Here is a 115343-nt window from a genome sequence, read left to right on the forward strand (position 1 = left end):
GATCAGGTTCTCCGCCGGCAGGTTGTGCTCGCCGGAGATGCGCAGCACCACCTCCCGGCTGCGGGCCAGCCGGGCGGCCGCCACCGGGTCGCGCTCCGCCCACCGGTGCGGCGGGGGCGGGCCCTCCACGACCGGGGCCACCGGCAGCGCGTCGTCGGGCAGCTGGCGGGCGTCGTCCAGGGCGGCCAGCCAGGTACGGGCCAGCCGGCGTACCGAGCGACCACCGAAGCCGGGCAGGGTGAGCAGGGTCTTCTCGTCCTTCGGGTCCAGCTCGGCGGCGGCCACGATCGCCGAGTCCGGCAGCACCCGCCCAGGTGCCGCGTCCCGCCGCGCGGCGATCTGGTCCCGGGCGTACCAGAGCGAGCGCACCCGGGCCTGCGCCCGGGCACCGCGTACCCGGTGGATGCCGGAGGTGCGCCGCCACGGCTCGGCCCGTACGCGGGGCGGACGGGCGCCGGTGCGGACCAGCGCGGCGAACTCCTCCGCCGCCCACTCCGACTTGCCCTGCCGGCGCAGCTCCTCGTCGAGGGCGTCGCGCAGGTCGACCAGCATCTCCACGTCCAGCGCCGCGTACGTCAGCCAGGACTCCGGCAGCGGCCGGCTGGACCAGTCCGCCGCCGAGTGGTGCTTCTCCAGCGTGTAGCCGAGTAGCTGTTCGGTCAGCGCGGCGAGGCCGACCCGCTCGAATCCGGCCAGCCGGGCGGCCAGTTCGGTGTCGAAGAGCCGGCGTGGGCGCAGCCCCACCTCGGCGAGGCAGGCGAGGTCCTGGCTGGCGGCGTGCAGCACCCACTCGGCCTCGGCGATCACCGCGTCCAGGGCGGAGAGATCGGGCAGCGGCAGTGGGTCGATGAGCGCGGTGCCGGCGCCGGCCCGCCGCAACTGCACGAGGTACGCCCGCTGGCTGTAGCGGTATCCGGAGGCGCGTTCGGCGTCCAGGGCCACCGGGCCGATGCCCGCCGAGAAACGCGCCACGACCTCGTCGAGTTCGCTCGGCGTGGCCACCGGCGCGGGGGTGCCCTCGCGGGGCGAGGTCAGTGGTACGGGGCCACCGTCGGCGGGTTCGGTCCCCGCGTCCGCGGGCTGCGGCGCGGCCGACGACGGATACGGCAGGACCTCTCCCACACGGCTTTCGGCGGCCCGACGGCGCAGGGGTGGTTCGTCGGTCACCTGACAACCCTAGTTCGCCGGGCGATCCGGTGTGCGCAGCCGGTCCGCCGTGTGTCGGCGGGATGGCCGGCGGGTGTCGTGATCGGGCCGGGTGGCACCGGCGTGGCATGGTCGGACAACGGGGGAGACAAACCCCGTTCCCGCCGGTACGGTCCATCGAGCCGCGGCGGGTGTCGAAAGCCGCGTAGCGGCATCTGACGGGCGTTCACGGGGAGGACGATCGATCATGACGGCTGGGTACCGAGCCGGCGACGGGGTGCCGGGGCAGGGTGCCGACGAGACGACCGACGCCACCCGGCCGGCCGGATCCGCGAGCGGCTTCCCCACCTGGCCGGCCGGATCCGTCAGCTTCCCCGCCCCGCCCGCCGTACCCGACGCCGTCGGCCACCGCGCCGTTCCGCCTCGGCCCGCTGGCGTTCCGGTCCTGCCCCCGGCCGTTCCGCCTCAGCCCGCGGCCGTCCCGGCCCAGCCTGCTGGCGGTCCGCCTCAGCCCGTGGCCGTCCCGGGCCAGCTCGGCGGTGTGTCGGGCCAGTTCGGCGGTGAGCCGGGGCAGTTCGGCGGGGTGCCGGGCCAGCCGGCCGTGCCTGCCAGCCGGGCCGGTTGGCCCCCGGCGGGGAACAGCGGGCAGTGGGGCGGCCCGACCGGCGCTGCCCCGCGCGTCCAGGGCGGGTGGCCGCCGGCCCCGCCCGCCGCCGCACCCGCACAGCCGGGCGCCGGTTCGGCGTATCCGGGGCAGCCGGACGTCGGGCCGGCGTATGCGGCGCAGCCCGGCCCGGTGGGGGCGTACCCCGACGGGCCGGCGGCCGGGTCCGGCCGGCGGCGCCGGCTGCCGGTGCTGGCGTTCGCGCTGGTCGCGGTGCTGGCGGTGGTCGCGGGCGGGCAGGCGTACCAGATCTACCGGCTGGACGACCGGCTCGCCGCCACCGACCGGCGGCTGGCCGACGCCCAGGGCGCGGACGGTCGCCGGCTGGACGGCCTGGAGGAGCGCGCGGAGGCCCTGGAGAAGCAGGCCGGCGCCGCGTTCAACCCGGAGGCTGTGGCCAGCGCGGTGCTGCCGAGCGTGTTCCGGGTGCGGGCCGGCGATTTCACCGGTACGGCCTTCGCGATCGGCAAGCCGCCGGCCGGCGGCGGCACCACGCTGCTCACCAACTTCCACGTGGTGGAGTCGGTCTACGACGGGGGCGGCCGGAAGGTCTTCCTGGAGCGGACCGGCCAGCGCTTCGAGGCCACCGTCGTCAAGGTCGACAAGGACAAGGATCTCGCCCAGTTGCGTACCACCGCCCGGTTCACCGGGCTGGTCGCGGCCGCCGCGTCGGTCCGGTCCGGGCAGCAGATCGTGGTGGTCGGCGCCCCGCTCGGCCTACAGGACAGCGTGACCACCGGGGTGGTGAGCGCGTTCCGCAAGGACGAGGACGGCTCCGGCCCGGTGATCCAGTTCGACGCTCCGATCAATCCCGGCAACTCCGGCGGCCCGGTGATCAACGGGTCCAAGGAGGTCGTCGGCATCGCCACCGCAAAGGCCCGGGACGCCGAGGGCATCGGCCTCGCGGTGCCGATCAAGACCGCCTGCGACAGGTTCAAGCTCTGCTGACCGGCTCCGCCCGGTCGTCCTGACCACCTCCCGTGCCCGTTCGGCGTGGCCCTGGCCACGTCGTCTCGCGGCTTCCTTGTCGTCATTTCGAGCTTTCCGGCCCGTCGGGGCCACCCGCGGGGATCAGCAACCTGGAGGAAACGACATGTCCCAGCCACCGACCGGAGCGGAGGCATACCCGCCCCAGCCGCGCGGCACCGTCCACGGCGGCCCGTACGGCGCTGGCCAGCCGGCCACCCAGCAGTTCCCGGCCACCCAGCAGTTTCCGGCCGCCCAGCCGGCGCCCCAGCAGTACGGCGCACCCGTGCCGCCCCAGCCCGTCCCGCCGGCTCCCACCCCTCCGCTCCCCGGCCAGTACATGCCCGGGTCCGCGCCCGTCCCTCCGCCCGGCTCCGCCCCGGTCTCCGCGCCCGGCTACCCGCAGCCGATGTCCGCCCCACCGATGTCCGCCCCGCCGGTCTCCGGCCCCGGGTTCGGGTCGCAGCCGATGTCGGCCCCGCCCGGGATGGCACCGCCGTACGGGGCGCCCGTGGCGGGCGCTCGCCGGGGGCGCGCCACCCTGGTCCTCGCGATCGTCGCCGGGCTGCTGTTCGTCCTCGGCGGCGTGATGACCGGCCTCTACGTCACCACGAACACGAAGCTGCACGTCACCGAGCAGAAGGTCAGCCAGCGGGACGGCACGATCGCGGCGAACCGGCAGGAGATCGACAAGCTCGGGGCCGACCTCCAGACGGTGCGGGACAAGCTCGCCGACACCGAGCAGGACCTGACCGGCACCAAGAACGACCGGGACGAGCAGGCCCGGCAGAAGAAGGTCATCGCCAACTGCCTGGACAAGCTCACCACCGCTCTCGCAGCGGCGTCCCGGGGCGACAAGGCAGCCTTCGACAAGGCCAGCAAGGGCCTGGACAAGATCTGCGACGAGGCCGACAACTACCTCTGACGGGCGGTGGTACGGGCCGCTCCGGATTCCCCGGGGCGGCCCGCCCCGGCGTTTCGGCCGGTCAGGCGGCGCCGGCCGAGCGGCGGGAGGGCAGGGCCGTCACGCCGGGTGGCGGCAGCCCGGCCGTCGAGGCGAGCAGGGCGCACCAGCCGAGCAGGTGCGGGGCCAGGTCGACGCCGAGCGGCGTCCACGAGGCGCGGATCTCGATGTCCCCGGCGGCGGGCGGCCCGGCCAGCTCGCCGAACCGGGTGGAGAGCGTCTGGGTGACCGTGCCGCCGATCGCCCGGTACCGGGCGTCCTGCGCGTCCAGCGCGTCGGTCAGCCAGGTCCAGCCCACCCCGGGCAGCAACGGGTCGCTGGCCAGGTCCACCTCCAGCTCGGCGGTCACGTAGGTGACCAGCCGCAGGGTGCCCTGCCACGCCTCGTGCCCGGCCGGGTCGTGCAGCAGGATCAGCCGCCCGGTGGCCACCTCGTCGTCGTCCCGGAGCACGGCCGCGGAGAGCGCGAACGCGTACGGGGCGAGGCGCTGGGGGGCGCCGACCTCCTCCAGCACGATCTCGGTGCGGGGCGTCACCGACCGCAGCCCGGCGACCGCGCGGGCGAAGGTTTCCGGGAGCGCGATCGGGGGGGCCATGACGGCAGCCTATGCCGCCCCCCGCCCGCGCCGGGCGACGGCACGCCGAGCGGCGGTCACGATCATGTGACAGCGGCGGCCGGTGTCAGCAGGCCCTTCTTCTACGTCACAAAAGGTGATGGGGGCGGCGGGCCGGATCGGCCGGCGTGGCACGATTGCCGCGATGAGCACCGACACCACGGGCACCGCCGCCCGAGACGGACAAACCCGCCCCGGTGGGCCGGCCCACTCGTCCTTCGTCCGCGCCTGCCGGCGGGAGCCCGTGCCGCACACCCCCGTGTGGTTCATGCGCCAGGCCGGTCGCTCGCTGCCGGAGTACCGGGAGATCCGGGCCAACGTGCCGATGCTGGAGTCGTGCCGCCGCCCCGAACTGGTCACCGAGATCACCCTCCAGCCGGTGCGCCGGCACGGGGTGGACGCGGCGATCCTGTTCAGCGACATCGTGGTGCCGGTGGCCGCCGCCGGCGTCGACCTGGACATCGTGCCCGGCACCGGGCCGGTGGTGGCCGAGCCGGTCCGCGCCGCCGCCGACGTCGACCGGATCCGACCGATCACCCGCGACGACGTGTCCTATGTGGACGAGGCGGTCCGGCTGCTCGTCGCCGAGCTGGGCGACACCCCGCTGATCGGCTTCGCCGGCGCCCCGTTCACCCTGGCCAGCTACCTGGTCGAGGGCGGGCCGTCGCGGACCCACGCGAAGACCAAGGCGCTGATGTACGGCGACCCGGAGCTGTGGCACGCGCTCTGCGACCGGCTGGCCGACGTGACGCTCTCCTTCCTGCGGGTGCAGGTCGACGCCGGGGTCTCCGCGGTGCAGCTCTTCGACTCCTGGGCCGGCGCGCTCTCCGAGGCCGACTACCGGCGCTACGTGCTGCCGCACTCGACCCGGGTGCTCGGTGGCCTGGCCGACGCGGTGCCCCGGATCCACTTCGGGGTGGGCACCGCCGAGCTGCTCGGCGCGATGGGCGAGGCCGGCGCCGACGTGGTCGGCGTGGACTGGCGTACGCCGCTGGACGTGGCGACCCGCCGGATCGGCCCGGACAAGGCCGTGCAGGGCAACCTCGACCCGTGCGTGCTGTTCGCCCCCTGGCCGGTGGTGGAGGCGGAGGTACGCCGCATCGTCGACCAGGGGCGGGCCGCCCCCGGTCACGTGTTCAACCTCGGCCACGGCGTGCTGCCGGAGACCGATCCCGACGTGCTGACCCGGGTGGTCGCGCTGGTGCACGAGCTCAGCGCGCGGCCCGTCGAATAAGAGGAGGGGCCGTGGCGCGACCGAGCCGGGTGGCGATCGTCGGTGGTGGGATCGCCGGATTGGCCGCCGCCGTCCGGTTGCGCGACCGCGCCCCCGCCGGTACCGAGATCACCGTGTACGAGCAGTCCGGCCGGCTCGGCGGGAAGCTGCGCACCGGTGAGCTGGCCGGTGGCCCCGTCGAGTTCGGCGCCGAGTCGTTCCTGATGCGCGACCCGGCCGGCGGGGAGTCCGCCGCGGTGGCCCTGGTCCGTAGGCTCGGCCTGGCCGGGTCGATCGTGCACCCGAGCGTCGGGCAGGCCGCGCTCGTCGTCGACGGCGGGTTGCGCCCGGTGCCGGGCGGCACCCTGGTCGGCGTACCCGGGGACCTGGACAAGGTGGCGGCGGTGGCCCGGCCGGCGGCGGACGCCGACCGGGACGCCGGCCGCCCGCTGCTCGGTTCGGACGCCGACGTGCCGGTCGGCGCGCTGGTCCGCGCCCGCCTCGGCGACGAGGTGGTGGACCGGCTGGTCGACCCGATGCTCGGTGGCGTCTACGCGGGCCGGGCCGACAACCTCTCCCTGGTCACCACCATGCCGGCCCTGGCTCGGGCGGCCCGGGTCGAGCACACCCTGGTCGGTGCGGTCCGGGCGGCGCAGGCCGCCGCGCCCCGCGTCCCCGGCGCGCCGGTCTTCGGCACCCTCGCCGGCGGGCTGAGCACCCTGGTCGAGGCGGCGGCATCCGCCAGCGGCGCGACGATCCGCCGGGACGCGGCGGTCCGGGAGCTGCACCGCACCGCCACCGGCTGGCGGCTGACCGTCGGCCCCACCCGTGATCCTGACTACGTCGACGTGGACGCGGTGGTGCTCGCCGTGCCGGCCCGTCCGGCCGCCCGGCTGCTCGACGGCCCGGCGCCCGAGGTGGCCGCCACCGTCGGCGGGCTGGACTACGCCAGCGTCGCGCTGATTACCATGGCCCTGCCGGAGCCGGAGCTGCCGGAGCTGTCCGGGTTCCTGGTGCCGGCCACCGAGGGGCTGCTGATTAAGGCGTCGACGTTCTTCACCACCAAGTGGGGGCACCTGCGCCGGGCGGACGGCGTCGCCCTGGTCCGCGCCTCCGTCGGCCGGTACGGCGACGAGACATCGCTGCAACTCACCGACGAGGACCTGGTCGCCACCGTGCACCGGGAGCTGTCGAAGGTGCTGGGTGTCCCGCTGCCCAGCCCGGTCGGCCGGCACGTGCAGCGGTGGGGCGGTTCCCTGCCGCAGTACACGCCCGGGCACCTCGGCCGGGTGGCGGCGGTCCGGGCGGCGTTGCGGGCCGCCCACCCGACCCTGGCCCTGGCCGGGGCCGGCTACGACGGCGTCGGCATCCCGGTCTGCGTCCGCTCCGGCGAGACCGCGGCCGAGGAGATCATCACAGCACTGGGAGGATCGGCAGCATGACCGAGCAGACCAACGCGGCGCGGCTGCGGGAGCTCAACGAGACCATCCGCTACACCATGTGGTCGGTGTACCGGGCGACCAGTCCGCTCCCGTCGCTGCGCGAGAACGTCGTCGACGAGGTCGAGTCCCTCTTCGCCGAGTTGGCCGGCAAGGACGTGACCATCCGGGGCACGTACGACGTGTCCGGCCTGCGCGCCGACGCCGACCTGATGATCTGGTGGCACTCCTCGTCGAGCGACGCGCTCCAGGACGCGTACCTGCGGTTCCGCCGGACCACGCTGGGCCGGGCGCTCACCCCGGTCTGGTCGCAGCTGGCGCTGCACCGGCCGGCCGAGTTCAACAAGAGCCACATCCCGGCGTTCCTGGCCGACGAGGAGGCCCGGGCCTACGTCTGCGTCTACCCGTTCGTCCGCTCGTACGAGTGGTACCTGCTGCCGGACGCCGAGCGGCGCGAGATGCTCGCCGAGCACGGGCAGATGGCCCGCGGCTACCCGGACGTGCGGGCCAACACGGTGGCCTCCTTCGCCCTCGGCGACTACGAGTGGATGCTCGCCTTCGAGGCCGACGAGCTGCACCGGATCGTCGACCTGATGCGCGACCTGCGGGGCTCCCGGGCCCGTCGGCACGTCCGTGAGGAGGTTCCCTTCTACACCGGCCGCCGCCGGCCCATCGCCGACATCGTCACCTGCCTGGTGTGAGAGCGGGGCCCCGGCGTGCTGCCGGGGCCCCTGCCCACTTTCTCGTCAGACGGTCGCGGTGCAGGTCGGAGTGGGGGTGGCACTGTTGCCGGAGGCGAGGAAGCCGAAGGTGGTCTGCGCCCCGGCGGCCAGTGACCCGTTGTAGTCGACGTTCTTGGCGGTCACCGTGGACCCGCTGCTGGTCACCGTGGCGTTCCACGACTGGCTGATCTGCTGGCCGCCCGTGTACGTCCAGGTGACCGTCCAGCCCTTGATCGCCGAGGCGCCGGCGGTCACGGTCACCTCGGCCTGGAAACCGCCGGTCCAGGAGTTGGTGATCCGGTAGACGGCGGAGCAGGCCCCGGCCGGCGGCCGGGTGGTCGGGGGAGCGGTGGTCGGCGGGGCGGTGGTCGGCGGGGCGGTCGTCGGGGGAGCGGTCGTCGGCGGGGCCGTGGTCGGCGGCGCGGTGGTGGGCGGGGTGGTCGAGCCGCCACCGAAGTCGACGTCGCTGCAGATGTAGTAGGACTGGTCCATGTGGCTGGCCTGCCAGATGGTGTAGACGATGTGCCGGCCGGTGCGGCCGGGGGCGTTACCCGGCACCTGGATGGAGACGCCGCCCGTCTCCGGGGTCCACTTGGCTGCCGGCGTGTTGCCGATCTGGCCGACCAGTTCCAGGTCGCTCCAGGCCAGCGGCTTGGTCAGCGCGTTGAAGCCCTGCTTCGTCACGTACACCCGGATGTAGTCGGCGCCGTGGCTGGCCTGGTCGAAGAACTTGATCCGGAAGTTGTTGCCGATCGACGTGGTCTTCCAGGCGCCGACGGTGTCGAGGGCGTTGTACCGGCCGGACTGGGTGCGGCCACCGCTGCACAGTTGGCCGTCCGGGATGGCCGCCTGGTGGTTGCCGGCGACGCCCTCGCGGAACAGGCCGTTCCAGTTCCACATGGCGTTCGGGTCGGCCTGCCAGGCCTGCCAGCACATCGGGTCCTGGGTGGCCATCGCCGGGTTCTGGAAGTCGCTGCCCCAGCGCTGCCAGCAGCCGTAGTTGCGTGACGCCGGGTCCACCACGGACCCGTGCGCGGAGGCCGGGCTGGCCAGGACGGTGGTGAGCAGCGCCGCGACGAGCGTGCCGACGGCGAGGAACGCCGTCGCGACCAGGGTGCGGCGGCGGGGCGGTGTGGACATGTGAGCCTCCGGGGTGAGGTCGGTTGACGACGCCCGGACGGCGCGGAGTTGCCCCCTCCTGCGCCCCGTTGGGTTACTCCCGCGACGGCTCTGCCTGGCACGCTCCCACAAGAAAGCGGCGTGCGTCAATGTCTTCTCAGGCGGCCGGCCGGCCCTCCCGCCGCATCGGGGTGTGCGGGATGCCGTCTTCCAGGTAGTCGGGCCCGCTGACCGTGAAGCCGTGGCCGGCGTAGAAGGCGGCCAGGTGGCTCTGCGCCTCCAGCACGCACGGGCCCGCGCCGACCAGGGCCAGCGCCTCGGTCATCAGCCGGCCGGCCAGGCCCGCGCCGCGGGCCGCCGGCGCCACCACCACCCGACCGATCCGCGCCACGCCGCCGGGGTCGGTCAGGATCCGCAGGTACGCCACCACCGCGCCGTCCCGGGTCAGCCAGAGGTGCCGGGTCCCGGGTTCGACGTCCCGGCCGTCCAGTTCCGGGTACGGGCAGGACTGCTCCACCACGAACGTGTCGATGCGCAGCCGGAGCAGGTCGTGGAAGGTGCGGGCGTCCAGCTCGGCGAAGCTCGCGACGTGGGACTCGATGGGCATCCCGCGATGTTAGGTCGCGTCCACGTCGCGGCTCTGGCTGCCCCGGACCGGAGTGGCCTCGACGCCGGCTTCCGCGTCGGCTCGGGCGGCGGTGGCCCGGCGGCGGACCAGCGTGCCGGCGACGGCTGCCCCGAGCAGCGCGGCGACGACGCCGGCGACGGCCCACGGGCCCAGCCCGGCCAACCACCCGCTCACCGCGCCCTGCGCCCGGCCGGCGGCGGCGACCACCGGGTCGTCGGCGTCGCCGCCGGCGAAGAGCCGGACCTCGTACCAGCCGTACCAGGCGACGTAGCCGCCGGTGAGCACCAGCAGCAGGCCGGCGAGCCGGCCGAGCAGCGGCGCGGCCCGCCGGGTGCGCCGGACCAGGGACTCCCGGGCCAGCGCCACGGCGAGGGCCGCCGCGCCAACCGCCATCCCCATGCCGAGGGCGTATGCCACGAAGAGGCCGATCCCGGCGGCCGCGCTGCCGGCCCGGAAGCCGGCCACCACCACGGCGAGGAACGGCCCGACCGTGCAGCCGAGCGAGGCCACCGCGTACGCCACACCGAAGAGCGCCATCGAGCCGAACCGGGCCTGGACGGCCGGGCCGGCCGCCGGTCGCGAGGTGACGGCCGGTAGTTGCCGACCGGCGAGGAGCCACCCGCCGGCCAGTACCAGCGCCGCGCCGATGAGCACCGACACCCACGGCAGCCGGTGCGCGACCGCGTCCGCGACCGGCCCGGCGAGCAGGCCGAACGCGCCGAAGACCGCGACGAAACCGGCGGTCATCGCGCCGGTCAGGGCCAGCGCCCGGCCCACCGGGGCGAGCGGTCCCCGGGCGGCCGCCGGGCCGTCGCCCAGCACCAGTACCGACAGGTACGCGGGCAGCAGCGCGAACCCGCACGGGTTCACTGCGGCGAGCAGACCGGCCGCGACGGCCAGACCGTAGGGGGCGTCGGGCATGTCAGGCCAGCTCGGCGACGCGCCGGCGCAGCTCCGCCTGGGACAGCGCCCCGGAGTGCACCACCTTCCCGGTGGAGTCGAGCAGCACGTACCACTCCTGGCTGGTGACGCCGAACCGGCGCCACACCGCGCCCTCGTCGTCGGCCAGGTTGGGGAAGGCGGCGATGCCGGTGTCCCGGGCGAACCGGCGCATGGCGTCGGCGCCGCTGCCAAGCCCGGCCACGCCGATCAGGTTGACCCGGCCGGCATTGTCCCGCCGCACGGCGGCCACGTCGTCGGCGACGCTCCGGCAGCGACTGCACCAGGCCGCCCAGAACCAAAGCACGGCCGGCTTGCCGGCGAGGCTGCCGCCGGTGAACGACCCGCCGTCGATGGTGCGCGCGGTGAAGTCCAGCGTGGCGGGCACCGGCGCGGCGGGGCCGCTCGACGTGGCGACGGACGTCGAGGTTGAGCCCGCCGGCACCGAGGCGGTCGGGGCCACCGGGGCTGAGGCGGCCGGGGCCGCGTCGTCGGTCGGCTGGTCGGCGCCTGCGCAACCGCCGAGGGCGAGAACGGCGGTCAGCGTGAGCGGCAGCAGTGGCGATCTGGAGGCAGGCATGGCCGGGATGCTATCCACGGCCGAGCGTTCCGACCCTTACCGCCCGGTTACGGCCGCCGTCAGCTCGTGGCGGCGGCGCAACGGCCTACCGGCTACCGACGGTGATGCCGTCCCCGGCCCGGGCGCGGTCGGCCCGGGGTCAGGCAGGTCGGGCGCCCACCGCGTCGCGGACCTCGGCGCCCTGGGCGCCCTCCACCGCCCGGGCGCAGTGCGCGCAGCAGAAGAAGCGGCCGTTGACCTCGACGCCGTGGCCGACGATCTTGATCTGGCAGTGCTCGCAGATCGGCGCCATCTTGTGGATCGCGCACTCGAAGCAGTCGAAGGTGTGCGTGGCCCCGTTGACCGTACGCACCTCGAACGCCATCCAGTAGTCGTTGCCGCAGACCTCGCAGGTAGCCATGCCAAACCCCCCGAAAACGGACCTGTGGCCCAAGGCTAGCGGGGATCCAGCCGGATGGAGACCGAGTTCACGCAGTGCCGGGTGTCCTTCGGGGTGAATCCCTCACCCTCGAAGACGTGCCCGAGGTGGCTGTCGCACCGGGCGCAGCGGATCTCCGTACGCCGCATGCCGAGGGTGTTGTCGGGGATCTCCTTCACCGCCCCGGGGATGGCGTCGTCGAAGCTCGGCCAGCCACAGTGCGAGTCGAACTTGTCCTCGCTGCGGAACAGCTCCGCACCGCAGGCCCGGCAGTGGTAGACACCGGGGGTCTTGGTGTCGACGTACTCGCCGGTCCACGGCCGCTCGGTGCCGGCCTGGCGGAGCACCCGGAATTCCTCAGGGCTGAGCCGGACCCGCCACTCTTCCTCGGTACGGGGCAGCTCGTTCTCGTCAAGACTCACCGGTCAACGGTACGCCGGGCGTCGGTGGCATCGCATATCGTCGCGCAATGGCTGGCAGCAAGGCCGCAGCCGAGGAGATCGAGGTCGCCGGGCACACCGTACGGCTCAGCAGCCCGGACCGGGTGATCTTCCCGCAGCGCGGCTTCACCAAGGCGGACGTCTTCCACTACTACCTCGCGGTCGGTGAGGGGATCATGCGCGCCCTGCGCGACCGGCCGACCACGTTGCAGCGCTTCCCCGAGGGCATCGAGGGGGAGATGTTCTTCCAGAAGCGGGTGCCGGCCCGGGGCGTACCCCCGTGGGTGGCGACCGCGGAGATCGCCTTCCCCAGTGGCCGGAAGGCGGCGGAGTTGTGCCCGGCCGACCTGGCGCACGTGGCCTGGGCCGCCCAGATGGGCACGGTGGTCTTCCACCCGTGGCCGGTCCGCGCCGCCGACGTCGACCAGCCGGATGAGCTGCGGATCGACCTGGATCCGCAGCCCGGCACGGACTTCACCGACGCGGTCACCGCCGCCGGCGAGCTGCGGGCGCTGCTCGACGAGCTGGGGGCGACCGGCTGGCCGAAGACCTCCGGCGGCCGGGGCGTGCACGTCTACCTGCGCATCCAGCCGCGCTGGACGTTCGTCGAGGTGCGCCGGGCCACCATCGCGCTGGCCCGCGAGCTGGAGCGCCGCCGCCCCGAGTTGGTGACCACGGCCTGGTGGAAGGAGGAGCGCGGCAGCCGGGTCTTCGTGGACTTCAACCAGATGGCCCGGGACCGGACCATCGCCTGCGCTTACTCGCTGCGGGCCAACGCGCGGGCCACCGTCTCCACCCCGGTCGACTGGGACGAGCTGACCCAGGTCGACCCGGACGACTTCGATCTGCGCAGCGTGCCGGCCCGGGTGGCCGAGCGGGGAGACCCGCACGCGGGCATCGACGACACCCCGTGGGACATCACCCCGCTGCTGGAGTGGGCCGAGCGGGACGCCGCCGCCGGGCAGGGCGACATGCCGTACCCGCCGGAATACCCGAAGATGCCGGGCGAACCGAAGCGGGTGCAGCCCTCCAAGGACCGCGACCGCCCCCGGGCCTGACCGCTGCCTCGCCCCACACCAGGATCGTGCTCGATCCGGGAAGTAGTGGCATCGGAGCGCACCCGGCCGGAGGCGGCTAGGTCAGCCGGCGGCACTCCGGTCGTCGGTGGGTGCGCAGAGGCCGTCGTGGTCGTCGCGGCGTCGGCAGCGGCCGGCGCCGTCGAGCCGGGCGTCACACCAGATCCGGGTACGCACGAACTGCCGGTCCTCCTCGCTGAGCGTGGTCTCACCGAAGTCGATGGCGGTGACGTGGCCGAGCGAGTCGCGGAGCGTCACGGCGAGCGCGCCGGCCTCGTCCTGGCTGGTCAGCGTGGTGGGCAGGTGGATGATCCAGCGGGGTGGGGTCATCACGGACACCGGCCGTCGGGGGTGTCCAGGTCGCGGTGGCGGCAGTGCTTGTGCCGCGACTGCCACTGTCGCAGGGCCTGGCGGATGCGTTCGGCCTCGGTTCTCGCCGTGGCCAGCTCGCGGTACAGGCGTTCCATTTCGTCCGGACCAAAGCCCTCCGTCCGGGTCGGTCAGGGCTTCGCGCACGCCGGCCACGCGTAGATGTCGAGGTAGATGGCGGCCGGGGCGGTGACCGACCACTGCGGGGACGGTGGCCGGTCCGCCGAACTCGGCCGGACGTCGGCAAGCTGTGCCGCCTGCGACCGGACCTGTAGCCGGCTGGGTACGCCCCGCACGGTTCGGCAGTAGGTGAGATTCACCTCGCCGGACAGGTTCGGCGAGAGAGCAGGGTCCGCCACCGGCGACCAGCCGCCGTCGATTGCCACGTGATCATAGGTCCGGCGCAGGGTGGACTCGTCGTAGTCGTGGTCCGGCCGCCAGGCCAGCGAGACCGAGGTGTTCGACACATCCTCCTTGTTCAGCCGGTGGCAGCCCGTGGTGCGGGTGATGCCGTCGACCTGCCGCGCCCCCTCCGGCCGCACGGCGAGGACCGGGTCGCCCGCGTACGCGTCGAGCACCGCGCCCTCGTCGTCCGGGACGGCACAGCCCGGCACCAGCGGGCCGGGTGTTTGACCGGTCCCGCCGCAGCCGGTCAGCGCGAGCGCCAGCAGCGCGAGCGCTGGCCAGCTTCCCCGTGGTTTCATCGATCCAGGTTAGGGCGGGTCCTGCCAGCCCGGTGGTCCCTGGTGCCGGTGCCCCGGGTGGACGACAGGTAACGATCATGTAACGCGTGCGAACCTTTCCCGCCTCCCGACCGCTCTCCCTTGTCATCGGCCCGACCGGGGGCCAGGGGAGGGCGTCGGATGAAGTTGGTGTGGAGGCGGGCCGTCGAGGCGCGCGGGCTGCTACTCGCCGCCGCGGTCGCGGCGCTGGTCGCGGTCGCGCTGGTCACCGGGCTCTCCGACTACAACCGTCGAGCCGTCGACGCCGGTCAACGGGCGGTACTAGCCGCCGCCCCGGCCGAGGAACGCAGCCTGCTGGTCAGCGGCTCCGGCGGCCGGGACACCGCGGCGTACGCCGAGCGGGACCGCGCGGTCCGCGCCCAGTTCGCCGACGGGCTGGGCGGCGTGCCGGTCTCCGTCGCCGCCGCCCGGTACGGCACCGGACGCGAGCTGACCGGGGACCTCGGTGCCGCCCGGATCGGCAACGACCCGATGTTCGCCAACCTCGCCACGCTGGCCGACCTGCCCGCGCACGCCGAACTCACCGCCGGCTCGTGGCCGACGCGCGGGGCGACGCCGTTGCAGGTCACCCTCCCGGAGAAGATCGCCGGCCAGCTCGGGCTGCGGACCGGGGACCGGGTGCCGCTCTACGACCGCAGTGCCGAGCGGGCCGGCGCGGTGGTGGTCGCCGGCACCTGGCGGCCCCGCGACCCGAGCGAGCCGTACTGGCGGCTGGCGCCGGGCGTCGGCGACAGCCAGGGGACCGACGCGGTCACCTCGAACGGGCCGTTCACGCTGGACCCGGCCGACTTCGAGCGCACCTTCCCCGGCTCCACGTCCGCCGCCTGGCTGGTCGCGCCCAACCTCGCCACCGTCGAGCCGAGCCGGCTGGCCGGAGTCAAGGCGGCGGTGGCCACCGTCGCCGAGAAGATCCCCGACGCCACCGGGCTCGGCTCCTCCGCCCAGACCGTCAGCAACCTGGGCCGGCTCGCCGACCGGCTCGGCAGGGCCGACCTGGTGGGCAGGTCCGCCCTGCTCACCCCGCTGCTGCTGATCGTGGTTCTCGGCGGGTACGCGCTGGTGCTGGTCGCCGCGTTGCTGAACGAGGACCGGCGGGCGCAGACCGCGCTGCTGCGCGCCCGGGGCGCCGCCCGTGGACAGATCGCCGGCCTCGCCGTACGGGAGGCGACCCTGGTGGTGGCTCCGGCCCTCCTGCTGGCACCGCCGCTGACCGCGGAGGCGGTGCGGTGGATCGGTGCCGACCTACGGCTGGCCGACGCCGCTCTCGGCCAGGTCTGGGCGGTGGCGGTCGCGGCCGCGGTCGGCTGCCTGCTCGCCATGGTGATGCCGGCGCTGCGTCGGGCCGGCACCTACGTCGCCGACATGGCGGCCCGGTCCCGCCCGACCCGGGGCGCGGCCGTCCAGCGGGCCAGCGTCGACCTGGCGCTCGTCGCGCTCGCCGTACTCGCCTGGACCCAGCTGCGGCAGTACGCCTCGCCCCTCGCGGGGGCCGGCGGCCAGCTCGGTATCGACCCGCTGCTCGCCGCCGCGCCCACCATCGGCGTGCTGGCCGGGGCGGTGGTCGCGCTGCGGCTGCTGCCGCCGGCGACCCGGTTCGCCGAGCGTTTCGTCGACCGGCGGCCGTGGACCGCCACCATTCTCGGCATGTGGCAGGCCGGCCGCCGGCCGCACGCCGGTCCGGTGCTGCTACTCGCCCTCGCCGTCGGCAGCAGCACCCTGGCCTGGTCGCTGATGGCCTCCTGGGATCGTTCGCAGAGGGACCAGGCCCGGCACACCGTCGGGACCGACCTGCGGCTGACCGAGCGCAACGGCGTCGCGCCGGCCGACCGGGCCGCCGCGCTGGCCGTGGTGCCCGGAGTGGAGCGGGTGCTGCCGGCCTGGCGCGACGACGTCCGGCTGGGCCGCAACGACCTGCCGGTGACCGTGGTGAGCCTGGACGCGTCCGCCGCGAAGGGGCTGATCCGGCTCGACGACGCCGCCGGTGGCGCGTCCGCGCCGGAACTGCTGGACCGGCTGGCGCACCGCCTCGTGCCTCCCGGGGTCACCCTCCCGGCCGGCGCCCGAAAGTTCGCCGGCACCGTCCGTACCCCGGTTGTCTCGCCGTTCGGGGCGCCGCAGGTCGCCGTTGTGGCGCTGCTCGCCACCGACGACGGTACGACCTGGCGGCTGCCGCTGGCGGTGGGGCAGGGCGACCGGCCGGTGCCGTTCTCCGTCCAACTGCCGGAAACCGGCGGTACTCCGCTGCGCCTGACCGGGTTCGAGGCCGACGCGGGCGCGGCGACCGGCACCAGCTACCGGCTGCGTCTCGACGGGCTTCGGCTCACCGACGCCGGCGGGGGCGCGCTGCCGCTCTCCCTCGGCACCGGCTGGCGGCTGACCGATCCCCTGCGGGGCCCGGGTGAGTCGGCCGGGGTCGGCGGCACCACCGTGGACGTCACGCACGAGGTGAAGTTGCCGGAAGGGCTCCTGCAGTTCGCGCGCCAGCCGTCGTCCCGGTTCGCCGTGGTGCGGACCGGGGACGACGCTGCGGTGCCCGCGCTCATGACGCCCGGCGCCGCGGCAGCGTTGAACCTCCACAACGGGGACACGGTCACCCTCTCGCTCTCCGGGGTGTCCCTGCCGGTTCGGCTGGTCGGGCAGGTCGCGGCCGTGCCTGCCACCGAGCGGGACGGGATCCTGCTGGACCTGCCGGCCGCCGCCGACTGGCTGCTGGGCCAGCAGGGCACGGTCCGGCCGCCGTCCGAGTGGTGGCTGGGCACCGGCGGCGACCACGCCGCCGCGGCGGCTGCCCTCGCCGCGCTGCCCGGGACCACCCTGCTCGACCGGCGCCAGGTCGCCGCGGAGGCGGCCCGGGACCCGTACTGGTTGGGGGCGCGCACCGGGCTGCTCGCCGCCGCCCTCGGCGCGGTGCTGCTCGCCCTGGTCGGCCTGGCCGTCGACGTCTGGGCGACGACCCGGCACCGGATGACGGAGTTCGCCGTGCTGCACACGCTCGGCGCGACACCGCGCCTGCTGGCAAGGGCGCTCCTGGCCGAGCAGACCTTCCTCGCCGGCATCGGGGTCGGGGTGGGCCTGCTGGTCGGGGCGGGGGTCGCGGCCACCATGGTGCCGCTGGTGATCCTCACCCCGGCCGCCGGCCGACCGGTGCCCGACGCGGCCTTCATCCTGCCCTGGACGCCGGTCGGGGCGACCGCGCTCGGGCTGCTCGCGGTCGCCCTGACGTTCAGCGCCGTCATCACCGCCGGCATCCGCCAGCGGGTGGCCGCGGCCCAGCTCCGGATCGGGGGAGAACGATGAGTCTGCTGGCGGTCGCCAGGCGGGTGCGGGCGTACGGGGGGCACTTCCTGCTGCTTGCCGTGCTGACCCTGGTCACCGCGCTGCTGATCACGGCGGTGCCCCGGGTCGCGGACCGGCTGACCGGGCAGGGGCTGCGCGAGCACGTCGCGAGCCAGAAGCCGGCCCTCCGCGACCTGACCTACACCTCGGATCCGGAGCGGGTGTCGAACAGCAGCTCCCGAATCGCCGCCACCCGGGCCGGCGACCTGGACACCCTGCAGAACCAGATGCCCGCTGCCGTCCGCGCGACGATCGGGGAGCGGTGGCACCAGGCGCAGACGACGTACGGGCGGCTGCGCGGCCCGAAGCTGACCGCCGACAAGGGGCTGATCGACGTCAGTCTGCGCGTGGTCACCGGCATCCAGGAGGCGGCCACCCTGGTCGAGGGACGCTGGCCCGACACGGACCCGGACGACGCGATCGAGGTCGCGCTGGCCGACACCGTGGCCGGCCAGCTCGGGCTGCGCGCCGGCGACCGGTTCATCTACAACATGATGCGCCCGGACGGCACTGTGGCGGAGAAGCGGCCGGTCGTCGTGGTGGGTGTGTTCCGACCCAACGACCGGACCGACGGGATCTGGGACGCGCTGCCGTCGATGCTGCGGCTCGGCGAGCCCGAGGGCGACGGCCAGCCGTTCCTGGGCGTCGGCGTGACCAGCGAGCGCGGCTTCGACGCCGCGGCGGCCGCCGGCTGGCCGATCAGTTTCAGCTGGCGCTACCGCATCTCGCCGGACCGGATGACCGCCGACCAGCTCAGCGCGCTGATCGACGGGCTGGCCGCCCTGGAACGGAACCGCCCGGCCGGGCTCACCCTCACCCAGGGCGTCGACATCCCGCTGCGGCGCTTCGCCGAGTCGCTCGCCGCCGCCCGTACGCTGCTCGCCGTCATCGCCGCCGGACTGCTCGCCACCCTGGCCGGCCTGGTCCTGCTCGCCGCCCGGGTGGCGGCACGCCGGCGCCGCGCCGAGTACGTGCTGATCCGCGCCCGGGGCGGCTCGACCGCCAGCGTGCTGCGCCGTGGGCTGGCCGAGTCGGCGCTGGTGCTGCCGCTCGCCGCCGGCGCCGGCTGGCTGCTCGGCGGACTCCTCCCCGGTCAGGGCGCCGACCTGCGCTGGGTGCTGCTCGCCGCGGTGGCGGCCACGCTGCTCCCGCCGGCCACCGCGCTCACCGCCATGCGCGGCGGTGGGCGGGCCGATCTGGTCGGCGCCCGCTCCGCCGCCGCGCGGCTCACCGTCGAGGTGACCGTGCTCGCGGTCGCCGCGCTCGGGGCGTTCCTGCTGCGCCGGCGAGGGCTGACCCTCGACGGGACGGTGGACCCGCTGCTGGTGTCCGTGCCGGTGCTGCTGGCGGTCGCCGCGGCGCTGGTCGCGCTGCGCGCGTACCCGTGGCCGCTGCGGCTGTTCAGCCGGGCCGCCGCCCGGGCCCGGGGCAGCGTCGCGTTCCTCGGCACCGCCCGCGCCGGCCGGGCCGCCACCACCGGCCCGCTCGTCGTGGTGGTGCTCGCCGTCGCCACCGCCGCGTTCTGCGGGGTGGTGGCCGCCGGCATCGAGAACGGCCGGGACCAGGCCGCCGTGCGTGCCGTCCCCGGGGACCTCCTGGTCAACGGGGAGCGGTTCGCCCCGGACACCACCGAGGCGCTGGCCGCGCTGCCGGGGGTGCACGCGGTCGTCCCGCTGCTCGTCGAGCCGAGCCAACGCCCGTACGCCGACCAGGCCGGCCGGCTCGGCCGCGTACGGGAGATCCGGGTGCTGCTGGTCGACGGTGAACGTTTCGCGGAGGTGGCCGATCGGGCGGGCGTACCGGTGACCGTGCCCGACTCGCTGCGGGCCGTCGGCGACCCGGCGACACCGATGCCGGGGCTGGTCTCCCCGGCCCTCGCCGAGGAGTTCGCCGACGCCGGGCTGGCCGACGAGGAGGGGCGCCGACCCGCCTGGCTGGACGTGCAGGGCAACCGGCTGCCGGTGCGCATCGCCGGCACCGTCGAGGAGTTCCCGCTGGTCGACCAGAACGTGACGCGTTTCCTGGTGCTGCCCTGGCCGGCGGTGCCGGCGGACGCACCGCACCCGCTCGCCCCCACCGGCTTCCTGCTCGCCGGTGCCGGGGTCGACCGGAATGCCGTGGCCCGCGTCGCCGAGGACGGACAGCAGCGCTACCAGCGGAGCGGGTCCTTCGTCGCCGGTGACCGACCCCGCCCGCCGGAGGTGCTGACCCGCTCGGCGGTCCGCGCCGAGCTGGGCGGCACCGGGGTGAACGGGCTGCTGGTCTTCGGGTTCACCGTCGGTGCGGTCGGTGGCGGCGTGCTCGGCCTGCTCGCGCTCGCGTTCGCGGTGCTCGCCGAGGCGCGCAGCCGGGGGCAGGTGCTGTCCCGGTTGCGCACCATGGGGCTGTCCCGCCACCAGTGGCGGGGCCTGCTGCTGGTGGAGCTGACCCCGCTGGTGCTGGTGTCGGTGCTCACCGGCGCGCTGGTCGGCGCGCTGCTGCCGGTGCTGCTCACCCCGGTGCTCGGCCTGCGCGCGTTCACCGGCGGGGTGGCGGTGCGGGCGGCTTTCGAACCCGGCCTGGTGGCCGGCGTGCTGGGCCTGGCTGTGCTGGCCCTCGGCTTCGCGGTCACCGTCGAGGCTTTGAACAACCGCCGGATGCGCCTCGGCGAGGTGCTCCGGCTCGGAGAGGAGAGCTGAGATGACTGGGACCGCCTACGGCCATCCGGGCTCGGCGCGTCTGACGCCGGGCCGCGACCCCGGACAGCCCGCGTCCGCCGTACCGGACCTGGCCGCCCTCCAGCAGCGCGCCGCGCAGCGCGCCGCCGAACGGGCCGGCGGGCGGGACCGGCTGCGCGGGCACATCGTCTGCGACGGCCTGGTCCGCATCTTCAAGACCGAGGGGGTGGAGGTGGTCGCTCTCCAGGGCCTCGACCTGGTCATCGACCGGGGCGAGCTGGTGGCGATCGTCGGTGCCTCCGGCTCCGGCAAGTCGACCCTGCTGAACATCCTCTCCGGGCTGGACACCCCCACCGCCGGCATCGCCCGGGTCGCCGAGTACGACCTGCTCGCCCTGTCGAACCGGCGCCGGCTCAGCTACCGCCGCCAGGTGGTCGGCTTCGTCTGGCAGCAGACCGGCCGGAATCTGCTGCCGTACCTGACCGCGCTGGAGAACGTGGAGCTGCCGATGAAGCTGGCCGGCCGGCGGGGCGGGCGGGCGCGCCGGGAACGAGCCCGCGAGCTGCTCGACATGGTCGGTGTCGGCTACTGCGCGGACCGGAAGCCCGGCCAGCTCAGCGGCGGTGAGCAGCAGCGCTGCGCGGTCGCCGTCGCGGTCGCCAACGACCCGGAGGTGCTCTTCGCCGACGAGCCGACCGGCGAGCTGGACGAGGCGACCGGTGCGGAGGTGTTCGCCGCGCTGCGGACCATCAACGCCGAGCTGGGCGTCACCATCGTCGTGGTCACCCACGACCACGCCGTGGCCGGTCAGGTCCGGCGGACCGTCGCCATCCGCGACGGCCGGACCTCCTCGGAGGTACGCCGTACCGCGCGGGTCGCCGCCGACGGCAGCACCGAGCTGGTCAGCGAGGAGTACGCGGTGCTCGACCGGACCGGCCGGATGCAACTGCCGACGTCCTTCGTGGACGCCCTGGCCCTGCGGGACCGGGTCCGGCTCAACCTGGAGCCCGACCACGTCGAGGTACGGCCCGGCGACCGCGCGCACACCGAGAAGGAGCAGGCATGAGCGAGCAGTTGTCCGCGGCGCCGGGCGCCACCACCATCACCACCACCGACGAGGTGGTCCGGGTGGAGGGGGTGAGCCGGACCTTCGGCAAGGGCGAGCACGCCGTGCACGCCGTACGGGAGGTGTCGTTCTCCGCCGGCCGTGGCGAGCTGCTCGCGGTTCGGGGCCGGTCCGGCGCGGGCAAGACCACCCTGCTCAACCTCGTCGGCGGCCTGGACCGGCCGGACGCCGGCCGGATCCGGGTCGCCGGGCACGAGGTGACCGCGGCGGGCGAGCGGGAGCTGCTCGCGTTGCGCCGGGGCACCGTCGGCTTCGTCTTCCAGACGTTCGGGCTGGTGCCGATCCTGTCCGCGGCCGAGAACGTCGGGGTGCCGCTGCGGCTGGCGAAGGTGCCCGCCGCGGAGCGGGAGCAGCGGGTGGCCGTGCTGCTGGAGCTGGTCGGGCTGGGCGGGCACGCCGCGCAGCGCCCGTACGAGCTCTCCGGCGGGCAGCAGCAGCGGGTGGCGGTGGCCCGAGCCCTGGCGAACGAGCCGGACCTGCTCATCGCCGACGAGCCGACCGGCCAGCTCGACTCGGAGACCGGGCGGTCGATCATGGACCTGCTGCGGGCCGTGGTGCACGCCCGGGGCATGACCGCCCTGGTCGCCACCCACGACCCGGCCCTGATCGAACTGGCCGACCGCACGCTCACCCTCCGCGACGGTCGCCTGGTCGACGACTGACCGCCCGCCCCGCCCCGCTGTCGCCGGCCGTGCTGGGTCAGTCGCGGCAGCGGCGGCGGTGGTAGGCGTACGTGACGGCGAGCAGGAGCGGGCCCCAGAGGAGCAGCGGGGCGTAGCAGGCCACCAGCAGCGCCAGGCCGGGCGGCGAGAAGCCCAGCCCGTCACCCTGGACGAGGAGGCTGTGGACCATCATGCCCCAGGCGGCGTACCCCCAGACGAGGGTGACCCCGACGGCGCCGGCGGTGGCGACGGTGACCGCGAACGACGGCGCCACCCGGCGCCCGCCCAGCAGCGGCAGCCAGCGGGGGAACACCTCGCCCCAGGGGCGGACCAGGCCGAGCGAGAGCAGCGCCAGCGCCTCCGAGACCAGGCTCAGCGAGAGGACGTAGACGCTCTCCGCCCCGTGCGTGCGGGCCGGTGCGCCGTGCTCGTACGCGCCGATCGAAAGCCCGGCGACCAGGGCGATCCGCCACAGCCCGGACGGTAGGACGGCCAGCGGGATCAGGTGGGCGACCCGGACCGCCCAGGTCGGCGCGGGCCGTCCGTCGCGCGGGTGGGCGACGGCGTGGACGGTGGCGGTGGCGGTGGACATGCGAACTCCTCCCGTTCGTCGGGCTGCCCGTCCAGCCTGCCGTGGCCGGAGCTGGCGATCATCCCACCCGGCGGGGAGACGCCTCCCCGGCGCGGGGGAGAAGGTCAGAGCGGCAGCTTCATCCCCTCGTGGCTGGCCACGAAGCCGAGGTTGCGGTAGAAGCGGTGCGCGTCGGTGCGGGTCTTGTCGGTGGTGAGCTGCACCAGCGCGCAGCCGCGTTCCCGGGCCCGGTCGATCGCCCAGGTCATCATCTCCCGGCCCAGCCCCCGCCCGCGCAGGTCGGAGCGGACCCGAACCGCCTCGATCAGCGACCGTTCGGCCCCGTGCCGCCCCAGCCCCGGGATGTACGTGATCTGCATGCAGCCGACCAGCTCACCGGCGGCGTCGGCGACGACCAGGTGGTTGCGCGGGTCGGCGTCGATGGCGGCGAACGCCCTCTCGTACGCGTCGTCCACCTCGGCGAAGTCGCGGGCCTTGCCCAGCACGTCGTCGGCGAGCAGGGCGATGACGGCGGGCAGGTCCGCCCGGACCGCCTCCCGGAAGGTCACGTCGGTCACCCCGGCAGCGTGCCACAGCGACGTCCGGCGATACGCCGCCCCGTCACCCCGCGCCGGTCACCGGGCCGGGCAGCGCAGCCCCTCCCGGGGCACGGTCAGCGAGATCAGGTACGCGTCGACGGCGTCGGTGACGCAGGCGGTCTGCGGGTATGCCGTGTGCCCCTCGCCCTCCCAGGTGAGCACCCGCCCGACCCCGAGCATCGAGGCGAGCGCGGCGGTCTGCTCGTACGGCGTGGCCGGGTCGCCGGTGGTGCCGACCACCACGATCGGCGGCGCGCTGGCCGCCTTCCCGGTCGGGTACGGGTCCCGCGCGCCGGGCCACTCCACGCAGCCGAGCATGCCGACGGCCAGGGCCGGACCGAAGAGCGGGTACTTCTGCCGCCACTGCGACTGGAGCTGTCGGATCTGCTCCCGGCTCGGCTTCTCGGTCTCGTCCGCGCAGTTCACCGCCAGGTTGGCGTCGAACAGGTTCGAGTAGTGCCCGTTGTCGCCGCGGCCCGCGTACGCGTCGGCGAGGTCGAACACACCGCGCGGGTCGCCGCCCTGCAACGAGTCGATCGCCCGGGCCAGCTCCTGCCAGCCCGCCTCCGTGTAGAGCGAGGAGATGACCGCGTAGAACACCCAGCCGGCGGTGGCCTCCCGGCCGTCCTGGGCGCGTACCGGGGAGACCCGGGCCTTGTCGATGGCGGCGGTGACCGCAGCCCGGGCGTCCGGGGCGATCGGGCAGCGGCCGGCGTTGGCCGCGCACCACTTGGCGAAGTTGTCGAACGCCCGCTCGAAGCCCTTCGCCTGGCTCTCCGATCCGGCGATCAGCTTCTGCTGCGGGTCGACCGCGCCGTCGAGCACCAGCGCCCGCACCCGCTTCGGGTAGAGCTGGGCGTACACCGCGCCGAGCAGGGTGCCGTAGGAGTAGCCGAGGTAGGTGAGCTTGTCGTCGCCGACCGCCGCGCGTACCGCGTCCATGTCCCGGGCCGCCTGCTCGGTGCCGTAGAGCGGGAGCTGGTCACCGTACTTGTCGCCGCAGCCCGTGCCGATCCGCCGGTTCAACGTGACGAACCCGTCGAAGGACGCCTGGCTCTGCGGATCGGGGTCGTAGCCGAAGCTGGCGTCCAGGTCGGCGTCCGGGATGCACTTGACCGGGCTGGACCGGTCCACGCCACGGGGGTCGAACCCGACGATGTCGAAGCGGTCGGTCACCGTGGTCGGCAGCCCACCGAACGCCGGGCCGAACGACAGGTAGACGGCGGTGTCGACGCCGGAGGCCCCGGGCCCGCCCGGGTTGACCACCAGCGACCCGATCCGGTCGTGCTGCTTGTCGGAACGGATCCGGATCAGCGCGATCTCGAAGGTCTCCCCGGTGCCGGGCCCGGCGGTCGCGCCGGTGGCCGCGCCGTTGCCCCAGTTCCGGGGTACGAGGATCCGGGCGCACTCGTAGCGCATGCCCGCCGCGCCCCGGCCGACCAACTCGTTGGGGACCTCCGGGCAGGCGCGCCAGGTCGGGGCGGTGCCCGGGGGCGCCGCCGGGCCCTGGCTCTCGGCTCGCGGGGCGAACGCCGGCAGCGTGCAGCCGGCGGTGAGCACCACCGCGGCGGCGAACCCGGCGAGGGCGGGCCGGACCCGGCGGATCCGGTCGGAGAAGCGGGTCACGTGGCAGCCTTCCGTGATCATGTCCGACCGCCAGGCTACGCCCGGCCGGACACGTCGCCGGCGATCGCCGCCGGATCCCCGCGCAGCACCTGGTCGACGTCGTAGCGGATCGGGCGCTCCAACTGGTCGTAGCGGCAGGAGCGGGGATCGCGGTCGGGGCGCCAGCGGACGAACTGGGCGGTGTGTCGCAGCCGGTCGCCCTCCATCGCGTCGTAGCCGACCTCGACCACCAGCTCGGGGCGCAGCGGCTCCCACTCCAGGTTCTTGGTGCCGGTCCAGCGGCTCACCCCGCCGGGGATGCGCTGGCCCCGCTCGTGGTCGCCGTGCACCCACGGGTGGTCGCCACCGGCGTCGCGGTAGGGCTCCAGCTCCGTCAGCAGCTCCTTGCGCCGGGCGGCGGTGAACGACGAGCTGACCCCGATGTGGTGCAGCACGCCGGCGTCGTCGTAGAGGCCGAGCAGCAGCGAGCCGACCACCGGGCCGGACTTGTGCCAGCGGAAGCCGGCCACCACCGCGTCGGCGGTGCGGGCGTGCTTGACCTTGAACATGAGCCGCTTGCCCGGCTCGTACGGGAGGTCGGCCGGCTTGACGATGAGGCCGTCGAGCCCGGCCCCCTCGAACACGTCGAACCAGCGCCGCGCGGTCTCCGGGTCGGTGGTCACCTGGGTGACGTGCACCGGCGGTTGGACCTTGGCGAGGGCCTGCTCCAGCCGGGCCCGGCGCTCGGGGTAGGGCCGGTCGGTGAGCAACTCGTCGTCGAGGGCGAGCAGATCGAAGGCGACGAAGTCGGCCGGGGTGCTCTCGGCGAGCAGCCGCACCCGGGAGGCGGCCGGGTGGATGCGCTGGGCGAGCAGCTCGAAGTCGAGCCGGGGCTGACCGTCGGGGCCGTCCCGGCGGATCACGATCAGCTCGCCGTCGACCACGCACCGGGGCGGAAGCTGGCGGCGGGCCTGCTCGATCACCTCCGGGAAGTAGCGGGTCATCGTCTTGCCGCCCCGGCTGGCCAGCTCGACCTCGTCGCCGTCGCGGAAGATGATGCAGCGGAAGCCGTCCCACTTCGGCTCGTACGTCACGCCGGGGGCGGTGGGGAGTTGGGGCACGCTCTTGGCCAGCATCGGCTCGACCGGCGGATTGATCGGCAGGTCCACGGCGACCAGTCAATCAGACGCCACCGACAGTGGTGAGGCAGATCACCGCCGGTGTCGGGTGGCGTGTCCCGCACCGGCCCGTTCGTCACCGGGGGCCGGATGGCGAAACCGCAGGTCAGAGCTACCGTTCCGCGCGTGCCGGAGTGGAGTTGCGGGTGCTGCGGGCGCTGGCGGGTCAGCGTGGAGCTGATCCGGGGGCGGTACCGGTACCGGCTGGCGCACCGCTACCGCCCGGAGCACGGCGGCGGCGCCAACGTCATCGGCGAGGTCGCCTCGGTGGCCGAGCTGGCGGAACTGCTCCGCCGGTACGCCCCGATCGGCCTGGCCGACCTCCGTGAGGCCGCGTAGCGGACCCGCAACCGCCGACGGTGCAGGTGGCCTCAGTAGCTCGCGAACGAGCGCAGGGTCGCTCGGGGTCCGTACCTCGGCGCCTGGATGCCGGCCGCCTCCAGCAGCAGGCAGACCCGCCCCCGGTGGCCCCGGAAGGGTTCCAGCAGCGCCAGCATCCGGGCGTCGTCCCCGCGCGGCTCGCCGGCGAGCGCCCAGGCCACGGTGTTGGGCAGGTGGTAGTCGCCGACGCTGACCGCGTCCGGGTCGCCGTACGCGATCCGGACCACCTCGGCGGCGGTCCACCGGCCGACGCCGGGGATCGCGGTGAGCCGGCGGGTGGCCTCGGCGGCGTCGGCGCAGCGTTCCAGCCGGTCCGCGGCGGCGGCCACCCGGCGCAGCGTGTCGGCCCGCCGCTGCTCCACCCCGAACGGGTGGAAGACCCAGTACGGGCTGGCCGCCAGCGCCGCCGGTTCCGGTGGCAGCAGCAGCGACACCGGTCCGGGCGCCGGCTCGCGGAAGTGCCGGACCGTCGCGGAGTACGCCCGGTACGCCTCCTTGCCGGTCACCTTCTGCTCCAGCACGGCCCGCAGCAGCCGGGGGAAGACCTGGCCGGTGGCCGGGATCCGCAGCCCGTGGTGCTCGTGGGCCAGCCGGGCCACCACCGGGTGGGCGGCGGCCAGGTCGGCGAAGCCGGTCAGGTCGTCGCGGAGCCCGGCGACCGCGTCGGCGCGTTCGGCCACCCAGTCGGCCCCCGGCCCGTACGCCTCGGCGACCAGTTCACCGGCGGCGGGGCGCAGCGCGAGGGTGGCCGGCCCGGCGGGGGTGCGGGTGGCCCACCAGAAGCCGCCGGCGGTGATCCGGGCGCACGGGTCGTACTGGCTGAAGGTGAGCGGCCGGACCGACGCGGCCAGCCGGTAGCCGGCCGGGGGGCGCAGCGTCCGGCGGGCGGCGGGAGAGGTCACCCCGTCACTCTGCCACGGTGGCCGGCCGCGCCCGTCTCCGGCCGCGCCCGGCCACCCGTGTTCCCCCTGGTCAGTACGAGTAGCCCGAGTCGCCGCCCGAGTCACCGGCGGCCGGCGGGGCGACCGCCTTCGGGGTGCCCTTGGGCAGGCAGGTCAGGTTCTTCTTGCCGTTCCGGTCGACCACGAACCAGGTGCCGCCGACGCCCTGGCCCTTCCACTGGCCGGGCTTCTTGTCGCCGATGTAGCGGTAGACCGGCCAGCCGCCGATGGTGATCTGCCGGGTGCCGTCCTGCCGGGTGACCGTGCCGACCTTGTCGTCGGAGACGCCCTGCAACCGCGGGAGGCCGTCGGTCAGGGCGGGCGGCCAGACCTGGGCGCACTTGTCCACGCAGTTCGACTGCGGCGGGTCGGCCGAGTCCTTGTCGAAGCGGTAGAGGACCCAGCCGTCCTGGTCGGTGACGACGTTGCCCATCCGGGGCAGCTTCCGGCCGACCAACTCGTCGGTGAGCCGTACGTCCGACCGGGGTGCCGTGCCGGCGTCCGCGGACGCGGAGCCTTCCGGCTCGGCCGTCACGGTGGGTTCAGCCGCGGCGACGGCCACCGGCTGGGCCGCGTTCGTGTCCGTCCCGTCGTAGCCCGCGGGGGCGCAGGCGGTCAGTGCGACCATCGCGCTCGCGACGACGACAGTCGTCCGCTTCAGATGTGCCACGTGCCCTCCTCAGTCTTGGCAGTTCGCCGAGTAGTACGGGCGGCGCGCTGTCAAGGTTGAACAGCCGAAGGTGGCACATTTCATAGTGAACGCGTTGAACCGTTCCGGCCCGCGACACGTGCCGCGAGCGTCCCGACGATCAGAGGTCGGCCACCGTCACCAACGGGCTGGCGACGCCGGCGACGTCGACGGACTGCACCTGGATCTTCGCGATGTCGTGCCGGACGGCCGAGGTGGACGCGCTCAGCTCCAGCGGCAACTGGTTGGTGTTCGTCCCGTACCCGCCGCCCGGCACCGACCACGTCCCGACCACCTCGCTGGTGTTGTTCTTCCGGATCACCACCAGCCGGCAGGTACGCGGCCCGGGCAACCGGGTGAGGAACACGTCGATCTGCGTGCCGTACTCCTTCTCGGCCAGCCACATGGTGGTCTTCACCCCCGTGCCGGGGTCCACCTGGTTGTGCTGCTCGCCCTCGTGCTCGTTGCCACCGTTGCCCGGGTCGTTCGGGTCGGCCGAGCGGGTGCTCGACGGCGGCTCGGTGACCGGCGCGATCAGCGTCGGCCCGGCCTGCGGGATCCGCCGCCCGTCGTCGCCGAACACGCTGACGAAACCGATCCCGGTGATGCCGCCGACGACCACCACGGCCGCCGCGGTGGCGAGGAGCTGCCGCAGCCGGGTACGCCGCCGGTCCCGCCGCACCGCCATCAGCGTCCGGTCCAACAGCGCCGGGTCGGTGTGGGTCTGCTCCAGCGCGGCCATCGCCTCGCCGTCGATGCCGGAGAGCAGCCCCACCACCGGGACCATCGTCTCCAGCTCCGCCGCGCACGCCCAGCAGGTGGCGAGGTGCTCCTCGAACCGTTCCGCGTCCTGCGGGTCCAGCACGCCGAGCGCGTACGCGGCGACGTCCATGTGGTCGGCCCGGCTCATCCCGTCACCCCCCTGTCCTGCAGAGCCGTGCGCAGCGCGCGCAGCGCGTAGTAGACGCGCGACTTGGCGGTGCCGAGCGGAAGCCCCAGCTCCTCGGCCGCCTCGGGCACGGTACGCCCCCGGAAGTACGTCGCCACCAGGATCTCCCGGTGCGACTGGCTCAGCGTACGCAGCGCGTCCGCCACGGTCATCGTGCGCAGCACCCGGTCGGTGCTGTCCGCCTCGGCGAACGCGGTCAGGTCCCGGTCGTACGTCTCCGCCGGGCGGGCCTGCTCGCTGCGGTGCTCGTCGATGGCGATCCGGCGGGCCACCGTCACCAGCCACGGGCGCAGCGAGCCCTGGCCGTGGATGCCCAGCCGGTGCGCGTTGCGCCAGGCCCGCAGCAGCGTCTCCTGCACGATGTCCTCGGCGCGCTGCCGGTCACCGCCGGTCAGACGCATCACGAACATCAGCAGCGGCCCGGCGTGCTCGGCGTACAAGAGCCGGATGAGCTGGTCGGAGTGGCTGGCCTCGGTGGACGTCGCCTGATGGCGCCCGGGCGCCGGTCGCGGCGTCACCGGGTCATTCTGGCGACCCCCGGAGCGGGCGTCGACCCCGCGCCCCGACCTCGACGCGCGCGACTGGGGCTGCGCCCGGGCGAACGTCCACTCCGGAGCCGCCCCCTCGCCGTGCCAGCCGGCCGCCACCGCATGCATGCAGACCTCCGGTGTCCGTGTGACATCAGCCGGCCCCCACGGGCGTGGCCGCCCAGTGATACGGAGCGATCCGCCGAGCAGATCAACGACGCACGGAAAAAATCCCGGGCGGCGGCGGGGTGGAGTCGGTGGCGTCGGCGTCGCGCACCACCGGGGCGCCCCCGACGAACCGGTCCAGCTCCTCGCCGGCCAGCACCCGGCCCGGGAACCAGTCACCGGCGGCCCGCCGGGTCAGCTCCGGCACCGGCGGCTCGACCCGGGACGCGACCAGCACCAGGTTGCCGTAGCGCCGGCCCCGCAGCACCGCCGCGTCGCCGACCAGGCAGGCCCGGGGCAGCACCGTCCGGACCGTGGCGACCTGGGCGCGGGCGTGCCGCAGCGGCGGGCCGTCGGCGATGTTCGCCAGGTAGTAGCCGCCGGGGCGGAGCACCCGGGCCACCTCGCCGGCGTACTCCACCGAGGTCAGGTGGGCGGGGGTGCGGGCGCCGGCGAAGACGTCCGCCACCACCACGTCGTAGCTGGCGTCGCGGCTCGACGTCAGGGTGGCCCGGGCGTCGGCCACCCGTACCCGCAGCCGTGGGTCGGCGGGCCAGGGCAGCGCCTTGCGGACCAGCTCCACCAGCGCGCCGTCCACCTCGGACACCCGCTGCGTCGACCCGGGCCGGGTGGCCGAGACGTACCGGGGCAGGGTCAGCGCGCCCCCGCCCAGGTGCAGCACCCGCAGCGGGGCGCCGGCCGGTGCGATCAGGTCGATCGCGGCGGCCAGCCGGCGGACGTACTCGAACTCCAGGTGGGTCGGCTCGCCCAGGTCCACGTGGGACTGCGGCGCGCCGTCCAGCAGCAGCGTCCACGAGCCCGGTCGGTCCGGGTCGGGCACCAGCTCGGCCTGCCCGGTGTCGACCGGCTCGACCACCCGCTCGGCGTCGCGGCGGCGGCCCATCAGCGCCCCCGGGCGGCCGAGGTCAGCACCCGGTGCAGCAGGCGGGCGTCGCCGAGCAGCGCGCGCAGCCGGCGCTCCAGGCCGGCGATCGGGATGAGGTTCTGCGGGGCCCGCGGATCCTTGTACGGGGTGGAGGCGAACCTGGGCAGCGTGACCAGCGAAAGGTCGGCCAGCCCGATCGCCTCGACCTCGGTCAGCTCGGTGGAGCACTCCACCCGGACGATCCCCGCCCAGGGCGCGCCGCCGGCCGCCGGCAGTCGGAGGTACCAGGAGTAGCCGCCCCAGGCGGTGCCCAGCCGGAACACCGGGCAACGCTGGCCCGGGGCCAGCCCGGTCACCACCGCGCTCAGCCGGGCGTCGAGGTACTGGCTGTGCTGGGTCTTGATGTAGCCGAGGGTGCGGGGCAGGTTTCGGCGGCTGCGCAGCGGGCCGTCCACCACCAGCAGGTCGCCGTCGGTACGCGCGGCGTCGGAGACCGCCACCTCCAGCGCGGTCAGCGGCGCCTGCACCGCGGCCGGCAGCTTGCTCAGCTCACCGGTGCCGCTCACCCGGTGCACCGGATAGCGGACCTGCCCCGCCACCACGTCCTGCGCCGACGGGCTGGCGGTGAACAGGCCCCGGCCCACCCGGGTGCCGGCCAGTTCGGCCGCCCCGCGCTCCAGGTCGCAGCGGACCACCCCGGCGGCGTACGAGGCGGCGATGCCCGGAAACGAGCCGCCGTCCTCCTCGGCCGTCCAGACGCTGGCGTCGATCCGGCGTACCCCGTCGACCAGCAGCACCACGTCCGGGGCGGCCACGTCCCGCCGGACGTCGAGCGCCCGCCAGTCCGCCGACGGCAGCTCGACGTCGGCGTCGACCTGGGCGGTGCTCGGCGCCGCCGGCCCGCCCCCGCCGGCCGCCTCGAACGACGCCCCGTACGCCGGATCCCACGCGTCGACGTAGAACCGCGTCACGTCGCCCCCGCCCCGCCGCGCCGCGCTGCCCGGCTCACCGGTGCTGGCCCTTCGTTCGCGACTGTGGGGCTCCGCTGCGCTGCACTCCTCGCGCTCACCGGCCCGTCCGTTCCACCCGGGCCGTGCGGGCGTCCTTGCGGACCTCGAAGCGGACCGGGATCCGCTCGGCCAGCGCCGGCACGTGGGTGACCACGCCGACCATCCGGTCGCCCCGGGCGGCCAGGTTCTCCAGGGTGGCCGCCACGGTGTCCAGGGTGGCCGCGTCGAGGGTGCCGAAGCCCTCGTCGAGAACGATCGACTCCAGGCTCGCCGCGGTGGTGGACATCCCCGCGAGCTGCTCCGACAGGGCCAGCGCCAGTGCCAGCGACGCCTGGAACGTCTCCCCGCCGGACAGCGTCCGCACCCCGCGCCGCAGCCCGGCGTCGTGATGGTCGACCACGAAGAACTCGCCCTTGTCGTGCACCAGGTCGTACTGGCCGTTGGAGAGTTCCCGCAGGATCCGCGACGCGCCGTCGACCAGCAGGTCCAACGCCTCGGCCAGCAGCCAGCGTTCGAAGTTGTTGGCCCGCAGGTGCCCGGCGAGAGCCCGGGCGACCTGGGCCTCCCGCTCGTGGCCGGCCCGCTGCTCGCGCAGCTCGGCGGCCTGCCCCCGGCGCTCCTCCAGCCGGCGCAGCTCCGCGACCGCGCGCTCCACCGCCACCGCGGCGTCCCGCAACGGGTCGCCGGGCGCGGCCAGCCCGGCGGCGGTGAAGAGCGCGACGATCCGCGCCTCGACCTCGGTGACGGCGGCCTCGGCCGGGCCGACCGTGGCGGCCAGCCCGTCCCGGTCGGCGCGGCGCCGGTCGGCCTGCTCGCCGGCCCAGCCCGCCAGGGCCGTCCAGGCGGCGGCCACGTCGTCGCGGTCGGCGGCCGGCGGGCCGAACCGGGCCAGCTCGTCCCGGGTGGCGTCGAACTGGCGCCAGGCGCGGCGCAGCCGCTCCTCCGCGCCGTCGAGCGTGCTCCGCGCCCGGCGGGCGGCGTCCCGGCCGGCCCGCACCGCGCCGGCGGCCTCTTCCAGGGCGCGGCGCAGCCGGGCGTGTTCGTCCAGCGCCGCCCGCAGCGCGGCCGGCGCGGCGGCGTCGGCGAGCTGGCCGTCCAGCTCGGTCAACCGGGCCCGCAACTGGTCGTGTTCGGCGCGGGCGCGCAGCAGCACCCGGTCCAGCTCGCGGGCGGCGGTGTCGCGCTCCCGCACCAGCCGCTTGGCCGCCTCGCTGGCCGTCCGGGCCGCCTTGCCGGCGGCGACCGCCCGGGCCACCGCGGACCCGGCGGGCATCGCCGGAACCCGGTCAACCTCCTGCTCGCAGACCGGGCACGGGCCGCCCGCGACCAGGTGCGCCCGCAGCGCCACCGCCTGGTCGGTGGCCTTCGCCTCCTCGTGCGCCCGGAACGCCACCTCCAGCTCCGCCTCGGCCCGCTCGGCGGTCGCCAGGGCCTCGACCAGGGCCTCGGCCGCCGCGTCGTGCTCGGTCTGCGCCGAGGTCACCGCCGCCCGGACGGTCGCCACCTCGCCGGTCAGCCGCTCCCGGTCGGCGTGCGCCTTGAGCAGCAGCCGCAGCGCGCTCTCGTCGCCGGCCGCGGCCAGCTCCCCGCGCAGCTTCTCCTCCCGCTCCTCGGCCAGCCCGACGGCCGCGGCGGCCTCGTCGGCCGCGACCCGGGCCGTGGCCACCACCCGGGCCAGTTCCGCGATCCCGTCCGGCGGCCGTACCCCGGCCAGCACGGTCAGCTCGGCGTCGAGCGCGGTCAGCGCCGCCGTCACCTCGCGCGCCGTCGCCCGGGCCCGGTCCAGCTCCGGTACGGCCACCGAGACCGCCTCGGCCAGCTCGCGCATCCGGTCCACCCGCCGCCCGGCGTCGGCCAGGGCCGCGTCGTCGACGTCGGTGAGACCGCCGAGCATCTTGTCGACGGCCGCCAGTTTCGCCTCGGCCTGGCCGGCACGCTCGGTGGCCTTCTTCTGCACCGCCTCGTAGACGCCGAGGCCGAGCAGGTTGACCAGGATCTGCTGGCGGGTGGCCGGCTTGGCATGCAGGAAGTCGGCGAACTGCCCCTGCGGCAGCACCACGCAGCTGGTGAACTGCTCGTACGGCAGCCCGACCGCGTCCAGCACCGCCTGCTCCATCTCGGCCGGGGTGCCGGCCACCACCTCGCCGAGATCCTCCGGGGTGAGCCCGGTGTCGAGCTTGGTGACGTCGAACCCGGCCGGCATGAGCTGGAGCCCGGCGTTGGCGGTCTTCACCGTGCCCCGGCCGTCCCGGCGGACCACCCGGGTGGCCACGTACCGGTCGCCGGCGGACTCGAAGACCAGCCGGACCCGGGCCTCGTTCGCGGACGGCGCGAGAGCGTTGGCCAGGCCCCGGGTGCCGCCCCAGCGGGGCACCGTGCCGTAGAGGACGAAGCAGATCGCGTCGAGCACCGTCGACTTGCCGGAGCCGGTCGGCCCGACCAGGGCGAAGAAGTCCGCGTCGGTGAAGTCGACGGTGGTCTGCTCGCGGAAGACGGTGAAGCCGGCCATGTCCAGCCGCATCGGTCGCATCAGTGATCCACCCCCTCGATCAGCTCGTCGAAGAGTTCCTGGACGCCGTCGTCGGCGTGGCCCCGGCTGGTCAGGTAGTCGGCGAACAGCTCCCGGGGCGAACGGCCGGCCCGCTGGGCGGTGCGGGTGCCGCTGCCGGGCGCGGGCACCAGCTCCGGGTCGATCCGGATCTCCAGCGCCCGGGGCAGCAGCTCCTGCACCTCCTCGCGCAGCCCGGCGCGGGGCTGCTCGCGGACGTACACCCGCAGCCAGCCGTCGGGCGGGTCGATCTCGGCGAGCTGGGCCAGGGTGCCCCGGACCGTACGCAGCGGCGTGGCCCCGGGCACCGGCACCTCCCGGATGCGGGCCGCCGTCGTCGCGGTCACCTCGACCAGGGTGACCGAGCCGATGTTCTCCTGCTCACCGAAGTCGACGGCGATCGGGCTGCCGCTGTAGCGGATCGGGCAGGGGCCGATGACCCGCTGCGAGCGGTGCAGGTGGCCCAGCGCCACGTAGTGCGCGTTGCCGGGGAAGACCGCGGCCGGGACCGCGTACCCGAGGACGGTGTGCGCGTCCCGCTCGCCGCCGCCGGTGCTCGCGCCGACCACGGTCAGGTGCGCGGTGACCAGGTGCACCCGGTCCGGCTCGGTGAAGCCCTCGGCCAGCCGGGCGAGGACCCGCCCGAGGTGGTCGGCGTACGTCTGGTTGGCCTCGGCGGCGGTCAGCTCGTACATCTCCACGGCCCGGACGGCGTACCGCTGGGAGAGGAAGGGCAGCGCGGCGAGCTGCCAGCGTTCGCCGTCGGCGGTGACCCCGTCGATGACGTGCTCGGCCGGGTTGTCGCGGACGCTGCCGCGCAGCGTGATGCCGGCGGCCTCGGCCCACGGGCGCAGCGCGTCCAGCGCCGGGCCGTTGTCGTGGTTGCCGCCGATCGCGACCACGTCCGCCCCGGTACGCCGCAGCGCGGTCAGCGCCCGGGTGACGAGGCGGGTCGCCTCCGGGGTGGGCGCGGCGGTGTCGTAGAGATCACCGGCCACGATGACCAGGTCGGGCCGCTCGGCGTTGGCGATCTCGATTACCTGGGCGAGTACCTGCGTGTGTTCCTCGGCGCGCGACTGCCCCTTGAGGACCTTGCCGACGTGCCAGTCGGAGGTGTGCAGGATCTTCATGGGTTGTCACCGCCCCCTAGAACGGGATGTCGTCGTCGGCGCCGCCGGAGCCGACCACCGCGAACGGGTCGGCCGCCTGGGTGATCGAGCGCAGCGTCTCCGAGGGCGCCCGGCCGGCCTCGGAGACCCGGGTCGCCCAGGCCGGGAAGGGAAACTCCAGGCAGAGCGGCACGGGGATGTCCGGCTGGTTGACGAACATGGTGCCCGGCTTGGCCAGCAGCGCCCGCTGCCGTTGGGCCGGCGGGAGGAAGCCGTATTCCGGGCGGGACGCCTCGGCCGGGTCGAGCCGGCCGACCACCCGGATCGCCGAGTTGGTGACGATCCGCCGTTCCACCTCGCTGGCGGTCTGCTGCGCGCCGACCAGGATCACCCCGAGCGAGCGGCCCCGCTCGGCGATGTCGAGCAGCACCTCCTTGATCGGGGAGGAGCCCTCGCGCGGGGCGTACTTGTTGAGCTCGTCGAGGACGACGAAGAGCAGCGGCTTGGCGGTGCCGGCCTTCTCCTTGCGCTCGAACTCGCTCTTGAGCGTCACGCCGACCACGAAGCGCTGCGCCCGGTCCGGCAGGTTGTGCAGGTCGACCACGGTGACCTGGGCGCTCTCCGAGGTGTTGATCGAGTGCGGGCGGCGGACGGCCAGATCGCCCCGGATCAGCCGGCCCAGGTCCTTCTTGCTGCCGATCAACCGGCGGGCGAACGCGTTGACGGTGCCCAGGCCGACCGCGCTGCCCGCCCAGTCGCCCCGGGTCTCGTCGTCGTTGAGCTGCTCGACGATGTGGTCGACCAGGTCGGCGTACGACCCGAGCCGGACGCCGTCGACGCTCACCCCGCCGTCGGCGGGCTGGGCGTACCGGGCCAGGTGGGCGGCGACCGAGTGGACCACCATCGTGTACTGCTGGCGCTCGTCGTCGGCGTCGGCGAAGACGTACGGCAGCAGCCGGTCGGCGCAGAATTCGCTCAGCGTCCAGTAGAAGCTGTCCACGCCGGTGAGCCGGCTGCTCACGTCCGGTGTGCCGGAGGAGTCGCCGACCCGGGGCGGCGCGTAGACCCGTACGTCGGGGAAGGCGCCGGCGGCCAGCCCGAGCTGCGCGTACCCGGCGCGGGTGGTGTCGTCGAGCCGGGCGTTGGGATGGTCGAGGAAGAGCAGGTCCTCGCCCTTGACGTTGAAGATCAGCGCCTTGGCGTTGACCGCGTCGCCGCCGAGCACCCCGGAGCGGAAGACCGAGTAGAGCAGGAACGTGGCGAAGCTGGTCTTGGTGGCCACCCCGGAGATGCCGGAGATGGAGACGTGCGCGCCCCGGGTGCCGTCGAGGAAGTCGGCGTTGAGGTAGACCGGTACGCCGTCGCGGCCCATGCCCATCGGGATGCGCCGCTCCATCCGGTCGAAGTGCAGCGCGCGGGCCCGGGCGTCGCCCTCGGCCCGGTGCACGACCGCGCCCGGGGTGGGCGGGACGTACAGCTCCGGGTCGACCCGGGTGGTGGTGACCTCGGCGGCCTCCTGCACCTGGGCGGGCAGGGTGCCGTCGGCGATGGCGAAGACGTCGGAGTCGAACTGCGCCCCCTCGTGCCGGGCGCGGACCTGGGTGACCACGCCGGCGATCGTCACCGGCTCGCGGTCGGGCAGCTCGCGCCGGGTGACCACCACGTCGTCGAGCTGGAGGTAGCTGCCGGGGGAGACGGCCGTCCAGAAGCTGAGTGGGGTGGCGTCGGCGGTGCCGAGCACCCGGCCGACCCCGTCGCCCGGGCCGTCGAGCGGGTCGTCGGTCATCGGCGGTCTCCGGTCGGCTGGTCGTCTCGGTCGCGGCGCACGAGGAGCATCCTGCCCGAGGGATGCGACAGGTTGCCACGCGACGCGGCGGACACCACGCGGTCAGCCGGCCGGCCGTACGCAACGGGGTCGACCGGCCACCCTGGGTACGCGGCCCGCCCGGCGTTTCCCGCCCGCCCCGGCGCAATATCGCCCCGCCGCCCAGCCATTGACGGTCTGGTATCCGAAGTGATTGCGCACTAAGCTGCCGGGTTCTGTTGTGTCGTCTCATGTGGAAGGTGGCGGGCAATGCGTCGGAGTCGTCAGTTACTGCGCGGTTTGGTTGCCGTTTCCGTATTGGTGGCCGTGCCGTCGACCAGCACGTCGGCCGCTCCAGCTGAATCGTCTGTTTCCGGTACGAGCACCACGGCGACCATCCGATACACCGAGCACGGAATTCCGCACATCATCGCCGACGGGTTCAGCGGTCTCGGATACGGCTACGGATATGCGGTGGCGAAGGACAACATCTGCGTCCTCGCCAACTCGTACACCACCGTGCGCGCCCAGCGCTCGCGCTTCTTCGGGCCCGGTGGCTCCGGCGACGTCACCGTCTCCTCGGCGACCACCAACCTCGCCAGTGACCTGTACTTCCAGCAGGTCAACAGCTCGGGAGTGGTGTGGAGCCTGGTGGCCCAGCCGGCGCCGAGGGGGCCGCAGCGGGAGGTCCGCGACATGGTCGCGGGCTACGTCGAGGGCTACAACCGCTATCTGCGTGACGTCGGCGGCGCGGCCGGGATCGGTGACCCGACCTGCCGCGGCGGTCAATGGGTCACCCCCATCACCGAAACAGACGTGTGGCACATGCTCCACGCCATGGCGACATATGCCGGCACGGGCAGCATGGTGGACGGCATCGTCAACGCCAAGCCGGCCACCGCGACCAGTGGCCTGGCCGCGAACGCCGACACCGCGGCCCGTTTCCGGGCCGGTCTCGGGGAGCGTTTCGGGGAGAACTCGCCGGGCAGCAACGGGATCGCGATCGGCGCGGAAGGCGCGGCGCGCGACAACAGCATTCTGCTCGGCAATCCGCACTTCATCTGGCACGGCGTCAACCGGTTCTGGCAGGCGCACCTGACCGTGCCCGGCAAGTTGAACGCCGCCGGCGCCGGCCTGCTCGGCACGCCGTTCCTCTCCATCGGCTTCAACGACAAGATCGCGTGGACGCACACCTGGGCCGCGCCGGTGACGTTCGGCCTGTACGAACTCAAGCTCGCCCCCGGCGACCCGACCTCCTACCTGGTGGACGGGAAGAAGGAGCGGATGATCCGGACGACCGTGTCGGTCCCGGCCAGGCAGCCGGACGGCAGGTTGGCCGTGGTCACCCGGACGCTCTACGCGACCCGCTTCGGACCGGTGACGAGCAACGCGGCGTCGATGGACCTGCCGTGGACCACCACCTCGGCCTACGCCGTACGGGACGCCAACGCCACCAACATGCGGCTGATGAACACCTCGTTCGGCCTCGCCACCGCGCAGGACACGGCGGGCGTCGTCGACGCGCTCTCCCGTACCCAGGGTCTGCCGATCTTCAACACCCTGGCGGTCGACCGGTCCGGCAACGCGCTGTACGCCGACATCCAGGTGGTCCCGCACGTCACCGACGCGCTCGCGCAGCGCTGCGCCACGCCGCTCGGGCAGTACCTGTTCCACACCGCCGGGCTGGCGCTGCTCAACGGTGCCGACTCGACCTGCGCCTGGGGAGCCGACGCCGACTCGGTCGAGCCGGGGCTGCTCGGGCCGTCCCGGATGCAGCGGCTGGTACGCCGGGACTACGTGACCAACTCCAACCAGAGCCCGTGGTTGTCCAACCCGCACGCGCCGATCACCGGATACCAGCGGATCCTCGGCGACGCCTACACCGAGCGCACGCCGCGTACCCGGGAGTCGATCCTCAGCGTCGAGGAGGGGCTGGCGGAGGGCGGCTTCACCGCCGCGTCGATGCGGCAGATGCTTTTCGCCAACCGGAGCCGGGTCGCCGAACTGGCGGCGGCGGACACCGCCCGGATGTGCGCCGCGTTCCCCGGCGGGCTGGCGCCCTCGGCCGGCGGACCGGTCGACGTCACCGGGGCCTGTGGCGCGCTGAGCACCTGGGACCGCACCTACTCGCTGGACAGCCGCGGCTCGCTGCTCTTCGAGCGGTTCGTCATGAAGCTGGTGCCGAGCGCCCCGGTGCCCGCCTCCCTGCCGTGGCGGGTGCCGTTCGATCCGCAAGCGCCGCTGACCACGCCGAACACGCTCGACACCGGCCGGGCCGACGTGCAGCGGGCGTTCGGTGACGCCGTCGCGGAGTTGCGCGCGGCGGGCATCCCGCTGGACGCCCGGCTCGCCGATCACCAGACGGTGACCCGGGGCGACCAGCGGATCCCGTTGCCCGGCGGATCGTGGCAGATGGGGATCCTGAACGTGGTCCACCCGGTCTGGCATCCGCTGGCGGGCAACGTCGAGGTGGCCACCGGCAGCACGTACATCCAGGTGGTGGCGTTCGACGGGAGCGGCTGCCCGAACGTCACCACGCTGCTGGCGTCGTCGCAGTCGGCCGACCCGACCTCGCCGTACTACGCCGACCAGACGGCGATGTTCTCGGCCGGCCGGTGGGTGCCGAGCCGGTTCTGCGAGGAGTCCAACCTCGCCGCGCCGGCGCTGCGGGTCGTGCACCTGACGCGGTAGTGACGGGGTGGAGCCGGGCGGGACACCCCCGGCTCCACCTCGTCCGGCGACGCCGAGGCCGCCACGGGCGTCGCCGCCCGCCAGGAAGTCGTGGAAAAAATCTTGGTCGCGGGTCGTGACAGATTGGGGTCCCGTGACGCGAGAATGTGCAACAGCGCATCGAGGATCTTCCCCGCATCGATGTCTCGTGCGCCGTCGTGTCCGGCCACCCGCGCCGGCTGCGGCCAGCCCGTCGTACACCGGCGGGCGCCCGCCGGTCGGCAACCCCCCCGATCGGCAGTCCTAGTGAAAGTAGGGACTTCATGCGTCGTACCACTCTCCTCGGCGGGCTGGCCACGGCCGCCCTGCTGGCCGCCGCCGGCACCCTGCCGGCCACCGCCTCCGCCGCCCCCGTCTCCGGCGACGCGTTCACCCGCGCGGTCGCCCAGCTCAAGGCCCGCTCGGGCAGCGGCCTCGTCGCCGACGGCCAGACGTTCACGCTGAAGAACGTGCAGACCGACGCGGACGGCACCGAGCACGTCCGGCTCCACCGCTACCAGGACGGCCTGCCCGTCCTCGGTGGCGACACCGTCGTGCACCTGGGCAAGGGCGACACCTGGCGGGGCGCCAGCCAGACGCTCGGCGCGGCCCCGACGCGGGGGGCCAAGGCCCGGGTCGGCGCCGCGGCCGCCGCCCGTACCGCGCTCGCCGCCTCCACCGCCACCAACCGCCGGGTCGACGGCAGCCAGCTCGTCTACGACGCCACCGCGACCGGTACCGCGCTCGCCTACGAGGTCGTCGTCGGCGGTGTGTACGCCGACGCCACCCCGAGCGAGCTGCACGTGCTGGTCGACGCCACCACCGGCAAGGTCCGCGACAAGTGGGAGGGCGTGCACGCCGGCACCGGCAACACCTACCACTCCGGCACGGTCACCGTCGGCAGCACCCTGTCCGGCAGCACGTACCAGCTCACCGACGGCACCCGGGGCGGGCACAAGACGTACGACCTGAACGGCGGCACCAGCGGCACCGGCACCCTGGTCACCAGCACCAACAACGTCTTCGGCAACGGCACCCTGTCCAACCGGCAGACCGCCGCCGCCGACGCCGCCTACGGGGCGCAGGTGACCTGGGACTACTACAAGAACACGTTCGGCCGTAACGGCATCCGCAACAACGGGGTCGCCGCGTACAGCCGGGTGCACTACAGCACCAACTACGCCAACGCCTTCTGGAGCGACTCCTGCTTCTGCATGACCTACGGCGACGGCAGCTCCGGCTGGTACCCGCTCACCTCGCTGGACGTGGCCGGGCACGAGATGACGCACGGCGTGACCAGCTACACCGCCGGCCTCGTCTACAGCGGTGAGTCCGGTGGCCTCAACGAGGCCACCAGCGACATCTTCGGCACGCTGGTCGAGTTCTACGCGAACAACGCGAAGGACCCGGGCGACTACCTGATCGGCGAGAAGCTGCGTACCAGCGGCGTCCCGCTGCGCTACATGGACAAGCCCTCCAAGGACGGCAAGTCGGCCGACTGCTGGAGCAGCTCCGTCGGCAGCCTCGACGTGCACTACTCCTCCGGCGTGGCGAACCACTTCTTCTACCTGCTCGCCGTGGGCAGCGGTTCGTCGTCGTACGGCAACAGCCCGACCTGCAACGGCAGCACCGTGACCGGCATCGGCAACGCCAAGGCCGGGGCCATCTGGTACCGCGCGCTCACCACGTACATGACCTCGCGGACCAACTACGCCGGCGCCCGCACCGCCACCTTGAACGCCGCCAAGGACCTGTACGGCAGCACCAGCACCGAGTACAGCCGGGTGGCCGCCGCCTGGTCGGCCGTCTCCGTCAACTGATCAGCCGATGCCGCGCCCCGGGGGTTCGCCTCCGGGGCGCGGTCGCGCCAGGTCGGCGAGGTGGCGACAACCCGCCGCCGGGATGCCGCCACCTCGCCGACCCACGTCAGGCCGCGGGGGCAGCACCGCCCGGCGGCGCGTCGCCCGGGTCGCGGGCGTAGCGGAGCAGCAGTACGCCGTCCTCGGCGGTGAGCACGTGGCGCAGCGGAAGCCGGCGTGGCGGGCTGCCGTCCCCGGCGGTGATCCGGCCGGGGCCGGCCCCGGCGAGCAGCGGCGCCACGGTCAGGCACAGCTCGTCCACCAGGTCGGCGGCGGTGAGCGCGCCGAACAGTTGCGGACCGCCCTCGCAGAGCAACTGCCCGATACCCCGGCGGCGCAGCTCGGCCAGGCCGACGGCGAGATCCACCCGATCCTCGCCGCAGCGGACCAGGTCGGCCACCTCGGTCAGGCCGGGTGGTGGCTGCGCGGCGGCCCGGGTGAGCACCACCGGTCGGACGGGCGCGTCGGCGAAGGCCGCCTGGGCCGGGTCCAGGTCGAGCGAGGCGGAGACCACCACCAGGGTCGGATACCCGGCCAGGCCGTGCTTGCGGCGCCAGGCCCGGCGCGCCTCGTCCAACCGGACCGCCCGGTAGCCCTCATGGCGCAGCGTGCCGGCGGCCACCACGAGCCCGTCGCAGAGCATCCGCAGCAGGCCGAAGACCCGCTTGTCCGGCTCGCCGGAGAGTCCGGCGGAGTAGCCGTCCAGGGCGACCGCGCCGTCGGCGCTGGCCACGAAGTTCATCCGCAGGTGGGGCCGGTCGGCGCGGCCGTAGAGCGCGGCCAGCTCCGGGTCGGTCAGCGGCCCGGTCGCGGGCGTCGGCCAGATCCGCGCGATCGGCGTACCGGCGCTCATTCGCCGGCCGGACCGGTGACCGGCGGGGTCGGTTCGGGGGTACGGTGCTGGCAGTCGCACCACTTCCGGCCTGGACAGTCGTCGTGCCGTCGTTCCCGGCACGCTCGGCAGATCATGCTGGCAGCCTAGTGCCGAGGAGGATGGGGCAGCATGCCGCGTCAGATCTTCCAGCTGAAGGTTTCCCTGGCCGGGGTACGCCCGCCGGTGTGGCGGCGGGTGCTGGTCCCGGGCGGCTACACCCTGGACCGGCTGCACCGGGTGTTGCAGCACGCGATGGGCTGGCGGGACTGCCACCTGCACTCGTTCGAGATCGACGGCCTGCAGTACGGCGAGCCCGACCCGGACGGCGAGCTGGCGCTCCGCGACGAGCTGGACGTCCGGATGGACGCGGTGGTGGGCAAGGGCAGCCGGTTCCGTTACACCTACGACTTCGGCGACTGGTGGGAGCACGACCTGGTGGTGGAGGACGCCTGCACCGCCGACCCGGACGAGCGCTACCCGTCCTGCCTGTACGGGGAGCGGGCCTGCCCGCCGGAGGGGGTCGGTGGACCGTCCGGGTACGCCGTTCTGCTCGCCGCGCTCGCCGACCCGGCCCACCGGGAGCACCGGGCGATGCGGGAGTGGGCCGGCCCCGGCTTCGACCCGGACGCCTACGACGCCACCCGGGCCACCACCCTGCTGCGCCGCTTCTGCTGATCGCGCCGCCGACGCCCTGAGATCGGCGCGGTAACGATCTGGGAACGCTCCCATAGGTCTATTGACACCCCTGTCACCTGGCGGCAATCTCATGGGAGCGCTCCCGCGAGTGGTCTGGATCTCATCTCCGCCCGCTCCCGGGTCGCCGCCGGTGACCCCCTTCAGGTCGATGGTGGCGAGACGCGCGACAGGCACCCCCCACCACACGACACAGCCTCACCACCGAAAGAGGGGTTCGGATGAGCGTCCCAATCCGCCGTCGTCGACTCGCGGCCATCGCGCTCGCGTCCGTGACGGTGCTCGCCACCGCCACCGCCTGCGGCGACGACTCGTCGGGCAGCAGCAGTGACGGCCCAATCACCCTGGTCGTCGACGTCTTCGGCGACCAGGGCTTCGGCTACGAAGAGCTCTACAAGCAGTACGAGGCGGACCACTCGAACATCAAGATCCAGGAGCGGGGCAAGGGCCTCGGCCTCGGGGACTACAACACCCGGCTGACCCAGCAGATCACCGCCGGGTCCGGTGCCGGCGACGTGGTGGCCCTGGAAGAGGGCACCATCGTGCAGTACTACGCGCAGACCGACAAGTTCCAGAACCTCGCGGACTACGGCGCGAACGACCTGAAGGGCAACTTCCTGCCGTGGAAGTGGGAGGCGGGCACCACGCCGGACGGCAAGGTGCTCGGCCTCGGCACCGACGTCGGCTCGATGGCGCTCTGCTACCGCAGTGACCTGTTCAAGGCCGCCGGCCTGCCCACCGACCGCGAGCAGGTCGCCGCCCTCTGGCCGAGCTGGGACGAGTTCATCGCCACCGGCCAGAGGTTCGCCGCCGCCGACAAGAAGCACAAGTTCGTCGACTCGGCGACCAACTTCTACAACGTGGTGCTGATGCAGAAGGCGGGCGACGGCACCGGCTACACCTACTACGACAAGAGCAACAAGCTGGTCATCGGCGATAACCCGGACATCAAGGCGGCGTACGACCTCACCACCAAGATGATCGCGGCGGGGCTGTCGAACAACCTCCAGTCGTTCTCCAACGAGTGGAACGCCGGTTTCAAGAACGGCACCTTCGCCACCATCGCCTGCCCGGCCTGGATGACCGGTGTGATCAAGGGCAACGCCGGTGACTCGGCGGCCGGCAAGTGGGACATCGCCAAGGCCCCCGGCAACGGCGGCAACTGGGGCGGCTCCTGGCTGGCCGTGCCGAAGTCGAGCAAGCACCCCAAGGAGGCCGCTGAGCTGGCCAAGTTCCTGACCAGCGCCAAGGGTCAGGTCGAGGCGTTCAAGAAGGTCGGCAACCTGCCCTCCTCGCCGCAGGCCCTGTCCGACCCGGCCGTCGCCGCCGCGAGCAACGACTATTTCAGCAACGCCCCGACCGGCACCATCTTCGCCGCCGGCGCCACCTCGCTGAAGCCGGTCTACCTCGGCCCGAAGAACAACGCCGTCCGCACCGAGGTGGAGAACACCCTGCGCGCCATCGAGCAGGGCAAGTCCGCCGAGGAGCAGTGGCAGGCCGCGCTGAAGAACGGTGAGGCCGCCGGCAAGTGATCCGGCCGCCCCGGCCGCGGGTGGCGTCGACAGCCCTGGCTGTCGGCGCCACCCGCGGTGCCCGGAGAGCCCGGCGCCGCCCGTGTGGGCGGGTGGCGCCGGCCGAGGAGAAGGACTCCCCATGAGCCTCGACCTGCACGCCCCGGCGCCTCCCGGACGGGGACCGGCCAGCGCCGGCCGCCCCGTACACCGTCGCCGCGCCTCACTCACCCGGCTGGACCTGAAGTACTCGCCCTACCTCTACGTCCTGCCGTTCTTCGTGATCTTCGCGGTGTTCAGCCTGTACCCGATCGTGTACACGGTCTGGATCGCGCTGACCGACCGGTCGCCGCTGAACCCGACGATCTCCTTCGTCGGCCTCGACAACTTCGTCGAGCTGATCACCGATGACCCGAAGTTCTGGAACGCCGTCGTCAACACCTTCGGCATGTTCGTGCTCTCCACCGTGCCGCAGCTGTTGCTGGCGCTGATGCTGGCCAACGCGTTGAACCGGAAGCTGCGCGGACAGACCTTCTTCCGGATGGCCATCGCGATGCCGATCATCACCTCGACCGCGGTGGTCGCGCTCGTCTTCTCGATGATCTACGCGAGGGAATTCGGCCTGATCAACTGGTTGCTCGACACCGTCGGCCTGGACAAGATCGACTGGCGGGCCAACCGGTACGCCTCCTGGTTCGCCATCTCGACCATGGTCGACTGGCGGTGGGTCGGCTACAACGCCCTGATCTATCTGGCCGCCATGCAGTCCATCAGCAAGGACATGTACGAGGCGGCGGCACTGGACGGTGCCTCCCGCCGCCGCCAGTTCTGGTCGATCACCGTCCCGCAGCTCCGCCCGACGATCATCTTCACGCTGATCATCTCGACCATCGGCGGGTTGCAGCTCTTCACCGAGCCGCTGCTGTTCACCAGCGGCGCCGGCGGCATCTCCGGCGGCTCGGAGGGCCAGTACCAGACCATCACGATGTATCTGCTCGACGTGATGAACCAACGCTTCCGGTGGGGCTACGCCGGCGCGGTCGCGCTCGTGCTCTTCCTGCTCATCGCGCTGATGTCGACGGTGAACTACCTGCTGGCCCGTCGCATCAGCTCAGACAAGTGAGGTGACGAGATGACGACCACCACGCACCGCCCCCCCGCCCGGCCATCGGCCCCGGTGCGCGCCAGCCACCAGGCGGCGCGGCTCTGGCGGGCCAGCCCGCTGACCATGGTCGGGCTGATCCTCGGGGTGATCCTGTCGCTCTTCCCGTTCTACTGGATGATCGTGATCGCCTCGCGTACCAACGACGCGGCCAACTCCTGGCCGCCGCCGTTCCTGCCCGGCGGCAATCTCGGCGAGAACATCCAGCGGGTGCTCGACAACGGCGACGCCAACATCGTCAAGGGCCTGCTGAACTCGTTCCTGGTCTCCGGCACGATCACCGTGGCCACGGTCTTCTTCGGCTCCCTGGCGGGATTCGCCTTCGCCAAGCTCCGCTTCCGGGGCAAGAACGCGCTGCTGCTGATCATCCTGGCCTCGATGATGGTGCCCATCCAGCTCGGCGTGCTGCCGCTGTACATCCTGATGGCGAAGCTCGAATGGCTGAACACCATGCCCTCGGTGACCGTGCCGTTCCTGATCGGCGGCTTCGGCATCTTCATGATGCGCCAGTACGCCGAGCAGGCCGTCCCGAACGAGTTGATCGAGGCGGCCCGGGTCGACGGCTGCTCGACCTGGGGGGTGTACTGGCACGTGGTGGCGCCGGCCCTGCGGCCCGCCGCCGCGGTGCTCGGCCTGCTCACCTTCATGGACCAGTGGAACCAGTTCTTCTGGCCCTTCGTGGTGCTGGCCGACCCGGCCAACCCGACCGTCCAGATCTCCCTGCGTAGCCTGAACACCGCCTACTTCGCGGACAACTCGCAGATCTTCGCCGGTACGTTGATCGCGACCCTGCCCCTGTTCATCGTGTTCGTCCTGTTCGGCCGCCAGATCATCGGCGGAATCATGGAAGGCGCCGTCAAGTCGTGAGCAACCCAGCCAGCCCGCCCGCCGTCGGTCTCCTCGACCAGGGGCCGGAGCTCACCTTCCCGCCCGGCTTCCGCTGGGGCGCGGCGACCGCCGCGTACCAGATCGAGGGCGCGGCGACCGAGGGCGGCCGTACCCCGTCGATCTGGGACACCTTCAGCCACACCGAGGGCCGGACGGTGGCCGGGCACACCGGCGACGTGGCCTGCGACCACTACCACCGGATGTCCGAGGACGTGCGGCTGATGGCCGACCTGGGGCTGAAGGCCTACCGGTTCTCGGTCTCCTGGCCCCGGATCCAGCCGGGCGGGACCGGGCCGGCCAACGCCGAGGGGCTGGACTTCTACCGGCGACTGGTCGACGAGCTGCTGGCCCACGACATCGAGCCGTGGGTGACCCTCTACCACTGGGACCTGCCCCAGCCGCTGGAGGACGCCGGCGGCTGGCCGGCCCGGGACACCGCCGGCCGGTTCGCCGACTACGCGCAGCTCGTCGCCGACGCCCTCGGCGACCGGGTACGACACTTCACCACCCTGAACGAGCCGTGGTGCTCGGCCTTCCTCGGCTACGGCTCCGGGGTGCACGCGCCGGGCCGCTCCGACGGGGGCGACGCGGTGCGGGCCGGGCACCACCTCATGCTCGGCCACGGGCTGGCCGTGCAGGCGATGCGGGCGGCCCGGCCGCAGGCGCGGCTCGGCATCACGGTCAACCTCTACCCGGTCACCCCGTCGACCGACTCGCCGGCGGACGCGGACGCCGCCCGCCGTATCGACGGACTGGCCAACCGGTTTTTCCTCGACCCGGTGCTGCGCGGGGCGTATCCGGCGGACCTGCAGGCCGACCTGCGTCAGGTCACCGACTTCGGGCACGTCCGCGACGGCGACCTGGCGGTCATCTCGACCCCGCTCGACACGGTGGGCATCAACTACTACAGCCGGTACGTGGTCGCCGCGCCGGTCGAGCGGGAGGAGCCGGAACGCTACTGGCGGGCGCCGTCGTGCTGGCCGGGCAGCGAGGACGTCCGGTTCGTCGCCCGGGGCGTGCCGGTGACCGACATGGACTGGGAGATCGACGCTCCCGGCCTGTTGGAGACCCTGGAACGCGTCCACCGGGACTACACGGAACTGCCGCTCTACGTCACCGAGAACGGCTCCGCGTTCGTCGACGCGGTGATCGACGGCCGGGTCGACGACCCGGACCGGCTGGCGTACTTCGACGCGCACCTGCGCGCCGCGCACGCCGCGATCAGCGCCGGGGTGCCGCTGCAGGGATACTTCGCCTGGTCGCTGATGGACAATTTTGAATGGGCCTGGGGTTATACCAAGCGTTTCGGCATGGTTTACGTCGACTATGACAGCCAGGCCCGAATCCCCAAGTCGAGCGCCAGCTGGTACGCCGAGGTGATCCGACGCAACGGCCTGGCCGCACAATAGGCTGGGCCAGCAGTTACGGACGGCCCGGCACCGACGCCGTAGCAGGTGCCGGGCCGGTCCGACGTCGGAGGAGCAGAGATGACAACGCAGCGCACGCGGTCGCTCGGGCGCCCGACCCTCGACGCGGTCGCCGCCCGCGCCGGCGTGGGGCGCGGCACGGTATCCCGCGTGGTCAACGGCTCGCCCCAGGTCAGCCCGGAGGCCCGGGCCGCCGTCCAGGCGGCGATCGCCGAGTTGGGGTACGTGCCCAACCGCGCCGCCCGGGCACTGGTGACCCAGCGGACGGACTCCGTGGCCCTGGTGGTCTCCGAGTCGGGGGAACGGGTCTTCACCGAGCCGTTCTTCGCGGCCATCGTCCGGGGCGTCAGCTCCGGGCTGCTGGAGACACCGATGCAGCTCTGGCTGGCCATGGTGCAGTCGCCGATCGAGCGGGAGCGGGTCGAACACCACCTGACCAACCAGCACGTCGACGGCGTGCTGCTGCTCTCCCTGCACGACGCCGACCCGCTGCCCACCCTGCTGGAGGAGCGTGGCCTGCCGACCGTGCTCGGCGGCCGGCCGGCCCGGATGCTGCTCCCGGACGCCCAGCCCGCCTGGTTCGTCGACGTCGACAACGTCGGCGGCGCCCGGCAGGCGGTGGAGTATCTGTTCGCGCGGGGCCGGCGGCGGATCGCCACCATCGCCGGTACGCAGGACATGGGCGCCGGCCTGGCCCGGTTGACCGGCTACAAGGAGGCGGTCCGGGCGGCCGGCGACGACGTCAAACCGGAACTGATCGCGTACGGGGACTTCAGCGAGGGTGCCGGTGCCGCCTGCATGCGGCGGCTGCTGGAGATCTGCCCCGACCTCGACGCCGTCTTCGTCGCCTCCGACCTGATGGCCTTCGGCGCCCTGCGTACGCTGCGGGAGGCCGGCCGCCGGGTGCCCGAGGACGTGGCCGTGATCGGCTTCGACGACGCCCCCATCGCCCGGCAGTCCGAGCCGCCGCTGACCACCGTCTTCCAGCCGGTCGAGGAGATGGGCCGCCAGATGGCCCGCCTCCTGGTCTCCCGCATCCGCGGCGACGAGGTCCCCAGCCCACAGGTCGTCCTCGAAACCGAGCTCATCCACCGCGCCTCCGCCTGACCCCCGCCCCGGCTGCCCGCCCGCCGCCGGGGCGGGGCGGGTCAGGACCAGCGGCGGAGTTCGGCTCTGGCCAGGGACGCGCGGTGGACCTCGTCGGGGCCGTCGGCCAGGCGGAGGGTGCGGGCCTGGGCCCACAGGGCGGCCAGCGGGGTGTCCTGGCTGACGCCGGCCCCGCCGTACCCCTGGATGGCCTTGTCGATCACCCACTCCGCCATCGCCGGCGTGGCGATCTTGATCGCCTGGATCTCGGTGTGCGCGCCCCTGTTGCCGACGGTGTCCATCAGCCAGGCGGTCTTGAGCACCAGCAGCCGGGACTGCTCGATGCGCACCCGCGACTCGGCGATCCACTCCCGCACCACGCCCTGCTCGGCGAGCGGCCGGCCGAACGCGACCCGGTCCAGGGCCCGCCGGCAGAGCAGCTCCAGGGCGCGCTCGGCCATCCCGATCAGCCGCATGCAGTGGTGGATCCGGCCCGGGCCGAGCCGGGCCTGGGCGATCGCGAAGCCACCGCCCTCGACCCCGACCAGGTTCTCCGCCGGCACCCGGACGCCGGTGAAGTCGATCTCGGCGTGCCCGCCGTGCGGGGCGTCGGAGTAGCCGAAGACGGTCATGCCCCGGCGTACCGTGACGCCCGGCGTGTCCCGGGGAACCAGGATCATGCTCTGCTGCCGGTGCCGCTCGGCACCCGGATCGGTCTTGCCCATCACGATGAAGATCTCGCAGCGCGGGTCCATCGCCCCGGACGACCACCACTTGCGGCCGTCGACCACGTACGAGTCGCCGTCGCGGATGATCCGGGTCGCGATGTTGGTGGCGTCGGAGGAGGCCACCTCCGGCTCGGTCATGCAGAACGCGGAGCGGATCTCGCCCGCCAGCAGGGGCATGAGCCAGCGTTCCCGCTGCGCCGCGGAGCCGAACTCGGCGAGCAGCTCCATGTTGCCGGTGTCCGGGGCGGCACAGTTCAGCGCCTCCGGCGCCAGGTGCGGGCTGCGCCCGGTCAGCTCGGCGAGCGGGGCGTACTGGAGGTTGGTCAGCCCGGCGCCGTAGCGGGGGTCGGGGAGGAACAGGTTCCACAGGCCACGCGAACGGGCCTCGGCCTTCAGCTCGTCCAGCACCGGCGGCCGGGCCCACGGGTCGCCGGCGCCGGCCACCTGCGCGGCGTGCACCGGCTCGGCCGGGTAGACGCACTCGGCGAGGAAGGCGGCCAGCCGCTCGCGCAGCTCGACCGTCCGGGCGTCGTACGCGAAGTCCATCAGTTCTCCCTGACCGCGTGCAGACCGTGCTCGACCAGCGGTGCCACCAGCTCGCCGATCCGGTCGAAGCCCCCGCCGAGCGTCTGCCCGAGGGTGTGCCGGTAGTGGATGCCCTCGCAGATCACCGCGAGCTTGAAGCAGCCGAGCGCCACGTGCCAGTGCAGCGGGCCGACGTCGACGTCGCTGCGGCCCGCGTACCGGTCGATCAGCTCGGCGCCGGTGGGGAAGCCGGCCCTCGGGCCGAGGCCGTCGGCGACCGGGTTGCCCTCGGCCGCGTCGCTGTCACCCAGCACGTCCCAGTACGTCAGCAGCAGCCCGAGGTCGGCGAGGGGGTCGCCGAGGGTGGCCATCTCCCAGTCGAGCACCGCCCGGACGGCGACCGGGTCGACCGAGGCGAGGAGATTGTCCAGCCGGTAGTCGCCGTGCACGATGCGGCCGGCGTTCGCGCCCTCCGGCACGCTGCCGGCGAGCGCGTCGCGCAGCTCGTCGATGCCGGGCAGCGGGCGGCTGCGGGACCGGTCGAGCTGGCCGGCCCAGCGGCGGACCTGCCGGGCCAGGTAGCCGTCGGGGCGGCCGAAGTCGGCCAGCCCGACCGCGGCCGGCTCGACCAGGTGCAGCGCGGCGAGGCTGTCCATCATCGCCAGCGCCAGGTCGCGCCGCTGCCCGTCGGTGAGCGGGTCGGTCTGCGACCGGCTCCGGTAGACCACGCCGTCGACCCGCTCCATCAGGTAGAACGGTGCGCCGATCACCTCGTCGTCGGGGCAGAGCAGCAGCGCGCCGGGCACCGGCACCTCGGTGGGCGCCAGCGCGGAGATCACCCGGTGCTCGCGGGCCATGTCGTGCGCGGTGGCCAGCACGTGCCCGAGCGGCGGCCGGCGCAGCACCACCTCGCGGTCGCCGCCGCGCAGCAGGTACGTCAGGTTGGACTTGCCCCCGGCGATCAGCCGCGCGGAGAGCGGCCCGGTGGCCAACTCGGGCAGGTGCGCGGCCAGGTACGCGGCGAGCCGGTCGAGGTCGAGCCCGCGGGGAGCCGGACCGGTCGGATTCCGTGCTGGATCGACGGCCGGATCGGTCATCCGGTTAGTTGATGGCAGCTCAACCTTCTTGTCAAGGTTGGATTTTCCCGATGGGACATGCCCCTGCAACAGGGGCGAAATGGTCAACCGGCAGGCTGGTGCCCAGCCTGCCGGACGCCCGGCCGGCCCGCCGAGCGAAGGGATCGGAGATGTTGCTGAGAGTTCGGGTGACCCTGCCGGACCGGCCCGGCACGCTCGGCCAGGTGGCCCGGACACTCGGCGTGGCCGGCGCCGACATCGTCCAGGTGGTGGTGCTGGAGCGGCTCGGCGGCCGGGCGGTGGACGACTTCACCGTGGTGTGGCCGGGCGCCGCGCGGGTGGAACGGCTGCTGGCCGGCCTGGCCGCCATCCCCGGCGTACGGGTGGACGGGGTGTGGCGGGCGATCGGCACGCCCACCACGGCGGGGCAGGACGCCGAACTGCTCGCCCAGATCGCCGCGAACCCGGCCGACGGGGTGGCCACCCTGGTCGACGCGGTGCCCGGGCTGCTCGCCGCGGACTGGGCGGTGGCCGCGGTCGTACCCCTGGACTGGGCCTCCCGGCACGGCGCGGGCGTGGCCACCGTCGGGCACGCGAGCTGGCGGGCCCCGGTCCCGCCCCGGCTGCCGGAGGTGACCCCGCTGCGGGCCCGGGCGATGCTCGGCCCGGACGGGCACCACTACGCGGTCGCGCCGTTCGGTCGCGCCGGCCTGGTGCTGGTGGTGGCGCGGGACCACACCGTGCCCCTCACCGCCGCCGCGTTCCACTCCATCGAGGTGGACCGGCTCGCGCAGCTCGTCCGGGCGAGCGCGGTGATCCTCGGCGACCGGCTGGACCTGGTCGGCGCCCCGCCCGTGACCACCATCACCTGACCTGTCCCACCGTTTCACCCGTGCGCAACGGCCGCGCAACAGGCGGCCGGCAGGGTGTTCACCGGGGAAGGGAGCGAATCATGGCGCTGTGGCGGATCCGGGCCACCGTGGACGACCGACCGGGCTACCTGTCGGTGCTCACCGCGAGTCTCGCGTTGCGCGGGGTCAACATCCTCACCGTGCAGGTGCACACCACCGAGGTGGGAGCGGTCGACGACTTCCTCGTCGACGCGCCCGACCAGCTCACCGAGGCGGACCTGCGGGCGGCCGTCGAGCGGGGCCGGGGCCGGGAGTGCTGGGTCGCACGCAGCGAGGCGCGAGGTCTGGCCGACCAGCCCACCCGGGTCCTCGGCCTGGCCACCCGGCTGGTCCGCGACCCGGACGCGACGGGCGAGGCGCTGCGTGCCCTGCTCGGCGCCGACGATGTCACCTGGCGGCCGACGCCGGCCGGCCCGCTCGGCGGGGTGGGCGCCACGACGATGCTGCTGGCCGACGCGTCCGGCGGCTCGTACGAGCTGCACCGGCGGGAGCCGACCTTCACCCCGGCCGAGTACGCCCGGGCCCAGGCCCTGCTCGAGTTGGCCGCGACCGTGGCCCGCCGGGACGCCGACCGGGTCACCCTGGTGCTGCCCGACGCGGCCGAGGCGCTGGTCCGTCCGGCGACCGTCGACGATCTGCCCGGCGTGACCCAGCTGCACGAGACCTGTTCGGAGCGCAGCCGGCAGCGGCGGTACCTGGGTGGGGCGGCCCTGCCGTCACCGGCCCGGCTGCGCCGGCTGCTGGAGCCGGAACGGGGGCTCACCCTCGTCGCCACGGCCGGCCCCGGGACGGCGGAACCCGTCGTGGCGATGGGGAACCTGCTCGGCGAGGGGGACGAGGCGGAGGCGGCGCTGCTGGTCCGCGACGACTGGCAGCGTCGAGGCCTCGGCTCGGCCCTGCTGCGGCGGCTGCTCGGGCACGCCGACCGGGCCGGTTACGCCGTCGTGCTGTTGCACGTGCAGGCCGGGAACACGCCGATGTTGCGCACCGTGAGCCGGCTGGGCCGGCCCACGTCGGTGGTCCGCGACGGCAGCCTGCTGACCGTGGCGGTGCCGCTGGACATCCGCCGGGCCGGGCTGCCCCGGCAGACCGACGCGGCCGGCCGGGCGGGCCGGTCGTACTGACCCGACGGCCGCGCGCCGGCGCGGCCCCGTACCGCAACGGCGCGGCGCGGGGACGGCGACCGGCGGGTGGCCGGCACCGGTGTCGGGCAATCCCCGGCGCCACCTGGGCCGACCCCCGGTGCGGGGGACGGTGCCCCGGCAGGGCCCCCGGTGCGGGGGCCCTGTCCGGGGCCGGGGCCGTCGGGCGGGTGTGGGCTCAGGTCGCCGGGTAGCTGCTGTAGTCGGGGAAGTTGCCGTAGAGCCGGCCGTCGCCGCCCACGGTGACCGCCTGCACCAGCAGGTCGCCGCCGACGAAGGCGCCCTTCCAGGACGCGCCCCGGCCGCCGAACGGCTCATCCCGGTCGCCCCGGGAGCGGGGCTTGTTGATGCCCACCTTGAACGCCTGGAGGTCGACCGCGAGCTTGCCGGCCTGCTCCTCGTCGTCACAGGCGAGGGAGGCGACCAGCGCGCCGTTGGAGGCGTTCATCTGGGCCAGCAGTTCGTCGGTGGTGTCCACCACGACGATGGTGTCGACCGGGCCGAACGGCTCGGCGTGCATCAGCCGGGACCGGCCGGGCGGGGCGAGCAGCACCGCCGGCGCCACGTACGCCGAGGTGTCCTGTCCGTCGAGGAAGGACGCCCCGTCCAGCTTGCCCCGGTGCAGCGGCACGGCGCCGCCGCGTACCGCCTCGTCGACCTTGCGGCGCAGCTCGTCGGCCTTGGCCGCGCTGATCAGCGGGCCGAAGTCCAGCTCGGGCAGCGGGTCGCCGGCCCGCCACGTCTCGTCCACCGCGAGTGGGTGGCCGAAGCGGATCGATCGCACCACCGGCAGGTACATGTCGAGGAACTCGTCGACCAGGTCCCGCTGGACCACGAACCGTGGGTACGCGGTGCAGCGCTGCTTGCCGTACTCGAAGCCCTTCTTCAGGTGGGCGGCGAGCAGGTCCCACTGGGAGAAGTTCCAGATGCCCCAGGCGTTGAGGCCCTCCTGCTCGATGAAGTGCCGCTTGTCGGAGTCGAGCAGCGCGGCGGCCACCTTGCCGCCGTTGGAGCGACCGCCGACGAACGCCACCGCGCCGATCTCCGGGGCGCGGACCAGCACCTCGGACAGCTCCTCGCCGCCGCCGGAGAGCAGGGTGGCGGGCAGCCCGGCGCGGCGCAGCAGCGCGTGTGCCACGGTGAGGCACACCGCGCCGCCCTGGGACGGGGTCTTGGCGATCACCGCGTTGCCGGCGAGCAACTGCACCAGCTCGGCGTGCACCAATACGCTCATCGGGTAGTTCCAGGAGGCGATGTTGCTGACCGGGCCGGGCAGCGGCTCGCGGCCGTCGGCCAGCATCCGGTCGATCTCCCGCACGTACCAGCGCACGCCGTCCAGGGCGCGGTCGACGTCGGCGCAGGCCAGCCGCCACGGCTTGCCGATCTCCCAGACCAGCAGCATGGCGAGCAGGTCGCGGTGGGCGGTGAGCGCGTCGAGGGCCGCGGCGACCCGGGCCTTGCGCTCGGCGAGCGGGGTCCGCGCCCAGTCGGCGTGCGCGGCGGCGGCGTGGGCGACGGCCCCACGCGCCGCGTCGGCGTCGAGTCGGGCCAGGTGCACGAGCACGGTGTTGTCGACCGGGGTACGGGCCGGGGTCGGCGTGCCGACCGCCCGCCACTCGCCCTCGATCAGGTTGTGCAGGACGGCGCCGCCGTCCGGCGCGGCGCCGAAGGCCTCCGGCGTGGCGGCCACCGCGCGGGCGAGGGTGTCTGACCAGGAGGTGCCGTCGGCGATTTCGAGAGCCATCGCGATCTCCTCAGGGTTGTCCGGGGAGCGGCGGCGTCGATGGCACCGCTGGTGTCGCGTACTGTCCCGCGTGGCCGAGCGCGCGGGCAACCGTACGCTCGTATGCCAGGATGCCCGGTCCACCGGCTGGCACCCGTAACATGCCCGCGCGCGGCCTCTGAACTGGACGTACGCCTGACATGCATCGAGAATCGTCGATAATGTGATTCGGCTCCGGGCGTCGTCGGCGGGGGTTGTCGGCCGCGGCGGTCCCGCTCGACCCGGGTCGGCGCCGAGGTGGCCGGAGACGCGGCACCGGCCGCCGGACCGGGATCCGACGGCCGGTGCTCGGCCGACGCCAGGGTCAGCTGGTGAAGGTGATCTTGTCGCGCCGGCGGCGCAGGGCCATCAGGGCGACACCGCCACCGATCAGGGCGAGGCCGGTGAGCGCGATGCTGGTCGCGGCCACGCCGGTCAGCGGCAGCCCGCCGTCCGTGCCGCTGCCGCCACCGTTGCCGCCACCCGGCGAGGAGGGCGCGCCCGACGGGTTCTCCGACGAGCCCTCGGACGGGTTCTCGGAGGGGTTCTCCGACGGGTTCTCGGACGGGTTCTCCGAGCTGCCCGGGGTCGGGGTCGGCGACTCCTGGCCCGGGGTGGACGGGCTCGGCGACGGCGACGGCGACTCGGATGAGGCGCACGGCTGCAGCCAGAAGACCTTGTGCTTGCCGCCGGCCGACTTGCCGTTGATCAGCTGCACGTCGAGCTTGATGTGGTAGCCCTGCTTCGGCTGCAGCTTCAGCCCGGTCAGGTCCAGGTCGTTCGCGGAGAGCCTGATGACCGCGTCGTGGTCGTTCTCCGCGCCGGAGGCCGGGTCATCGCTGATCAGCACGTCCTGCTGAGACCAGACGACCTTGTCCTTCGGGGTGGCGGACGGTGCCTGCGCCCAGAGGGTGAGATTCGCCCGCTGGTTCTCGTCGAAGTTGAAGAACTCCAGCTCGAACTCGCAGGTGACGTGCGGTTGGTTGTCCACCTTGTCGGTGAACGGCATTCCGTCGATCTTCACGGTGCCGTTGTCGCCCGGTGGGTTGTGCGGATTGCCGGCGGCCCAGGCTGGAGCCGCGAGCCCAAGGCAGGCCGTGACGGCGGCCGCGGTGAGGGCCGCGCGCGCCACGTGCCGACGCTTTGGCATGAGGAATCCTCCAAGATCGGTAGAGGGGACGTCACATGATCGCAGACGCCCCCGACCGCCGACATCGGACGGTCGGCCTGAGCTGCGGAGATGTTTCGCAGGGCGGGGAAAATAGGCGTCCCGCGGCGGCGTGTCGAGGTAACACAAAACGGGCCGCCGACGCTGCGCCTGCCGTGGCCGGCGGCGCCGCTCGTCTTCCCAAAGCGGTGACCCGAGATTACATTGTCGACTATCCATGGGAGCGCTCCCGCGCCCATGTTCTCCACCCCCACCACCACCCGCAGGAGCTCGCCATGCCCCCTCGGATTCCGCCACCCCGTGGCCGGTCCCGGCTGCGCCGACTGCTCGCCGCCGGTGCCGCCCTGGCCGTCGGCCTCGGCGCCGGTCTCGCCGCCGCCGTCACCGGCCCGTCCCCGGCAACGGCCGCGCCCACCTTCAACTACGCGGAGGCGTTGCAGAAGTCACTGTTCTTCTACGAGGCGCAGCAGTCCGGCAGGAAGCCCACCTGGAGCCGGGTCTCCTGGCGGGGCGACTCGGCGCTCACCGACGGCGCCGACGTCGGGCTCGACCTCACCGGCGGCTGGTACGACGCCGGCGACCACGTGAAGTTCGGCTTCCCGATGGCGTTCAGCGCCACCATGATGGCCTGGGGCGCGGTCGAGTACCGGGACGGCTACACCGCCTCCGGTCAGCTCCCGTACCTGCTCAACAACCTGCGCTGGGTCAACGACTACTTCGTCAAGGCCCACCCCTCGCCGAACGTGCTCTACGGGCAGGTCGGCAAGGGCGACGACGACCACAAGTGGTGGGGTCCGGCGGAGGTGCTGCCGATGGCTCGGCCCGCGTACAAGATCGACGCGAGCTGCGGCGGCGCGGACCTGGCGGGGGAGACGGCGGCGGCGATGGCCGCCTCGTCGATGGTGTTCCGCCCCACCGACGCCGCGTACGCCGACAAGCTGCTCACCCACGCGAAGCAGCTCTACACCTTCGCCGACACGGTGCGGAAGAGCTACCACGAGTGCATCACCGACGCGACCAACTTCTACAAGTCCTGGAGCGGCTGGCAGGACGAGCTGGTCTGGGGCGCGATCTGGCTCTACCGGGCCACCGGCGACGCCACCTACCTGGCCAAGGCGGAGAGCGAGTACGACAAGCTCGGCACCGAGCCGCAGAGCACCACCCGCTCCTACAAGTGGACCATCGCCTGGGACAACAAGCAGTTCGGCGCGTACGTGCTGTTGGCCAACCTGACCGGCAAGCAGAAGTACGTCGACGACGCCAACCGCTGGCTCGACTGGTGGACCGTCGGTGTCAACGGGTCCAAGGTGAACTACTCGCCGGGCGGGATGGCGGTCCTCGACTCCTGGGGCGCGCTGCGCTACGCCGCCAACACCGCCTTCGCGGCGCTGGTCTACAGCGACAAGACCACCGACGCCACCCGCAAGACCCGCTACCACGACTTCGCCGTCCGGCAGATCAACTACGCGCTCGGCGACAACCCGCGCAACTCCAGCTACGTGATCGGCTTCGGGAACAACTCCCCGAAGAACCCGCACCACCGCACCGCGCACGGCTCCTGGTGGGACAGCATGACCGTGCCCACCGAGACCCGGCACGTGCTCTACGGCGCGCTGGTCGGCGGCCCCTCGTCGGCCAACGACGCGTACACCGACAGCCGGTCCGACTACGTGATGAACGAGGTCGCCACCGACTACAACGCCGGCTTCACCTCCGCCCTGGTGCGGCTGACCAAGGAGTACGGCGGCAACCCGCTCACCGCCTTCCCGGTCGCCGAGCAGCCGGACCTGGACGAGCTGACCGTGGAGACCACGGTGATGCAGGCCGAGCCCCGGGCCACCGGGCTCAAGGTGATGATCTACAACAAGTCGGCCTTCCCGGCCCGGGCGCTGACCACCGCCAAGTTCCGCTACTACTTCCGCCCCGACGGCACCGGGCCGGTGCAGGTCACCCCCGGCTACACGCAGGGCTGCCCGTCGCCGACCACCGCCAAGCAGTACAGCGGCGACATCTGGTACGTCGAGGTCGACTGCACCGGGTACACCATCGCCCCGGCCGGGCAGTCGCAGCACCGGATGGAGGTCCAGTTCAAGGTCGGCGTGCCCGAGGGCGGCACCTGGGACCCGACCAACGACCCGTCGTACCAGACGACGGCCGGCCCGAACCGGAAGGTGCCGCTCTACTCCGGCGGCGTACGGGTCTGGGGTGACGAGCCCGGGCCCGGTACCCCGGACACCACCCCGCCCACCGTGCCCGGCACCCCGGTCGCGTCCGGGCTCACCGCCAGCTCCGTCACGCTGACCTGGACCGCCTCCACCGACAGCGGCGGCAGCGGCCTGGCCGGCTACGACGTCAGCCAGGAGACCGTCGGCAGCGACGCGTTGGTGATGTACCAGGCCAGCACCAACACGCTGACCGTCAGCTCGCTCCAGCCGGCCCGGACGTACCGGTTCCGGGTGATCGCCCGCGACGGCGCCGGCAACCGGTCGGCGGCCTCGGGAGTGCTGGAGGTGACCACCCCGGGCGGCGGCTCGGACACCACCCCGCCGACGGCGCCCGGCACCCCGACCGCCTCGGCGATCGGGCCGAACGGGTTCACCCTCACCTGGGGGCCGGCCACCGACAACGTCGGCGTCACCGGCTACCGGGTCTACCGGCGGAACGGGTCCACCGACACCCTGGTCACCACGGTCGCCGGCACCACGTACGCCGTCACCGGGCTGACCCCCGCCACCACGTACGTGTACTACGTGGTCGCGGTGGACGCCGCCGGTAACGCCTCGGCCCCGTCGGCGACCGTCACGGTGACCACGGCACCGGCCCAGCCCACCGCGCCGTGCCGGATCGACTACGTGACGAACGACTGGAACAACGGGTTCACCGCGAACATCACGCTCACCAACACCGGCACGACCACGATCAACGGCTGGACGCTCGCCTTCACCTTCCCGAACACCGGGCAGAAGGTGGGCCAGGGCTGGTCGGCCACCTTCACCCAGACCGGCACCGCGGTCACCGCGACGAACCTGTCGTACAACGGGACGCTGGCACCGGGGGCGTCGACCGGCTTCGGCTTCAACGGCACCCACACCGGCAGCAACCCGAGGCCCACGTCCTTCACCGTCAACGGCACCGCCTGCACCGTCTCCTGACGCCGACCCGACGGTCGTGGCCGGTCACCGTTCCGCGGTGGCCGGCCACGATGTCGTCGGCGCCCGACCCACCCGGGCGGTCCGCGGCACCGGACATCGACGGTCTTGTGTCCGTGTCCATGTGATCTCTATACTGCTTCCAAATTTCAACGATCATCGATGCCGCGGGGGGCAACCGATGGCTGCACGTCTGGACGCTGGACGCGTAATCGAACGTCCACGCCACCACGGGCCGGATTCCGGGCCGCGCGTTCATCGTCGGGTGGCGCGGCCGGCACTCGTCCGGCGACCCGCCCGGCACCGTCGCCCGGCGGCCCCGCCGCGGCGCTCCCGCGCGATCCGGTACCGGCCGTAGGCCCACCGCGCCGATCTCCTCATCCACCGACCGGTCCCGGTCCTGGCCCGATCTCCCCGGGTCCGGCCGACCCTCCTGGCTGCCCGTCGACGGCGTGTGTCCCGACCCGGTCCACGTCGATCGACGCCTGTCGAGATTCATCGAATGCGGTAATCACGCATGCTTCGAGGAGCACACATGGATGGCGTCCGCCTGCCGCTACCCTCCCTGCCGCGTCCCGGCCGGACACGACTGCTGACCGCCGCCGCCACCGCGGCCCTCATGGCCATGGCGCTGATCAGCGCACCCCCGGCCGCGTCGGCCGCGACCGAGTACCGGCCGCCCGCGCCACGGAAGGTGCCGACGGTGCCGGTGTCCCCGGTGGCGCCGGGCACCTCGGGCGCCCGGGCCGCGATGCCCGACGCGACCCGCAACCCGGCGCCGGCCTGGCCGGCCGCGGGAGCCGCCGAGGTGGACCTCGCCGCCCGTCCGGCCGCGCCGGTCGGCGCTGGTGCGCTCCCGGTACGCGTCCGCGCGGCGGGCGCGGGCGCGGTCTCCTCGGCCGGGCGGGCTCTCGCGCCCGCCGCCACCCCGTCCCGCATGCGGGTGGAGGTGCTGGACCGGGCCGCCACCGAGCGGGCCGGAGTCCGGGGCGTCCTGCTCCGGGTTGGCCGTACCGACGGTGTCCCGGAGGCGGGCAGTGCCCAGCTGACCGTCGACTACGCCAGGTTCGCCACCGCCTACGGCGCGGACTGGGCCGCCCGGCTGCGCCTGGTCTCGATGCCGGTATGCGCGCTCACCGAACCCGGCGGGAAGGAGTGCGCGGGTACGCCGCTGCGATCGACCAACGATCTGAAGGCGCGTACCGTCTCGGCGGCCGTGCCGGTCGCCGCGACCAACAGCCTGGTGGCGGTGATGGCCGGCGACTCCAGCGCCGCGGGCGACTACAAGGCCACCTCGCTCCAGCCGTCCTCGACCTGGACGGCCGGCGGGAACTCCGGCGCCTTCACCTGGAACTACCCGATGCGGGTCCCGCCGTCGCTCAACGGGCCGGCACCGAGCCTCGCCCTGTCGTACTCGTCGCACTCCGTCGACGGCCGCCAGGCGGCGAGCAACAACCAGCCCTCCTGGGCTGGTGAGGGCTTCGAGGCCAACCCGGGGGGCTTCATCGAGCGGCGCTACCTCGGTTGCGGCCAGGACATGGACGGCTCGGCCAACAACACCAAGAAGACCAGCGACCTGTGCTGGGCGACCGACAACGCCACGCTCTCCCTCGGCGGCCACTCCGGCGAACTGCTCTACAACGCGACCGAGGGCCGCTGGCACCTGCGCTCGGACGACGGCTCGCGGATCGAGCGCAAGACCGGCGCCAGCAACGGCGACAACAACGGCGAGTACTGGGTGGTGACCACCACCGACGGCACCCAGTACTGGTTCGGGGTGAACCGGCTGCCCGGCTGGGCGTCCGGGAACGCGGTCACGAACTCGACGCTGACCGCGCCGGTGTTCGGCAACCACGCGGGCGAACCCTGCCACGCCACCGCGTTCATCGATTCCTCCTGCGCCCAGGCGTGGCGGTGGAACCTCGACTACGTGGTGGACGTGCACGGCAACTCCGCCTCGTACTGGTACACCAAGGAGACCAACAAGTACGGCCGTAACCTCGACGCCAACGACGCCACGTCGTACGACCGCGCCGGCTACCTCGACCACATCTCGTACGGCACCCGCCGCGACAGTGGCGTGGAGTCGGTGCTGAGCACCCCGGCGCCGGCGCAGGTGGTCTTCGGGGTGGCGGACCGCTGCCTGTCGAGCTGTGCCACCCACGACGCGGCGCACTGGCCGGACACCCCGTGGGACCAGCAGTGCACCGGGTCCAACTGCGGCACGGTCTTCTCGCCCACCTTCTGGACCACCAAGCGGCTGGCGACCGTGACCACCCAGATCCGCTCCGGCAGCTCGTACTCCGACGTGGAGCGCTGGACGCTGACCCACACGTTCCCCGACCCGGGTGACGGCACCCGGGCCGGCCTATGGCTGTCGAAGATCTCCCACGCCGGCCTGGTCGGCACGGCCACCACCGTGCCGGACATCGAGTTCACCGGGGTACAGCTGCCCAACCGGGTCGACACGATCGACTTCGCGGCGGCGATGAACTGGTGGCGGATCGCCAAGATCCAGACCGAGACCGGCGGCACGATCAGCGTCACCTACTCCGGCCCGGACTGCGTGGCCGGCCAGACGCCGACACCGCAGACGAACACGAAGCGCTGCTACCCGTCGGTCTGGACCCCGGAGGGCTACAGCAACCCGGTCACCGACTGGTTCCACAAGTACGTCGTGACCACCGTCTACGAGCAGGACAACACCGGCGGGGCGCCACCGCAGGGCAGCCCCCGGGTGGTGCACACCTACAGCTACCTCGACGGCGCGGCGTGGCACTACAGCGACGACGACGGCCTGATCGAGAAGAAGTACAAGACCTGGTCGAGCTACCGGGGCTACGGCCGGGTCGCCGTGACGACCGGTGACCCGGGGGAGCAGACCTACACCGAGACCCGCTACTTCCGGGGCATGGACGGCGACCGGGCCGCGCCGTCGGGCGGCACCAAGTCGGTCACCATCGACGGGTTCGCCGACGCGGACTGGTTCGCCGGCCTGACCCGCGAGGTCAAGACGTTCAACGGGCCGGATGGGGCGGTGGTGTCGCGTGAGACGAGCGACCCGTGGGGTTCCGCGGCGACCGCGACCCGCACCATCAACGGCGACACGGTGACCGCCCGGTTCACCCGGGTCGCCACGACCCGCAACTACACCACGCTGGACGGCGGACGCGGCGAGCGGGCCACCCGGACCACAACCACCTACGACTCGCTCGGCATGGCCATTCAGGTCGACGACTTCGGCCAGGACGGGGTCGCCGGCGACGAGCAGTGCCAGAAGATCGACTACGGCCCGCGCAACGACACCCTCTGGCTGATGGACAAGGTGCACCGCACCCGGTCGTACGCGGTGCAGTGCTCGGCGACCACCGGCACCCTCACGGACGCCGACGTGATCACCGAGGAGCGGACCAGCTTCGACGGTCAGGCCTTCGGGACCGCGCCCACCCGGGGCCTGGCCACGAAGACCGAGAAGATGACGGCCTGGAACGCGGGCGCGCCCGCCTTCGCCACCGTCTCCCAGGGCGCCTACGACAAGTACGGGCGGGTCACCACGGCGTGGGACGCGATGAACGCCAAGACCACCACGGCGTACACCCCCGCCACCGGTGGGCCGGTGACCGCGACCACGGTCACGAACGCGCTGCAGCACGTGGCCTCGACGACCGTGAACCCGGCGTGGGGCAGCAACTCCGCGATCGTCGACGCCAACAACAAGCGGACGGAGCTGGCCTACGACGGCCTCGGCCGGCTGACCGCGGTGTGGCTGCCCGGCCGGGACAAGGCGACCCAGTCGGCCAACGTCACCTTCAGCTACCTGATCCGTAACAACGCGGCCACCGTGGTGTCCACCTCCCAGCTGAACCCGGCTGGCGCGTACAACTCGATCTACGCCCTCTACGACGGCCTGTTGCGGCTCCGGCAGACCCAGTCGCCCTCGCCGTCGGGCGGCCGGCTGCTGACCGACACCTTCTACGATACGGCCGGCCGGGAGGTGAAGGCGTTCGGCAGCTACCACAGCACCGGGACGCCGGGCACCACGCTGGTCACCGCCACCGAGCGGGCGTTCGTACCGACCCAGACCCGGACCGTGTACGACGGCGCCGGTCGGCCGACCGCGTCCGTCTTCCAGCCCTACGACGCGGAGCGCTGGCGGACGTCCGTCTACTACGCCGGTGACCGCACCGACACGACGCCCCCCGCCGGGGGCACCGCCACCTCCACGCTCACCGACGCCCGGGGCCGAACCGTCTCGGTGCGCCAGTACCACGGCACGACCCCGACCCCGGGCACGGTCGGTTCCTGGGACACCACGTCGTACGCGTACAACCGAAAGGGGCAGCTGACCGGCGTCACGGACGCGCTGGGCAACCAGTGGCTCTACGAGTACGACCTGCAGGGCCGCCGGACCAAGACGACCGACCCGGACACGGGCGTCAGCACCTTCGGGTACGACGCGGCCGACCGGGTCACCCTGTCCACTGACGGCCGCGGCAAGAAGCTGGCGTACCTCTACGACCCGCTGGGCCGCAAGCGGGCGGTGTACGACAACGCGGTCGGCGGCACCATGCGGGCGCAATGGGTCTACGACACCATCGCCAAGGGCCGGCTGTCGCAGTCGACCCGGTTCGTGGGCAGTGCCGCCTACCAGACCAAGATCGTTGGATACACCGACCAGTACCAGCCGACCGGCGTCCAGGTGGTGATCCCGACCTCGGAGACCAACCTGGCCGGCACCTACGACTTCTTCAGCACGTACAACATCGACGGGAGCGTCAACTCGGCCAGCCTGCCGTCCACCGGTGGTGACCTGCCGGCCGAGACCCTCTCCTACACCTACGACGCCCTCGGTCAGCCGACCACGATGACCTCGCTGTACGGCGCGGCGAACCTGTCCTACGTGGCCGGCACCACGTACAACGCTCTGGGTGAGCTCGACCAGCTCACGCTCGACACGGACGACACCGCCGGCGGCCGGGTGTGGCAGGCGTTCACCCACGAGCTGGAGACCGGGCGGCTGACCGGTGTCCGGGTGGACCGGGACACCGTTGCCCCCAACACGCTGTCGGACGTCCGCTACACCTACGACAACGCTGGCAACATCACCAAGGCGGTGGACGTCGCGCCGGACCCGGTCGACGACACCCAGTGCTTCACGTACGACCACCTGCGCCGGCTCACCGATGCGTGGACGCCGAGCAACGGCGACTGCGCAGCCGCGCCGTCGGCCACCGCGCTGGGCGGTCCGGCACCGTACTGGCACTCGTGGACGTTCGACCCGGTGGGCAACCGCAAGACGCAAGTTGTGCACACCAGCACGGGCAACACCACCACGACGTACGGCTACCCGGCCGCCAAGGCGGCGCAGCCGCACACCCTGTCGACCACCACCACCGGCTCTCTGGTCCAGAACTACAAGTATGACGAGTCGGGCAACACGATCTGCCGGCCGGCGGGGACGGCCACCAACACCTGCCCGACCGGCACCGGGTCGCAGGTGCTCACCTGGGATCCCGAGGGGCACCTGGAGACCAGCACCGACGCCACCGGCACCACCACCTACATCTACGACGCGGACGGCAACCGGCTGATCCGCCGCGACCCGGCCGGCAAGACCCTCTACCTGCCGGGTGAGGAGCTGCGCTACACCAACGGCACCGGGACCGCCACCTGCACGCGCTACTACGCGTACGGCGGATCGCTGGCCGCCTCCCGGACCGGCGGGGGCCTGACCTGGCTCGCCGCTGACCACCAGGGCACGGCGAATGTGTCGGTCAGCGCCAACGCCGCACAGACCGCCACAGTGCGCCGGCAGAACCCGTACGGCAACCCGCGGGGCGGCAGCCCGACCTGGGCCAACGACAAGGGCTTCGTCGGCGGCACCAAGGACAACACCGGGCTGACCCACCTCGGCGCCCGGGAGTACGACCCCGCCACCGGCCGGTTCGTCTCCGTCGACCCGGTCTTCGACCTGCAGAATCCGCAGTCCTGGACCGGATACGGGTACAGCAGCAGCTCGCCGGTTACCTTCAGCGACCCGAGCGGGCTGAAGGACTGCGCCGGTGCCTACACCTGCGACGGCACCTCCGAGGGAGTAGGAAAACCACCGAAGGACGAGTGCTTCAACTACACCGGGAGCGCCCAGCGTCGCTGCGAGGAGAAAGGCCCCAGCGGGCAGAACACGAGCGCCGGGCAGGCCACCGGTGGCTCGGGGTCCGGCGACAGCCCAAGGGCGAACCTGCCGACCATCCCGCCGGAGAAGAAGCGGCAGCTGGACAACTACATCCGGATGGTCGTCGACCAGAACCCGGACACCTGGAACATCCCCGGCTCGCCCGCCTACAACGCCATCATGGTCCGCCTCAAGCACGCCCTGTTCGGGTCACCCACTTGGAAGGACTACTGGGAGGCGCTGGACCAGATGGTGGTCACCACCGTCGTGGCCGCCGTCGGCGCCGCCCTCTGCCCGGAGACGGCCGGCGCGGGCTGCATGCTCGCCGTCGCGGCGTATGCCGGCGCTGCCGGACAGTGCATGGACGACTGCGAGGACACCCAGGCCCTGGCGCTGGCGGCGGTACTCGGGGCGGCGACTGACGGACTAGGGAGACCGAGCGCGCGCATTCCAGGGCGGCTGGTCCCCAGTGGCGTCAGGAACCTGACCGACGGCGCGCACATGTCGACCAGTGATGCCCTGAACACAGCGGTCGAGTTCCTTGGTCCTGGATATCGGGACATGGGAGGTGGTAGGTTCCTCAGCCAGGATGGGCTGCGACAAGTCCGATTGACGGATGCGGATCTGGCACACCCGCGCCAAGACCCACACATCAATTTCGAGACTTACAATCAGCCAATCGGTCCCGGCGTAAGAAGCGGCGGTCCGGCTACCAACATTCACATTTATCTACCCGAGGAGCCGGGATGGCACACGCCGTAGACGTTGGTGGTGCCCATGACCGTCGCAAGTCGCCGGTTACCATCGACGTGCTCACCTACGATCCCGCACACGGCGTCGGAACGTGGTGGGACGACGAGACCGTCCTCCGAGCGGAGGTATGGGACGCGCCGGAGCGGACTGTCGTCATCTCTGGAAATCGGGCCGGGCTGCGCTCTCTTGCCAGGCACTTGTTGACGTTGGCGCAGGATGCGGTGCCCGATGGTCGACACCTCGATTTCGATACGTACTGCGGGTGGCTGGAAGAAGGCTCGGCAGCCATCCGAATCGAGGTGGAGAAAGAGTAGGACCGGACGGTGGAGCGTCGTCCGGACGTCACGCCTGTGGCGGCCTCGGAGATCGAGGCCGCCACGGCGGCTGCCCGCGCACAAAACGTGCGCGTGTACCTGCTGTCGACCGGAGCAGGCGGCGGGCGGGACGCCTTTTTCGACGCCGTCCGGGCGACGCTGCCACTCGATCCGCCGCTGGTGAGCAACAACAGCTGGGACGCGCTGGCGGACTCGATGTTCGGCGGCTTGGTGCTCCTCGACGTCGGCCAGGTCCTCGTGGTGTGGACCGACCCGGCGGAAATGATCGTCACCGCATCCGAGGACGCCGACACCGCCGTCAGTGTGCTGGTGCAGACCGCAACCGATCTGGCCGAGCCGAAGTACACGCAGGGCCGCCCGGTCTCAGTCACGGTGTTGCTGGCCACGGACCAGTCGTAGTGGCGACGCCTGGCCGGCAGGCGTCGCCACTACGCTCTCGGCTGGGCCTGCCCGCGGTGCCGGTGCGGCTGCCCGTCGTCGCCCCGAGGTGGGTCGCCGTCAGTTGACGGGTGGATGGTGGCGCACCGGGGCAAGCTGACCTGATGGAGTGCGAGTTGCTGACCGTCGGGCACGGCGCCGCCGACCGGGAACGGCTCGCGGCGCTGCTGGCCGGCGCGGGAGTCGCCCTCGTGGTGGACGTACGGCGGTACCCGGCCAGCCGGACCAACCCGGACGTCCGGCGCGAGGCGCTCGAACGCTGGCTGCCGGAGCGGGGGATCGGCTACCGCTGGGAGCCCCGCCTCGGTGGCCGCCGGCACGTACGCGCCGGGGAACCGGAGCCGGACACCTGGTGGACCGTCGCAGCGTTCCGGGCGTACGCCGCGTACACCCGGACGCCGGAGTTCGACGCGGCGCTGGACGCGGTGCTGGCCGACGCGGCGCGGCGGACCACGGCGGTGATGTGCAGCGAGAGCGTGTGGTGGCGCTGCCACCGACGCCTGATCGCCGACGTGGCCGTGCTCGGTCGCGGGGTGCCGGTGCGCCACCTCATGCCGGACGGCCGGCTCGGCCCGCACCGGCCGGCCGAGGGCGCCCGCCGTCTCCCCGACGGCCACTTGACCTGGGACCGCTGACCGCGGGAACTCGCTCGCCTCTACCCGGCCGCGCCACTAGCCTGCACCCATGCCGGAACTGATCACCCCGACCACCCGCCTGCACCGGTCCTGGCTGGCCGCCCGGGACGACTGGGGTCGGGGCGTCCATCAGGACGGCAGCGGACTGCAGCCCACCGACGACGTGGACTCACCGGAGGGCTTCGCGGACTGGGTGGGGCGGCTGCAGGACGGTGCGGGCGAGTCCCGGCCGCTGCCGGAGGGCTGGGTCCCCGCGGTCTACTGGTGGATCGTCGAGGGCGACGAGGTGCTGGGCACCATCTCGCTGCGGCTGCGACTCAACGACTTCCTCCTGCGCGCCGGCGGCCACATTGGCTACGGCGTGCGCCCCTCCGCCCGGCGCCGGGGCGTGGCGACCTTCGCCCTCGGCGTGGCGCTCGCCGAGGCCGCCCGGCGGGACATCGATCCGGTCCTGGTCACCTGCGACGACGCCAACGTCCCCTCCGCGCGGATCATCGAGCGGCACGGTGGGGTGCTGGAGGACGTCCGGGAGACCGAGCGGGGGCGAGCCAGGCGGTACTGGATCCGTACCCGCTGAGTCAGTCGCGCAGGTCCTCGGCGAGCAGGTCCATCAGCAGGCCGTCGTGCCAGCGGCCGTCCGCGCCGCGCTCGTAGCGGCGCATGATGCCCACCGGGCGGAAACCCACCTTCGCGTACGCCCGGATGGCCGCGGTGTTCGCCGCCGCCGGGTCGATGGTGAAGCGGTGGTGGCCGTGCTCGTCGATCAGATGCCGGACCAGGGTACGGATGGCGTCCCCGCCGAGGCCCGCGCCGCGTACCTCGGGGTCGAGGAAGAGGTCCAGGCTGGCGTGGCGGTAGTCCGGCTCAGTCTCGGCGGACCACTGGATCGCGCCGACCACCCGGCCGTCGTGCTCGATGGCGTAGACGGTCAGCTCGTCGTCGGCCAGGTCGGCGCGGATCTCCCCGGCCAGATCGTCGCCGCCACGCCACCAGCGCCGGACCTCCGGGGTGGCCCGGATCGCCGCGAGGGCGGGCACGTCCGCGTCCGTCGCCGGTCGCAGTGTCACCGCCCGCCCGCGCAGCACCGGTCAGCCCCGGGTCTCGCCGTGCTCGACGCAGACCGCCGACCAGCCCGTCGGCACCACCTGCACCTTCATCCGCCGCCGGCAGTACGCGCAGTAGCGCGGCGGCTCCAACGCCCGCGCCGCCGCGCACGCCTCGTGCGGACCCGCCGCGGCGGACTCACCGCAGCGGTCGCACCACAGCTCGCTCAGGGTCACGTCTCAGCCTCACAGGGTCGCGGAGAGCGCCTTGACCGGCATCTTCAGATCGTCCAGCAGCTTCAGGTCGTCGGTCGCCGACCGGCCCAGCGTGGTCAGGTAGTTGCCGACGATGACCGCGTTGATGCCGCCGAGCAGGCCGTCCCGGGTGCCCAGGTCGCCGAGGGTGAGCTCCCGGCCGCCCGCGTACCGCAGGATGGTGCGCGGCATGGCCAGCCGGAACGCGGCGATGGCCCGCAGCGCGTCCTTGCCCGCCACCACCTGGCGGTCGCCGAGCGGGGTGCCCGGCCGGGGGTTGAGGAAGTTCAGCGGGACCTCGTGCGGGTCCAGCTCGGCGAGCTGCGCGGCGAACTCGGCGCGCTGCTCCACCGTCTCGCCCAGGCCGAGGATGCCGCCGCAGCAGACCTCCATGCCGGACTCGCGGACCATCCGCAGGGTCTCCCAGCGCTCCTCCCACGAGTGCGTGGTGACCACGTTCGGGAAGTAGGAGCGGCAGGTCTCCAGGTTGTGGTTGTAGCGGTGCACACCCATCTCGACCAGCTCGTCGACCTGCTCCTGGGTGAGCATGCCCAGCGAGGCGGCGACCTGGATGTCCACCTCCGCCTTGATGGCCGCCACGCCCTCGCGCATCTGCTTCATCAGCCGGGCGTCCGGGCCGCGTACCGCCGCCACGATGCAGAACTCGGTCGCCCCGGTGGCCGCGGTCTGCTTCGCCGCCTCGACCAGCGCCGGGATGTCCAGCCAGACCGAGCGGACCGGCGAGGTGAACAGGCCGGACTGCGAGCAGAAGTGGCAGTCCTCCGGGCAGCCGCCGGTCTTGAGCGAGACGATCCCCTCGACCTCGACCTCCGGGCCGCACCAGCGCATCCGTACCTCGTGGGCGAGCTGGAGGGCGGCCGGCAGGTGCTCGTCGGGCAGGTTCAGCACGGCGAGGACGCCGGCCTCGTCGAGGCCGACGCCGTTCTCCAGTACCTGGGTGCGGGCCTGGTCGAGGATCTCTGGCATGGCTCGTACCCTACAAGGCCGGTTGACGGGGAGAAATCGGCTCCGCGCCCGGGTCGAGGTCAGGGCGGGAGTGGATCCGCCGAGGTCCGGCGGGTGGGTGGTAACTTCGCCGCGAAGCGGTCGACGGCAGGGGAGTGACGGTGGCGGACTGGCTGGCGGCCCTGGACCGCCGCGCCGAACTGCGGGCCAGGGCGGGGCTGACCCGTCGGCTGCACCCGCGCGCCGCCGCCGACGCCGTGGTCGACCTGGCCGGCAACGACTACCTCGGCCTGGCCACCCACCCGGAGGTCACCGCCGCCGCCACGCGGGCGTTGTCCGCGTATGGGCTGGGCGCCACCGGGTCGCGGCTGGTACGCGGCTCGACCGACGTCCACCACGCGCTGGAGGACGCCCTCGCGGAGTGGCTCGGCACCGACCGGGCGCTGGTCTTCTCCTCCGGCTACCTGGCCAACCTCGCCGCCGTCCGGGGCCTGGCGCGACCGCGTACGCTGCTCGTCTCCGACGCCCACAACCACGCCTCGCTGATCGACGGGTGCCGGATCTCCGGCGCGGAGACCGTGGTGACCCCGCACGGTGACGTCGACGCGGTGGCCGCCGCGCTCGCCGCCACGCCCGGCCGACCCGCGGTGGTGGTCACCGAGTCGGTCTTCTCCGTCGACGGCGATCTCGCCCCGCTGGCCGCGCTGCACGCCGTGGCCCGTCGGCACGGTGCCCTGCTGCTGGTCGACGACGCGCACGCGCTCGGCGTCACCGGTCCGGCCGGGGCGGGCGGGGTGGCCGAGGCGGGCCTGGCCGGCGAGCCGGACGTGGTGGTGACCGCCACGCTCTCCAAGGCGCTCGGCGGGGCCGGCGGGGTGGTGGCCGGGCCGGCGGAGTTCGTCCGGCACCTGGTGGAGACCGGCCGTACCTTCATCTTCGACACCGCGCTGCCGCCGGCGGTGGCCGCCGGCGTGCTGGCGGCGGTCCGGCTGGCCCGGTCCGGCGACGGGTTGCGCGCCGAACTCGCCGAACGGGCCGCGCTCGCGGTCCGCCGGCTGGGCGCGGCCGGGCTGGACGTGTCCGCCCCCGACGCGGCCGTGGTGTCGGTGACCGCGCCCAGCCCGGAGGCGGCGACCGCGTGGGCGGCCGGGTGCCGGGAGCGGGGCGTCGCCGTAGGCTGCTTCCGGCCGCCGTCCACCCCGGACAGCCGGTCCCGGCTCCGGTTGACCATCAGCGCCGGGGTGGCCCGGGCGGACTTCGTCCGGGCCCTGGACGTCATCGTGGACTGTGCCCCGAAGGAGGGCTCATGACTACTGGCTGGACCGGGCCGGTGTTGGTGACGGGCACGGACACCGAGGTGGGCAAGACCGTGGTCACCGCGGCGATCGCGGCGGCGGCGCAGGCCGCCGGGCTGCGGGTCGCGGTGGTCAAGCCCGGCCAGACCGGTACGGCCACCGGCGAGCCGGGCGACGTCGACTCGGTCACCCGACTGGCCGCCCCGCTGACCGGCCGGACCCTGGCCGCCTATCCGGACCCGCTCGCCCCGCTCGCCGCGGCCCGGGTCGCCGACCTGCCGCCGCTGGAGCTCTACACCGCCGTCGACGCGATCCGCGAGGAGACCGACAAGCACGATCTGGTGCTCGTCGAGGGGGCCGGCGGGCTGCTCGTACCGATGGGGCTGCGGCCGTCGGGCGAGCCCTGGACGGTGGCTGACCTGGCGGTGTCGCTGGGCGCGCCGGCCGTGGTGGTGGCCCGCGCCGGCCTCGGCACGCTCAACCACACCGCGCTCACCCTGGAGGCCCTCGAACGCCGGGCGATCCCGGCGGGCGTGGTCATCGGCGCCTGGCCGGCCGAGCCGGAGCTGGTGCACTGGGCCAACCTGACCGAGCTGGCGCCCAACCTGATCGGCGCGGTCCCGATGGGCGCCGGCGCGATGGACCCGGGGGTGTTCCGCCGCTCCGCGCCCGGCTGGCTCACCCCCGCCCTCTACGGCGTGCTCGACGATTGGCGGACCTGGGCCGAGGACGCCAGCTGAACAGTCGCCGCCGCCCGCAGGTCGCCCTGAGCGTCCTGTCGAGCTGAATCGGATACGACATCAGGGCGGCCGGGTGATGCGACGAAGGCGCGAGGTCGGGTGCGGTCAGGGCCGGCGGATCACGAACGCGTCCGGCATCCGGAAGGTGAGATTGTCCGGGCACCACGGCGGACGGACCACGGTCACGCCGTCGAGCAGCGGCGTCGCCTCGGCGACCACCACCGCGGCCTCCATCCGGGCCAGTTGCGCGCCGACGCACCGGTGCGCGCCCGCCCCGAAGGCCAGGTGCCGGCGGGAGCCGCGCTGCCCCGGCCGGAACTCACCCGGCGCGGCGACCACCTCCGGGTCCCGGCCGGCCCGGGCCAGCCAGGCCACGATGCTGGTGCCGGCGGCGACAGGGGTGCCGCCCAGCGTGGTGTCCACCGCCGCGACCCGCCGCCAGGTGACGATCGGCGGCTCCAGCCGCAGCCCCTCCTCGACCACGTCGGCGACCGCGACCTCGCCGGCGCGTAACCCGGCCCGGACCGCCGGTTCGCCGGTGAGCCGGTGCAGCAGCAGGGTGAGGAACTGCGAGGTGGTCTCCTGGCCGGCGACCAACAGGAAGAACAGCGCGCCGACGACCACGTCGGGAGAGTGCCCGGCGGCCCGCAGCCGGGCGGCCAGCCCGCCGCCGGTCGCGGCGAACGCGCGCAGCACGGTGTGGAACCGCCCCACCTCGGCGGCGAGGGCGAGCTGACGGTCCTCGTCGAGCGGCGCCCAGAACAGTTCCAGGGCGGCCCGGGCGAAGTCCTTGACCGCGCCGACCGGGGCGTCCGGCAGCTCGACCAGCCGGGCCAGCACCAGCAGTGGCAGGTCGGCGGCGAGTTCGGCGTACAGGTCGACCGGCGCGCCGGCGTCGAGGGCGGCGGCGAGCCGGGTCACCCGCCGCCGGACCAGGTCGGTCAGCCAGGGCTGCTGCGCGGCCACCCGGTCGGGGTGCAGCGCGTCGGCGACGATGCCGCGGATCTCGGGGTGGCTGGCTCCCGAGTTGTTGGCCAGCGTCGGCGGCAGCCGGAACCGGTGACCGGCGAGGACCCGCAGGGCGGCCACCGGGATCGGGGTCACCGCGTCGAGGGCGTTGTCCGGCCGGAAGGTCGCCGGGTCGGTGAGCAGCTGCCGAACCAGCGCGTGCCGGGTCACCACCAGGTGCGGCACGCCGACGTGGTCGACCACGGTGGCCTGGTCGGGCCACGGACCGTCGACGGACTCTCCCCAGCCCCGGAACAGCACGGCGTCACGCTAGCGGGCGGCCCCCGGCGGAGCCGGGTCCAGCTCCCACACGGTGGTGTGCTTCACCCGTACGCTCTCCAGCGCCTCGGGCACCGGCACGTCGTACCCGGCCAGCTCGTGGAACCGCTCGCGGGGCAGGAACGCCCGGCCCGGGTCGCCGACCAGCACGCGGGCCCCGGACCGGGCGGCCCGGAGCAGGAAGCGCAGCACCCGGCGGGCCATCGCCTCGCTGTAGAAGACGTCGCCGGCCAGCACCACCTCGGCGTCCCCGGCGTCGCCGTCGAGGATGTCGCCGAGTTCGGCGTCGACGCGTACCCCGTTGGCCTCGGCGTTGAGCGCGACGGCCGCGACCGCCCGCTCGTCCACCTCGACGGCCCGGACGGCGGCGGCGCCGGCGCGGGCGGCGGCGATGGCGACCAGGCCGGAGCCGGAGGCGAGGTCGAGCACCCGCCGTCCGGCGACCAGCTCGGCGTGGTCGGTGACGTAGCGGGCGAGCGCCTGCCCGCCGGCCCAGGCGAAGGCCCAGAACGGCGGCGGTTGGGCGCTGCGGAACTCACCCTCGGTCAGCTCCCAGAGGCCGATCGGCTCGTCGGCCTGGTGCAGCCGCACCTCGGGGACGAAGGCGACCGGGGCGAGCCGGGCGTGCAGCCGGACGAAGGCGGCGGACAGGTCGGACACCGGGTGATTCTGTCGTACGGTCCGGCGCCGGCCGCCGCGCGGTGCGTGCCGGGCGGATCCCGGCGTGTCGCGGCTCGGCGGTGAGCGGTTCACCACGGTCGGTGAGAACCGCCCCCGGAGTTGGCGGTCGGTGCGAACCCGCCCGTCTACCGGCCCGCCCGGGGCGCTCATAGCGTTGCCCCAGGGACGACGGGAGGACGGGCGGTGGTGAGCGTGTGGCGGTACGCGCTGCGGATCGGGATGGCGTTGACCTGTCTGTCGGGCGTGGGGCTCGGCGTGGCCGTGCCGGCGCGGGCGGCGGCACCCTTCGCGACCGAGCTGAGCGGCCTGCCGGACGAGTTCACCGCCGGTGACCGGGTGGAGACCCTCGCCGCGGTGGTGTCCCGGTCCGATCGGGGCGGCTGCGTCAAGGTGCGCTGGTCGATGCTGCTGCGGGTGCAGGGGCTGCGGCTGGACCAGGTGCGGGTGGACCGGGTGGAGGACGGCGGCTCGTTCCCGCTGGACATCCGGACCGAGGGGGACGTGGCGCGGCTGACCGACCGGCAGCTCGACCCCGGCATCCTCTGCCCGGGGCGCACGGTCACCGCCCGCTACCGGGTCGCCTTCGCGGCGGACGTCACCCGGGGTCGGGTGAGTTTCGCGGCCGAGGCCTACGACCCGGAGCTGCGGCTGCTGGCCCGGCGGACCGCGACCCGCCCGGTGGTGGGCCGGAACGCGGGCACCACCGAGGCGACACCGGAGCCGACGGAGAGCCCGGTCGCCCCCACCGCCCCGGCGACGGAGGTACCGGCCGCCGTGGCCCCGGCGACGGACGAGCCGGCCGCGGCGACGGACGAGCCGGCCAACCCGGACGACCCGGCGGCGGACGACGCGGCGGTGGAACCGCCGCCGCCCGGCGCGGCGGGCCGGCCGGTCGCGTCCTCGGGCGGCTTCGGGGTGGTCCAGGCGGCCTTCCTCCTCGGTGGGCTGCTGCTCTGCCTCGGCGCCGGGATGTTGCTGCGGATGCGGCGCCTGCTGCGGCCGGTCGGCGAGGCGGCGGGGGAGGACCCGGAGCCGGCGTACGCGCGGCCGGTCAGACGGGCGCGGTGGCGATAGGCCGGGCGCGGGATCAGTCGAGCTGGCCTGGTTCCAGCCCCAGCTCGCGTGCGGCGACGAGGCGGATCCACTCGGCGATCTGCCGTCGGGTGATCACCCGCTCGTGCACCGCGAGCTGCACCGCCAGGCCGTCCATCACCGCGCTGATCCGCCACGCCGCGCCCGCCGGATCCGGGCAGTCGAAGGTGCCGTCGGCCACCCCGTCGGAGATCACCGTGGCGAGATCCTGCCGCCACCGCAGGTCGAGCCGACGGGAGAGTTTCTCCAACTCGGGGGTGCGCAGCGACTCCGCCCAGCCGTCGATCCAGATGGACCACGAGGTCGACCGGCCGGTCGGGGCGTAGAGGCGCAGCATCCGGCGCAGCTTGGCCAGCGGTGGGGCGGAGGAGCGGAGCACCGTGTCGAGCCGGGTCAGGTCCTGTTCGACGGCGTACGCGAACGCCTGCGCGAGCAGCCGGTCCTTGGTGGCGAAGTGGTAGAAGACCAGGGCCTGGCTGACCCCGGCGGCCTCCGCCACGTCGGCGGTGCGGGTGTTGGCGAGTCCGCGTTCCGCGATCACGTCACAGGCCGTGCGAAGCAGGGCATCCAGGCGGATTTCGGCGGCGCGTCTCGTCACGCCCGTTACCGTAGCCCATCGATGTGACCACGAGGAGTTACCGGCGCGGCCGGTCGGTCGGGTGTGAGTCGGAAGCCGGACACTTCCCGCCTGGCGTGTCGGCGCGGACGTCCCCGTCCGACCGGCGGATGCCACCCAGGCTCCTAGGAAGCTCTACGCGAAGCCGGACGCGGTCACCCAGACGCGCCCGAATGCCGACCCCGATTTGGCAACCGTTCCCGGGCTCGGCTAAAGTTCTCATCCGTCACCGGGAAACACCGGGGGCACGCGGACGTAGCGCAGCTGGTAGCGCATCACCTTGCCAAGGTGAGGGTCGCGGGTTCGAATCCCGTCGTCCGCTCGGAGATGCCGCCACGCATGTCGGGGGCACACTCGGTGGAGTGGCCGAGAGGCGAGGCAACGGCCTGCAAAGCCGTGTACACGGGTTCAAATCCCGTCTCCACCTCGGCAGTAGACGAGGGCGATTGGCGCAGTGGGAGCGCGCTTCCTTGACACGGAAGAGGTCACTGGTTCAAACCCAGTATCGCCCACCAGTTCGATGAGCAGAAGGCTCGTCACCGGACACCGGTGACGAGCCTTCCTGTTTCCGCTGTCCGCGTCGGCACGCTCACGCCGACGCGGACAGCAACGCCTCCGCGACCGCCGTCCGGCTGCTGAGCAGCGACCGGCCGTGTCGGTGCGTCACCACCAGGCCGGCCGCGCGCAGCGCGGTGAGATGCTGCGACACGCCGGCCGGGGAGAGGCCCGTCCGCCGGGCCAGCTCGGTGGTCGACCGGGGCGCGTCCAGCGCCGCGAGCAGCCGCGCCCGCCCCCGACCGAGTACGGCGCCCAGCGCGTCCGGCGCGTCCGGCGGGCAGGCCCACAGCGCGCCGAGGCCCCGGGCCGGGTACGCCAACTGCGGCACGTCCCCGGCGGCGATGCTGAGCACGGACGGCCAGACGAAGATCGACGGCACCAGAACCAGCCCGCTGCCGTCGGGCACGTCCGGAGCCGTGCAGTGCCGCTGGCTGATCAGCAGGGCGTCGCCCTCCCAGCGGACCCGCTCGTGCAGGTCGTTGAGGAGCCCGGCCGCGCCGTCCTCGGCCAGCCGGCAGGCCCGCCGGAAAACCTCCGCGTCCAGCAGGGCCCGGATCCGGGGCCAGTCGCCGGCGAGGGCGAGCCGCCAGTACGCCCCGATCTCCCCGGCGAGCCGGCGCAGCCCGTCCTCCGGGTCGGCGTAGAGGGCGGCCAGCGCCGGTGGCCGGTGGCCGGGGTAGAGGTCCAGGTGGGCGCGGACGGTCCCGGGTGGGGTGGCGCGGAGAGCGGCGAGTTCCTGCCCCAGGTCGGGGGCCAGCCCGGCGGGCGGCGGGGTGAGGAAGTCGGCCAGGTACCCGGGCGCGGGCGGGACGAGGTGCCAGAGCAGGCCGCCGTCCGGGCCGATCAGGTTCGCCTCGGCCAGGCGTGGCCGGACCCGGTTCACCCACGGCAGGTGGATGGCGTGCTGGCCGGGGTCGCGGAGCACCCGTACGCTGGCGACCGTCTCCCAGAGGCAGGACAGCGCGAACCGGACCCGTGCCACGGCGCCCGCCGACAGGCCGATCGCGACCACGCAGCCTCCTTCGTTTCAGCTGGGACTGAAACATTACGGCGACCGGCGGCGTACACCCAGACTGGTCGGGTGAACGATCAACACAGCCTGGCCCTGCACTTCCGTTCCCTGCACGTTCCCGGCGAGCCGCTGGTCCTGGTCAATGCCTGGGACGCCGCGAGCGCCCGGATCGTCGCCGCCGCCGGCGCCCGCGCGGTCGCCACCACCAGCGCCGGCGTGGCCTGGAGCCTCGGCGCCCCGGACGGCGACACCCTCGGCCGTGACGCCGCCGTCGACCTGGTGCGCCGGGTCGTCGCGGCGGTTCCGCTGCCGGTCACCGCCGACATCGAGTCCGGGTACGGCGGCACCGCCGACGAGGTCGCCGAGAGCGTCGCGGCGGTGATCGCGGCCGGCGCGGTCGGCGTCAACGTCGAGGACGCCCGGCACGACGGGGCGACCCCGCTACGGGAGGTCGACGATCAGTGCGACCGACTGGCGGCCGTCCGGTCCGCCGCGAACCGGGCCGGGATCCCGCTGTTCGTCAACGCACGCGTCGACACGTTCCTGCGGGGCGCCGGAGGCGTCGCGGAGACGGTGGCGCGGGCCCGGGCGTACCTGGCGGCCGGCGCCGACGGGGTGTTCGTGCCCGGGACGGTGGACCCCGGCACGCTGGCCGCCCTGGTCGAGGCGATCCCGGCGCCGCTGAACGTCCTGGCCGGCCCGGGCGCCCCGGCGGTGGCCGAACTGGCGAAGACCGGGGTGGCCCGGGTCAGCCTGGGCTCCTCGGTCGCCGAGGCGGCGTACGGGGTGGCCCGCCGGGCCGCCGAGGAGGCGTTCGCCGCCGGGACGTACGACGCCCTCGCCGGTGCCCTCGACTACGGCACGCTCAACGAGTTGATGCGCGGCTGACCCGGCACCCGCCCGGGGTGCCGGCGGCGGCCGGCACCCCGGGCGCAGGTGTCCCGTGACCGGTCAGCTCCGCCGGCCACGGGTGCCCGTACGTCACAGCGGCGGCGCCACGTCCCGGCGTTGCTCGACCTGCCGGTACTCCACCGGCTCGGTCCTGGTGACCACCTCGCGGCGGCGACCCCAGACCAGCGCGGTCATGATCAGGCCGAGTACGCCGGCCGCCATCAGGATCCAACCGACGACGTCCAGGCTGACCCCGCCGATGTTGGCGTCCAGCGCGAAGGTGAGGATCGCGCCGACCGCGATGAGGAAGATGCTGGTTCCGATTCCCACGACAGCCTCCTTCGGAGGACGGGTTGTGCTGTCGGGAGCAGTCAGTACCCTGCCGGCGCCCAGCGCAATCCCGAGGCGGTGGCGGGCGACACCCCGCGAGTGGGGGCCACCCGTGCGGCGATCTTGCCATCGGGTACAGTTCTACCCGTCACCGACGAACGCCGGTGACACGCGGACGTAGCGCAGCTGGTAGCGCATCACCTTGCCAAGGTGAGGGTCGCGGGTTCGAATCCCGTCGTCCGCTCGCGATCCGCCCCTCGCGGGGCCGACCGTCGCCGGATTTTTCGATCCGGCGAGCGCTCGGGCGATTGGCGCAGTGGGAGCGCGCTTCCTTGACACGGAAGAGGTCACTGGTTCAAACCCAGTATCGCCCACCAGATGGTTGAGCGGGCCGACGCCCGTGCTGGTTTGGTTGGGGCAGGGGTGCCGGCCTACTGGCCGAGCCCGGCGGAGCGGGCACGGATGATGGCTTCGGCCCTGCTGGCGACCTGAAGCTTCGCGAAGATGCTGCTGATGTGGTTGCTGACGGTGGCCGGTGCCAGTCCGAGCCGTACCGCGATGGCGGCGTTGCCGAGGCCGGCGGCGATCAGGTTGAGTACCTCGTGTTCTCTCGGCGTCAGCTCCGGGAAGGTGCGGTGATCCGGCGTACGGCCGGAGAGGTGGTTGAGGGCGCGGCGGGCGACGCCGGGGCCGAAGATGGCCTCGCCCGCGGCGACGGCGGCGATGGCGCGGATGACGTTGTCGGGGGCGGCGCCTTTGAGGACGTACCCTTGGGCGCCGGCGCGCATCGCGGCGAAGACCGACTCGTCGTCGTCGAACATGGTGAGCATGAGCACGGCGACGTCCGGAGCGACACGCGAGATTTCCCGCGTCGCTTCGACGCCGGTCAGGTCGGGCATCTCGCCGCCACGGTCGCCGCGACGACCGGCACCCGGCCACGAGATGTCCGCGGCTTCTGGCGGATCCTGCTCGCCGTCATCGCCCCGCTGCCCATGCTGTTCATGGGCGTGCAGTACGTGCTCCTGCCGGTCGACGGTGGTGTGTCGTTCGAGAAGAGCGTCGCCGCCTTCGCCGCGCACCAGGACCGAATGGACCTGCTGGAGTGGCTCCAGGTGCCGTTCCTGGTTCTGCTCGTCCCGGCCACGTACGCCGTGGTCTGGGCGGCGCGCCGCGCCGCGCCCCGCCTGACCACGGCCGGAGCGCTGGTCGCGCTCACCGGGCTGCTCGCCGGCTTCGGCATCCTGGGCGGCACGCCGCGACTGGAGAACGTCACCGTCAGCGAGGGCCTCGACGTCGCGACCATGGCACGGGTCGCCACCGCGATCGAGGAACACCCGACCACCCTGCTCGGTGGGCTGCTGTTCATCCTCGGCATCACGATCGGGCTGCTGCTGCTCGGCATCGCGCTGTGGCGCAGCCGCGTCGCGCCCGCCTGGATGGGTATCGCCCTCGCCGCCGGCGGCTTCACTCACCCGTTCATGCCAGGTCACGTCGCGGCCGGCATCGGTCTGATCGTGGCCGCGGTCGGCTTCGCCGGCGCCAGCGTGGCGCTGCTGCGGACGCGCAACGACGACTTCGACCTGCCCCCGGTGGTGCCGGCCCGTCCGAGCTGAGGCCCGAGCCGGGCGAGACGCGGGACGGCCCGCGCCGCGGTTGTGCGGCGCGGGCCGTCGGCGCCCTCAGCTCACCGGGACAGGCTCGCGCGTGGTCTCCGGCCGTTCCGTGTCCTCCGCCCTCGCCGGCTCCTCGTCGTGGGAGAGGCTGGGCAGCCAGTCGAGCCAGCCCGGCAGGTACCAGGCCCGCTCGCCGAAGAGCTTCATCGTGGCCGGCAGCAGGACGGCGCGTACGACGGTGGCGTCGATCAGGATGGCCACCGCGAGTCCCACGCCCATCTGCTTGAAGCTGAGCAGCGACATGGTGCCGAACACCGCGAACACCGCCACCATGATCAGCGCCGCGTTGGTGACCACGCCCGCGGAGGACCTGATGCCGTGGGTGACCGCGCGCTCCGTGGACATCCCGCTGTCGTACGCCTCGCGGATCCGGCTGAGGATGAAGACCTGGTAGTCCATCGACAGTCCGAACAGGATCACGAAGAGGAACAGCGGCAGCCAGTTCACGATCGCGCCCGGCGTGAAGCCGAGCAGGTCCGCGCCGAGCCCGTCCTGGAACACCAGCACCAGCACGCCGTAGGCGGCGGCCACCGAGAGCAGGTTGAGCAGGATCGCCTGGATCGCCACCAGGAGCGAGCGGAAGCTGCTCAGCAGCAGGACGAACGCCAGCACCAGCACGAACGCGAGGACCAGCGGCGCGGTACGGGACATCTGACGGTTGAAGTCGACGGTGGCGGCCATGGTGCCGGTGACGTACGCCTGGGTGTCCGGCAGCGCGCCCACGGTCTCGGGCACGATCGTCTCCCGCAGCGCCTCGACCGCCTTCCGGCCCTGCTCGCCGTAGCCGATGCTGAGCGAGATCGTGGCCACCGTCCGCGCCGGATTCACCTGGACGCTCACCGGTTCGTGCGCCACCCCGCTGGCCAGCGCCCGATCCTTGAGCCGTTCGATCGCCTGCTGCGCCGCGGGGCTGGACACGTCCGGTGCCTTGACCGCCACGGTGGCCGGTTCGTTGCCGCCCGGGAACGCCTTGTCGATCGCCTTGAACGTGGCCGCGATCGGGTAGTCGCCCTGGAGGTCGTCGATGCCGGGCTGGCCGAGGCGCATGCCGAGGGCGGGAACCGCCAGCGCGGCGAGCACGCCCACCGTCAGTACGGTGGAGATCCACGGGCGGCGCAGCACGCCGGTCAGGACGACGTTCCACACCCGACCGCCGCCGGCCCGGCCACCCAGCCGCCGCGGCCAGGTGACCCGGCCCCGGGTGACCAGCCGTACGATTCCGTGGATCACCCGGGCGTCAACGGCGTCGCCGAACACGGCCAGCGTCGCCGGGAGGACGGTCACCGAGGCCACCATCGCGGTCAGGACGACCAGGATGGTCCCCTGCGCGAAGCCCATGAACACGCCGTGGTCGGTGAGGAACATGCCGGCCATCGCCACGATCACGGTGACCCCGGAGATCAGCACCGCACGACCGGAGGTGGCCGCCGCGATCTCCAGGGCGCGCTCCTTCGACCGGCCGTTCGCCCGTTCCTCCCGTTCCCGGCGTACGTAGAACAGGGAGTAGTCCACGCCCACCGCCAGCCCGATGAGCAGCATCAGGTTGGTGGTCGTGTCGGCCACGTGCAGCACCTTGCTGGCCAGCGCCAGCAGACCGGTGGCGGCGAAGAACGCGGTCATCGACACCCCGAGCGGGATGAGCGTGGGCAACAGGGTGCCGAAGGCGATCAGCAGGATGATCGCGGTGATCGGCAGCGACAGCGCCTCGGCCCGCTGGAAGTCCTCGTTGACCGCCACGCCGGCCAGCCGCTGTATGCTGGCCGCGCCCGCCTGCTCCACCCGCAGTTCGGGGTGTCGGTCCTGTACGCCGGCCACCGCGTCGAGGACCGGCTGCACCCGCTCGTCCGCGGTGTCGCCGGCGCCGGCCATGTCGAACAGCACCAACGCGGTCGTCCCGTCGCTGGTCCGGGGCGCCGGCCCGGCCGGGTCGTACGGGGTGCGCAGGTGTTCCACCTGGCCGGTGGCCTCGACCGCGCTCCGGACGTCCTGCACCGCCTGGCGGAACTCGGGGCTGTCCACCGTGATCCGACCGTCGCGGGACTGGACCAGCACCATCTCGCCGGCCACGTCGGGGAAGCCGGCCTCGTCGATGATCTGCTGGGCCCGGCGCGAGTCGCCGTTCTGGCCCTCGTAGCTCTTCATCGGCGTGGTGCCCACCGCGTTGCCGACAACGGTGGCGACCACCACGAACCCGAGCCAGATCAGGATTGCCCACCAACGGTGGCGGGCGCTCCAGCCGCCGACGAGGGCAGCCACGTTCTTTGTCTTCCTAGTCCGTTCCCCGGTCACTACCGACCTCCGCCGTCTTCGATGAACGCTGTTCGTGGTCGCCCCGACCGTCGACTGAAGCAACCTGTCCTCGAAGCAGCCTCGACGCCGTCGACCTGCACGTCCGGAGACGCCGCTGGCCGGCACCCCGTGCTCGGGTGCCGGCCAGCGGTGTTGTTCATGTTCGGTTGTGTCAGCTGTTCCAGTTCTGGGCGACCAGGTCAGCGGCCTGCTGCTCCCACTGGGCGTAGGCGTCCGGGTACGCCGACACCTGCACCGTCTGCGCGGCCTTGGTCAACGGCATGTCCTGCCACCCGTCGACCTGCTTCAGACCCTTCAGGAACGCGGTCGTCGCGTACTCGGGGTCGGTGATCTGCTCCGGGCTACCCCAACCAGAGGACGGGCGCTGCTGGAACAGACCCAGCGAGTCGTGGTCGTTCTGGTCACCGAGGTGGCCCAGGTTCTCCAGCTTCGACTCCTGAAGCGACGTGGCGATCGAGATGACCGCGGCCCGTTCGGGCATGCCGGCCTTCTTCGTCGCCGCGATGATCGCCTTCGCGTTCGCGGTCTGCTCACCGTTCAGGCTGATCTTCGACTGGGCGCCCTGCACCGCGGCGACCGGGACGCTGTGCACGGGCTCAGCCGCGTGAGCGGCGATCGGACCAGCGAACACACCACCGGCGAAAGCCAGACCAGCAACACCCAGAACACTCTTACGCAGCATCGAATTCATGACCAAAGCTCCATTCGGGGGTTTGGCACACACGCCGACAGGGGGGTCGGGGCATGCGCAAGCACCGTCAGGCGCCCAAACAGGGGGGGAAGGTCTTCGACCGGCTGGCTCGCGGGGCGGGGGATCGCCTCTTCGCGGCGCCGGGACCATGTACAACGACCGACGACCCACCAACATTCCGGGCCCGGGCCACCCCGATCGCAGCGGGCGGCCATCAGCCCCCAGGTTCGGGGGCCTTCCTCGGCCGTGCAGCCCGGTACAACGCCCGCCGACCGCCGACCATTCCCTCCGCGACGCCACCCCGCCGCCTCCGAGACCGGCCATTCAGCGCATATCGCCCAGACAGGCGAGGCGCGCCGGCCAAGATCCACACGAGATCCCCGAAACGGGCCTATCCCAGCACGAGGAAGCCGCAACTTCCCCGAAATCGGCCCCTCGGGAACGCGACGCCGCAACATCCCCGAGGTGGCCCTCCGAAGGCGCGACGCGGCAATTTCCCCGAAATCGGCTCATCTCGGCACGACAAAGCCGCAACTTTCCCGAAATCCCGTATCTGGCGGAGGAGCGGCGGAGCGAGGCCGCAGTTCCCCGAAGGGTGCGCGGATCTTGGCCGGCGGGCCGGCGGGCCGGCGGGCCGGCGGCGGGCGGCGGGCGGGGGCGGCGCGCGGGCGGCGGGCGGGGACCGGGGGCGGAAGGGGGACCGGGGGCGGGGGTTCTGCCGTGGGCAGATCCGCTCAGCGTGAACCTGGCTCGTCGGAGGGCGCGACGGCCGGCAGGGTGGGACGTATGAGACTGCTGGTGCTGGGTGGGTCCGGATTCGTCGGTGGGGCCGTGGTGTCCGAGGGGGTACGGCGTGGCTGGTCGGTGACGGTGTTCAACCGGGGGCTGCACGGCGACGTGCCGGGGGGCGTACGCCGGTTGCGGGGGGACAGGACGGCGCCGGACGGGCTGACGGCGCTCGCCGGCGGTGCGTGGGACCTGGTGGTGGACACCTGGGACGGCGCGCCCCGGGCGGTGCGGGACGCCGCGCGGGCCCTGGCCGGTTCGGTGGGGCACTACGGCTACGTCTCCAGCGGCTCGGTCTACGGCGAACCGGTGGAGTTGGGCTCGGCCGAGGACGCGCCGGTCGTCGAGGCGTCGGCGGACGCGGTGGACGGCGACTATCCACAGCTCAAGGCGGGCGGGGAGCGGGCCGCAGTGGAGGTCTTCGGCGAGCGGGCGCTGCTGGCCCGCGCCGGGCTGATCCTCGGGCCGGGCGAGGACATCGGACGACTGCCGTGGTGGTTGCGGCGGATCGCCCGGGGTGGCGAGGTGCTCGCGCCGGGGCCGCGGGACCTTCCGGTGCAGTACATCGACGTCCGGGACCTGGCGAGCTGGCTGCTGGATCGGTGTGCCGAGGGCACCGGCGGCGCGTACAACGTGGTGGGGCGCAGCGGGCACACGACGATGGGTGAGCTGCTCGACGCGGCGCTCGCGGCCACCGGCGCGGACGCGGTGCTGCGCTGGACGGACCCGGAACCGATCCTGGCCGCGGGTGTCGAACCCTGGAACGACCTGCCGATCTGGATCCCGGTCGGGCACGAGTACCGCTGGTTGCAGGAGCGGGGTGTCGAGCGGGCGTACGCGGCGGGGCTGGTCTGCCGGCCGGTGGCCGAGACGGTCGCCGACACCTGGCGCTGGCTGTGCGAGGTGGGTCAGGTGCCGCCCCGCGCCGGCCGGCCGGCCCGGGCCCCGGTGGGGCTCGACCCGGAACGCGAGGCGGAACTGCTGGCCGGCGTCGCCCGGCCGGCCTGACCGGGCCCGGCCGCCGGGTAGCGGGACGGGCGGGCTCAGGCCGGCGCGACCGGCACGTCGAGCACCTCCTCGACGGGGCGGCGCGGGGTGGTGGCGCCCGGCTGGCCGTATCCGATCCGCATCCCCATCTGCGGGGTGCCGAACCGGCCCAGGGAGAGCCGCAGCGCCTCCCGCGCCCCGGACACCTCGATCGGCTGGGAGATCATCGACACGGCCAGCCCGGCGTCGGTGGCCGTCAGCAGCACCCGTTGCAGGGCCTGGCCCGCGATGATCTGGTCGGTGGTGGTGTTCCCCGCCGATCCCAGCACCGCGACCAGCGGTTCCGGCTCGAAGTCCCGCCCCGGCCCTCGGTTGCGTCCCCCGAAGCCGCGCTGGGGCAGCAGGTCCTGCGGCTCGCCCTGCGGCCCGCCCGATGCGGTCGGCACGCCGTCGGGGGAGGGCTCGGAGCGGATCCAGGCGGCCCGCTCGGCCACGTACGCGGGGTCGCGTTCGAGGACCCGGTGGGCGCTGCGGGCGACCTCGGCGAACGCGTTGACCGCGCCGGTGCCGATCAGCAGCTCCAGCCAGCACTGCTCGGCCCGGGCGGCCTCGACGAGCCGCCACCGGGCGTCGGCGGGTACCGGGTCGGTCCAGAACGGGGCGCGGTTGCTGAACCGGCGGCCGATCGCCGCGTACAGGCTCTGCTCGGTGGGGGTGGGGCGGCGCGGCACGTCCGGTTCCAGCCGGGCCACCACGTTCGGGTCGGCGGGGTACGGGCGGAGCCGGACGGTGGCCGGGGTGCCCGCCACGGCGAGCGCCAGCCGCAGGTTGAACAGGGCGGCCCCGCAGGCGATCCGGGCGCCCCAACCGCTCGGGTCGGTGGCGGGGAGCCCGCGCAGCGGGTCGACGGAGACCTCGATCCCGCCGTCGCGCAGCCGGAACCGCCACGGCTGGGTGTTGTGCAGGGACGGTGCCCGGACGGCGTCGGTGGCGGCGGCCGTCAGCTGCGCGACGGTGAAGCCGGTGTTCATGGTGCTGCTCCTTCCGTGGCCAGCGGCGCCGCCTCCCGGTCGGCTCCCTCCTACGGTGCGTCAACCGGGGGTTACCCGAGCAGGGCCCAAGGTCCCCATCTCGGGGGGACCGTCTACCCGCCGCGCCGTCGCGGTCGGGACCTTCGGCCCGTGCACGACCCCGCGGCGTCGGGGTAGAAAGGACGGATGATCCGGGTGTTCCTGCTCGACGACCACGAGGTCGTCCGTCGTGGCCTTGCCGACCTGCTCACCAACAGCGGTGACATCGAGGTGGTCGGTGAGTCCGGCTCCGCCCAGGAGGCGTCCCGCCGCATCCCGGCGCTCCGCCCCGACGTGGCGATCCTCGACGCCCGGCTGCCCGACGGCAACGGCATCGACGTGTGCCGGGACATCCGGGCCGTGGACTCCTCGATCAAGGGCCTGATCCTCACCTCGTACGAGGACGACGAGGCGCTCTTCGCCGCGATCATGGCCGGTGCCGCCGGGTACGTGCTCAAGCAGATCCGCGGCACCGACCTGGTCGACGCGGTCCGCCGGGTGGCGGCCGGGCAGTCCCTGCTTGACCCGGCGATCACCACCCGGGTGCTGGAGCGGATCCGCAGCGGGGTCGAGCAGCCGCGCGAGCTGAAGTCGCTCACCGAGCAGGAACGGCGGATCCTGGAGTACGTGGCCGAGGGGCTCACCAACCGGGAGATCGCCGGCAAGATGTTCCTCGCCGAGAAGACCGTGAAGAACTACGTCTCCAGCGTACTGGCCAAGCTCGGCCTGGAGCGGCGTACGCAGGCGGCGGTGCTGGCCACCCGGCTGCTCGGCCAGCGGCACTGACGGCATCGGTCCGCCGACGGCCGCCCGGCCCGGGATCCGGGCGGGCTGCCGCGCGCCGAGTCGGCCCGCTCAGTCGCGCAGCGGGGCGCTCCACCGCAGCTCGGTGCCGTGCGGGACCACCCGGCTCAACTGGAAGTCACCACCGAGGCGTTCGGCCCGCTCGCGCAGGTTCACCAGACCACTGCGGGCCGCCTCCGGGTCGCAGCCGACCCCGTCGTCGGTGACCGTCACCGTCACCCAGCCGGCGTCGACCCGCACCGTCACCGACACCCGGTCGGCCTGCGCGTGGCGTACGGCGTTGGAGAGCGCCTCGCGCAGCACGGCGGTGAGTTCGGGACGCAGCTCGTCCGGGACGGCGCTGTCGATCGGGCCGACCAGGTCCAGGTGGGGTCGGTAGCCCAGCGATTCGGCGGCCACCTCGATCGCCTCGCGGATCTCGGTACGCAGCGCGGCGCTCATCGGCGTACGCAGCTCGAAGATGGTCCGCCGGATGTCCCGGATGGTGGCGTCCAGGTCGTCGACGGCCGCGTTGATCCGCTTGGCCACCTCGGGGCGCGCGTTCATCGCCCCGCTCTGCAACTGCAGGCCGGTGGCGAAGAGCCGCTGGATCACCACGTCGTGCAGGTCGCGGGCGATCCGCTCGCGGTCCTCCAGGACCACCAGCAGCTCCCGCTCCTCCTGGCCCCGGGCCCGCTCCATGGCCAGCGCGGCCTGGCCGGCGAAGCTGTTGAGCAGCGCGACGTCGTCCTCGCCGCTGGGGGCGCGGTCGGGGCGGTGCGCGATCACCAGGACACCGTGCAGGGTGTCGGCCGCGGCGAGCGGGGAGACCACCGCCGGGCCGGCGACCACCGGCCGGGGCCACGGCGCGGCCTCGGCGAGGTTGGCCAGCGACTCGTGCCGGCCCTCGGTGACCGAGCCGGCGAAGGTGGTCTCGGCGGCCGGCAGCACCGTGCCGACCAGGGCCCGTACGGTCTCGTCGGCGCCGTCGACCACCTCGACGGTGAACTGGCGCTCGTCCTCGTCGTAGAGCAGCACCAGCGCCAGCTCCGCCTCGGCGACCTCCCGGGCCCGCCGGGCCACCAGGGTCAGCGCGTCGGTCCGCCGGACCTCGCCGAGCAGCACCGAGGTGATCTCGGCGGTGGCGGCCAGCCAGCGTTCCCGCCGGTGCGCCAGCGCGTAGAGGCGGGCGTTCTCGATCGCCACGCCGGCCGCGGCGGCCAGCGCCACCACGATCTCCTCGTCGTCCTCGGTGAACTCGGCCGCGCCCTGCTTCTCGGCAAGGTAGAGGTTGCCGAACACGTGGTCGCGGATGCGGACCGGCACGCCGAGGAAGCTGTGCATCGGCGGGTGGTTCGCCGGGAAGCCGTACGACTTGGGGTGCTGGGTGATGTCCGGCATGCGCAGCGGTCGCGGATCGTCGATGAGCAGGCCGAGCACGCCCCGGCCGTGCGGCAGGTCGCCGATCTTCGCGCGCAGCTCCGGGTCGACCCCGTGGATGATGAAGTCGTGCAGCATCCGGTCGGCGCCGATCACCCCGAGCGCGCCGTACCTCGCGCCGACCAGCTCGCACGCCGACTGCACGATCCGCTGAAGGGTGCTGCGCAGGTCGAGGTCGGTGCTGATGCCCACCACCGCGTCGAGCAGGGCGCGCAGCCGCTCCCGGCTGGTGACCACCTCACCGACCCGGTCCAGCATCTCCTGGAGCAGCTCGTCGAGCCGCACCCGGGACAGCGGGGTCAGCCCCAGTGACGGGGTGACGTGCTCGTGCCGGGGATTCGGTGCGCTGGCCACCGGCCGATGCTATCGCCCGGTGGCGGTCGGAGACGAGCCCGCTACCGGCTCCCGCCGTGTGCCGCGGAGGTGTCGACGATCTCCTCGGTGGCCAGGCGCGGGGTGTGCGGGGGCCCCGCGTGCGCCGGGTCCGCGAGCCCCAGCCGCAGCGCCAGGTACGGGAAGCCGAGCCCGGCCAGCAGCCGGCGCACGGTCAGGCGGGTGCCTTCCACCTCCACCACGCCGCTGAGCGGCACCACGGAGACCCCGAGCCGGGTGGCGGTCAGCCAGGCGGACGAGAGCCCCTCACCGGCCCGTAGCCAGTTGTCCGGCTCGTCCTCGGTGCCCCAGAGGATCCCGTAGCGGGCGGCCCGGTCGTGCCCGGGACCGACCGGCAGGGTGCCGGGACGGCCGAAGTCCCGGCCCGGCACGGTGGTCTGCGGGGCCTGCTCGGGCAGCACCTCGGGCGGCAGCCCGGTGCCGGTGCCGGCCCGGCTGGTCCAGTACTCCAGTTCCTCGCGCGTCTGCGGGTCCTCGGCCGTGACCGTGCCGGCCTGCGACGCCGCGGCGGCCAGATCCATCACCTGGTCCGGGTCGAGGAGCTGGAGCCGTATGCCGTCCGCGCGGGCCGCCCCGACGATCTCGTTGAGGGTCGCGTCCGGAACCGGCTCGTCGCTCACCGGCCGGCGGTCGGTGTGCCGGACCCGCATGCACTGCACGAGGCGCATCGCGTCCCGGTCCGCCCCGATGTGCCGGAACCCGGTGAGCCGGGCGAGGAATTCCGGCTGGCCCGGGTCGGGCATCCGCTCCACCGCCGCCGTCCAGCCCTCGGCGGCCAGCGCCACGCACGCGTGGTGCAGCGCCGTGCCGCAGCTCAGCGTCACCAGCCGGCCCTCCGGGTCGGTGGCGGAGATCCGGGGGTCCCGCACCATCCGCAGCTCCAGCGCGTCGGGGAGGACCTTCCAACGCCACGGCTGGGTGTTGTGCACCGAAGGGGCACGACCGGACGTCGCGGCGGCCTCCGCGAGCGCGGTGGTCAGCGGGCGGTCCGTAGCCGTCGTCTCGTGGCTCATCGTCACGACCTTTCCATTTTTCCCCATCGTGCCGCACCCCGGGCGGGTCCGGGTGGCGTTGCCTCACCATCCTCTGCCACGCGGCGTCCGGTGGCACGGTGCCCCGGGCCCCCGTACCCGGGTCCTTCGACCCGCGTCGGATTACCCGTGATGCCCTGCCCGGCGACGCGCCTCGCTGAGACGATCCGCACGTGGATGCGGAACCGCGCGAGTGCGTACCCGAGCGGCCGGTGCGGCCGCGCCGGGTGGACTGGCGGGAGTGGGCGCCGCTCACCCTGCTCACCCTGGCCGTGCTGGCCGGCGCCGGGTTGTGGTTCGGCGGGCGGCGCGGCGTGGCCGAGCTGGTCTGGGCGGCGGTGACCCTGGTGGCGCTGCTGCCGGCCGCGTGGACCACCGTGCGGCAGCTGTGGCGCCGGCAGTTCGGCGTGGACGTGATCGCGGTGCTGGCGCTGGTCGGCGCGCTGCTGGTCCGGGAGTACCTGGCCGGCGCGGTGATCGCCGTGATGGTCGCCACCGGGCAGGGCCTGGAGGACTACGCGCAGCGCCGGGCCAGCCGGGACCTGCGGGCGCTGTTGGAACGCGCACCCCGGCAGGCCCGCCGGCGCACCCCCGACGGCGACATCGAGGTGGTGCCGCTGGACCGGGTGGCGGTGGGGGACCGGCTGGTGGTCGGTCCCGGTGACGTGGTGCCGGTGGACGGGACCGTCGAGGAGGCCGCGACGCTGGACGAGTCGGTGGTCACCGGCGAGTCGCAGTTGGTCACCCGCGCCGCGGGCGAGCAGGTGGCCAGCGGGGTGGTCAACGCCGGCGCGGGCTTCGGCCTGCGGGCCCGCAAGAGCGCGGCGGAGAGCACGTACGCCGGGATCGTCCGGCTCGCCGAGGAGGCGACCGCGCGCAAGGCCCCGATGGTCCGGCTGGCCGACCGGTACGCCGCCGCGTTCGTGCCGTTCACCCTGTTGGTGGCCGGGGTGGCCTGGGCGGTCTCCGGCGAGTTCCTGCGGGCGGTGGCGGTGCTGGTGGTGGCCACCCCCTGCCCGCTGCTGCTGGCCACCCCGATCGCCATCGTCTCCGGGCTGTCCCGGGTGGCCCGGCGCGGGGTGCTGGTCCGCGACGGCGGGTCGCTGGAACTGCTCGGCCGCGCCCGTACCCTGCTGATGGACAAGACCGGCACGCTCACCGCCGGCCGGCCGCGCGCCGCCGAGACGGTGGTCGCGCCCGGCGGCGACCGGGACGAGGTGCTGCGGCTGGCCGCCTCCGTCGAGCAGCTCTCCCCGCACGTGCTGGCCGCCGCACTGGTGCGGCAGGCCCGCGCGCAGGGGCTGCGCCTGACCGAGCCGGCGGAGGTCACGGAGGAGCCGGGCCACGGGGTCACCGGCCGGGTGGACGGCCGCCTGGTGCGGGTGGGCCAGCTCGCCGGCGAGCCCCCCGAGTGGGCGCACCGGGTACGCGAGCGCGCCGAGCTGGCCGGCCGTTCGACCGTCTGGGTCAGCGACGACCACGGTCCGCTCGGCGCGATCCTGCTGGAGGACCCGGTACGCCCCGACGCCCGGCGTACCGTGCGGCGGCTCCGCGAGAGCGGGCTGGACCGCCTGGTCATGGTCACCGGCGACCGCCCGCGTACGGCCCGGCAGGTCGCGCAGACGGTCGGCGTGGACGACGTCTGGGCCCAGTGCACGCCGCAGCAGAAGGTCGCCCGGGTGCAGGAGGAGTCCGGCCGGGCGGTGACCGTGATGGTCGGCGACGGCGTCAACGACGCACCGGCGCTGGCCGAGGCGCACGTCGGCGTGGCGATGGGCGCCACCGGGGCGACCGCCTCCGCCGACGTGGCCGACGCGGTGCTCACCGTGGACCGGCTGGACCGGCTCGCCGACGCCGTCGAGATCGCCCGGTACGCCCGCCGCATCGCGGTGCAGAGCGCCACCGTCGGGATGGCGCTGGCCGTGGTGGCGATGGTGGCCGCCGCCGTGGGAAAACTGCCCCCGGTCGCCGGCGCGTTCCTCCAGGAGGGCATCGACGTGCTGGTGATCGTGAACGCGCTGCGCGCCCTGCGGGGCGGCCTGCGCCACCGGGACGTCCCGCCGCGTACCCGGGAACTGCTCGACCGGTACGCGGGCGAGCACGACGGCGTCCGCGAGGTGCTGGACCGGCTGCGTGACACCGCCGACCTGATGGCGACCCGCCCGGACGCGCCGGAGAGCCTACCGGCGTTGCGGGAGGTGCACCGCCGGCTGGTCGACGAGGTGCTGCCGCACGAGGCGGCCGAGGAACGGCATCTCTACCCGGCGCTGGCCGGCCCGCTGGGCAGCGGCGAGGCGACCTCGACGATGAGCCGGGCGCATGTGGAGATCGGCCGGTTGGTGGACCGGATCGGCGGCCACCTGGCCCAGCACCCGGACGGCCGGCTGCGTCGGGACGAGCTGCCCGACCTGCTCGCCGCCCTCTACGGCCTGGACGCGGTGCTGCGCCTGCACATGGCCCAGGAAGAGGAGGACTACTTCTCGCTCAACCCGGAGGACGGACAGACCCCCGCCGGCCGGTGACCGAGCCCCGGTGGCGTGACCGAGCGTCACGGGCCGGGCGCTTCCCCCGCGGAACGGTCCGCGGGCTCAGCGTTCCCGGACCACCGCGACGGGGCAGTGCGAGTGGTTGATGAGCTGCTGGCTGACCGAGCCGAGCAGCATGCCGCGCAGCCCGCCCCGGCCCCGGCTGCCGACCACCACGAGCTGCGCCTCGCGGCTCGCCTCGACCAGCAGCGCCGCCGGGTTGCCCTGGGTCACCCGGACCTCGATCGGCACGTCCGGGAAGCTCTTCCGCCACTGGGCCAGGTCCTGGTCGACCGCCGCCCGTTCGGTGTCGCCCGGGTCGGCGCCGGGCGGCACCTGCCGCTCCCCGGACGGCCCCCAGACCCGGAGCACCCACAGCGGGACGTCCCGCTGGGCGGCCCGCTCGACGGCGAAGCCGAGGGCCAGCAGCGAGGACTCGGAGCCGTCCACGCCGACCACCACCGGCCCGGAGGTGGCCGGCCGCCCGTCGCGTACCACGACCACCGGGCAGTGCGCGTGGGCGGCGACGGAGACCGCGGTGGAGCCGGCGAGGAGGCCGCCGAAACCGCCGTGTCCCCGGCTGCCGAGCACCAGCATCCCCGCCTCGGTCGAGCGCTCCTGCAACACCAGGGCGGGCGGTCCGTCGAAGACCTCGCCGTGCACGGTGAGGCCGGGCCGGTCGGCCGCGGCATTCGCCGCCGCCGACCGAACCAGCTCCTCGACCTGCCGCCGGGCGGTCTCGTCCGGCCAGATGCCCGGCGCCACCCCGGGACCGACCCAGCCGGCCACCGTCAGCCACTCGAAGACGTACGCCAGCCGGACCGGCCGGCCCGAGCGGCCCGCCTCGTCCAGCGCCCAGTTCAGGGCCACCTTGGCGTCGGTCGAGCCGTCGTAGCCGACCAGGATCTGGTCCCCGCTCACCCGTCGCTCCGCAGGCCCTGCTCGGTCTCGCGGATCCACCGCCACTCGGCGACCCGGGGATCGTCCTCGCCGTACCGGCGGGTGTAGTCGCGGCAGGACTGCCGGACGTCGATCATCTCCTGGCGCAGGTGCGCGGCGCGCGAGGCGAGCCCCGGCACCCGGTCGATGACGTCGATGACCAGGTGGAAGCGGTCCAGGTCGTTGAGCATCACCATGTCGAACGGCGTGGTGGTGGTGCCCTCCTCCTTGTATCCGCGGACGTGCAGGTTGTCGTGGTTGGTCCGGCGGTAGGTGAGCCGGTGGATCAGCCACGGGTAGCCGTGGTAGGCGAAGATGATCGGCTTGTCGCGGGTGAAGATGGTGTCGAACTCGTTGTCCGGCAGGCCGTGCGGGTGCTCCGACGGCGGTTGCAGGCGCATCAGGTCGACCACGTTGACCACCCGGACCTTCAGCTCGGGCAGGTGCTGGCGGAGCAGGTCGGCGGCGGCCAGGGTCTCCAGCGTCGGCACGTCGCCGGCGCAGGCGAGCACCACGTCCGGCTCGCTGCCGTCGTCGCTGCTGGCCCAGTCCCAGATGCCCAGGCCGCGCCGGGCGTGCTGGATCGCCTCGTCCATGCTGAGCCAGTTCGGCGCCGGCTGCTTCCCGGCCACCACCACGTTGATGTAGTGCCGGCTGCGCAGGCAGTGGTCCATGGTGGAGAGCAGGGTGTTGGCGTCCGGCGGCAGATAGACCCGGACCACCTCGGCCTTCTTGTTGACCACGTGGTCGATGAAGCCCGGGTCCTGGTGCGAGAAGCCGTTGTGGTCCTGCCGCCAGACGTGGCTGGAGAGCAGGTAGTTCAGCGAGGCCACCGGCTCCCGCCAGGGGATGCGCCGGGTCACCTTGAGCCACTTGGCGTGCTGGTTGACCATCGAGTCGACGATGTGGATGAACGCCTCGTAGCTGGTGAAGATGCCGTGCCGGCCGGTCAGCAGGTAACCCTCCAGCCAACCCTGGCACAGGTGCTCCGACAGCACCTCCATCACCCGGCCGTCGGGGGCGAGGTGGTCGTCGCCGGGGACCGTGTCGCCGACGAAGGCGCGGTCGGTGACCTCGAAGGCGGCGCCGAGCCGGTTCGACGCGACCTCGTCCGGGCCGAACAGGCGGAAGGTCTGCGGGTTACGGCTGATCACGTCGCGGACCCACGGGCCGAGTGCGCCGGTCGCCCCGGCGATCGGCTCGCCCGGCTGCTGGACGTCGACCGCGTAGTCGCGGAAGTCGGGCAGATCCAGGTCGCGGAGCAGCCGCCCGCCGTTGGCCACCGGGTTGGCGCTCATCCGCCGGTCGCCCCTGGGCGGCAGGGCGACCAGCTCGGCGACCGGGCCGCCGGTGGCGTCGAAGAGTTCCTCCGGCCGGTAGCTGCGCAGCCAGCGCTCCAGCTCGGCCAGGTGCTCGGGGTTGCTCCGCACCTGGTCGACGGGCACCTGGTGGGCGCGGAAGGTCCCCTCGACCGGCTTGCCGTCGACCTCCTTCGGGCCGGTCCAGCCCTTCGGCGTACGCAGGATGATCATGGGCCAGCGGGGACGCTCGACGGGGCCACCGGAACGGGCCCGGCGCTGGATCGCGGCGATCTCGTCGACCGCCCGGTCCAGGGCCGCGGCGAGGCTCTGGTGGACCACGGCCGGGTCGTCGCCCTCGACGAGATACGGCTGGTGGCCGTAGCCGCGCATCAGGTCGAGCAGTTCCTCGGTGGGGATCCGGGCCAGGACGGTGGGGTTGGCGATCTTGTAGCCGTTGAGGTGCAGGACGGGCAGCACCGCCCCGTCCCGCGCCGGGTTGAGGAACACGTTGGACAGCCAGCTACCGGCCAGCGGGCCGGTCTCCGCCTCGCCGTCGCCGATCACGCAGGCGACCAGCAGGTCCGGGTTGTCGAACGCGGCACCGTAGGCGTGGCTGAGCGCGTACCCCAGCTCGCCGCCCTCGTGGATCGAGCCGGGCACCTCCGGCGCCACATGGCTGGGGATGCCACCGGGGAAGGAGAACTGGCGGAACAGCCGGGCCAGGCCGGTCTCGTCCCGGGTCACCGAATGGTAGAGCTCGCTGTACGTACCCTCCAGCCAGGTGTTCGCCACCAGCGCGGGGCCACCGTGGCCCGGGCCGGTGACGAAGATGGCGGACAGGTCCCGGTCGACGATGACCCGGTTGAGGTGCGCGTAGAGCAGGTTGAGGCCGGGGCTGGTGCCCCAGTGCCCCAGCAGCCGTGGCTTGACGTGCTCCGGCCGCAGCGGTTCACGCAGCAGCGGATTGTCGAGCAAATAGATCTGCCCGACGGTGAGGTAGTTGGCCGCCCGCCAGTAGGCGTCAAGCCGGCGCAGCTCGTCTTCGGTCAGGGGGCTGTGCAGGTCGAGAGCGGTGTCCATGCTGCAATAGCCTCTCGCGGATCGGGGACTTCTGCCACCCTGAGGCGGATATCCGCCCGGGCAGGTCCAGCCTCGCGCTTCCGCCGCGAATCCGGTCAGGGCCGTTGGTCCCGGACGTGCGGGCGTCATGGCCGCTCCACGCCTGCCGGTCCGAGTCCACGGACGACGATCACCGGCGCCGGCGAATGGTAGAGCAGCGTCTGGCTGACCGCGCCCAACATGCCCCGCAGCGGTTCCTCGCCCCGCGCCGCGACCACGGCGAGCTGCGCCGAGCGCGACTGTTCGACCAGGACGTTGCCCGGGTCGCCGCGCAGCGTGTGGCACTCTGCGGCAACGGTGGGGTGCCGGGCGCCGTGCCGGGCCACCGCCTCGGCGAGCAGGTCGCCGCCGTCGTCGTGGCGGCCGGGCTCGACGACCCGGATCGCGAGCAGCCGGGCCCCGCGCCCGTCCGCGCAGTCGAAGGCGTAACCGAGGGCCGTGTCGCCGGCCGCCGATCCGTCCACGCCGACCAGCACCGGCCCCTGCGGCGCCGGCTCGGCCCGGCCCACCAGCACCGGGCAGCCGGCCCGGGCGGCGAGCTGCACGGCCGGGGCGTCGGACGGTACGCAGGTCGGGCAGGTGGCGATCCCGCCGTCGCCGAGCGCCACCAGGTACGCCGATTCGGCGGCCCGGAGCAGCGCCTCGACCGGGGCGCCCTCGACGATCTCGCCGCGTACCGGGACCTCCGGCTCGGCCTCGACGGCCACCCGCTCGGCGCGTTCCAGCAGGTCCTCGGCGGCGGCGCGCGACCCGGCCATCGAGGGCTCCTGAAGGGCCACCGCCCAGTTGAAGGCGTGCAGCAGGTGCAGTGGACGGTCGTGCGCGGCGGCCTCCCCGGCGGCCGTGCGGACCACCTGTAGGTCCTCCTCCGAGCCGCCGATGCCGACCACCACCGCGTCGTTGGTGGGCGTGGCCATCCCGCCTCACCTCCCGACCGCGCTCTCCTCACCCACCGTAGTCGGGGGTACGCCCCCGTGGACCGAGACGGCCGAACCGCTGCCGGCGGTGGTCAGCGGGGAGTGGGGACGGTGGGGTGCACGCGGACCATCACGGCGGTGGCGTTGTCGTCGCCGCCCTCGTCCAGCGTGGCGGAGAGCAGTGCCTCGACGGTCCGCGCCGGGTCCCGCCGGGCGGCCAGCAGGTCCCGTAGCCGGTGGTAGCCGAGCTGGTCGCTCACCCCGTCGGTGCAGAGCAGCCAGGTGTCGCCGGTGCGCAACGGTACGGCCAGCACGTCCGGCTCGGGCTTGTCCGGGTGGCCGACGTAGCGCAGCAGCTGGTAGCGGGCCCGGGCCGCCTCCGGTGAGGTCGCCGGCCACCAGCCGTGCAGCACGCCGAGCCAGGCCATGGTGTGGTCGACCGTCATCAGTTCCAGCAGCCCGTCGCGCAGCCGGTACGCCCGCGAGTCGCCGAGCTGGACCAGCCAGCCCTGCCCGCCGTCGGGCTCCCCGACCAGGGCGGTCAGCGTGCAGCCGGTCAGACCGGTCAGCGCCGCCCCGGCCTGGCGTACCCGGAGCTGGGTCTCGGTGGTGGCGGCGCGCAGCTCGCGGGCGCCGACGGCCGGCCAGCCGGCGCGGACCTCCGCGACGAACGTGCTCATCGCGGTGGCGCCGGCGACCCGGCTGCCCTCCCCGTCGCCCATCCCGTCGGCGACCGCGACGAGCGGCAGTTCGGGGTCGACGTGCAGCACGTCGAAGTTCTCCGGGTAACGGTGCCCCACCACGCTGCCGCCGGCGATCTCCAGGGTGAGCCGCCCGACGGCCAGCCGACGGGTGGCGTCGACGGGTCGGTCCAGCGAGCGGCGGCGGAACACCAGCGGACGGTAACACCGGCCGGGGCCCGTCGCGGGCCGGTCGCCGTCGTGTCGGGCCGGGCGGTGTCGCCGGCGGGGAAACCTGGTCGCGGTCGACGCGACATCGGTCGCCGTCGAGTCGCCGACCGGTCGCGGCTGCCGCACACTGGCGGCGTGGACGGTGCAGACGACGAACGCCCGGCGCCGCGTTGCGCCGTGGTGGTGAACCCGGTGAAGGTGGCCGACCTCGACGGGTTCCGCCGGACGGTGAACGACGCTCTCGCCGCGGCCGGCTGGCCGGAGCCGGTCTGGTACGAGACCACCGTCGAGGACCCCGGCCTCGGCCAGACCCGGGAGGCGGTAGGGGCCGGCGCCGAGATCGTCCTCGCCTGTGGCGGCGACGGCACGGTGCGGGCCTGCGTGACCGCGCTCGCCGGCACCGACGTGGCGCTCGCCGTGCTGCCCCTGGGCACCGGCAACCTGCTCGCCGCCAACCTCGGCCTCCGCGACGACCTGGCCGCCGGGCTGGAGGTCGCCGTCGAGCGTGGTACGCGGCGGCTCGACGTCGGCGCGGTCGGCGACCAGTGTTTCGCCGTGATGGCCGGGATGGGCTTCGACGCGCAGCTGCTCGACGGCACCTCCGAGCGGACCAAGCGGCGGCTCGGCTGGCCGGCGTACCTGGTGGGGGCCGTGCGGCACCTGCGGGACCGGCCGATGCGGGTCAGCGTCCGGATCGACGACCGGCCGCCGCTGCGCCGGCGGGCCCGCTCGGTCCTGGTCGCCAACGTCGGCCGGCTCCAGGGCGGCGTACGCCTGCTCGCCGACGCGGAGCCGGACGACGGCTGGCTCGACGTGGCGGTGCTGACCCCGCGTACGCTCGGTCACTGGCTGGCGATGGCGTGGGCGCTGCTGGGCCGGCGTGGCCGGGTGCCCCGGATGGAGCTGTTCCGGGCCCGCCGGGTCGAGATCGTCAGTGACCGGGCCCAGCCCCGGGAACTCGACGGGGACCTGATCGAGCCGGGCCGGTCGCTGACCGCCGAGATCCGGCCCGGGGCGCTGTGGCTGTGCGTACCGAGGCCGGAGCGCGACCCCGATCTGGCGGTGGACGCCGACGCGGCGGCCGAGCGCGGCGCGCGTCTGGTCGAGGAGGCCCGGCACGAGTAGCACCAGCCCGGTCCCCGCGGCCGGTGGGACGGCCGTGCGCTGACGAGCTGCCGCCCGCGGCGTGTACGCGGCCCGCGAATCGGGTACAGCGCGCCTCGCAGACAAGGAGGTGCGGGGTGACGATCACGCGACGGCCGCTCGGCCATTTCGCGGGGCGCAGCGTCGCGGGGCTGCTCGCCGTCGCCGGTGCGGGGGTTGGTTTCGGCGTCCTGCTCATGCTCGTCCGGCTCCACTGGGGCCCGCTCCACCACGCCGACCGCGAGGCGGCGGAGTGGTTCAACGCCCTGGTGGCCCCGCACCACGCGCTGGTCACCGTGCTCAAGGCGATCACCGACCTGGGCGGGCGGCCGGTGCTGATCTGGCTGGTCACCATCGCGGTGGTGGGCCTGCTCATCCGCCGCCAGCCCCGGCTGGCGGTCTATCTGGTCATCACCGGGGTCGGCGGGCTGATCCTCGACCCGTCGCTGAAGGCACTGGTCGGCCGGCTCCGCCCGGTCGTCGACGTACCGATCACCCACGCTCCCGGCAACAGCTTCCCCAGCGGGCACGCGCTCGGCTCGTTCGTCGCGTACGGGGCGCTGCTGCTGGTCTTCCTGCCGGCCGTGGCGCCGCGCCGACGTCGGCCGGCCGTCGCCGCCGTCGCCGTGCTGGTGTTCCTGATCGGGCTGACCCGGATCGCGCTGGGCGTGCACTTCGTCTCCGACGTGCTCGCCGGCTGGCTGCTCGGGGTGGCCTGGCTCGGCGTCACCGCGTACGCCTTCCGGCTGTGGCGTCGCGAGCGCGGCCGGCCGGTGCCGCCGATCGGCGAGGGCCTGGAGCCGGAGGCGGGCGAGGAGATCGCCCCCGCGCCGGCCGAGGAGCACGTGCTGGAGCACCCCCGCTCGTCCGTCGCCGAGCTGCTGGTCGGCTGGGTGCTCGTCCTCGGCGTCCTCTACGGCTTCGGCATGTTCGTCAGCTACCACGCCGAGGGCACGTTCCTCGACACCCTCGACACCGCGGTGCCGCGGTGGTTCGCGGCCCGGCGTACCGCCTCGCTCGACGAGCTGAGCTGGTGGTGGAGCAAGTTCGGCGACACCCACGCCATCCTGCTGGTCGCGCTGGTCTTCTGCCCACTGGTGGTGGCCGTCGGGAAGCGCTGGCGGCCGGTGCTCTTCGTGGTGCTGGCGATGTTCGGCGAGCTGAGCCTCTTCCTCGTCACCGCCCGGTTGGTCGAGCGGCCCCGCCCGCCGGTGGAAAACCTGGACGGCCGCCTGCCGACCTCGTCCTTCCCGTCCGGGCACATCGCGGCCACCATCTGTCTGTGGAGCGCGATGGCGATCATCGTGGTCGCCCGGACCGACCGCTGGTGGCGGTGGCTCTTCGTGGCCCTGGCCGTGCTCATGCCGGTCGGGGTGGCCATCTCCCGGATCTACCGGGGCATGCACCACCCGACCGATTTCGTGGGCGCGATCCTGCTCGGCGTCCTCTGGGTCGGTCTGCTCTGGTGGGTGGTCCGCCCCAACGCCGACCTGCCCGCCGGCAGCCGGCCGGCCGTCGAGCCGGCGCAGGCGCGCGAGCCGGCCAGGGCCGGCCGCGAGGATTGAGCGGGCGCCGATGCTGCGGGTGATGACCTGGAACATCCTGACCGGTGGACGGGACCGGGACGGCACCGACCGGTGGGACCGGATCGTCGCGGTCGTCGCCGCGCAGCGCCCCGACCTACTGGCCGTTCAGGAGTTGCGCGGCCTCGACCGCGGCGGCCGGCTGGCGGAGCTGGCCGGCCGGCTGGGCATGACGCCGCACCTGGCCCGCTCCTGGTTCGGGCAGCCGGTCGCGGTGCTGGTCCGCGCGCCGCTGCGGGCGCTCCGCTCCGGCCGGGTACGCCGCCCGTTCCACCACGCCACCGCCCAGGTCCAGGTGGCCACCGGAGCCGGTCCGCTGACCGTGTTCAGCACCCACCTGAATCCGTACTCGGGTGGGCAGCGGCGGATGGAGGCGGACTGGCTGGCGGTGGCGGTCGGGCGTACCGGGGGTCGGCTGGCCCTGCTCGCCGGGGACCTGAACACGCTCGACCCGGCCGTCGACCACACCGCGCGGCTGGCCGGCCTGCCCACCCTCTACCGGCGGCGGCACCTGCGTCGGGACGGCCGTACCGTCGACACCCGCGCGGTGTCCCGACTGCTCGACGCCGGCCTGGTCGACCTCTGGCCGTACACCGGTGGCGGCGAGCCGGACGGGCCGACCGTGCCGACCCGGTACGGCGGTGCGGAGTTCGCCCCGACGCGCCTGGACTACCTGCTCGCCACCCCGGAGGTGGCCGCCGTGACCCGCGCGGTCCGGGTGGTCCGGGGCGGCGGCGCCGACACCGCCTCCGACCACTATCCGGTCGTCGCCGACCTGGCGCTGGACCCCGGCTGACCGGGACCGCGCGGCGTTGCCGCGGCTGGCTACCGTGACGCCGTGACCAGCCCGCCCAGCCCGTCGCCGGCCCGCCCTCCCGCACCGCCGGGCGTGGTCCCGGCCGCCGGCCCGCCCGCGCCGGCCGCCGCCGAGGAGCCGTCCCCGCTGGTGGTGGCCGTCGCCCGGGCCATCGCCCTGACCGTGGTCCTTCCGGTACGCCTCGGCTGGGAGCTGGTCGTCGTCGCCGGCCGGCTGTTGGGCCGGTACCTGCTCACGCCCACCGGCCGGTTCCTGCGCCGCTGGTTGCTGCGCCCGCTGGCCTGGGCGGCGCGGACCCTGCTGTGGCAGCCCCTGGTGTGGCTGGCGCGGGGTGTGGCCTGGTGCGCGGTGTGGCTGCTCTGGCGGCCCCTGGCCTGGGCGGTGCGGACGCTGGTGTGGCTGCCGCTGGTGTGGCTGGCGCGGGGCGTCGCCGTGGCGATCGACGCCCTGCGGCGTCCGCTGGCCTGGGTGGCCCGGCACCTGATCGCCGCGCCGCTGGGCTGGCTGCTCCGGCACCTGGTGGTCCGGCCGCTGCGCTGGGTCTGGGTACGGCTGCTCGCCCCGGTGCTCCGGGTGACGCTGTACGGCCTCGCCGTCGTCGGCGCTGCCGTGCTCGCCGCGCTCGGCTGGGCGCTGAACGTCGTCGGTCGGGCGCTGCTGGCCGTCGGCCGGGTGCTGTGTTTGGCGCTCGAGGGCGCCTGGCGGCTCGCCGGCCGGTTGCTCCACCTCCTGTACCGGGTGTTGTTGTGCCCGCTGGGATGGGCGCTGCGCTGGGTGTGGCGGCACACCGCGGTGCCGTTGTGGCGGGGCGTACGGGCGGTCGTCGGGCCGGTGGCGCGCGCCGTCCGGTCGACCTGGCGGGCCACGGTCACGCCGACCCGTCGCTGGCTGCGTCGTACGGTGCTGGACCCGGTCCGGCTCACCACCCGGCAGGTGCTCACCGCCCTCGGGCTGCGTCGCTGATCGAACCGCCGCCGCCCCACGGTGGTTCAGAACACCCAGTTCACCAGCACGGTGAGCAGCACCGAGGCGAGGACCGACAGCAGGATCATCAGCAGGCAACCGGGACCGCCCCCGACCGGACGGATCTCGGTGTTTCCGATACGCATGGACCCACCTTCGCAGGTGGGCGACTCACAGCGCGCGCAGCCGGGGCAGCAACTCCTCCCGCGCCCACTCCAGGAACATCGGCTGGCCGTCGCCACCGACCTGGAGAAGCGCCACGTGGGTGAATCCGGCGTCGACGTACCTCTTGAACGCCTCGACGTGCCGGTCCACGTCCGGCCCGCAGGGGATCCCGTCGGCCGCGTCCTCCTCGCGGACGAACCGGGTGGCCCCGGCGAACGCGTTCGGGTCGGGCAGGTTGGCGTTGACCTTCCAGCCCAGGCCGAACCAGCGGAACTGGTCGTGCACGATCTTGCGGCACTCGGCCTCGTCCGGGCCGTAGCAGATCGCCACCTGCCCGTGGCGCGGGCGGCCCGCGCCGCCGGCCTCCTCGTACATCGCGACGAGGTGCGGCAGCGGCTCGGTGGCGATCAGGCCGTCGGCGTACTCGGCGGCGAGGGTGGCCGACTGCCGGCCGGAGGCGGCGACGGCCATCGGCACCGGACGCCCCGGCCGGTCCCAGACGTACGCGTCGGGGACGTCGAAGTGGTTGCCGGAGAACGTCAGCGTCTCGCCGTTGAGCAGCGGACGGATGATCTGCAGCGCCTCCTCGAACATCTCGTGCCGCTGCTCCACGTGCGGCCAGCCGCCGACCACGTGCTCGTTCAGGTTCTCCCCGGCGCCGAGGCCGAGGGTGAACCGGCCGTCCGAGAGCACCCCGATCGTGCTGGCCTTCTGCGCCACCACCGCCGGGTGGTAGCGGCGGATCGGGCAGGTCACGAAGGACATCAGCCCGACCCGGTCGGTGGCGTGGGCGACCGCGCCGAGCACCGACCAGGCGTACGGCGAGTGGCCCTGCGAGTCGAGCCACGGATAGTAGTGGTCGGACATGACGAGGTGGTCGAAGCCGGCCGCCTCGGCGCGTACGGCGTGGTCGATCAACTCCTTCGGACCGGACTGCTCGCACAGGAGGGTGTAGCCGACGCTGACCATGGCGCATCTCCTTCCGGGCGGATCGTCACCGGATACCCCGCCGCGCGGAGGCCAACCCTGGTGTCCGGTTCCGACCCGGACGTCTTGACGCTGGGCGGGATGCTGCTTACAGTCCGGCCTTAACCGGTTCAGGCCGGGAGGCGCAGTGTCCTGTGGTGGGGATGGCCGCCCTTGTGACGGCTCACGGCGACGTGAGCCGTCACAGGCCGCCGCCCGGGATGGTCGATCAACTTAACCGGTTGCCTTCCGCGTTCCATCGCCCTACGCTGATGCCTGCGTCCGCCGGGAGTCGGGCGGCGGCTGTCGGGCTCAGCCGTCTTGTCATCACCACCGCACCCCGATCTGGGCACGGGGAGACCTCCCTGAGGACAGCCATGAAGAAGATCCTCTCCGTCGCGGGCGCCGCCCTGCTGACGGTTCTCACCGCCGTCTTCGCCTTCGGGCAGCCGGCGCACGCCGCCGCCGGCTTCTCCGTATCGAACGGCAAGCTCTACGACGCCAACGGCACCGAGTTCATCATGCGCGGGGTCAACCACGCGCACACCTGGTACCCGCAGCAGACCAGCTCGTTCGCCAACATCAAGGCGCTCGGCGCGAACAGCGTCCGGGTGGTGCTGGCCAGCGGTGACCGCTGGGCCAAGAACGACACCGCCGACGTCGCCAACGTCATCTCGCTCTGCAAGGCCAACAGGTTGATCTGCGTCCTGGAGGTGCACGACACCACCGGGTACGGCGAGCAGAGCGGCGCGATCACCCTGGACCGGGCGGTCACCTACTGGCTGAGCATCGCCAGCGCCCTCCAGGGCCAGGAGAAGTACGTCATCGTCAACATCGGCAACGAGCCGTACGGCAACCAGGGCTACAGCACCTGGGCGACCGACACCGCCAACGCGATCAAGCGGCTGCGCGCCGGCGGCCTCACCCACACCATCATGGTGGACGGCCCGAACTGGGGTCAGGACTGGTCCTTCACCATGCGCGACAACGCCGCCACGGTCTTCAACGCCGACCCGTCGAAGAACACGATCTTCTCGATCCACATGTACGGCGTCTTCAACACCGCCGCCAAGGTCAGCGACTACCTTGACCGGTTCCGCACCGCCAAGCTGCCCATCCTGGTCGGCGAGTTCGGCAACCTCCACTCCGACGGGGACCCGGACGAGGACGCCATCATGGCGTACAGCCAGACCAACGGGATCGGCTACCTGGGCTGGTCGTGGAGCGGCAACGGCGGCGGCGTCGAGTACCTCGACATGACCAACAACTTCAACCCGAGCAGCCTGAGTAGCTGGGGTCAGCGGATCTTCAACGGGGCCAACGGCATCAAGCAGACCGCCAAGGAGGCGTCGGTCTTCTCCGGCAGCACCCCGCCGCCGACGACGACCCCGCCGACGACCACCCCGCCCACGACGACTCCGCCGACCACCCCGCCGCCCACGACGACCCCGCCGACCACTCCGCCGGCGAGCGGCGCCTGCACGGCCAGCTACGCGATCACCAACTCGTGGCCGGGCGGCTTCCAGGCCGAGGTCCAGGTGAAGGCCGGCTCGTCGGCGATCAACGGCTGGACGGTGAAGTGGACCTACGCCAATGGCCAGACGATCAGCCAGGTCTGGAACGCGACGATCACCAACAGTGGCTCGGCGTACACCGCCCGCAACGTCGACTACAACGGCCGGCTCGGTGCCGGTGCCAGCACCAGCTTCGGCTTCCTCGGCACCGCCAACAGCACCAACACCGCCCCGGCGGTGACCTGCACCGCGAGCTGACCCCACCGGTGGCCGGGCCCGCACGGGCCCGGCCACCCGCCGGATCGCCGACGTGGCGGTATCCGGGCCGCCGGGACACCGCCACCTCGCCGAGATGAAGTGGATCAGCTCTGGGCCAGCCGGGCGGCCCGCATCTGCAGGTAGCGCTGCTCGGGGAGGCTGGTGGTCAGGCCGGCTGCGGCCCGGTAGTGGGCGACCGCCCGCTCGCGGTCGCCGGCCATCTCGTACAGGTGGGCCCGGGCCGCGTCGAGGCGGTGGTGTCCGGACAACCGGGGATCGGCGTCCAGGTCGGCGAGGGCGGCCAGCCCGGCGGCCGGTCCGTGCACCATCGCGGTGGCGACCGCCCGGTTGAGCGCCACCACCGGGTTTCCGGAGAGGCGCTCCAGCACCTGGTAGAGGGCGAGGATCTGCGGCCAGTCGGTCTGCGCGGGGGTGGCCGCCTCGTCGTGCAGCGCGGCTACGGCGGCCTGGAGCTGGTACGGCCCGACCGGCCCCCGGGACATCGCCCGGGTGACCAGCGCGGTCCCTTCGGCGATCGCGGTCGCGTCCCACCGGCTCCGGTCCTGGTCGGCCAGCGAGATCAGCTCGCCGGAGGGGCCGGTCCGGGCGGCGGCGCGGGCCTCGGTGAGCAGCATCAGGGCGAGCAGCCCGGCCACCTCGCTGTCGTCGGGCAGCAGCGCGTGCATCGCCCGGGTCAGCCGGATCGCCTCCTCGGACAGGTCCACCCGGCGCAGGTCCGCGCCGAGGCTGGCCGTGTGGCCCTCGGTGAAGATCAGGTAGAGCACGTGCAGCACCGTGGCGAGCCGGCCCTCCCGCTCGCCCTCGTCGGGCATCCGGAACGGCAGCCCCGAGCTGCGGATGCGCTGCTTGGCACGGCTGATCCGCTGCGCCATGGTGGCCTCGGGCACGAGGAAGGCGCGGGCGATCTCGGCGGTGCTCAGGCCACCCACCGCCCGCAGGGTCAGCGCGATCGCCGACGCCGTCGACAGCGTCGGGTGACAGCAGAGGAAGAGCAGGATCAGGGTGTCGTCCCGGTCCGTGACCAGCGGCTCGTCCGCGGCCGGCGCAGTCCGCCGCTGGTCGCCCTCCCGCCGGGCGGCACGGTCCTCCCGGTCACGCCGGGCGGCCTCGGCCCGGACCAGCTCGATCATCCGGCGGTACGCGACCTGGACGAGCCAGCCGCGCGGATTGTCCGGCAGCCCGTCGGCCGGCCACTGGGTGGCCGCGGCCAGCAACGCCTCCTGCACCGCGTCCTCGGCGGTGGCGAAGTCACCGAACCGGCGGGCGAGCACGCCGAGGACCTGCGGCGCCAGCTCGCGCAGCAGGTCCTCGACGGGCCGTTCCGGAGCGCCCAGCGGTCACATCTCCTGCGGCGGCGCGGACATGACCGGGTGCACCTCGATCGGCATGTTCAGCGGTCGCCCGCCGGGGCCCGGAGCGGTGGAGATGTGCGCGGCGATCTCGACCGCCCGCCGCGGCGTCTCGCAGTCCACGATCCACCAGCCGGCGAGGAACTCCTTGGTCTCCGCGAACGGCCCCTCGGTGACCACCGGAGCGCCGCCCTCACCGGCCCGGACGATGCGTGCCTGCTGGGGCCCGGCCAGCCCCTCCGCCTGGACCAGTTCCCCGTCGGCGGTGAGCTTGGCGTTGACCTCCCGCATGAACCCGATGTGCGCCTGCATCTCCTCCGGCGTCCAGGTGTCGATCGACGGGAAGTCGGTCGCGGCGGCGCTGAACTGCATCAACAGCATGTACTTCACGGTTGGCTCCTCATGCCTGTGCACCGATTCTCGGTGCTTCCTACCCCCGGTAGAAGCCGCCACCCCGGTTCTCGACATCCGCGCCGGAGAATTCTCGGCAAGAGGACCGCCCGGGGCCGAACCTCGACGGACAGTGAGAGGGTTCCCGCAGGTCGGTGACGTGCGGGAACCCTCTTCGACGTTCGGCCGGCTCAGCCGGGGTCGCCGGGCGACGACCACCGGGCGCGGGTCAGGTCAGCCTGCTCGGCAGGACACCGTCGGCCAGGTCCAGTTGCCGTTGTGCTGGATGGTGACCCCGAAGTTGTTGCCGCTGCCGTTGGGCGTGGCGACCATCGTCTGGGAGTTGGTCCAGGTGGCGTTGATGTTCCAGGTGGCGATGACCTTCGCGGGGGACGGAATGTTCATCGTGACGGTCCAGGCGTTGGAGCCCGACACCGAGACGTTGAGGTTGTAGCGGTCGCTCCACTGCTGGCCGGCCGACAGCGTCGCGGTGCAGCTACCGCCACCGCCGCCACCACCACCGCTGCCACCGCCGTCGGGGGCCACGGCGCGACCGGTCTGCGGGGAGATCATGCCGGCGCACAGGCCGCGACTGGCCAGCCCCTGCGCGATACGCGGGATCGCCGCGAGCGTGTTGGCGGGCCAGTCGTGCATGAGGATGACCTGGCCGTTGGTGAGCCGGGCGTTGGCCTGCACGATCGCGTCGACGCTGGCGTTGTTCCAGTCCTGCGAGTCGACGTCCCAGATGATCTCGGTCAGGCCGTACTTGGCCTCCACCGATTTCAGGGTCGAGTTCGTCTCGCCGTACGGCGGGCGGAACAGCTTCGGCGTGCCGCCGCCCGCGTTGGCGATGGCCTGCTGCGTACGGGAGAGTTCGGAGTCGATCTGCGCCTGGCTCTGCTGGATCAGGTGCGGGTGGGTGTAGCTGTGGTTGCCGACCCACATGCCGGCGTCGACCTGGGCCCGGACCTGGCCCGGGTTGGCGGCCGCGTTCTGACCCGTGTTGAACATCGTGGCCCGCAGCCCGTTCTGCTTGAGTGCGTTGAGCAGGGCGGCAGTGTTGCCGGACGGGCCGTCGTCGAAGGTGAGCCCGACGTACCCGTTGCAGGCGGCGGCCTGCGCCGGGGCGGCGGTGACGGCGAGGGAGACGGCGACGCTGCTGGCCGCGACCATCGCGGCGACGGCGAGGCCCGCGATCAGGGACCGCTTCGGCGGGTGTGGTGTGGTTCGCATACGGGTGCGCCTCCTCCTGGTGGGGGCTGGCGGGGGACGGGCAGCGTGATACGACCCGGCGGGGGTGTCGGTTCGGGGTGGTGGTTGACCCGGGGGCCGGGTCGCCGGGCGATCCGTATCGACCGCGATCGAGGTCTCTCGATTGGCGACAGTATTGGTCCGGGTCCCTCGCGATGTCAACAACTTCCGGAAGTGCCGTGGAAGCCTTGTCCTGAGCGGAAAACGCGCGCGTGGCTGTCCACCCTGGTCGTCGGCCACCTTGGGTGCTCGTCGCCGCATCGAATCGATGAAAACCATGGTTCAGGAGCCGGGAGGTGGGCCGGTGATCCCGAAAACTTTCGGAGCCCTTCCGGTCGATGTGCAAAAGAATGGGGTGCCCCGGCAGGACCGTTCGGGAACCCCCGGCCGTCGAACGGACAGCAGATGCGTGTGGAGATGAGTGTGCGCGGCCGGATACGGGCCGGGGATCCCGAGGCGTTCCGGCAGCTGTTCGACGACCATGCCCGGTCGGTCTACAACCACGGCTTCCGGCTGACCGGGGACTGGTCGGTGGCCGAGGACGTGGTGTCGCTGACCTTCCTCGAAGCCTGGCGGCTGCGGGACCGGGTGGACGTCGGCGGCGAGGCCGGCGCGCTGCGGCCCTGGCTGCTCGGCATCGCCACCAACGTCGCGCGCAACGTACGCCGAGCCACCCGCCGGTACGCCGGTGCCCTGGCCCGGCTCCCCCCGCCGGAGGTGGTGCCGGACTTCGCCGAGGAGGTCGCCGGCCGCCTCCGGGACCGGGAACGCCTCGCCCGGGTCCGTACCGCCCTCGCGGCGCTGCGCCAGCCCGAACGCGAGGTGCTGGCGCTCTGCGTCTGGTCCGGGCTCGACTACGCCGAGGCAGCGGCGGCGCTCGGCGTACCGGTCGGGACGGTGCGGTCCCGGCTGTCCCGGGCCCGGACCAAGCTGCACAAGCTCGTCGGCGCCGGGCGGCTCGATCCGCCCCGGGGAGTCGTGGCACCGCCCGGGGAGAACACGGAACCGCCCGGCGGTCGTGGACAGGTATCAGTCGACCGCACGATCGCGGTCCGGTTCGCTCAGGAGAACGCCCGATGAACGCCGACCCGAGAGACGTACGCGCCGACCTGGCCGGGCTGCTGCCGGCGCCGGCGGAGCGGGACCTGCCGAGCGACCGCCACCGGTTGATCCAGGAGTTCGTGATGAACGAGATCCACACCGACCACCCCTCGGCCGAGCGGGCGGCACGCCGCACCGCGCCACGGCGCCGGCTGATCCTGGCCTCGGCGCTGACCGGGGCCCTCGCCGCGGCCGCGGCGGTGGTGGTGATCGGCGTCGGCGGGTCCGGCGGCTCCGGGGGTGCGGCCGACGGCCCGGCCACGGCCGCCTCCTCCGGCCAGCAGATCCTGCTCGCCGCCGCCACCACCGCCGAGCAGGCGCCCGCCACCTCCGGTGCCTACTGGTATCTGCGGACGACGTCCACCGATACCGAGTGGGAGAGCTGGACCGGGCGCGACGGCCGGACCTGGGTTCGGGGCGCGAAGACCGGCGGCGACGTGATCGCGCTTTCCTGGGCCGCGTCGTTCCGGCTCGGCGGCCCCGAGGTGAGCCTCGCGCAGCTCCAGCAGTTGCCGACCGAGCCGGCCGCGCTGAAGCACTGGATCACCGAGTCGGTACGGAGCAGCGACGTCCGGACCAGCGCCGGCCGGCCGGACGCCGCGATGCGGGAGCAGATGGTCTTCGACGGCCTGCTCGCCCTGCTGGCCCAGTTGCCCGCCCCGCCCGAGGTCCGGGCCGCCGCCTTTCGGGCGGTCGCCGCGTATCCCGAGGTGACGAGCACCGGCGCGACGGACGGCGGCCGGGGTCTGCTGATCCGCCTCAACGGGGAGACGGTGGCCCGCCTGGTCGTGGACCCGACCACCAGCCGGATCCGGAAGACCAACTTCTTCGTCACCGCGGACGGGGCCCGGATGTCGACGCCGGGGGACGCGATGTTCACCCTGACCGCCGAGTGGACCGATCGGCTGCCCAGGTAGCGAGGTCTACGCGACGGCGTTGACCTCCAGCAGCAGCGCCTGCTCGGGATGCAGGGCCGGCAGCTGAAGCCCCACCGTGGCGAGCACCGAGCCGCCGAGCGTCACCCCGTCGGCCGAGGCCAGCCAGCCCGGCGGGGCCAGCTCCAGGAGCGCCGGTTCTGGCACCCCGGCCGGCGGGCGTACCCGGTAGCGCCGGGACGGGTCCAGTCCCGGCAGGCGTACCGGGCCGGGCACCTGGGCGACCGACGTGGCCAGGCGCGAGACCGCGTACACCGCTCGGGACCGGTCGTGGGCCACCACGCCGTGTGCCTGCACGGCCGGGTGGTCCGGGTGGTCGACCCGGACCACCCGGCCGCCGTGCAGCAGCGGGCGCAGCCGCTTGTGCAGCGCGACCCAGGCGGCGAGTTCGGCCCGCTCCGCCGCGCTGATCGCGCTGATGTCCCACTCGATGCCGTGGTGGCCGAAGAGCGCGGTGACCGCCCGGAAGCCCAGGTCGTGCACCCGGTGGGTGGTGTGCGAGCGGCCCGGCCCGATGTGGGTGCCGACCAGCTCGGGCGGGAGCAGCAGCCCGGTCCAGCGCTGGATGGAGAGCCGCTCCAGCGCGTCGTTGCAGTCGCTGGCCCAGACCCGGTCGGTGCGGCCCAGGATCTCCAGGTCGACCCGGGCGCCGCCGGACGAGCAGCTCTCGATCTCCACGCCGGGGTGCCGGGCGCGCAGCTCGTCGAGCAGCCGGTAGACCGCCACGGTCTGCGCGTGCACCCCGGGCCGGCCGGCGTGCCCGGCCTCGGTGAGATCCCGGTTGTGGTCCCACTTCAGGTACGCGATGCCGTCGTGGCCGCCGAGCAGCGCGTCCAACCGGGACAGCAGGTGGGCGTACGCGTCGGGGTGGGCGAGGTCGAGCACCTGCTGGTGCCGCCACTCGGGCGGCAGCCGGCCGGGCGCCTGGAGCACCCAGTCCGGGTGGGCCCGGAACAGGTCGGAGTCGGGGTTGACCATCTCGGGCTCGACCCAGAGCCCGAACTGCATCCCGTGGCCGCGTACGTGGTCGATGAGCGGTTGCAGCCCGTCCGGCCAGACGTCGTCGTCGACCCACCAGTCGCCCAGCCCGGCCCGGTCGTGCCGGCGGCCCCGGAACCAGCCGTCGTCGAGCACGAAGCGTTCCACGCCCACCTCGGCGGCCCGGTCGGCGAGCCCGGCGAGCCGGTCCAGGTCGTGGTCGAAGTAGACGGCCTCCCAGACGTTCAGCGTCACCGGGCGGGGCGTGCGCGGATGCCGGGGACGGGCCCGCAGGTGGGCGTGCAGCACGTCGCTGAGCCCGTCCAGCCCGTCGGCGGAGTGCACCGCGTAGAGCAGCGGAGTGGCGTACTCGGCACCGGGGGCGAGCAGGATCTCGCCGGGGGTGAGCAGTTCGCCGCCGCCGAGGGTGGACTCGCCGGTCGGGCGGCGCTCGGCCACCGTGACGTGGTCGCCGCTCCACGCGGTGTGCACCGCCCACACCTCGCCGTGCCGGAAGCCGAACCCGGGTGTGCCGGCGACCAGCAGCAGTGTGGCGTCGTGACCGGTCCGGCCGTGCCGGCCCTCGCGTACCCAGGCGCCCATCGGCCACGGGTGCCGCTGCGGGGCGCGTTCCCGGCACCAGCGCCCGGTCAGGTCGAGCAGTTCGGTGGCGACCGCCGGCACCGGCAGCACCGGGGTCAGCTCCCGCACCTCGTACGCCCGGTCGCCGTCGTTGCGCAGCCGGTGCCGCAGCGTCAGCAGCCCGGTCGGGTGCAGTGTGATCTCGACGGTGAGGGACAACCCCGCGCCCGGGTCCGCCGCCCGCACGCTCACCCGCGCGACCCCGGCCCCGTCGGGGTCCCGCTCCTCCCCGGATACGCGCACCGCGTCCCCGCCGCCGGCCACGCGGCTCGGGTCCGGGGCCGATGGCGAGCCGGTGCCCGCAGTGCCGCCCTGCGCGCCCGCCTCGGCGGCCGGCTCGTCGAGCACGTCCACGGCGGTGAGCCGGAAGGCGGTCGACCAGTCCCGGCGGTCACGGTGGCCGGACAGTCCCGGCCGGCCGCTCCAGCCGGCGCTCGCCTCGGGCAGCAGGGACAGCACGGTTGGCATGTCGAAGCTGCTCGGCACCACCGGCGCAATGGTGGCGTCGACCAGGGCGGGCAGGTCGTCGGCGGGCAGCGGGCCGAGGTCGGCACCCCAGTGCACGACCCGAGGCAGCCCCGGACCGCGCGCGTCGAGCACCAGGCTGGTCCGTCCGCGTCGCAGGTGGAGGATCGTCATCCCTTGCTCGCTCCCAGGGTCAGGCCCCGGACGAACTGCTTCTGCAACAGGAAGAAGATCACCAGGGTGGGGATCGCGACCAGCACCGAGCCGGCCGAGACGAGGTTGTTGTCGGTGAAGAACTCGCCGCGCAGGTTGTTCAGCGAACTGGTCACCGGGAACTTGTCGCCGCTGCGCATCAGCACGGTGGCCCAGAAGAACTCGTTGTAGATCCAGGTCACCTCAAGGGTGGCGAGGGCGGCCAGGGCCGGCCGGCACAGCGGCATGGTGATCTGCCAGTACTGCCGCCAGACGCTCGCCCCGTCGACCATCGCCGCCTCGTACAGATCGTGCGGCAGGGCCTTCATGTAGTTGCTCAGCACGAAGACGCAGAAGCCGCACTGGAAGGCGACGTTGACCAGGATCAGTCCCCAGTAGCTGTCGTAGAGCAGCTCCGAGTCGCTCATCCAGGACGGCAGCGGGATCTGGGTGAACATCCGGAACAGCGGGATCAGCAGGGCCTGCTGCGGCAGCAGGTTCGCCGCGGTGAACAGCCCGAGCAGGACGAGGTTGACCCGCCAGCTGAACCGGGCGATCACGAACGCCACGCAGGAGGCGAGGAAGAGGGTCAGCAGCACCGCCGGGACCGTGATGTAGACCGAGTTGAGGAAGTGCTTGCCGAACTCGGCGGTCCGCCAGGCGGTGACGTAGTTGTCGACGGTCCAGCCGCCGAGCGAGACGTAGCCATGGGCGGCGGTGTACTGGTACGAGCGCAGCGAGGTCAGCACCGCCCAGAGGATCGGGAAGAGCCAGCCGACCGCCACCGTACCCAGGAAGAGGTGCAGGACCAGCCGGGCGGGCCGCAGTGGCCGGCGGCGCCCGGCCGGCGCGGCGGCCGTGGGCTCCCGGGTCGAGATGGCGATCATCGCCGGTCCTCCCGCATGACGGTGGCCAGGTAGACGGTGATGAAGACCAGGGAGACGACCAGCATGATCGTCGCCAGCGCGGAGCCGAAGCCGATCCGGCTCGCCTCGCCGACCACGTTCGCGGTGACCAGCGCGGAGAGCAGCTCCAGCCCGTTGCGGCCCTTGTTGATGACCCAGACCAGGTCGAACGCGCGCAGCGACTCGATCACCGTCACCACCAGCACGATGATGTTGATCGGCCGCATCACCGGGAAGACCACCCGGAAGAAGGTGCTGGTCTCCGAGGAGCCGTCCACCGCGGCGGCCTCGCGCAGCGACGGGTCGACGCCCTTCAGGCCGGCCAGGTAGAGCAGCATGATGTAGCCGACGTGCCGCCACCCGGCGGCCACCAGGACCGCCCAGATGTTGACGTGCGGGTCGCCGTACCAGTCGACGTTGCTGCCCAGCACCGCGTTGAGCAGGCCCTGGTCGCGGCTGTAGATGAGCTGCCAGACGAAGCCGATCAGCGCCAGGGAGAGCACCACCGGCAGGTAGAGCGCGGTCTGGTAGAACCGGCTGCCGCGCATCTCCTTGTCGAGCAGCACGGCGAGGAGCATCCCGAACGGGGTGGCCACCACGAACAGGGCGGCCAGCCAGAGCAGGTTGTTCTGGATCGCCGGCACGAACGGCGGGTAGATGTTCACCACGTCGTCGTAGTTCTTCCACCCGACCCAGTCGATCTCGCCGATGGGGCCGATCCCGTCCCAGTTGGTGCCGGAGAGCAGCACGGTGGCCAGCGCCGGCAGCCAGACCAGCCCGCAGACGAGGATCAGGGGTACGAGCACCATCAGCGTGATCACCACGCGGTCGGTACGGGACAGGAGCCGTAGCCGGCGGCGGCGACCACCGGGGGAGGTGGTCGCGGCCGGTGCTGGCACGGCGTGATCCGCTTGGATCAGGGGCAGGTCGGACACGGTGTCCTTCCCCTTTCCGCCGTCAGCTGGTGAAGATCGACTTTTTCTGGTTCTCGATGCTGGTCAGCAGCCCGCCGATGTTCTTCGGGTCCTTGATGAACTGCTGGAACGCCGGGATGATCACGGTGGAGGCGAAGTCCGGCCGGGTGTCCCGGTCGAGGAACTGGGCGATCTCGGTGGCCGAGCCGACCAGTTCGGCGGCCTTCTTCTGCAAGGCGGTGTAGCCGCTGGTGTCCGCGCCGGTGTTGGCGACCAGGGTGCCCGGGTCGCCCTTCACCATGATGTTCGCGGCGTCGACGCTGCCGATGTACTCCAGCAGCTTCTTGGCGTTCGCCGTGGACTTCGGCTTGCGGGCCATCATGTAGCCGTCGATCGGCGCGTCCAGGGCCTTGGCCCCGATCGTCGAGTCGATCTCGGGGAAGGTGAAGAAGTCGATGTCGTCCTGCTCGTTGTCGTTGAACTGCTGGGCGACGAAGAGGCCGAGCAGGTACATGCCGCTCTTCTTCTGCTGCAACGACTGGGCGGCCTCCTGCCAGGTCCGGCCCAGCGCGTCCGGCTGGTGCAGCGGCAGCAGCCCGGCCCAGGTGTCGAAGACCTTCTTCACCTTGTCGGAGGTCCACGCCTCCTTGCCGGCCATCAGGTCGATGTGGAACTGGTAGCCGTTGATCCGCAGGTTGAGGATGTCGAAGGTGCCCATGGCCGGCCAGCCGTCCTTGTCGGCGAAGGCGATCGGGTTCAGGCCGTCCTTCTTCATCTGCGCGCCGAGGGCGTTCAGCGCGTCGAGGGTCTGCGGCACCTGGTAGCCGTGCTGCTGCCAGACCGACTTGCGGTAGAAGACCGCCCACGGGTAATACGACGCCGGCACGAAGTACTGCTTCCCGTCGTCCCCGGTGGACGCCTTCTTGAACGCGTCCGAGAACCCGGAGAGCTTGCCCCAGACGTCGCTGACGTCGCCGGCCAGGCCCTTGGCCGCGAAGAACCGCATCCGGTAGCCGGCGAACCAGGTGAACACGTCGTCCGGCTTGCCCTGCAGGTAGTTGTTGATGTTCTCCTGGAAAGTGTTGTGGTCGACCGTGTTGATGTTGGCCTGGATCCCGGACGAACCCTGGAAGGCCGCCGTCAGCTTGGCGAGGACGTCCTTCGGCGTCGGGTCCGAGGCGTTCGAGCCGACCGACACGGTCTTGGAGTCCGTGCCGGAGCCGGAGTCGGAGCCGCAACCAGCGAGCACTCCCGTGCCGAGCAGCGCGCCCGCGCCGGCCGCCCCGGCCAGCAGCGAGCGGCGGTTGAGGCCGGCGACGGACGGGGGTACGAGTCGGGCGAGGTACTCGGCTTGCGATCGAGGAC

General features: G+C 73.5%; 95 protein-coding genes, 5 tRNA genes and 2 pseudogenes (2 of these 102 cut by a window edge). 47 read left to right on the top strand and 55 right to left on the bottom strand.

Going from position 1 to position 115343, the window contains the following annotated elements; genetic code table 11:
- On the bottom strand, positions 1–1110 hold the 5' portion of the coding sequence (locus GA0070621_RS02035; protein ID WP_407940365.1) for an HRDC domain-containing protein. The gene continues 162 nt to the left of window position 1, outside the view; the window shows 1110 of its 1272 coding nt (coding positions 1–1110); it begins with the start codon at positions 1108–1110; its stop codon lies beyond the left edge, outside the window.
- 283 nt (positions 1111–1393) lie between these two features.
- Between GA0070621_RS02035 and GA0070621_RS02040 the strand changes: the two genes are divergently transcribed.
- A complete protein-coding gene (locus GA0070621_RS02040) occupies positions 1394–2758 on the top strand; it encodes a S1C family serine protease (protein WP_091191103.1) in 1365 nt (454 codons plus the stop codon).
- A gap of 145 nt (positions 2759–2903) precedes the next feature.
- Complete coding sequence (locus GA0070621_RS02045; protein WP_091191104.1) at positions 2904–3701, top strand: hypothetical protein; 798 nt, start codon at positions 2904–2906, stop codon at positions 3699–3701.
- Positions 3702–3762: 61 nt separating this feature from the next.
- Here GA0070621_RS02045 and GA0070621_RS02050 read toward each other — a convergent pair whose 3' ends face one another.
- Complete coding sequence (locus tag GA0070621_RS02050) at positions 3763–4335, bottom strand: DUF3000 domain-containing protein (RefSeq protein WP_091191106.1); 573 nt, start codon at positions 4333–4335, stop codon at positions 3763–3765.
- A 163-nt stretch (positions 4336–4498) separates the two neighbouring features.
- On the opposite strand from GA0070621_RS02050, the gene hemE reads away from it, so the two are divergent.
- From hemE to hemQ, 3 genes are read left to right on the top strand one after another with little or no spacing between them, the layout of a single operon-like run.
- Positions 4499–5587: a uroporphyrinogen decarboxylase gene (gene hemE, locus GA0070621_RS02055; RefSeq protein ID WP_091191107.1), complete on the top strand. Its 1089-nt coding sequence runs from the start codon at positions 4499–4501 to the stop codon at positions 5585–5587.
- Between the two features lie 11 nt (positions 5588–5598).
- Entirely contained in the window at positions 5599–7008 is a 1410-nt protein-coding gene (gene hemG, locus GA0070621_RS02060; protein ID WP_091191110.1) for a protoporphyrinogen oxidase, read from the top strand.
- Positions 7005–7706, top strand: coding sequence for a hydrogen peroxide-dependent heme synthase (gene hemQ / locus GA0070621_RS02065; RefSeq protein WP_091191111.1), 702 nt, complete (start codon positions 7005–7007; stop codon positions 7704–7706). The genes hemG and hemQ overlap by 4 nt, the downstream gene beginning before the upstream one ends.
- Before the next feature lie 45 nt (positions 7707–7751).
- Here hemQ and GA0070621_RS02070 read toward each other — a convergent pair whose 3' ends face one another.
- From GA0070621_RS02070 to msrB, 6 genes are all read right to left on the bottom strand, one after another.
- Entirely contained in the window at positions 7752–8867 is a 1116-nt protein-coding gene (locus tag GA0070621_RS02070) for a lytic polysaccharide monooxygenase auxiliary activity family 9 protein (protein WP_091191113.1), read from the bottom strand.
- A gap of 136 nt (positions 8868–9003) precedes the next feature.
- Positions 9004–9453 carry a GNAT family N-acetyltransferase gene (locus tag GA0070621_RS02075; RefSeq protein ID WP_091191115.1) on the bottom strand — a complete coding sequence of 150 codons (450 nt, stop codon included), beginning with the start codon at positions 9451–9453 and terminating at the stop codon, positions 9004–9006.
- Between the two features lie 9 nt (positions 9454–9462).
- Positions 9463–10395: a cytochrome c biogenesis CcdA family protein gene (locus tag GA0070621_RS02080; protein WP_091191117.1), complete on the bottom strand. Its 933-nt coding sequence runs from the start codon at positions 10393–10395 to the stop codon at positions 9463–9465.
- Between the two features lies 1 nt (position 10396).
- A complete protein-coding gene (locus tag GA0070621_RS02085; RefSeq protein WP_091191119.1) occupies positions 10397–10993 on the bottom strand; it encodes a redoxin domain-containing protein in 597 nt (198 codons plus the stop codon).
- Between the two features lie 139 nt (positions 10994–11132).
- Positions 11133–11393 (bottom strand): Prokaryotic metallothionein, encoded by a 261-nt coding sequence (locus tag GA0070621_RS02090; protein WP_091191121.1) that lies wholly within the window; start codon positions 11391–11393, stop codon positions 11133–11135.
- 35 nt (positions 11394–11428) lie between these two features.
- The gene (gene msrB, locus GA0070621_RS02095; protein WP_091191123.1) at positions 11429–11833 is read right to left on the bottom strand and encodes a peptide-methionine (R)-S-oxide reductase MsrB; all 405 of its coding nucleotides are present in this window, start codon (positions 11831–11833) and stop codon (positions 11429–11431) included.
- A gap of 47 nt (positions 11834–11880) precedes the next feature.
- Between msrB and ligD the strand changes: the two genes are divergently transcribed.
- On the top strand, positions 11881–12909 hold the full coding sequence (ligD, locus tag GA0070621_RS02100) for a non-homologous end-joining DNA ligase (protein ID WP_091191125.1): 1029 nt from the start codon (positions 11881–11883) through the stop codon (positions 12907–12909).
- A gap of 84 nt (positions 12910–12993) precedes the next feature.
- On the opposite strand, the pseudogene GA0070621_RS02105 reads toward ligD, so the two are convergent.
- The 3 genes and pseudogenes from GA0070621_RS02105 to GA0070621_RS02115 all read right to left on the bottom strand — a co-directional run.
- Positions 12994–13257: pseudogene (locus GA0070621_RS02105) on the bottom strand (hypothetical protein); the annotation flags it as partial.
- A pseudogene (locus GA0070621_RS31225) lies at positions 13257–13543 on the bottom strand (DivIVA domain-containing protein). The pseudogenes GA0070621_RS02105 and GA0070621_RS31225, both read right to left, overlap by 1 nt.
- Entirely contained in the window at positions 13428–14000 is a 573-nt protein-coding gene (locus tag GA0070621_RS02115; protein ID WP_091191128.1) for a hypothetical protein, read from the bottom strand. Before GA0070621_RS02115 ends, GA0070621_RS31225 begins: the two are co-directional and overlap by 116 nt.
- A gap of 159 nt (positions 14001–14159) precedes the next feature.
- Between GA0070621_RS02115 and GA0070621_RS02120 the strand changes: the two genes are divergently transcribed.
- The 4 genes from GA0070621_RS02120 to GA0070621_RS02135 are packed head-to-tail and all read left to right on the top strand — an operon-like array spanning position 14160 to position 21820.
- Entirely contained in the window at positions 14160–17336 is a 3177-nt protein-coding gene (locus GA0070621_RS02120) for an ABC transporter permease (RefSeq protein ID WP_091191130.1), read from the top strand.
- Positions 17333–20053: an FtsX-like permease family protein gene (locus tag GA0070621_RS02125; RefSeq protein WP_091191132.1), complete on the top strand. Its 2721-nt coding sequence runs from the start codon at positions 17333–17335 to the stop codon at positions 20051–20053. The genes GA0070621_RS02120 and GA0070621_RS02125 overlap by 4 nt, the downstream gene beginning before the upstream one ends.
- 1 nt (position 20054) lies before the next feature.
- Entirely contained in the window at positions 20055–21098 is a 1044-nt protein-coding gene (locus GA0070621_RS02130; RefSeq protein WP_091191134.1) for an ABC transporter ATP-binding protein, read from the top strand.
- Positions 21095–21820 (top strand): ABC transporter ATP-binding protein, encoded by a 726-nt coding sequence (locus GA0070621_RS02135; protein ID WP_091191136.1) that lies wholly within the window; start codon positions 21095–21097, stop codon positions 21818–21820. Before GA0070621_RS02130 ends, GA0070621_RS02135 begins: the two co-directional genes overlap by 4 nt.
- A 37-nt stretch (positions 21821–21857) precedes the next feature.
- Here GA0070621_RS02135 and GA0070621_RS02140 read toward each other — a convergent pair whose 3' ends face one another.
- The 4 genes from GA0070621_RS02140 to GA0070621_RS02155 all read right to left on the bottom strand — a co-directional run bounded on the left by GA0070621_RS02140 (position 21858) and on the right by GA0070621_RS02155 (position 25764).
- Positions 21858–22412 (bottom strand): hypothetical protein, encoded by a 555-nt coding sequence (locus tag GA0070621_RS02140; RefSeq protein WP_091191137.1) that lies wholly within the window; start codon positions 22410–22412, stop codon positions 21858–21860.
- A 104-nt stretch (positions 22413–22516) separates the two neighbouring features.
- Positions 22517–22969 carry a GNAT family N-acetyltransferase gene (locus GA0070621_RS02145; RefSeq protein WP_091191139.1) on the bottom strand — a complete coding sequence of 151 codons (453 nt, stop codon included), beginning with the start codon at positions 22967–22969 and terminating at the stop codon, positions 22517–22519.
- A gap of 57 nt (positions 22970–23026) precedes the next feature.
- Positions 23027–24637: an alpha/beta hydrolase gene (locus GA0070621_RS02150; protein ID WP_167666511.1), complete on the bottom strand. Its 1611-nt coding sequence runs from the start codon at positions 24635–24637 to the stop codon at positions 23027–23029.
- Positions 24638–24651: 14 nt separating this feature from the next.
- The gene (locus GA0070621_RS02155; protein WP_091191142.1) at positions 24652–25764 is read right to left on the bottom strand and encodes an ATP-dependent DNA ligase; all 1113 of its coding nucleotides are present in this window, start codon (positions 25762–25764) and stop codon (positions 24652–24654) included.
- Positions 25765–25899: 135 nt separating this feature from the next.
- Between GA0070621_RS02155 and GA0070621_RS02160 the strand changes: the two genes are divergently transcribed.
- Complete coding sequence (locus GA0070621_RS02160) at positions 25900–26112, top strand: hypothetical protein (protein WP_091191143.1); 213 nt, start codon at positions 25900–25902, stop codon at positions 26110–26112.
- 32 nt (positions 26113–26144) lie between these two features.
- Here the strand turns inward: GA0070621_RS02160 and GA0070621_RS02165 are convergent, their stop codons facing one another.
- The 9 genes from GA0070621_RS02165 to GA0070621_RS02205 form a co-directional block, all read right to left on the bottom strand.
- Positions 26145–27056, bottom strand: coding sequence for a DNA-3-methyladenine glycosylase family protein (locus GA0070621_RS02165; protein ID WP_091191145.1), 912 nt, complete (start codon positions 27054–27056; stop codon positions 26145–26147).
- A gap of 70 nt (positions 27057–27126) precedes the next feature.
- Complete coding sequence (locus GA0070621_RS02170) at positions 27127–27765, bottom strand: hypothetical protein (RefSeq protein WP_091191147.1); 639 nt, start codon at positions 27763–27765, stop codon at positions 27127–27129.
- Between the two features lie 139 nt (positions 27766–27904).
- The gene (locus GA0070621_RS02175) at positions 27905–28693 is read right to left on the bottom strand and encodes an anti-sigma factor family protein (protein WP_091191149.1); all 789 of its coding nucleotides are present in this window, start codon (positions 28691–28693) and stop codon (positions 27905–27907) included.
- Positions 28690–29388 carry a sigma-70 family RNA polymerase sigma factor gene (locus GA0070621_RS02180; protein ID WP_091191151.1) on the bottom strand — a complete coding sequence of 233 codons (699 nt, stop codon included), beginning with the start codon at positions 29386–29388 and terminating at the stop codon, positions 28690–28692. The genes GA0070621_RS02175 and GA0070621_RS02180 overlap by 4 nt, the downstream gene beginning before the upstream one ends.
- A gap of 82 nt (positions 29389–29470) precedes the next feature.
- Entirely contained in the window at positions 29471–30328 is an 858-nt protein-coding gene (locus tag GA0070621_RS02185) for a spermidine synthase (protein ID WP_091191152.1), read from the bottom strand.
- Complete coding sequence (locus tag GA0070621_RS02190; protein ID WP_091191154.1) at positions 30328–31281, bottom strand: hypothetical protein; 954 nt, start codon at positions 31279–31281, stop codon at positions 30328–30330. Before GA0070621_RS02190 ends, GA0070621_RS02185 begins: the two co-directional genes overlap by 1 nt.
- A gap of 94 nt (positions 31282–31375) precedes the next feature.
- Complete coding sequence (locus GA0070621_RS02195; RefSeq protein WP_091191156.1) at positions 31376–33850, bottom strand: AAA family ATPase; 2475 nt, start codon at positions 33848–33850, stop codon at positions 31376–31378.
- Positions 33850–34998, bottom strand: a complete 1149-nt coding sequence (locus GA0070621_RS02200; protein WP_091191158.1) for an exonuclease SbcCD subunit D — start codon at positions 34996–34998, stop codon at positions 33850–33852. The genes GA0070621_RS02195 and GA0070621_RS02200 overlap by 1 nt, the downstream gene beginning before the upstream one ends.
- Before the next feature lie 16 nt (positions 34999–35014).
- Positions 35015–36763 (bottom strand): ATP-binding protein, encoded by a 1749-nt coding sequence (locus tag GA0070621_RS02205; protein WP_091191160.1) that lies wholly within the window; start codon positions 36761–36763, stop codon positions 35015–35017.
- A gap of 447 nt (positions 36764–37210) precedes the next feature.
- Between GA0070621_RS02205 and GA0070621_RS02210 the strand changes: the two genes are divergently transcribed.
- Both GA0070621_RS02210 and GA0070621_RS02215 read left to right on the top strand, forming a co-directional pair.
- Positions 37211–39472: a penicillin acylase family protein gene (locus GA0070621_RS02210; RefSeq protein ID WP_231921116.1), complete on the top strand. Its 2262-nt coding sequence runs from the start codon at positions 37211–37213 to the stop codon at positions 39470–39472.
- Positions 39473–39774: 302 nt separating this feature from the next.
- Positions 39775–41310 carry a M4 family metallopeptidase gene (locus GA0070621_RS02215; protein ID WP_091191164.1) on the top strand — a complete coding sequence of 512 codons (1536 nt, stop codon included), beginning with the start codon at positions 39775–39777 and terminating at the stop codon, positions 41308–41310.
- 106 nt (positions 41311–41416) lie between these two features.
- Here GA0070621_RS02215 and GA0070621_RS02220 read toward each other — a convergent pair whose 3' ends face one another.
- Positions 41417–42202 (bottom strand): pyrimidine reductase family protein, encoded by a 786-nt coding sequence (locus tag GA0070621_RS02220; protein ID WP_091191166.1) that lies wholly within the window; start codon positions 42200–42202, stop codon positions 41417–41419.
- Between the two features lie 150 nt (positions 42203–42352).
- Here GA0070621_RS02220 and GA0070621_RS02225 point away from each other — a divergent pair, with 150 nt between their 5' ends.
- The 6 genes from GA0070621_RS02225 to GA0070621_RS02250 all read left to right on the top strand — a co-directional run bounded on the left by GA0070621_RS02225 (position 42353) and on the right by GA0070621_RS02250 (position 49011).
- On the top strand, positions 42353–42898 hold the full coding sequence (locus GA0070621_RS02225; protein ID WP_091191168.1) for a plasmid pRiA4b ORF-3 family protein: 546 nt from the start codon (positions 42353–42355) through the stop codon (positions 42896–42898).
- 239 nt (positions 42899–43137) lie between these two features.
- Positions 43138–44448: an ABC transporter substrate-binding protein gene (locus tag GA0070621_RS02230; RefSeq protein WP_091191169.1), complete on the top strand. Its 1311-nt coding sequence runs from the start codon at positions 43138–43140 to the stop codon at positions 44446–44448.
- Positions 44449–44569: 121 nt separating this feature from the next.
- Positions 44570–45550 (top strand): carbohydrate ABC transporter permease, encoded by a 981-nt coding sequence (locus GA0070621_RS02235; RefSeq protein ID WP_091191171.1) that lies wholly within the window; start codon positions 44570–44572, stop codon positions 45548–45550.
- Between the two features lie 105 nt (positions 45551–45655).
- A complete protein-coding gene (locus GA0070621_RS02240; protein ID WP_197673971.1) occupies positions 45656–46456 on the top strand; it encodes a carbohydrate ABC transporter permease in 801 nt (266 codons plus the stop codon).
- Entirely contained in the window at positions 46453–47886 is a 1434-nt protein-coding gene (locus GA0070621_RS02245; RefSeq protein WP_091191174.1) for a GH1 family beta-glucosidase, read from the top strand. The genes GA0070621_RS02240 and GA0070621_RS02245 overlap by 4 nt, the downstream gene beginning before the upstream one ends.
- A 78-nt stretch (positions 47887–47964) precedes the next feature.
- The gene (locus GA0070621_RS02250; RefSeq protein ID WP_091191176.1) at positions 47965–49011 is read left to right on the top strand and encodes a LacI family DNA-binding transcriptional regulator; all 1047 of its coding nucleotides are present in this window, start codon (positions 47965–47967) and stop codon (positions 49009–49011) included.
- 41 nt (positions 49012–49052) lie between these two features.
- Here the strand turns inward: GA0070621_RS02250 and GA0070621_RS02255 are convergent, their stop codons facing one another.
- Both GA0070621_RS02255 and GA0070621_RS02260 read right to left on the bottom strand, forming a co-directional pair.
- Positions 49053–50264: an acyl-CoA dehydrogenase family protein gene (locus tag GA0070621_RS02255; RefSeq protein WP_091191178.1), complete on the bottom strand. Its 1212-nt coding sequence runs from the start codon at positions 50262–50264 to the stop codon at positions 49053–49055.
- A complete protein-coding gene (locus GA0070621_RS02260; protein WP_091191180.1) occupies positions 50264–51340 on the bottom strand; it encodes a phosphotransferase family protein in 1077 nt (358 codons plus the stop codon). The genes GA0070621_RS02255 and GA0070621_RS02260 overlap by 1 nt, the downstream gene beginning before the upstream one ends.
- Before the next feature lie 149 nt (positions 51341–51489).
- Between GA0070621_RS02260 and GA0070621_RS02265 the strand changes: the two genes are divergently transcribed.
- Positions 51490–52191 (top strand): ACT domain-containing protein, encoded by a 702-nt coding sequence (locus GA0070621_RS02265; protein ID WP_091191182.1) that lies wholly within the window; start codon positions 51490–51492, stop codon positions 52189–52191.
- Positions 52192–52271: 80 nt separating this feature from the next.
- A complete protein-coding gene (locus GA0070621_RS02270; protein ID WP_091191183.1) occupies positions 52272–53354 on the top strand; it encodes a GNAT family N-acetyltransferase in 1083 nt (360 codons plus the stop codon).
- 196 nt (positions 53355–53550) lie between these two features.
- Here GA0070621_RS02270 and GA0070621_RS02275 read toward each other — a convergent pair whose 3' ends face one another.
- Positions 53551–55116 (bottom strand): aldehyde dehydrogenase family protein, encoded by a 1566-nt coding sequence (locus tag GA0070621_RS02275; RefSeq protein ID WP_091191185.1) that lies wholly within the window; start codon positions 55114–55116, stop codon positions 53551–53553.
- A gap of 343 nt (positions 55117–55459) precedes the next feature.
- On the bottom strand, positions 55460–56284 hold the full coding sequence (locus GA0070621_RS02280; RefSeq protein WP_157739801.1) for an LPXTG cell wall anchor domain-containing protein: 825 nt from the start codon (positions 56282–56284) through the stop codon (positions 55460–55462).
- A 293-nt stretch (positions 56285–56577) separates the two neighbouring features.
- Here GA0070621_RS02280 and GA0070621_RS02285 point away from each other — a divergent pair, with 293 nt between their 5' ends.
- From GA0070621_RS02285 to GA0070621_RS02310, 6 genes are all read left to right on the top strand, one after another.
- Positions 56578–59454: a glycoside hydrolase family 9 protein gene (locus GA0070621_RS02285; RefSeq protein WP_091191188.1), complete on the top strand. Its 2877-nt coding sequence runs from the start codon at positions 56578–56580 to the stop codon at positions 59452–59454.
- Between the two features lie 532 nt (positions 59455–59986).
- Positions 59987–66385: an RHS repeat domain-containing protein gene (locus GA0070621_RS02290; RefSeq protein ID WP_167666513.1), complete on the top strand. Its 6399-nt coding sequence runs from the start codon at positions 59987–59989 to the stop codon at positions 66383–66385.
- Positions 66370–66690, top strand: coding sequence for an Imm32 family immunity protein (locus tag GA0070621_RS02295; RefSeq protein ID WP_157739802.1), 321 nt, complete (start codon positions 66370–66372; stop codon positions 66688–66690). Before GA0070621_RS02290 ends, GA0070621_RS02295 begins: the two co-directional genes overlap by 16 nt.
- 9 nt (positions 66691–66699) lie before the next feature.
- Positions 66700–67110 carry a barstar family protein gene (locus GA0070621_RS02300; protein WP_091191191.1) on the top strand — a complete coding sequence of 137 codons (411 nt, stop codon included), beginning with the start codon at positions 66700–66702 and terminating at the stop codon, positions 67108–67110.
- A gap of 143 nt (positions 67111–67253) precedes the next feature.
- On the top strand, positions 67254–67784 hold the full coding sequence (locus GA0070621_RS02305) for a DUF488 domain-containing protein (protein ID WP_091191193.1): 531 nt from the start codon (positions 67254–67256) through the stop codon (positions 67782–67784).
- 49 nt (positions 67785–67833) lie between these two features.
- Positions 67834–68361, top strand: coding sequence for a GNAT family N-acetyltransferase (locus tag GA0070621_RS02310; protein WP_091191195.1), 528 nt, complete (start codon positions 67834–67836; stop codon positions 68359–68361).
- Between the two features lies 1 nt (position 68362).
- On the opposite strand, the gene GA0070621_RS02315 is transcribed toward GA0070621_RS02310, so the two are convergent.
- The 3 genes from GA0070621_RS02315 to bioB are packed head-to-tail and all read right to left on the bottom strand — an operon-like array spanning position 68363 to position 70069.
- Complete coding sequence (locus GA0070621_RS02315; RefSeq protein ID WP_091191197.1) at positions 68363–68869, bottom strand: GNAT family N-acetyltransferase; 507 nt, start codon at positions 68867–68869, stop codon at positions 68363–68365.
- A 3-nt stretch (positions 68870–68872) separates the two neighbouring features.
- A complete protein-coding gene (gene bsaP / locus GA0070621_RS02320; protein WP_091191199.1) occupies positions 68873–69064 on the bottom strand; it encodes a biotin synthase auxiliary protein BsaP in 192 nt (63 codons plus the stop codon).
- A gap of 9 nt (positions 69065–69073) precedes the next feature.
- Positions 69074–70069 (bottom strand): biotin synthase BioB, encoded by a 996-nt coding sequence (gene bioB / locus GA0070621_RS02325; protein WP_091191201.1) that lies wholly within the window; start codon positions 70067–70069, stop codon positions 69074–69076.
- 140 nt (positions 70070–70209) lie between these two features.
- Between bioB and GA0070621_RS02330 the strand changes: the two genes are divergently transcribed.
- Entirely contained in the window at positions 70210–71358 is a 1149-nt protein-coding gene (locus GA0070621_RS02330) for an 8-amino-7-oxononanoate synthase (RefSeq protein ID WP_091201893.1), read from the top strand.
- Positions 71355–72083 (top strand): dethiobiotin synthase, encoded by a 729-nt coding sequence (gene bioD, locus GA0070621_RS02335; protein WP_091191202.1) that lies wholly within the window; start codon positions 71355–71357, stop codon positions 72081–72083. Before GA0070621_RS02330 ends, bioD begins: the two co-directional genes overlap by 4 nt.
- Positions 72084–72188: 105 nt before the next feature.
- On the opposite strand, the gene GA0070621_RS02340 is transcribed toward bioD, so the two are convergent.
- Positions 72189–73352 carry a cytochrome P450 gene (locus GA0070621_RS02340; RefSeq protein ID WP_091191205.1) on the bottom strand — a complete coding sequence of 388 codons (1164 nt, stop codon included), beginning with the start codon at positions 73350–73352 and terminating at the stop codon, positions 72189–72191.
- 9 nt (positions 73353–73361) lie between these two features.
- Entirely contained in the window at positions 73362–74030 is a 669-nt protein-coding gene (locus tag GA0070621_RS02345) for a class I SAM-dependent methyltransferase (RefSeq protein ID WP_091191209.1), read from the bottom strand.
- A gap of 204 nt (positions 74031–74234) precedes the next feature.
- Between GA0070621_RS02345 and GA0070621_RS02350 the strand changes: the two genes are divergently transcribed.
- Positions 74235–75125 (top strand): hypothetical protein, encoded by an 891-nt coding sequence (locus GA0070621_RS02350; RefSeq protein WP_167666515.1) that lies wholly within the window; start codon positions 74235–74237, stop codon positions 75123–75125.
- Positions 75126–75138: 13 nt separating this feature from the next.
- Here GA0070621_RS02350 and GA0070621_RS02355 read toward each other — a convergent pair whose 3' ends face one another.
- Positions 75139–75741, bottom strand: coding sequence for a TetR/AcrR family transcriptional regulator (locus GA0070621_RS02355; RefSeq protein WP_091191211.1), 603 nt, complete (start codon positions 75739–75741; stop codon positions 75139–75141).
- A gap of 267 nt (positions 75742–76008) precedes the next feature.
- On the opposite strand from GA0070621_RS02355, the gene GA0070621_RS02360 reads away from it, so the two are divergent.
- The 3 genes from GA0070621_RS02360 to GA0070621_RS02370 all read left to right on the top strand — a co-directional run bounded on the left by GA0070621_RS02360 (position 76009) and on the right by GA0070621_RS02370 (position 76274).
- Positions 76009–76081 (top strand) — tRNA-Gly (locus GA0070621_RS02360).
- 34 nt (positions 76082–76115) lie between these two features.
- A tRNA-Cys gene (locus GA0070621_RS02365) sits at positions 76116–76186 on the top strand.
- A gap of 13 nt (positions 76187–76199) precedes the next feature.
- Positions 76200–76274 (top strand) — tRNA-Val (locus GA0070621_RS02370).
- A 74-nt stretch (positions 76275–76348) separates the two neighbouring features.
- On the opposite strand, the gene GA0070621_RS30250 is transcribed toward GA0070621_RS02370, so the two are convergent.
- Positions 76349–77329, bottom strand: coding sequence for an ArsR/SmtB family transcription factor (locus tag GA0070621_RS30250; protein ID WP_091191213.1), 981 nt, complete (start codon positions 77327–77329; stop codon positions 76349–76351).
- Between the two features lie 69 nt (positions 77330–77398).
- Between GA0070621_RS30250 and GA0070621_RS30255 the strand changes: the two genes are divergently transcribed.
- Positions 77399–78217 (top strand): isocitrate lyase/PEP mutase family protein, encoded by an 819-nt coding sequence (locus GA0070621_RS30255; RefSeq protein WP_091191215.1) that lies wholly within the window; start codon positions 77399–77401, stop codon positions 78215–78217.
- 93 nt (positions 78218–78310) lie between these two features.
- Here GA0070621_RS30255 and GA0070621_RS02385 read toward each other — a convergent pair whose 3' ends face one another.
- A complete protein-coding gene (locus GA0070621_RS02385; RefSeq protein WP_091191217.1) occupies positions 78311–78550 on the bottom strand; it encodes a DUF6458 family protein in 240 nt (79 codons plus the stop codon).
- A 171-nt stretch (positions 78551–78721) separates the two neighbouring features.
- Between GA0070621_RS02385 and GA0070621_RS02390 the strand changes: the two genes are divergently transcribed.
- A tRNA-Gly gene (locus GA0070621_RS02390) sits at positions 78722–78794 on the top strand.
- Positions 78795–78852: 58 nt separating this feature from the next.
- Positions 78853–78927, top strand: a tRNA-Val gene (locus GA0070621_RS02395).
- Between the two features lie 54 nt (positions 78928–78981).
- Here the strand turns inward: GA0070621_RS02395 and GA0070621_RS02400 are convergent.
- Positions 78982–79449 carry a response regulator transcription factor gene (locus tag GA0070621_RS02400; protein WP_091191221.1) on the bottom strand — a complete coding sequence of 156 codons (468 nt, stop codon included), beginning with the start codon at positions 79447–79449 and terminating at the stop codon, positions 78982–78984.
- A 102-nt stretch (positions 79450–79551) separates the two neighbouring features.
- Between GA0070621_RS02400 and GA0070621_RS02405 the strand changes: the two genes are divergently transcribed.
- Positions 79552–80163 (top strand): hypothetical protein, encoded by a 612-nt coding sequence (locus GA0070621_RS02405; RefSeq protein ID WP_157739803.1) that lies wholly within the window; start codon positions 79552–79554, stop codon positions 80161–80163.
- A gap of 66 nt (positions 80164–80229) precedes the next feature.
- Here the strand turns inward: GA0070621_RS02405 and GA0070621_RS02410 are convergent, their stop codons facing one another.
- Positions 80230–82479 carry an MMPL family transporter gene (locus tag GA0070621_RS02410; RefSeq protein WP_167666516.1) on the bottom strand — a complete coding sequence of 750 codons (2250 nt, stop codon included), beginning with the start codon at positions 82477–82479 and terminating at the stop codon, positions 80230–80232.
- Positions 82480–82684: 205 nt separating this feature from the next.
- On the bottom strand, positions 82685–83224 hold the full coding sequence (locus GA0070621_RS02415; RefSeq protein ID WP_091191226.1) for a hypothetical protein: 540 nt from the start codon (positions 83222–83224) through the stop codon (positions 82685–82687).
- Between the two features lie 786 nt (positions 83225–84010).
- Between GA0070621_RS02415 and GA0070621_RS02420 the strand changes: the two genes are divergently transcribed.
- Positions 84011–85018: an NAD-dependent epimerase/dehydratase family protein gene (locus GA0070621_RS02420; protein WP_091191228.1), complete on the top strand. Its 1008-nt coding sequence runs from the start codon at positions 84011–84013 to the stop codon at positions 85016–85018.
- Between the two features lie 35 nt (positions 85019–85053).
- On the opposite strand, the gene GA0070621_RS02425 is transcribed toward GA0070621_RS02420, so the two are convergent.
- Complete coding sequence (locus GA0070621_RS02425) at positions 85054–86028, bottom strand: Acg family FMN-binding oxidoreductase (protein ID WP_091191231.1); 975 nt, start codon at positions 86026–86028, stop codon at positions 85054–85056.
- A 186-nt stretch (positions 86029–86214) separates the two neighbouring features.
- Here GA0070621_RS02425 and GA0070621_RS02430 point away from each other — a divergent pair, with 186 nt between their 5' ends.
- Positions 86215–86853 (top strand): response regulator, encoded by a 639-nt coding sequence (locus GA0070621_RS02430; RefSeq protein ID WP_091191232.1) that lies wholly within the window; start codon positions 86215–86217, stop codon positions 86851–86853.
- 69 nt (positions 86854–86922) lie between these two features.
- On the opposite strand, the gene GA0070621_RS02435 is transcribed toward GA0070621_RS02430, so the two are convergent.
- Positions 86923–88593 carry a GAF domain-containing sensor histidine kinase gene (locus GA0070621_RS02435; protein WP_197673973.1) on the bottom strand — a complete coding sequence of 557 codons (1671 nt, stop codon included), beginning with the start codon at positions 88591–88593 and terminating at the stop codon, positions 86923–86925.
- Between the two features lie 92 nt (positions 88594–88685).
- Positions 88686–89696: an Acg family FMN-binding oxidoreductase gene (locus GA0070621_RS02440; RefSeq protein WP_091191236.1), complete on the bottom strand. Its 1011-nt coding sequence runs from the start codon at positions 89694–89696 to the stop codon at positions 88686–88688.
- A 191-nt stretch (positions 89697–89887) separates the two neighbouring features.
- Between GA0070621_RS02440 and GA0070621_RS02445 the strand changes: the two genes are divergently transcribed.
- Positions 89888–92236, top strand: coding sequence for a heavy metal translocating P-type ATPase (locus tag GA0070621_RS02445; protein WP_091191238.1), 2349 nt, complete (start codon positions 89888–89890; stop codon positions 92234–92236).
- A 66-nt stretch (positions 92237–92302) separates the two neighbouring features.
- On the opposite strand, the gene GA0070621_RS02450 is transcribed toward GA0070621_RS02445, so the two are convergent.
- The 4 genes from GA0070621_RS02450 to GA0070621_RS02465 form a co-directional block, all read right to left on the bottom strand.
- Complete coding sequence (locus tag GA0070621_RS02450; protein ID WP_091191239.1) at positions 92303–93160, bottom strand: universal stress protein; 858 nt, start codon at positions 93158–93160, stop codon at positions 92303–92305.
- Positions 93157–95559, bottom strand: a complete 2403-nt coding sequence (locus GA0070621_RS02455) for a phosphoketolase family protein (RefSeq protein WP_091191241.1) — start codon at positions 95557–95559, stop codon at positions 93157–93159. Before GA0070621_RS02455 ends, GA0070621_RS02450 begins: the two co-directional genes overlap by 4 nt.
- Positions 95560–95684: 125 nt before the next feature.
- Complete coding sequence (locus GA0070621_RS02460) at positions 95685–96515, bottom strand: universal stress protein (RefSeq protein ID WP_091191243.1); 831 nt, start codon at positions 96513–96515, stop codon at positions 95685–95687.
- A 92-nt stretch (positions 96516–96607) separates the two neighbouring features.
- The gene (locus tag GA0070621_RS02465; protein WP_091201895.1) at positions 96608–97408 is read right to left on the bottom strand and encodes a PP2C family protein-serine/threonine phosphatase; all 801 of its coding nucleotides are present in this window, start codon (positions 97406–97408) and stop codon (positions 96608–96610) included.
- A gap of 153 nt (positions 97409–97561) precedes the next feature.
- Between GA0070621_RS02465 and GA0070621_RS02470 the strand changes: the two genes are divergently transcribed.
- The 4 genes from GA0070621_RS02470 (at position 97562) to GA0070621_RS02485 (ending at position 101932) form a co-directional block, all read left to right on the top strand.
- Complete coding sequence (locus tag GA0070621_RS02470) at positions 97562–98551, top strand: diacylglycerol/lipid kinase family protein (protein ID WP_091191245.1); 990 nt, start codon at positions 97562–97564, stop codon at positions 98549–98551.
- Between the two features lie 116 nt (positions 98552–98667).
- Positions 98668–100134 (top strand): phosphatase PAP2 family protein, encoded by a 1467-nt coding sequence (locus GA0070621_RS02475; RefSeq protein ID WP_091191246.1) that lies wholly within the window; start codon positions 98668–98670, stop codon positions 100132–100134.
- A gap of 22 nt (positions 100135–100156) precedes the next feature.
- Complete coding sequence (locus GA0070621_RS02480) at positions 100157–100948, top strand: endonuclease/exonuclease/phosphatase family protein (protein WP_167666517.1); 792 nt, start codon at positions 100157–100159, stop codon at positions 100946–100948.
- A gap of 42 nt (positions 100949–100990) precedes the next feature.
- Entirely contained in the window at positions 100991–101932 is a 942-nt protein-coding gene (locus GA0070621_RS02485; RefSeq protein WP_157739804.1) for a hypothetical protein, read from the top strand.
- A 171-nt stretch (positions 101933–102103) separates the two neighbouring features.
- Here GA0070621_RS02485 and GA0070621_RS02490 read toward each other — a convergent pair whose 3' ends face one another.
- Entirely contained in the window at positions 102104–103066 is a 963-nt protein-coding gene (locus GA0070621_RS02490; protein ID WP_091191252.1) for a TIGR03557 family F420-dependent LLM class oxidoreductase, read from the bottom strand.
- Between the two features lie 374 nt (positions 103067–103440).
- On the opposite strand from GA0070621_RS02490, the gene GA0070621_RS02495 reads away from it, so the two are divergent.
- Positions 103441–104835, top strand: a complete 1395-nt coding sequence (locus GA0070621_RS02495) for a cellulase family glycosylhydrolase (RefSeq protein ID WP_091191253.1) — start codon at positions 103441–103443, stop codon at positions 104833–104835.
- A gap of 104 nt (positions 104836–104939) precedes the next feature.
- Here GA0070621_RS02495 and GA0070621_RS02500 read toward each other — a convergent pair whose 3' ends face one another.
- From GA0070621_RS02500 to GA0070621_RS02510, 3 genes are all read right to left on the bottom strand, one after another.
- A complete protein-coding gene (locus GA0070621_RS02500; RefSeq protein ID WP_091191255.1) occupies positions 104940–106190 on the bottom strand; it encodes an RNA polymerase sigma factor in 1251 nt (416 codons plus the stop codon).
- A 3-nt stretch (positions 106191–106193) separates the two neighbouring features.
- Positions 106194–106586, bottom strand: coding sequence for a YciI family protein (locus tag GA0070621_RS02505; RefSeq protein ID WP_197673974.1), 393 nt, complete (start codon positions 106584–106586; stop codon positions 106194–106196).
- Positions 106587–106829: 243 nt separating this feature from the next.
- Positions 106830–107828, bottom strand: coding sequence for a polysaccharide deacetylase family protein (locus tag GA0070621_RS02510; protein ID WP_091191258.1), 999 nt, complete (start codon positions 107826–107828; stop codon positions 106830–106832).
- Between the two features lie 423 nt (positions 107829–108251).
- Here GA0070621_RS02510 and GA0070621_RS02515 point away from each other — a divergent pair, with 423 nt between their 5' ends.
- Positions 108252–108926, top strand: a complete 675-nt coding sequence (locus tag GA0070621_RS02515; protein WP_197673939.1) for an RNA polymerase sigma factor — start codon at positions 108252–108254, stop codon at positions 108924–108926.
- Positions 108923–109864 carry a CU044_5270 family protein gene (locus tag GA0070621_RS02520; protein WP_091191260.1) on the top strand — a complete coding sequence of 314 codons (942 nt, stop codon included), beginning with the start codon at positions 108923–108925 and terminating at the stop codon, positions 109862–109864. The genes GA0070621_RS02515 and GA0070621_RS02520 overlap by 4 nt, the downstream gene beginning before the upstream one ends.
- A 6-nt stretch (positions 109865–109870) precedes the next feature.
- On the opposite strand, the gene GA0070621_RS02525 is transcribed toward GA0070621_RS02520, so the two are convergent.
- The 4 genes in view from GA0070621_RS02525 to GA0070621_RS02540 are tightly spaced (at most 22 nt apart) and all read right to left on the bottom strand, a layout consistent with a single transcriptional unit that may run on beyond the window.
- Positions 109871–112141 (bottom strand): alpha-galactosidase, encoded by a 2271-nt coding sequence (locus GA0070621_RS02525; RefSeq protein WP_091191262.1) that lies wholly within the window; start codon positions 112139–112141, stop codon positions 109871–109873.
- Positions 112138–113046: a carbohydrate ABC transporter permease gene (locus tag GA0070621_RS02530; RefSeq protein ID WP_091191264.1), complete on the bottom strand. Its 909-nt coding sequence runs from the start codon at positions 113044–113046 to the stop codon at positions 112138–112140. The genes GA0070621_RS02525 and GA0070621_RS02530 overlap by 4 nt, the downstream gene beginning before the upstream one ends.
- Positions 113043–113999 (bottom strand): carbohydrate ABC transporter permease, encoded by a 957-nt coding sequence (locus GA0070621_RS02535; RefSeq protein WP_091191266.1) that lies wholly within the window; start codon positions 113997–113999, stop codon positions 113043–113045. Before GA0070621_RS02535 ends, GA0070621_RS02530 begins: the two co-directional genes overlap by 4 nt.
- 22 nt (positions 114000–114021) lie before the next feature.
- A protein-coding gene (locus GA0070621_RS02540) for an ABC transporter substrate-binding protein (protein WP_091191268.1) crosses the window boundary here: on the bottom strand, positions 114022–115343 show its 3' portion. 7 nt of this gene lie beyond the right edge of the window; 1322 of the gene's 1329 nt are visible here — the last part of the coding sequence; its start codon lies beyond the right edge, outside the window; it ends in the stop codon at positions 114022–114024.

The organism is Micromonospora narathiwatensis, assembly GCF_900089605.1.
Lineage (GTDB): Bacteria > Actinomycetota > Actinomycetes > Mycobacteriales > Micromonosporaceae > Micromonospora > Micromonospora narathiwatensis.

Excerpts from the sequence above, each read along its gene's own strand:
- GA0070621_RS02040 (WP_091191103.1), top strand. The coding sequence starts at position 1,394 with ATGACGGCTGGGTACCGAGCCGGCGACGGGGTGCCGGGGCAGGGTGCC.
- GA0070621_RS02045 (WP_091191104.1), top strand. The coding sequence starts at position 2,904 with ATGTCCCAGCCACCGACCGGAGCGGAGGCATACCCGCCCCAGCCGCGC.
- GA0070621_RS02050 (WP_091191106.1), bottom strand. The coding sequence starts at position 4,335 with ATGGCCCCCCCGATCGCGCTCCCGGAAACCTTCGCCCGCGCGGTCGCC.
- hemE (WP_091191107.1), top strand. The coding sequence starts at position 4,499 with ATGAGCACCGACACCACGGGCACCGCCGCCCGAGACGGACAAACCCGC.
- hemQ (WP_091191111.1), top strand. The coding sequence starts at position 7,005 with ATGACCGAGCAGACCAACGCGGCGCGGCTGCGGGAGCTCAACGAGACC.
- GA0070621_RS02070 (WP_091191113.1), bottom strand. The coding sequence starts at position 8,867 with ATGTCCACACCGCCCCGCCGCCGCACCCTGGTCGCGACGGCGTTCCTC.
- GA0070621_RS02075 (WP_091191115.1), bottom strand. The coding sequence starts at position 9,453 with ATGCCCATCGAGTCCCACGTCGCGAGCTTCGCCGAGCTGGACGCCCGC.
- GA0070621_RS02080 (WP_091191117.1), bottom strand. The coding sequence starts at position 10,395 with ATGCCCGACGCCCCCTACGGTCTGGCCGTCGCGGCCGGTCTGCTCGCC.
- GA0070621_RS02085 (WP_091191119.1), bottom strand. The coding sequence starts at position 10,993 with ATGCCTGCCTCCAGATCGCCACTGCTGCCGCTCACGCTGACCGCCGTT.
- GA0070621_RS02090 (WP_091191121.1), bottom strand. The coding sequence starts at position 11,393 with ATGGCTACCTGCGAGGTCTGCGGCAACGACTACTGGATGGCGTTCGAG.
- ligD (WP_091191125.1), top strand. The coding sequence starts at position 11,881 with ATGGCTGGCAGCAAGGCCGCAGCCGAGGAGATCGAGGTCGCCGGGCAC.
- GA0070621_RS02115 (WP_091191128.1), bottom strand. The coding sequence starts at position 14,000 with ATGAAACCACGGGGAAGCTGGCCAGCGCTCGCGCTGCTGGCGCTCGCG.
- GA0070621_RS02120 (WP_091191130.1), top strand. The coding sequence starts at position 14,160 with ATGAAGTTGGTGTGGAGGCGGGCCGTCGAGGCGCGCGGGCTGCTACTC.
- GA0070621_RS02125 (WP_091191132.1), top strand. The coding sequence starts at position 17,333 with ATGAGTCTGCTGGCGGTCGCCAGGCGGGTGCGGGCGTACGGGGGGCAC.
- GA0070621_RS02130 (WP_091191134.1), top strand. The coding sequence starts at position 20,055 with ATGACTGGGACCGCCTACGGCCATCCGGGCTCGGCGCGTCTGACGCCG.
- GA0070621_RS02135 (WP_091191136.1), top strand. The coding sequence starts at position 21,095 with ATGAGCGAGCAGTTGTCCGCGGCGCCGGGCGCCACCACCATCACCACC.
- GA0070621_RS02140 (WP_091191137.1), bottom strand. The coding sequence starts at position 22,412 with ATGTCCACCGCCACCGCCACCGTCCACGCCGTCGCCCACCCGCGCGAC.
- GA0070621_RS02150 (WP_167666511.1), bottom strand. The coding sequence starts at position 24,637 with ATGATCACGGAAGGCTGCCACGTGACCCGCTTCTCCGACCGGATCCGC.
- GA0070621_RS02175 (WP_091191149.1), bottom strand. The coding sequence starts at position 28,693 with ATGAGCCGGGCCGACCACATGGACGTCGCCGCGTACGCGCTCGGCGTG.
- GA0070621_RS02180 (WP_091191151.1), bottom strand. The coding sequence starts at position 29,388 with ATGCATGCGGTGGCGGCCGGCTGGCACGGCGAGGGGGCGGCTCCGGAG.
- GA0070621_RS02185 (WP_091191152.1), bottom strand. The coding sequence starts at position 30,328 with ATGGGCCGCCGCCGCGACGCCGAGCGGGTGGTCGAGCCGGTCGACACC.
- GA0070621_RS02195 (WP_091191156.1), bottom strand. The coding sequence starts at position 33,850 with ATGCGACCGATGCGGCTGGACATGGCCGGCTTCACCGTCTTCCGCGAG.
- GA0070621_RS02200 (WP_091191158.1), bottom strand. The coding sequence starts at position 34,998 with ATGAAGATCCTGCACACCTCCGACTGGCACGTCGGCAAGGTCCTCAAG.
- GA0070621_RS02205 (WP_091191160.1), bottom strand. The coding sequence starts at position 36,763 with ATGACCGACGACCCGCTCGACGGCCCGGGCGACGGGGTCGGCCGGGTG.
- GA0070621_RS02215 (WP_091191164.1), top strand. The coding sequence starts at position 39,775 with ATGCGTCGTACCACTCTCCTCGGCGGGCTGGCCACGGCCGCCCTGCTG.
- GA0070621_RS02220 (WP_091191166.1), bottom strand. The coding sequence starts at position 42,202 with ATGAGCGCCGGTACGCCGATCGCGCGGATCTGGCCGACGCCCGCGACC.
- GA0070621_RS02225 (WP_091191168.1), top strand. The coding sequence starts at position 42,353 with ATGCCGCGTCAGATCTTCCAGCTGAAGGTTTCCCTGGCCGGGGTACGC.
- GA0070621_RS02230 (WP_091191169.1), top strand. The coding sequence starts at position 43,138 with ATGAGCGTCCCAATCCGCCGTCGTCGACTCGCGGCCATCGCGCTCGCG.
- GA0070621_RS02235 (WP_091191171.1), top strand. The coding sequence starts at position 44,570 with ATGAGCCTCGACCTGCACGCCCCGGCGCCTCCCGGACGGGGACCGGCC.
- GA0070621_RS02240 (WP_197673971.1), top strand. The coding sequence starts at position 45,656 with ATGGTCGGGCTGATCCTCGGGGTGATCCTGTCGCTCTTCCCGTTCTAC.
- GA0070621_RS02250 (WP_091191176.1), top strand. The coding sequence starts at position 47,965 with ATGACAACGCAGCGCACGCGGTCGCTCGGGCGCCCGACCCTCGACGCG.
- GA0070621_RS02255 (WP_091191178.1), bottom strand. The coding sequence starts at position 50,264 with ATGGACTTCGCGTACGACGCCCGGACGGTCGAGCTGCGCGAGCGGCTG.
- GA0070621_RS02260 (WP_091191180.1), bottom strand. The coding sequence starts at position 51,340 with ATGACCGATCCGGCCGTCGATCCAGCACGGAATCCGACCGGTCCGGCT.
- GA0070621_RS02265 (WP_091191182.1), top strand. The coding sequence starts at position 51,490 with ATGTTGCTGAGAGTTCGGGTGACCCTGCCGGACCGGCCCGGCACGCTC.
- GA0070621_RS02270 (WP_091191183.1), top strand. The coding sequence starts at position 52,272 with ATGGCGCTGTGGCGGATCCGGGCCACCGTGGACGACCGACCGGGCTAC.
- GA0070621_RS02275 (WP_091191185.1), bottom strand. The coding sequence starts at position 55,116 with ATGGCTCTCGAAATCGCCGACGGCACCTCCTGGTCAGACACCCTCGCC.
- GA0070621_RS02280 (WP_157739801.1), bottom strand. The coding sequence starts at position 56,284 with ATGCCAAAGCGTCGGCACGTGGCGCGCGCGGCCCTCACCGCGGCCGCC.
- GA0070621_RS02285 (WP_091191188.1), top strand. The coding sequence starts at position 56,578 with ATGCCCCCTCGGATTCCGCCACCCCGTGGCCGGTCCCGGCTGCGCCGA.
- GA0070621_RS02290 (WP_167666513.1), top strand. The coding sequence starts at position 59,987 with ATGGATGGCGTCCGCCTGCCGCTACCCTCCCTGCCGCGTCCCGGCCGG.
- GA0070621_RS02295 (WP_157739802.1), top strand. The coding sequence starts at position 66,370 with ATGGCACACGCCGTAGACGTTGGTGGTGCCCATGACCGTCGCAAGTCG.
- GA0070621_RS02305 (WP_091191193.1), top strand. The coding sequence starts at position 67,254 with ATGGAGTGCGAGTTGCTGACCGTCGGGCACGGCGCCGCCGACCGGGAA.
- GA0070621_RS02310 (WP_091191195.1), top strand. The coding sequence starts at position 67,834 with ATGCCGGAACTGATCACCCCGACCACCCGCCTGCACCGGTCCTGGCTG.
- bioB (WP_091191201.1), bottom strand. The coding sequence starts at position 70,069 with ATGCCAGAGATCCTCGACCAGGCCCGCACCCAGGTACTGGAGAACGGC.
- bioD (WP_091191202.1), top strand. The coding sequence starts at position 71,355 with ATGACTACTGGCTGGACCGGGCCGGTGTTGGTGACGGGCACGGACACC.
- GA0070621_RS02400 (WP_091191221.1), bottom strand. The coding sequence starts at position 79,449 with ATGCCCGACCTGACCGGCGTCGAAGCGACGCGGGAAATCTCGCGTGTC.
- GA0070621_RS02405 (WP_157739803.1), top strand. The coding sequence starts at position 79,552 with ATGGGCGTGCAGTACGTGCTCCTGCCGGTCGACGGTGGTGTGTCGTTC.
- GA0070621_RS02415 (WP_091191226.1), bottom strand. The coding sequence starts at position 83,224 with ATGAATTCGATGCTGCGTAAGAGTGTTCTGGGTGTTGCTGGTCTGGCT.
- GA0070621_RS02420 (WP_091191228.1), top strand. The coding sequence starts at position 84,011 with ATGAGACTGCTGGTGCTGGGTGGGTCCGGATTCGTCGGTGGGGCCGTG.
- GA0070621_RS02425 (WP_091191231.1), bottom strand. The coding sequence starts at position 86,028 with ATGAACACCGGCTTCACCGTCGCGCAGCTGACGGCCGCCGCCACCGAC.
- GA0070621_RS02430 (WP_091191232.1), top strand. The coding sequence starts at position 86,215 with ATGATCCGGGTGTTCCTGCTCGACGACCACGAGGTCGTCCGTCGTGGC.
- GA0070621_RS02440 (WP_091191236.1), bottom strand. The coding sequence starts at position 89,696 with ATGAGCCACGAGACGACGGCTACGGACCGCCCGCTGACCACCGCGCTC.
- GA0070621_RS02455 (WP_091191241.1), bottom strand. The coding sequence starts at position 95,559 with ATGGACACCGCTCTCGACCTGCACAGCCCCCTGACCGAAGACGAGCTG.
- GA0070621_RS02460 (WP_091191243.1), bottom strand. The coding sequence starts at position 96,515 with ATGGCCACGCCCACCAACGACGCGGTGGTGGTCGGCATCGGCGGCTCG.
- GA0070621_RS02480 (WP_167666517.1), top strand. The coding sequence starts at position 100,157 with ATGACCTGGAACATCCTGACCGGTGGACGGGACCGGGACGGCACCGAC.
- GA0070621_RS02490 (WP_091191252.1), bottom strand. The coding sequence starts at position 103,066 with ATGGTCAGCGTCGGCTACACCCTCCTGTGCGAGCAGTCCGGTCCGAAG.
- GA0070621_RS02495 (WP_091191253.1), top strand. The coding sequence starts at position 103,441 with ATGAAGAAGATCCTCTCCGTCGCGGGCGCCGCCCTGCTGACGGTTCTC.
- GA0070621_RS02505 (WP_197673974.1), bottom strand. The coding sequence starts at position 106,586 with ATGCTGTTGATGCAGTTCAGCGCCGCCGCGACCGACTTCCCGTCGATC.
- GA0070621_RS02510 (WP_091191258.1), bottom strand. The coding sequence starts at position 107,828 with ATGCGAACCACACCACACCCGCCGAAGCGGTCCCTGATCGCGGGCCTC.
- GA0070621_RS02515 (WP_197673939.1), top strand. The coding sequence starts at position 108,252 with ATGCGTGTGGAGATGAGTGTGCGCGGCCGGATACGGGCCGGGGATCCC.
- GA0070621_RS02520 (WP_091191260.1), top strand. The coding sequence starts at position 108,923 with ATGAACGCCGACCCGAGAGACGTACGCGCCGACCTGGCCGGGCTGCTG.
- GA0070621_RS02525 (WP_091191262.1), bottom strand. The coding sequence starts at position 112,141 with ATGACGATCCTCCACCTGCGACGCGGACGGACCAGCCTGGTGCTCGAC.
- GA0070621_RS02530 (WP_091191264.1), bottom strand. The coding sequence starts at position 113,046 with ATGATCGCCATCTCGACCCGGGAGCCCACGGCCGCCGCGCCGGCCGGG.